The following is a 113841-nucleotide window of genomic DNA, read 5'->3' on the forward strand; positions in this document are numbered from 1 at the left end:
CGCACATAATCCACGATCTCTTGCTCGCTGAGATGGCGGAAGTGTACGTCGAACGGCTCGCATTCGGTTTGCAGATGACCGATGGCAGAGTTATAGAGCGCCAGGCCGGTATAAAAGGTCACGATAGTGCCTCGCGCCCGCAGAAGCTGCTGACAGGCGTTCTCCTCCGTATGGGGCTTGCCGGTGATTTCGCCGTCCAGCACGCAAACCTGGTCTGAGCCTATAATCAAATGTGCGGGGTAACGTGCGGCCAGCGACTGCGCTTTCTCTTTAGCAAGACGCATCACCAGATGACGCGGGGATTCGCCCGGCTGTGGCGTCTCATCAACCTCTGGCGCGGCGCATTCAAATGGGATCCCGAGCTTTTCCAGCAGCATTCGGCGGTAGGGAGACGTGGAAGCAAGGACGAGATTTGGCATATTTTTATCACCAGATATAGCGTATCGATGCCAGCCATTTTAAACTACAGGCCGCAATGTGTGCGAATAATTGGCAAAAGGCAGCTCTGGTTGCCTTTTTCTTTGACTCTATGACGTTACAAAGTTAATATGCGCGCCCTATGCAAAAGGTAAAATTACCCCTGACTCTTGATCCGGTTCGTACGGCTCAAAAACGCCTCGATTACGAAGGTATCTATACTTCTGATCAGGCTGAGCGTATTGCCGAATCCGTAGTCAGTGTGGACAGTGATGTAGAATGCTCCATGTCGTTCGCTATCGACAACCAGCGTCTCGCCGTTTTAACCGGTGATGCAAAGGTGACGGTAACGCTCGAGTGTCAGCGTTGCGGGAAACCGTTTGTACAGCATGTTCACACAACGTATTGTTTCAGTCCGGTTCGTTCTGACGAACAGGCTGAAGCACTCCCGGAAGCGTATGAGCCGATTGAGGTTAACGAATTCGGTGAAATCGATCTTCTGGCTCTGGTTGAAGATGAAATCATCCTCACCTTGCCAGTGGTTCCGGTGCATGATTCTGAACACTGTGAAGTGTCCGAGGCGGACATGGTCTTTGGGGAACTGCCTGATGAAGCGCAAAAACCAAACCCATTTGCCGTATTAGCCAGCTTAAAGCGTAAGTAATTGAGGAGTAAGGTCCATGGCCGTACAACAGAATAAACCAACCCGTTCCAAACGTGGCATGCGTCGTTCCCATGACGCGCTGACTGCAGTTACCAGCCTGTCTGTAGACAAGACTTCTGGTGAGAAACACCTGCGTCACCACATCACCGCTGACGGTTTCTACCGCGGCCGCAAGGTTATCACTAAGTAATCACGCGCAAGCGTGATTAGGCTTAGTGAGGATTTCCCCGTGCAAACGGGGAATTTACCGAACCAGGCTGCGACGATACCTTGACACGTCTAACCCTGGCGTTAGATGTCATGGGGGGAGATTTTGGCCCTTCCGTGACAGTGCCTGCAGCATTGCAGGCACTGAATTCTAATTCGCAACTCACACTTCTTTTAGTCGGCAATCCCGACACAATCACGCCATTACTCGCAAAAGCTGACTTTGAACAACGTTCGCGTCTGCAGATTATTCCTGCGCAGTCAGTTATTGCCAGTGATGCCCGACCCTCGCAGGCCATTCGCAATAGTCGTGGCAGCTCTATGCGGATAGCGCTGGAGCTGGTGAAAGAAGGGCGAGCTCAGGCTTGCGTCAGCGCGGGAAATACCGGCGCGCTGATGGGCCTGTCGAAATTGCTGCTCAGACCTATTGAAGGTATTGAGCGCCCGGCGCTGGTGACGGTATTACCGCATCAGCAGAAGGGCAAGACGGTAGTGCTCGATTTAGGCGCTAACGTCGACTGTGATAGTACTATGCTGGCTCAGTTTGCCGTGATGGGATCGGTGCTGGCAGAAGAAGTTGTCGGGATCAACACTCCCCGTGTTGCGTTACTGAACATTGGTGAAGAAGAGACCAAAGGCCTGGACAGCATTCGCGAAGCGGCTGAATTGCTCAAACAGGTTCCCTCCATCAACTATATTGGTTATCTCGAAGCCAATGAGTTGTTGACGGGTAAAACGGATGTTCTGGTGTGCGATGGCTTCACCGGAAACGTCACGTTGAAGACCATGGAAGGGGTCGTACGCATGTTTCTTTCTCTGCTGAAATCTCAGGGAGAAGGCAAAAAAAGCGCCTGGTGGCTGATTTTATTGAAGCGTTGGTTACAAAAGAGCCTGACGCGGCGATTCAGTCACCTCAACCCCGACCAGTATAATGGCGCCTGTCTGTTAGGATTGCGCGGCATCGTGATTAAGAGTCATGGCGCCGCCAATCAGCGAGCATTTGCTGTCGCGATTGAACAGGCAGTGCAGGCGGTGCAGCGACAAGTCCCTCAGCGGATTGCCGCTCGCCTGGAATCTGTATTAGCTAAAAGTGACTGAGCGTACATGTATACGAAGATTTTAGGTACCGGCAGCTACCTGCCAAAACAAGTGCGTACCAACGCCGATCTGGAAAAAATGGTAGATACGTCTGACGAGTGGATTGTCACGCGCACAGGTATCCGTGAACGTCGTATTGCCGCGCCAGACGAAACCGTGTCGACCATGGGTTACGAAGCCGCACAGCGTGCTATCGAAATGGCCGGCATTGATAAAGAACAGATTGGTTTGATCGTGGTCGCCACAACGTCTGCCACGCATGCTTTCCCAAGCGCGGCGTGCCAGGTGCAGAACATGCTCGGCATTAAAGGCTGTCCGGCGTTTGACGTCGCTGCCGCGTGCGCAGGCTTCACCTATGCGCTGAGCGTCGCCGATCAATACGTGAAATCCGGTGCCGTTAAATATGCGCTGGTGATTGGTGCTGACGTGCTGGCGCGTACCTGCGATCCAACCGATCGTGGAACGATCATTATTTTTGGTGATGGTGCGGGTGCGGTGCTGCTGGGGCAGTCCGAAGAGCCGGGTATCATCTCCACGCATCTGCATGCTGATGGCAGCTACGGCGAACTGTTGACTCTGCCTAACGCCGATCGCGTTAATCCGGACAACTCGATTTACCTGACCATGGCAGGGAACGAGGTGTTCAAGGTGGCGGTAACCGAGCTTGCGCACATCGTTGATGAAACGCTGGAAGCGAATAACCTTGAGCGTTCCGCCCTCGACTGGTTGGTGCCGCATCAGGCGAACCTGCGTATCATCAGCGCGACCGCGAAAAAGCTGGGCATGTCGATGGATAACGTTGTAGTGACGCTGGATCGTCATGGCAACACCTCTGCGGCGTCGGTACCGTGCGCATTTGATGAAGCGGTACGCGATGGACGAATCAAACGGGGCCAGTTGGTCTTGCTTGAAGCCTTCGGTGGCGGGTTCACCTGGGGTTCCGCGCTGGTTCGTTTCTAGTATAAGGAATAAAAAATGACGCAATTTGCTTTTGTGTTCCCGGGCCAGGGCTCTCAAACCGTTGGGATGTTGTCTGAAATGGCAGCAGCCTATCCGGTTATTGAAGAGACTTTCCGTGAAGCTTCTGATGCACTGGGTTATGATTTATGGGCGCTGACCCAGCAGGGTCCGGCCGAAGAACTGAACAAAACCTGGCAGACCCAGCCAGCGCTGCTGACCGCGTCCGTTGCGCTGTGGCGCGTCTGGCAGCAGCAGGGCGGTAAAGCTCCAGCGCTGCTCGCGGGTCATAGCCTGGGTGAATACTCTGCGCTGGTGTGTGCTGGCGTGATCGCGTTTGCTGACGCGGTACGTCTGGTTGAACTGCGCGGTAAATTCATGCAGGAAGCGGTGCCTGAAGGCACGGGCGGCATGTCTGCCATCATCGGTCTGGATGACGCTGCAATTGCAAAAGCGTGTGAAGAATCTGCTGAAGGCCAGGTTGTCTCTCCGGTAAACTTCAACTCGCCGGGCCAGGTAGTTATTGCCGGTCATAAAGAAGCGGTTGAACGCGCGGGTGCGGCCTGTAAAGCAGCGGGTGCTAAGCGTGCGCTGCCGCTGCCGGTCAGCGTGCCGTCTCACTGTGCGTTGATGAAGCCTGCTGCTGAGAAACTGGCGGTTGAGCTGGAAAAAATTACGTTTAACGCACCGACGATTTCCGTTGTGAATAACGTCGATGTGAAATGCGAAACCACGCCGGAAGCTATCCGTGACGCACTGGTTCGTCAGCTTTACAGCCCGGTGCAGTGGACCAAAACCGTTGAGTTTATGGCAGCGGAGGGCATTGAGCATCTGTATGAAGTCGGCCCAGGTAAAGTCCTCACCGGTCTGACAAAACGTATTGTTGACACCCTGACAGCCTCGGCGATTAACGAGCCGGAAGCGATGTCAGCGGCACTCTCGCAATAAAAGAGGAATACCATGAGTTTTGAAGGAAAAATCGCCCTGGTCACTGGCGCAAGCCGCGGTATCGGGCGTGCAATTGCTGAAACACTGGTTGCGCGCGGCGCGAAGGTGATTGGTACAGCAACCAGCGAGAATGGCGCTCAGGCCATCAGCGAGTATCTGGGTGCAAACGGTAAAGGTCTGGTACTGAATGTGACCGAACCTGCATCTATCGAATCTGTTCTGGAAAATATTCGCGCAGAGTTTGGTGAAGTGGATATTCTGGTAAACAATGCCGGGATCACTCGCGATAACCTGTTAATGCGAATGAAAGACGACGAGTGGAACGATATCATCGAAACCAACCTGTCATCTGTATTCCGTCTGTCAAAAGCGGTAATGCGCGCTATGATGAAAAAGCGTCATGGACGTATTATCACTGTCGGTTCTGTGGTTGGTACCATGGGAAATGCTGGTCAGGCTAACTACGCTGCGGCGAAAGCAGGTCTGATTGGTTTCAGTAAGTCGCTGGCGCGTGAAGTCGCGTCCCGCGGTATTACGGTAAACGTTGTTGCTCCGGGCTTTATTGAAACGGACATGACGCGTGCGCTGACTGATGAGCAGCGTGCGGGTACGCTGGCGGCAGTTCCGGCGGGTCGTCTTGGCGACCCTAAAGAAATCGCCAGTGCGGTTGCATTTTTAGCCTCTGACGAAGCGGGTTACATCACTGGTGAGACCCTCCACGTCAACGGCGGGATGTATATGGTTTAACCACGATGAAAAATATTTGCGTTATTAGGGCGAATGGCCTCAAAATAACGTAAAATCGTGGTAAGAACTGCCGGGATTTAGTTGCAAATTTTTCAACATTTTATACACTACGAAAACCATCGCGAAAGCGAGTTTTGATAGGAAATTTAAGAGTATGAGCACTATCGAAGAACGCGTTAAGAAAATTATCGGCGAACAGCTGGGCGTTAAGCAGGAAGAAGTTGTGAACTCCGCTTCCTTCGTTGAAGACCTGGGCGCAGATTCTCTTGACACCGTTGAGCTGGTAATGGCTCTGGAAGAAGAGTTTGATACTGAGATTCCGGACGAAGAAGCTGAGAAGATCACCACCGTTCAGGCTGCCATTGATTACATCAACGGTCACCAGGCGTAAGTGAACATCTCCAGGCGGTCATTCGACCGCCTGAGTTTTATCTTTTTTAGTCCCACGAATCTCTTTTTTTATCCCTCCCTGGAGGACAAACGTGTCTAAGCGTCGTGTAGTTGTGACCGGACTTGGCATGTTGTCTCCTGTCGGCAATACCGTAGAGTCCACCTGGAAAGCTCTCCTTGCCGGTCAGAGCGGCATCAGCCTAATCGACCATTTCGATACTAGCGCCTATGCAACGAAATTTGCTGGCTTAGTAAAGGATTTTAACTGTGAAGAGATCATCTCGCGCAAAGAGCAGCGCAAGATGGATGCCTTCATTCAATATGGAATTGTCGCTGGCGTTCAGGCCATGCAGGATTCTGGCCTTGAGATTACGGAAGAGAACGCAACCCGTATCGGCGCCGCTATCGGCTCCGGGATTGGCGGTCTTGGCCTGATCGAGGAAAACCATACATCTCTGATGAATGGCGGCCCGCGTAAAATCAGCCCGTTCTTCGTTCCGTCCACGATTGTTAACATGGTGGCGGGTCACCTGACCATCATGTTCGGCCTGCGTGGGCCAAGCATTTCTATCGCGACCGCCTGTACGTCTGGCGTACATAACATCGGCCAGGCCGCGCGCATTATTGCGTACGGCGATGCAGATGCTATGGTTGCGGGCGGTGCTGAAAAAGCCAGTACCCCACTGGGTGTCGGCGGCTTTGGTGCGGCGCGTGCGCTGTCTACCCGCAATGATAACCCGCAGGCAGCGAGCCGTCCGTGGGATAAAGACCGTGACGGCTTCGTGCTGGGCGACGGGGCGGGCATGATCGTACTGGAAGAGTACGAACACGCGAAAAAACGCGGCGCGAAAATTTATGCTGAAATCGTTGGTTTCGGCATGAGCAGCGATGCTTACCACATGACGTCTCCTCCTGAGAACGGCGCGGGTGCTGCGCTGGCGATGGAAAACGCGATTCGTGATGCGGGTATTACCCCAGCACAAATTGGCTACGTGAACGCGCACGGTACTTCTACACCTGCAGGCGATAAAGCTGAAGCTCAGGCGGTTAAGTCTATCTTCGGCGAATCTGCCAGCCGCGTAATGGTGAGCTCCACCAAGTCCATGACCGGTCACCTGTTGGGTGCGGCGGGTGCGGTAGAGTCAATCTACTCCATCCTTGCGCTGCGCGATCAGGCTGTTCCGCCAACCATCAACCTGGATAACCCGGATGAAGGTTGCGATCTGGACTTCGTTCCTCACGAAGCGCGTCAGGTTAGCGGTATGGAGTACACCCTGTGTAACTCCTTCGGCTTCGGCGGCACCAACGGTTCTCTGATCTTCAAAAAGATCTGATCCTGACGTCCCGATAGCATTTAAAAAGGTCCGCTTGCCGGGCCTTTTTTATTAAGCCTAATCTTCTTGTCGGCTGCATGGCATCCTGCCAGACTAAATGCCCACGCATAAGGAGCCACCATGTTTTTAATCAATGGCCTTGAGCAGGACGCGCTGCCTGCCAGCGACAGGGCGATACAGTTCGGTGATGGTTGCTTTACGACCGCGCGCATTCTGGATGGCGATGTCTGCCTGCTGGAGGCGCACATTCGACGTCTGCAGCATGGCTGTGAAAAGCTCATGATCCCCTTTACGCACTGGGACACGTTGCGTCAGGAAATGTGCCAACTGGCTACGGGGAAGGACAGCGGTGTGCTCAAAGTGATCATCAGCCGCGGCAGTGGTGGCCGGGGTTACAGCGCCGCATCGTGTATTAACCCTACGCGTATTCTCTCCGTTTCTGCTTATCCCGCGCATTACACTTGCTGGCGAGAAGACGGCGTCACGCTGACGCTGAGCCCGGTACGGCTGGGACGAAACCCGATGCTGGCCGGGCTTAAGCATCTCAACCGCCTCGAGCAGGTGCTCATTCGTACTCATCTTGAACAGACGGACGCCGATGAGGCGCTGGTTCTTGACAGCGAAGGGTTCATTACGGAATGCTGTGCGGCTAATTTACTCTGGCGGCAGGGGGAAAAGGTATTCACTCCGTCGCTGGAACACGCTGGCGTAAATGGGTTAATGCGTCAGTTTTGTCTGCAACAGCTGGCACGCTCTGGCTTTCGCGTTGTCGAAGTTAGCGCAGGAGAAACCGCGCTACAGACCGCAGATGAAGTTATCATCTGCAATGCGCTGATGCCTGTTGTACCCGTCCGTGCGTATGGCCAACAACGCTGGTCCTCGCGCGAGCTGTTTCAGTTTTTAGCCCCGATATGTGAGCAAACCAGATAGTCATGAAAAAAATGTTGCGCTTTGTCCTTATCCTCATCGTTGCGCTGGGCGTCGCTGGCGGAGCTGGCGTATGGAAAGTTCGCCAGCTGGCGAACAGCAAGATCCTGGTTAAAGACGAAACGATCTTTACCCTGAAAGCGGGAACCGGCCGTCAGGCGCTTGGGGAACAGCTCTATGGCGACAAGATTATTAATCGTCCAAGGGTATTCCAGTGGCTATTGCGCGTGGAGCCTGAGCTGTCACATTTCAAAGCCGGCACCTATCGCTTTACGCCGGGAATGACCGTCAGAGAGATGCTGCAGCTGTTGGAAAGCGGCAAAGAAGCCCAGTTCCCCCTGCGGTTTGTGGAAGGGATGCGCCTTAGCGATTACCTCAAACAGCTGCGTGACGCGCCGTATATCAAACATACCTTAAAAGACGATAGCTATCAGACGGTGGCAGAAGCGCTGAAGCTGGAACATCCGGAATGGGTGGAAGGCTGGTTCTGGCCAGACACCTGGATGTACACGGCAGGCACGACCGATGTGGCTATCCTGAAGCGGGCGCATAAAAAAATGGTCGCCGCCGTAGATGCCGCCTGGGAAGGGCGAATGGAAGGATTGCCTTACAGCGATCCGAACCAGTTCGTCACCATGGCCTCGATCATCGAGAAAGAGACGGCCGTCGCTGCTGAGCGCGATCGGGTGGCGTCGGTATTTATTAACCGTCTGCGCATCGGCATGCGTCTGCAAACCGACCCTACGGTTATCTACGGCATGGGCGAGAGCTACAGTGGCAAGATCTCACGAAAAGATCTGGAGACGCCAACGGCGTATAATACCTACGTGATTAGCGGTTTACCGCCAGGCCCGATTGCCACGCCGAGCGAGGCGTCGCTTAAAGCCGCCGCGCATCCGGCTAAAACACCGTATCTCTATTTTGTGGCTGATGGAAAAGGGGGGCATACCTTTAACACCAACCTTGCCAGCCACAATCGCTCTGTTCAGGACTATCTGAAGGCACTTAAGGAAAAAAATGCGCAGTAAATACATTGTCATTGAGGGACTCGAAGGGGCGGGTAAAACCACTGCCCGCAACGTGGTGGTGGATACGCTCAAAACGCTTGGCGTGGCGGACATGGTATTTACCCGCGAGCCGGGCGGTACGCAGCTGGCTGAAAAGCTGCGCAGCCTGGTACTGGATATTAAATCCGTCGGCGACGAAGTTATCACTGACAAAGCCGAAGTGCTGATGTTCTACGCGGCGCGCGTTCAGCTGGTTGAGACGGTGATCAAACCCGCGCTGGCCGAGGGCAAGTGGGTGATTGGCGACCGTCACGATCTGTCGACTCAGGCGTATCAGGGTGGAGGACGCGGCATCGACCAGACAATGCTCGCCACGCTGCGTAATGCCGTACTGGGGGATTTTCGCCCCGACCTGACGCTCTATCTGGATGTGACCCCGGAAGTGGGTCTCAAGCGTGCCCGCGCGCGCGGCGAGCTGGACCGCATTGAACAAGAGTCGTTTGATTTCTTTAACCGCACCCGTGCGCGCTATCTTGAACTGGCCGCACAGGACAGCTCAATTTGTACCATCGATGCGACGCAGTCCCTGGACGACGTCACGCGCGACATTCAGCACACCATTACGCAGTGGGTGCAGGAGCAGCAGGCATGAAATGGTATCCATGGTTGCGCCCACACTTTGAACAGCTGATCGGCAGCTATCAGGCGGGTCGGGGGCATCATGCGTTACTGATTCAGGCATTGCCAGGAATGGGTGATGATGCGTTGATTTATGCCATCACCCGTTTTCTGATGTGCCAGCAGCCGGAAGGGCACAAGAGCTGTGGTAAATGTCGTGGCTGCCAGCTGATGCAGGCGGGCACGCACCCTGACTACTACACCCTTGAGCCTGAGAAGGGCAAAAGCGCGCTCGGTATTGATGCCGTGCGTGAAGTCAGTGAAAAATTGTATGAACATGCGCGACTGGGCGGCGCAAAAGTGGTCTGGCTTAAAGACGCCACGCTGCTTACCGAGGCGGCGGCTAACGCCCTGCTAAAAACCCTTGAAGAGCCGCCGGTTAAAACGTGGTTTTTCCTCTCATGCCGTGACCCGGGACGATTACTGGCGACGTTGCGCAGCCGTTGTCGTCTTCATCACCTTGCGGTACCTCAGGAATCGTGGGCGCTGAGCTGGCTTGAACGAGAGGTGACAACGTCACCTGAGAGTGCGCTGTCCGCCTTACGCCTGAGCAGCGGCGCGCCCGCGGCGGCGCTGGCACTACTGCAGCCTGACGTCTGGACAGAGCGAGAAACGCTCTGCCGGGCCCTGGATGCCTCACTGAACAGTCAGGACTGGCTAAGTTTACTGCCTGCGCTTAACAGCGATCGGGCCGTTGAGCGTCTGCACTGGCTGGCCTCCCTACTGCTGGATGCGCTCAAAATCCAGCAAGGGGCTACGCTTCTGACCAACCCGGACGCGTTGCCGCTGGTGAATACGCTGGCGAACCGCCTCTCAGGGAAGATTCTTCACGCGATGCTCCATGACATCTGTCAGAGCCGTGAACAGCTTTTAACCGTGACGGGTCTTAATCGCGAGCTTTTACTGACCGACCAGTTACTGCGTATCGAACATTACCTGCAACCCGGCGTCACACCGCCTGTTTCCCATCTCTGAGAGAGACATTATGTTTTTAGTCGACTCACACTGCCATCTTGATGGCCTGGATTATCAATCCCTGCATAAAAACGTGGATGACGTGCTGGCAAAAGCCGCTGCCCGCGATGTGAAATTCTGTCTTGCGGTGGCGACGACGCTGCCGGGCTACCGCTCCATGCGTGAGCTTGTGGGCGTTCGCGATAACGTGGTGTTCTCCTGCGGCGTACATCCGTTGAATCAGGACGAGGCCTACGACGTTGAGGATCTGCGCCGACTGGCAGCCGAAGAGGGCGTGGTGGCGATGGGCGAGACCGGGCTGGACTATTTTTACACGCCGGAAACCAAACCGCGCCAGCAGGAGTCCTTCCGCAACCATATTCGCATTGGCCGGGAACTGAACAAGCCGGTTATCGTCCACACCCGCGATGCGCGCGCGGATACCCTGGCTATCCTCCAGGAAGAAAACGTGACGGATTGCGGTGGCGTACTACACTGTTTCACAGAAGACAGAGAAACGGCGCGTAAGCTGCTTGATTTGGGGTTTTATATCTCTTTTTCGGGGATCGTGACGTTCCGTAACGCTGAGCAGCTGCGTGATGCTGCACGTTATGTTCCGCTCGATCGCATTCTGGTGGAGACGGATTCTCCGTACCTGGCACCGGTACCGCATCGCGGTAAAGAGAACCAGCCCGCTATGACGAGAGATGTGGCTGAGTACATGGCCGTCCTGAAGGGCGTCAGCATCGACGAGCTGGCCCGCGTGACGACAGAAAACTTCTCCACGCTGTTCCATATCGACCCCGCCCGCCTGCAATCTGTTTGATACACCTGTTTTTTTTAGGCTCGTAATTAATAAGTAAAGCGAGTAAAGTTCACCGCCTCATTTGGGGCGGTGAGTGTGTATTTAGACACATCCGGACATGCTTTTTGTAAATAACTGAAAGTTTTTCGACCGCCTTAAGCTGAAACGTGATAGCCGTCAAACAAACTCAGAGGGAATTATTTTACTCTGTGTAATAAATAAAGGGCGCTTAGATGTCCTGTCCACGGCACGGTACTCCCCCCGGGCCAATGCGTGAAAGCGTAAAAAAAGCACAAATACTCAGGAGCACTCTCAATTATGTTTAAGAATGCATTTGCTAACCTGCAAAAGGTCGGTAAATCGCTGATGCTGCCAGTATCCGTACTGCCTATCGCAGGTATCCTGCTGGGTGTCGGTTCTGCTAACTTCAGCTGGCTGCCAGCCGTAGTGTCCCACGTGATGGCCGAAGCAGGCGGTTCTGTCTTTGCTAACATGCCACTGATCTTCGCGATCGGTGTGGCTCTGGGCTTCACCAATAACGACGGCGTTTCTGCGCTGGCTGCAGTGGTTGCCTACGGCATCATGGTGAAAACCATGGCTGTGGTTGCGCCGCTGGTTCTGCATTTACCGGCAGAAGAGATCGCCGCGAAACACCTGGCGGACACCGGTGTTCTGGGCGGTATCATCTCCGGTGCGATTGCAGCGTATATGTTTAACCGCTTCTATCGCATCAAGCTGCCTGAGTACCTGGGCTTCTTCGCGGGCAAGCGTTTCGTTCCGATCATCTCTGGTCTGGCAGCGATTTTCACTGGCGTGATCCTGTCCTTCATCTGGCCACCAATCGGCTCTGCTATCCAGACCTTCTCTCAGTGGGCTGCTTACCAGAACCCGGTTGTGGCGTTTGGTATCTACGGCTTCATCGAGCGTTGCCTGGTGCCATTTGGTCTGCACCACATCTGGAACGTTCCATTCCAGATGCAGATTGGTGAATTCACCAACGCAGCAGGTCAGGTGTTCCACGGCGATATCCCACGTTACATGGCGGGCGACCCAACTGCAGGTAAACTGTCTGGTGGCTTCCTGTTCAAAATGTACGGTCTGCCAGCAGCGGCGATTGCTATCTGGCACTCTGCTAAGCCAGAGAACCGTGCAAAAGTGGGCGGTATCATGATCTCCGCAGCGCTGACCTCGTTCCTGACCGGTATCACCGAGCCGATCGAGTTCTCCTTCATGTTCGTTGCGCCGATCCTGTACATTATCCACGCGATTCTGGCGGGCCTGGCGTTCCCAATCTGTATCCTGCTGGGTATGCGTGACGGTACGTCCTTCTCTCACGGTCTGATCGACTTCATCGTTCTGTCCGGTAACAGCAGCAAACTGTGGCTGTTCCCAATCGTGGGCGCGTGCTATGCCGTTGTTTACTACACTATCTTCCGCGTGCTGATTAAAGCACTGGACCTGAAAACTCCGGGTCGTGAAGATGCGACAGAAGACAGCAAAGCTGGCGCTACCAGCGAAATGGCTCCGGCACTGGTCGCAGCGTTCGGCGGTAAAGAGAACATCACTAACCTGGACGCGTGCATCACTCGTCTGCGTGTGAGCGTTGCCGACGTGGCGAAAGTAGACCAGCCGGGTCTGAAAAAACTGGGCGCAGCGGGCGTAGTTGTTGCAGGTTCTGGTGTACAGGCAATTTTCGGTACCAAATCCGATAACCTGAAAACCGAAATGGATGAGTACATCCGCAGCAACTAAGTTGTGACCTGGGGAGACTAAGGCAGCCGAATGGCTGCCTTTTTTATTTGTGTGATGTGTAGTGCCAATACTCAGAAATCGTAGCTCGCGCTTACCGAGACGTTCAGCGGTGCGCCATAAACCACATAAGAGCCGACATAATCGTAATACTCTTTGTCGAACAGGTTGTTGACGTTCGCCTGAACAGCAAAATCTTTGGTGACCTGATAACGGCTGAACAGGTTAACCAGCCCGTAGCTGCCTTGCTCCGCGCGGGAACGTCCTGCCGGGCCGCCTTCCACGTCCGTCCACACTTTGTTCTGCCAGTTTACGCCACCGCCCACGGTCAGTTCCGGCAGCTTTGGCAGTTGATAACGGGTGAACAGCTTCATGGTTGTGCGCGGCTGATCGGAGCTTACGGCGTTGCCATTCTTATCTTCAGCAATGTAGCGGGTCGCGCCGAAGGTCAGCTGCCAGTTATCGGTCAGGGCACCGTTGAGTTCGAACTCAATACCTTTGCTCACTACGCCGTCCAGCGATTGATAAATCGACTCACCGCTCGGCATGTAGGTATACGTATTGCTTGCTACGTTATCCTGCTCAATGCGGAAAATCGCCAGCGAGGTGGTAAGACGGGTATTGAACCAGTCTGCTTTCACACCGGCTTCGTAGCTTTTGCCCGTAGTGGGGTCGAGATAGCGTCCGCTGGCGTCCCGCTTGTCCTGGGGCTGGAAAATGGAGGTATAGCTGACGTAGGTCGACCAGTCTTCATTGATGTCGTAGACCAGGCCCGCGTAGGGCGTCACGTCATCTTTGGTGCTTTCCAGACGGGTGTCCGGGGAGCCCGCCGGGTTATAGCGAATGTTGTAGTTGGTATAACGCGCGCCGAGGATCAGATGCAGCGGATCGGCCAGCGAGAAGCGGGCGGAGGTATACGCTGAGGACTGGCGAATGTCGTCCTGGCTGTAGAGTTTCCACGGCGTCCACTGCGGGTCGGCAATGTTACCGTTCCAGTTCTTAAAGTTACCCACATCAACCATGCCGTAAACCGCGTCAGGCATTGAGTTGTCGTAATGGTTACGCTGGCGGCTGAAGCTGCCGCCGAACATCATTTCGTGCTGACGGCCTAAGAGATCGAAATCGCCGCGCAGGAAAGCGTCTACGGCATCCTGTTTACGTTCGCCACGGTTCCAGCCGCCGTAGCCTACCATGCCCGCACCAGTCTCTTTATCCGGATAGCCGGACATATACATCAGCTTAGAATCGAAGTTGGTTTCAGCATGCATGCCGTTAATATGCGCTTCCCAGCCATTATCGAAACGCTGCGTCAGGTTAGCGAAGATGCGGGTGCTGTCCTTGTCCGAGTAGGCCCAGTCAGGCGCTACGGTCTGGCTGCGACGGTAATCGGTCTTACTTCCGTCGCTGTACCATGTCGGCAGCCCGCCCCAGGTTGGGTCGGCGGTGTTACTTTCCTGATACTCATACCCCACAGAGAGGGTAGTGCTGTCGGTGACGTCCGCATCCATCACGCCATAGAGGAATTTCTTCCGGTAGTGATAGTTATCCATGAAGCTGTCATTGTCCTGATAACCCGTGATCAGACGGCCCCGTACCTTGCCTGACTCCACCAGCGGCGCCTGAAGATCCAGCACGTAGCGCTGTTTATCCCAGCTGCCGTAGCTGGCCGAGACGTTACCTTTGAATTCATTGCTGTCCGCATGCTTACGCACCATGTTGACGTACGCTGCCGGGTTGCCCGTACCGGACATCAGGCCGGTTGCGCCGCGGACCACTTCGATGCGGTCATAAATCGCCGTATCGGCGGCGGTATCGCCAAAGTTCCACACTTCGCTGATGGAGGTTGGCAGGTCGTCATAGGCATAGCTGCTGACGAAGAACCCGCGTGAGTAAAACACGGTACGGTCGCTGTCTTGCACCTGCGCCGTTACGCCCGTGGTGTTGATTAATACCTGACCGATGGACTGCAGGTTCTGATCGACCATGCGCTGCTGGCTAATCACGCTGACGGACTGTGGGATATCACGGGGAACCAGCAACAGCTTCGTACCGGTGGTGGTGGTTTTTACGCTGTAATCCCGTTCCTGACTTGCTGAAGGATCCTGCGTTTGCTCAAAACCGCCGTCAACAACGACGGTATCTTCGGCTGTTGATGCAGCGAATGCGGCGGCTGGCGTCAATGCCATAGTAATGCATACTGCCAGCAACGAAGGCGTTGCGACAGGCTGACGTTTCCCATCCCTGGTGTGATGAATGAAAGACATGATTAAACCCTTATGAACGATGAAGAGGGTATGCGTCAGTCCCGCGGACACGGGCTGGCGTCGTTTTCTATGTTAAAAATGCGCATGAAAATGCAAATGCGAAATATACGCATTGCTATTAATGCTGTAAACAGATGTGTCGACCGGCACTGAAATAATGTTTCAGCCCGTTAAAGCCTGCGAGCGGTCACTCTTCAGTCAGCTGATGAACATTCAGGAAAGAAATCGGGGGAGGAGGTTGAAAGGACAGGAGAAACTCGCTCATACTCTTGAATTGTGTCACACACCGATGCCGGGAGTGTGTTTACAGCGGACGCATTGCGCCAGATTAAATAAAAAAGGAAAAGGTCATGGCTGAAGAAACGATTTTCAGTAAAATTATCCGTCGCGAAATTCCGTCGGATATCATCTATCAGGATGAACTGGTGACGGCTTTCCGGGATATTTCCCCTCAGGCCCCGACGCACATCCTTATCATTCCCAATATTCTGATTCCGACTGTAAACGACGTAAAAACCGAGCATGAAGTGGCGTTAGGTCGTATGCTGACGGTGGCTGCCAAAATCGCTGAACAGGAAGGGATTGCAGAAGACGGTTACCGTCTGATCATGAACTGCAACCGTCATGGTGGGCAGGAAGTTTATCATATTCACATGCATCTGCTGGGTGGACGTCCTCTGGGGCCGATGCTAGCACATAAAGGTCTTTGACATGCTTAAAGGGCGTATTACAGCGCTGGTAATGGCGATGATGATTGTGGGGTGCAGCTCGCGTCCGGCGATCCCCGTGAACGATGAGCAGACGCTGGTCATGGAGTCCTCCGTGCTTGCCGCGGGGATCACGGCGCAACAGCCCGCGTTGACCATCAGTGAAATCAACTCATCTGCCTCCTCTACGCTCTTTAATGAAAGACATGAGCCAGTGACGGTCCACTACCGTTTTTTCTGGTATGACGTAAGAGGTCTTGAAATGCATCCGCTGGAGGCGCCGCGCAGCGTCACCATTCCGGCCAGGTCGTCGGTAACGCTCTATGGCAGCGCCAACTATCTGGGTGCGCATAAGGTGAGACTTTATCTTTATCTCTGAGGGGTGAACCTTGATTAAAAATTTGAGCCGCTATGCGCTCGTGACAGCTTTCGCTCTGTTTCTTGCAGGGTGTGTGACCCGAACTGAACAGCCTGCGCCTGTGGAAGAGGCTAAACCGGGTACTGAACAGCCGACACCGCCAACGCAGCAGCAGCCAACCGTGCCGTCTGTACCGTCTATTCCGGCGCAGCCAGGCCCGATTGAACATCCGGACCAGACGTCACAGCCCACGCCGCGCGTGCGCCATTACGACTGGAACGGGGCGATGCAGCCGATGGTCGGCAAAATGCTGCAGGCCCAGGGCGTGACGGCGGGCAGCGTGTTGCTGGTCGACAGCGTGAACAACCGCACCAACGGTTCGCTGAACGCGGGTGAAGCCACGGAAACCCTGCGCAATGCTCTGGCTAACAACGGCAAGTTTACGCTGGTCTCGGCTCAGCAGCTCGCCGTCGCCAAACAGCAGCTGGGCCTGTCGCCGCAGGATAGCCTCGGTACCCGCAGCAAGGCGATAGGCATTGCCCGTAACGTTGGCGCACAGTATGTGCTTTACTCTAACGCTACCGGTAACGTGAATACCCCAGCCCTGCAGATGCAGCTGATGCTGGTTCAGACAGGCGAAATTATCTGGTCAGGTAAAGGTGCGGTTACGCAACAATGACGGCACGCGTGAAGAGATTCTGACGCGCTATTTTCCTCAGTACCGCCTTATCGCGCCGCAGGCCCACTCCGGGCTTGGCGGCGCGAGTTGCATTATAGAGCAGGGCGAACGACGTCTGGTTTTGCGGCAAAATCACGACCCCGACGCGCCTGCCTCCCATTTTCGTCGTCAGTTTCGCGCTCTGAAACGTCTTCCGTCAGATCTCGTGCCTGCCCCTCGTTTTTTCAGACAGGGCTGGATGGCCGTCGACTATCTGGAAGGTGACGTTAAAAGCGCGCTGCCGGACACGCCTGTGCTTGCGGCGATGCTGTATCATCTGCACCGGCAGCCACGTCTGGGATGGCGAATTACGTTATTCCCGCTGCTTGAGCATTACTGGCAGCAAGCCCTGCCTGACAGGCGCACTCCAGTATGGCTGGCACATCTCAAACGGCTGCGTAAAACGGGCGAGCCGCAGCCGATTAGGCTCGCGCCGTTGCATATGGATGTTCATGCCGGGAATATTGTTCATACGCCAGCGGGCATCAGGCTCATCGACTGGGAATATGCCGGAGATGGCGATGTGGCGCTGGAGCTGGCGGCCGTCTGGACAGAGAGTGAAGCCGCGCGGCAGGCGCTTATCAGGGACTACGCCGAGTCGGCACACATTGACGTCGACGCGCTGAGGCGGCAGGTCAAACGCTGGCGACCGTGGTTCATCATGTTAATGGCGGGCTGGTTTGAAATGCGCTATCGGCAGTCCAGAGACAAACAATTTATTGCGCTGGCAGACGATGCCTGGCGTAAGTTACAAACTAAAGGATAAGAGAGGTGGATGTGGGTCCAGTCATGTTGGATGTAGAAGGGTTTGAGCTGGATGCGGAGGAGCGTGAAATTCTGGCGCATCCGCTGGTGGGTGGCCTGATCCTGTTTACCCGCAACTATCACGATCCGGCGCAGCTGCGTGAGCTGGTGCGTCAGATCCGCGCCGCGTCGCGCAATCATCTGGTGGTGGCCGTCGATCAGGAAGGCGGGCGCGTGCAGCGTTTCCGCGACGGTTTTACCCGCCTGCCCGCAGCCCAGTCTTTTGCCGCGCTGCTCGGCACGGAAGAGGGTGGAAAACTGGCGCAGGAGGCCGGCTGGCTGATGGCCAGCGAAATGATTGCCATGGATATCGACATCAGCTTTGCCCCGGTGCTGGATGTCGGGCATATCAGCGCTGCCATTGGCGAGCGCTCATACCATGAAGACCCGCGCATTGCGCTGGCAATGGCGACCCGGTTCATCGACGGCATGCACGATGCAGGCATGAAAACCACCGGGAAACACTTCCCGGGGCACGGGGCGGTGACGGCGGATTCCCACAAAGAGACGCCGCGCGATCCGCGTCCGGAAGCGGAGATTCGCGCCAAAGATATGTCGGTTTTCCAGTCGCTTATCACCGATAACAAGCTGGATGCCATTATGCCCGCGCACGTGATTTACAGCGACGTCGACCCGCGTCCGGCCAGCGGATCTCCGCACTGGCTGAAAACCGTTCTGCGCCAGGAGCTGGGCTTCAACGGCGTGATTTTCTCTGACGATTTGTCGATGGAAGGTGCCGCGATCATGGGCAGCTACGCTGAACGCGGTCAGGCATCACTGGATGCAGGTTGCGATATGATCCTGGTCTGCAATAATCGTAAAGGTGCCGTTAGCGTGCTGGATAACCTGTCGCCGATCAAAGCAGAGCGTGTTACACAATTGTATCATAAAGGTTCATTTAGCCGTCAGGAGCTGATGGATTCGGCGCGCTGGAAGACGGTCAACGCCCGGCTTGAAGACCTGAATGAGCGCTGGCAGGCACATAAAGCCAGCCTGTAAACCCTCCCGGAAGGCGTAGCGTGGTGAGAAGACGATGATCATCTATTTACACGGTTTTGACTCAAACAGTCCTGGTAATCATGAGAAGGTGCTGCAGCTGCAGTTTATCGATCCGGATGTACGGTTGATCAGCTACAGCACGCGCCATCCGAAGCATGATATGCAGCATCTGCTCAAAGAGGTGGACAAGATGTTGCAGCTCAACGTCGACGATCGCCCATTGATTTGCGGCGTGGGGCTGGGCGGCTACTGGGCGGAGCGGATTGGCTTCCTGTGCGACATTCGCCAGGTGGTGTTCAATCCTAATCTGTTCCCGAACGAGAACATGGAAGGCAAAATTGACCGTCCGGAAGAGTATGTCGATATTGCGACCAAGTGCGTGAGCAATTTTCGTGAGAAAAACCGCGACCGCTGCCTGGCGATCCTCTCGCGTAATGATGAAGCGCTCAACAGCCATCGGGCAGCTGAATTGCTGCACCATTACTATGAGATCGTCTGGGACGAAGAACAGACCCACAAGTTCAAAAACATCTCCCCGCATCTGCAGCGAATCAAAGCGTTTAAAACGCTGGGTTAATCAATTACCCGCATGCATCAAAGCCCGGCCGCGAAAGCGTACCGGGCTTTCTTTTTGTCCAGAATTGTCTACTTTTAAGCCATCAAAACTTGATGCATATCAATTTTGGTATGACCAATGCGCCTGACGTGGTATTCTCAATGCACCTGAATGGTTTCAGTGCTGTAACCTGTTGTTAATTAAGGGTTATTTTTATAACTTTTAATTAACAATTGGTTAATAATTTGAGGGGGTCACGTTGACTACGCCATTGAAAAAGATAGTGATTGTCGGCGGTGGTGCTGGCGGGCTGGAGCTGGCTACACAGCTGGGCAAGAAGCTGGGTCGCGGTAAAAAAGCCAAAATTACGCTGGTGGATCGTAACCACAGCCACCTGTGGAAACCGCTGCTGCACGAAGTGGCGACCGGTTCTCTGGATGAGGGCGTGGACGCGCTCAGCTATCTGGCGCACGCGCGCAACCATCATTTCCAGTTCCAGCTGGGCTCGGTGGTTGACATCAACCGTGAAAGCAAAACCATCACCCTGGCAGAGCTGCGCGATGAAAAAGGGGAGCTGCTGGTTCCCGAGCGTAAACTGGCGTACGACACGCTGGTCATGGCGCTGGGCAGTACCTCCAACGACTTCAACACGCCGGGCGTGAAAGAGCACTGTATCTTCCTCGATAACCCGCACCAGGCGCGTCGTTTCCATCAGGAAATGCTGAACCTGTTCCTGAAGTACACCAATAACATGGGTGCGAACGGCAAGGTCAATATCGCGATTGTCGGCGGCGGCGCGACGGGCGTTGAGCTGTCTGCGGAGCTGCACAATGCGGTGAAGCAGCTGCACAGCTACGGTTACAAAGGGTTAACTAACGAAGCGCTGAACGTCACGCTGGTTGAAGCCGGTGAACGCATCCTGCCTGCGCTGCCTCCGCGTATTTCCGGTGCGGCGCACAATGAACTTACCAAACTGGGCGTGCGGGTGCTGACGCAAACCATGGTGACCAGCGCCGATGAAGGCGGTCTGCACACCAAAGACGGCGAGTATATCAAAGCGGATCTGATGGTCTGGGCGGCTGGTATCAAAGCGCCTGACTTTATGAAAGAGATCGGCGGTCTGGAAACCAACCGCATTAACCAGTTGGTAACCGAGCCAACGCTGCAAACCACGCGTGACCCTGAAATCTTTGCTATCGGTGACTGTGCCTCCTGCGCGCGTCCTGAAGGTGGATTCGTGCCGCCGCGCGCGCAGGCCGCTCACCAGATGGCAAGCCTGGTGCTGCACAATATTCTGGCGCAATACAAAGGCAAGCCAATGAAAGCCTATGTCTACAAAGACCATGGTTCACTGGTGTCACTTTCAAACTTCTCTACCGTCGGCAGCCTGATGGGCAACCTGATGCGCGGCTCAATGATGGTAGAAGGGCGTATTGCCCGCTTCGTGTATATCTCCCTGTACCGCATGCACCAGATTGCGCTGCACGGCTACTTCAAAACCGGACTGATGATGCTGGTGGGCAGAATCAACCGCGTGATCCGTCCGCGTCTGAAGCTGCACTAATCTTTCACTCCCTCCGGACCCTCCGGAGGGATTTTTTAGCATATCATGCTGCGCATCACAGAATGAGTGCTTAAGAGTTCTCCTAAATACAATATATCTCCTCTCAACGCTCCTTTTTTGATCCTTTATCTGATTGGCGAAGTACGGCCTCCATTGCAAAATTGTTACCAATAGCAACAAAGGAGGAAGTCCCGTGAATAAATCAATGTTGGCGGGTATAGGGATTGGCGTCGCGGCTGCGTTAGGTGTGGCTGCCGTTGCCAGTCTCAACGTATTAGATCGCGGCCCGCAGTATGCACAGGTGGTTTCTGCTACACCGATTAAAGAAACCGTGAAAACCCCTCGTCAGGAGTGCCGCAACGTCTCCGTGACGCACCGTCGTCCGGTGCAGGATGAAAACCGCATTGCTGGTTCTGTTCTGGGTGCGGTAGCGGGTGGCGTGATTGGTCACCAGTTTGGCGGCGGCCGGGGTAAAGACGTAGCGACCGTGGTCGGCGCGCTGGGTGGCGGCTATGCCGGTAACCAGGTGCAGGGCGCGATGCAGGATAATGATACCTACACCACGACTCAGCAACGCTGCAAAACCGTCTATGACAGGTCGGAAAAAATGCTGGGCTATGACGTGACGTACAAAATTGGCGATCAGCGGGGCAAAATCCGCATGGATAAAGACCCGGGCACGCAAATTCCACTGGATGGAAACGGCCAGCTGGTTCTGAATAACAAAGTGTAAAAAAGAAGTTCTCTGAATTTAGCTCCTCATGCGCTCAGGCTGAGGAGCTTTTTTTTGCGTCAGATTTTCAGTAGCTCGGGCCACAGCCGCAGCGTGGTTTCGCTAATATTCTGCAGTTTTTCCAGCGTTGCCCCTTCACGGGCGCTGATCGACATCCCCTGCAAAATACAGCTCAGGTATTGCGCCAGAAGCTGAGGATTGCATTGCGCGGGGATTTCACCGCGCTGCTGGCGCTGAGCCAGAAATGCGCTGAGGGTCTCCTCCTGCATCGCATGCCGCGACTTCACCGTATTGGCAATCTCTTTGGAGGACGCCGCAAGGGTGGCAGAGGTGTTAATCATAAAGCAGCCCGCAGGCGTATCTTTACTGGTGAAGCAGGTCGCGACGGCGGTGAAATAGTCCCGAAGCGCCTGTTCAACGCTTTTCTCTTCGCAGAACAGCTGGGCTTCGTGTTTCGCCGCAAAGCGAGAAATGTATCTGTCCAATACCGCCCTGAACAGCCCCTCTTTATTGGTAAATTCGGCATACAGCGTCGGCGCTTTGGCTCCGGTGGCTTCTACCAGATCGGAAAGCGAGGTTGCTTCATACCCATGTTGCCAGAAGAGAGTCATGGCCTTATCAAGCGCTGCATCCCTGTCAAACACTTTTGGTCGGCCACGGCTTTTCTTCGCACAACTCGTGACATCGGTTGTCATTTGCCGTTGGTCCTCTGTTGGTTTGGTGAATGACCATTATAAAAATAAACGCAACCCACCACCAGTGCAGAATGCTTAAAAATAAATTAATCATATATGTATGAAAAATAACAATTTTAAAATTAAGTTAACGCTCGTTATAAAATTATGTTGACGTGTGACCTGTATCACACTTATTATTTACCTATCGATCGTTAACTAAATGATTAACGACCTCCAAATTCATCTGCTAAAGGTAAACATCATGAAAAACGTAAAAACCCTCATCGCTGCCGCTGTCCTGAGTTCACTCTCTTTCGCAAGCTTTGCTGCTGTACAGGTGCAATCCACCCCTGCTGACCAGCACAAAGTTGGGACAATCTCTGCCTCTGCCGGTACTAACCTGGGTTCCCTGGAAGATCAGCTGGCGCAAAAAGCGCAAGAGATGGGTGCAAAATCTTACCGCATCACCTCAGTGACCGGTCCTAACACCCTGCACGGCACTGCGGTCATCTACAAATAAGCCGCGCATAAACCCTCATTTATGCCACTGCAATAAAAAACGCCCTGCTGAGCAGGGCGTTTTTTATTTCTGATTTACATCGACTGCTGGACGACATCGTGATGCCGGGTGACATCGGTCGGCATACCTGACCGGACTTCCATCGCACGTTCCATCACCACGCTGTTGGTATTCGCATTCGTTTTGAAGCTTACCATCGAGGCATTTAGATTAATGGGCAGCGTCTGCGGATCGTCGCCAATGTTTTTCGATAACGGCTGATGAATCTCAACCAGCCGCACGCCGCCCGGCTCCTCAGAAACCTTAATCGGCGTATTGATAATATTCACTTTGGTACCCGGCGTAACGACGTTAAACAGCGTTTTGATATCGTCATCGCGCAGACGAATACAGCCGGAGCTGACGCGCATGCCGATGCCAAAGTCCGCATTCGTTCCGTGCAGCAGGTAGACGCCGCCATATGCTGCGAGGCGGATCGCGTGGTGCCCCATCGGGTTATCCGGACCAGCCGGCACCACGGCAGGAAGATCGATCCCCTGGGCCTTATAGCGGGCACGAATGTTAGCCGTCGGGGTCCAGGTTGGATTCGCGCGTTTATCCGAGACGGTGGTGACCATCGTCGGCGTCAGCGTGTCGCCGCCCAGCTGACCAATACCGATAGGGTAGACGGTGACTTCATTTTTACCCGGCGGGTAATAGTACAGACGCAGTTCGGCCAGGTTTATCACCATCCCCTCGCGCGGGGCGTCCGGCAGGATGGTCTGTAACGGGATGGTCAGTACGCTGCCCGCGCGCGGGACGTACGGGTCGACGCCGGGGTTAGCCTGCAGCAGGGCCAGAAAACCGACGTTATATTTTTTGGCAATCGCTTCCAGTGAACCACCATTATTTTCAACCACATGAAAGCGGTTTTCACCCACCACCTTGCTGCCGGGAGGGGGAAGGGGCCAGGTATTTGCCCGGGCGGGAAGCGCAACCGCGACGGTGGCTGCCAGCGCAAACAGGGTCATCCAGCGAGTAAAACGCGAAGAGGTCATCATCACCATAATCCATATAAATGATAAGGTTATTGTTTTATAAGACGTTAAACATAATTATGGCGAATGGGTATGTCGGGAAGATCGGGTGAAGTGCAAAGAGTTTGTAAATTGTCCCCCCTGTAGCGCCGGGCTAACAGGGGGAAGGGAGGTTATGCGATCGCGTTCTCTTCCAGCTGGCGCATAAAGTTACGCACCCAGTCCATACGGGTTTTGCGCTCCGTCAGCTCCTGGGTAAATTTCAGACGGGTTGGACCATCCAGACGGAAATGCTGCGGCTGTTTTTGCAGCAGGCCGATCAGCCACATCGGGTTGACGTGATTCTTCTCGGCGAATTCAATCACGCCGCCTTTTTCATTGCCTTCGAGCTTGCGGATCCCCAGCTTTTGCGCCTGCTGGCGCAGCCTCGCGATATCCAGCAGATTTCGCGCCGCATCGGGCAGCAGGCCAAAGCGGTCGATCAGCTCCACCTTAATCTCTTCCAGCTCGTTCTCCTTCTTCGCGCTGGCGATGCGCTTGTAGAACGACAGTCGGGTATTCACGTCCGGAATGAAATCGTCCGGCAGCAGGGAAGGCATACGCAGCTCAACCTCGGTCTGCTGGCTGGTGAGATCTTCCAGCGACGGCTCGCGTCCGGCCTTCAGGGCATCAACCGCGTTTTCCAGCAGCTCCATATAGAGCGAGAAGCCAATGGTCTCCATGGAGCCGCTCTGGTCTTCACCCAGCAGCTCGCCGGCACCGCGGATCTCGAGATCGTGCGTGGCCAGCGCAAAGCCTGCGCCGAGGTCTTCCAGCGAGGCGATGGCTTCCAGACGCTTTTGCGCGTCGGTGGTCATCGCTTTCGGATGCGGCGTCAGCAGCCAGGCGTAGGCCTGATGGTGCGAACGCCCGACGCGGCCGCGCAGCTGGTGAAGCTGCGCCAGACCAAAGTGATCCGCACGCTCAATGATGATGGTGTTCGCCGTCGGAATGTCGATCCCGGTTTCAATGATGGTGGTACACACCAGCACGTTAAAGCGCTGGTGGTGGAAGTCGTTCATCACCCGTTCCAGCTCGCGCTCGCGCATCTGCCCGTGACCGATAGCGATGCGCGCTTCCGGCACCAGCTCCGCCAGCCTGTCCGCCGCTTTCTGGATGTTTTCCACGTCGTTGTAGAGATAGTAGACCTGACCTCCGCGCAGCACTTCACGCAGAATAGCTTCCCGCACCACCAGATTATCGTACTCGCGGACGAAGGTTTTCACCGCCAGACGGCGCGCCGGCGGCGTGGCGATAATCGACAGATCGCGCATGCCGCTCATCGCCATGTTGAGGGTTCGCGGGATCGGCGTCGCGGTCAGGGTCAGGATATCGACGTCGGCGCGCATCGCTTTGATGCGCTCTTTATGACGCACCCCGAAGCGATGCTCTTCGTCGACGATCAGTAGCCCCAGATCTTTCCACTTCACGTCGCTTTGCAGCAGCTTGTGGGTGCCGATCAGAATATCGATCTTGCCCTCGCTTGCCTGTTCGAGGATCTGCGTCTGCTCTTTGGTGCTGCGAAAACGCGACAGCATCTCGATGCGTACCGGCCAGTTGGCAAATCGGTCGCGGAAGTTGTCGAAGTGCTGCTGAGCGAGCAGGGTGGTCGGCACCAGCACCGCCACCTGCTTGTTGTTTTCCACCGCAAGGAAGGCGGCGCGCATCGCCACTTCGGTTTTGCCGAAGCCGACGTCGCCGCAGACTAAGCGGTCCATTGCCAGCGGCTGGCACATGTCGCTCAGCACGGCGTTGATGGCCTGAGCCTGATCCGGCGTGGTTTCAAACGGGAAGCTGTCGCAGAACAGCTGGTACTGTTCTTTATCGTGCTTAAAGGCGAAGCCCTGTTTGGCCGCGCGCTGGGCGTAGATATCCAGCAGCTCGGCCGCCACGTCGCGCACTTTTTCCGCCGCCTTCTGGCGCGCGCGCGCCCAGGCATCGCCGCCCAGCTTATGCAGCGGCGCATTCTCTTCGGCACCGCCCGCGTAGCGGCTGATCAGATGCAGGGAGGAGACCGGGACATACAGTTTTGCGTCGTTGGCGTAGGTCAGCATCAGGTATTCACCTTTAATGCCGCCCGCTTCCAGCGTGGTCATCCCCTGATAGCGTCCAACGCCGTGTTCCAGGTGAACAATCGGCTGGCCCGGGTGCAGCTCGGCCAGATTACGGATCAGCGTGTCCGGGTTGATGGTCCGACGGCTGTCCTGACGGCGGCGCGCGACGCGCTCACCCAGCAGGTCGCTTTCGCAAATCAGCGCCAGGTTGTTGAGCGTGTCGATGAACCCGTGCTCGGCGGCGCCAATCATCAGATAACGACCGTTTCCGGTCGCTTCGCTCAGACGCAGGATGCGCTTCGGCGCCACCTTAATGCGTCCCAGCAGCTCACCTAAAGCTTCGCGGCGGCCTTCACTCTCAACGGAGAACACCACCGGGCCGGTGAAGGACTCCAGGAACTTGCGCAGATTTTCCAGCGGGGATTTCTGCTGCGCCTGAACGGCCAGGTCCGGCAGCGTCCGGAAGGCGAGGTTGGTGTTGGCGGCCTTATCGGCAAGCGAATCGGTTTTCAGCTGCATGCGCGGCCAGCGCTTCAGCTCGGCTTTGAGCTCGTCGGTGCGCAGCCACAGCGCTTCCGGCGGCAGCAGCGGACGCATCGGGTCAACGCCGCGATTTTCGAAACGGGCGCGGGTTTCGCTTTCAAAGCGGCTGGCGCTGGCGTCGATATCCCCGGTGTTAACAATCAGCGTATTCGCCGGGAAGTAGCTGAACAGGGCAGGCAGCGGCTCGTTGAAGAACAGCGGCTGCCAGTATTCGATCCCGGCAGGCAGCGTGCCTTTGCTGACCTGCTGATAAATATGTTCCGCGTCGCGCTTCACCTCGAACCTATCGCGCCACTGGCTGCGGAACAGTTCAATAGCGGTTTTGTCCGTCGGGAACTCATGCGCGGGCAGTAAATTGATCGACTCCACCTCTTCCAGCGTGCGCTGCGTGTCGGCGTCGAATACGCGCAGGCTGTCGATCTCATCATCAAAGAAATCCAGACGATACGGCTGGTCGCTGCCCATCGGGTAAAGGTCGAGCAGCGCGCCGCGGGTCGCGTATTCCCCGTGCTCCATCACCTGGTCGACGTGGCGATAGCCGGCACCGTCAAGCTGCGCGCGCAGAGCATCACGGGAGAGGCGCTGGCCTTTTTTCATCACCAGCGCGTGACCGTGCAGGTAGCTGTGCGGACAGACGCGCTGCATCAGGGTGTTCACCGGCACAATCAGCACGCCGCGCTGCATGGTCGGCAGCTGATAGAGCGTCGACAGGCGCGAGGAGATGATCTCCTGATGCGGAGAGAAGCTGTCATAGGGCAGCGTCTCCCAGTCGGCCAGGCTGAACACCAGGCTATCGGTGAACTGGCGAATTTCGTCGTGCAGGCGCAGGGCGTTTTGCATATCCGGGGCAACCAGAATTACCGGGCCTGGGTGACGCTCGGCGATTTCCGCCACCAGCGTGGCGCACGCCGCGCCCGTGAGTTCACCCAGCTGGCGTTGGTCGCCCGCTTTGACAGGCAAGGAATAACGATAGTGTTCAGGCATGGCTATGTCAGAGTCTCTTATGGATATACCAACAGTATTGGGGCATATCACTGATACGCAATGTCTTTATTATCCTCGATCGTTTTACATAAGCAAATCGTAACCGCACAGCAGGGCTAAACGCCCCCAAAACGGGGGCGGAGAGGGCATTAACGCGTTGAAGGTAACAGGGTCTGCGTAGACGGAGGAGAGAAGAACACGTCACCAAACAGCGCGGTGGAGATTTTACGCACCCCGAGCCCGGCAAGGGTACAGATCAGCAGGCTGACAAACGGGTAGATCAGAATTAAGGACAGCTCGGCCCAGACTGGCCAGTACGCGGCATTCATCTCGCCGATCAGGAACAGGCTAAAGGCCTCAATTAAGATGCGGTGGGTGGTATAAATTGCAATGGTATTGGAGCCAATCACGTTCAGCAGATTGTTCGGGTGAACGGCATAGCGCTGCTCAAGGCTGTAGAACAGCTTCATGATCAGCACAATCGACAGCAATGAGAGCAGCAGCGGAACGTTAGCAAACCACAGCGCCACGGAGACAGCGGCTAAAGCCCCGGTTGCCAGCCAGATGCGGCGCAGATTGACGCTTTTCATCCACGCCATCAACTCTGCGCCATACCACGCCCCGAGGCTGTAGTAGATCATGTTACGCACCACGCTGTTCAGCCCCCACCACGGCAGCGGCAGGAAGTTGATCGCGATGCTTGCCAGCGCCAGCAGTCCCAGAACCGGCAGCTTCCAGCGGCTCAGCAGTTTACACACCGTGAAGTAGACCACCAGGGCATACAGATACCACAGACTGGTGCTGGCGGTGATCATCCCAAGTACAAACCCTGAGAGCGAGTCGGCGTAGGCAGCGTTCGACGCGGTGGCAAGCTCACGCCCGGGGGCCAGCCAGGCGTTCAGGTGGGTCAGCGCCTGCCATTGCAGGACGCCCCACAGCGCCAGGACCCAGACAATGCTCCAGATCCGTTTATCGAGACTGGTTCGCCAGTCCACCTCGTCAATATAACGACGGATCAGATAGCCGGAGATAAAGAAGAAGACCGGCATACGAAACGGTGCGAGATAGAGGTTAAAATAGACCCAGCATTTGGCGAGAAGGCCGGAGAGCGGGTGTTGCAGCCCGATCAGATGCGGATAAAACGTGATAACCGAATGATAGATAACCACCAGGCAGATACACAGCCCTTTTATCTGGTTAATCCATAATGCTTTTTGCTTCATTGTTCGCCACTACCTTATTGCCATAAACGAACGAGCAATTGTTGTAAAACGAAGCCGGGATGTAATGGGTAACAGTCTGTATCCGGCGGTTTTTCGGAAAAGGTGGAGGTTGCGAGGTGAGTATTCAGACAATAGCATCCTGATTTATCTGAATTTTTCGGAAAAATGATTACCAAAGCTTACGGTTTCAGTCATTTACGCTTAACGGATTCGCTTATATACTCGTGGGTCTGCTATCAGCAAACAGACGGATTTCATGTATCAACCTGTCGCACTCTTCATAGGCTTACGTTACATGCGTGGGCGCGCCGCGGACCGCTTCGGTCGCTTTGTCTCCTGGCTTTCGACTATTGGCATTACGCTTGGCGTGATGGCACTGGTGACGGTGCTTTCCGTCATGAATGGCTTCGAACGCGAGCTGCAAAACAATATCCTGGGGCTGATGCCGCAGGCCGTTCTCTCATCATCCACCGGTTCGGTTAACCCGCAACAGCTTCCGGAAAGTGCGGCGAAGTTACAGGGCGTCACGCGCGTCGCGCCGTTGACCACCGGCGACGTGGTGCTGCAAAGCGCCCGCAGCGTGGCGGTCGGCGTGATGCTGGGTATTGACCCGGCGCAAAACGATCCGCTGACGCCATATCTGGTTAACGTGAAGCAGACCGATCTGGAAGCCGGAAAATACAACGTGATTCTGGGTGAACAGCTTGCCGGACAGCTTGGCGTCAACAGCGGTGACCAGCTGCGCGTGATGGTGCCTTCTGCCAGCCAGTTTACGCCGATGGGGCGCCTGCCAAGCCAGCGCCTGTTTAACGTGATTGGTACCTTTGCCGCCAATAGCGAAGTCGATGGCTATCAGATGCTGGTGAACATTCAGGACGCGTCGCGCCTGATGCGCTACCCGGCAGGAAATATCACCGGCTGGCGCCTGTGGCTCGACGCGCCGCTGAAGGTCGATACCCTCAGCCAGCAAAAACTGCCGGACGGCACTAAATGGCAGGACTGGCGCGAGCGTAAAGGCGAACTGTTCCAGGCCGTGCGGATGGAAAAAAATATGATGGGGCTGCTGCTGAGCCTGATCGTGGCAGTGGCCGCCTTTAACATCATCACCTCGCTGGGCCTGATGGTGATGGAGAAGCAGGGCGAAGTCGCCATTCTGCAAACCCAGGGGCTCACGCCGCGCCAGATCATGGCGGTGTTTATGGTGCAGGGGGCCAGCGCAGGCATCATCGGCGCGCTGCTCGGCGCCATGCTGGGGGTCTTGCTTGCCAGCCAGCTTAATAACTTAATGCCGATCATCGGCGCGCTGCTCGACGGCGCGGCGCTGCCGGTGGCTATCGAGCCGCTGCAGGTGGTCGGTATTGCGCTGGCCGCGATGGCCATTGCGCTGCTTTCTACGCTTTATCCTTCCTGGCGCGCTGCCGCCACTCAACCCGCTGAGGCTTTACGTTATGAATAAGATCCTGTTGCAATGCGACAACCTGTCCAAACGCTATCAGGAAGGCACTGTGCAAACCGACGTGCTGCACAATGTGAGTTTTAGCGTGGGTGAAGGCGAGATGATGGCGATTGTCGGCAGCTCCGGCTCGGGCAAAAGTACGCTGCTGCATCTGCTGGGCGGACTGGATACGCCAACCGAGGGCGACGTGATCTTCTCCGGCCAGCCGATGAGCAAAATGTCCTCCGCGGCGAAGGCCGAGCTGCGCAACCGCGAGCTGGGCTTTATTTACCAGTTCCACCACCTACTGCCGGATTTCACGGCGCTGGAAAACGTCGCGATGCCGCTGCTGATTGGTAAAAAGAAACCGGCAGAAATTAACGCCCGCGCCAGCGACATGTTGAAAGCGGTAGGGCTGGGCCATCGCGGTAACCATCGTCCCTCTGAGCTTTCCGGCGGCGAGCGCCAGCGCGTGGCGATTGCCCGTGCGCTGGTCAACAACCCGCGTCTGGTGCTGGCGGATGAGCCTACCGGTAACCTGGATGCTCGCAATGCGGACAGTATTTTCCAGCTTCTGGGCGAGCTGAACGCCTCGCAGGGGACCGCGTTTCTGGTCGTAACCCACGATCTGCAGCTGGCAAAACGCATGGGGCGTCAGCTTGAGATGCGCGACGGCCATCTGAACGCCGAACTGACCCTGATGGGAGCTGAGTAATGGCGTCACCGTTATCGTTACTCATCGGTTTACGTTTTAGCCGCGGCCGCCGTCGCGGCGGCATGGTGTCGCTGATCTCCGTCATCTCGACCATCGGTATTGCGCTGGGCGTGGCGGTGCTGATTGTCGGCTTGAGCGCAATGAACGGCTTTGAGCGCGAGCTGAATAACCGCATTCTGGCGGTAGTGCCGCACGGGGAGATTGAGCCGGTTAACCAGCCGTGGACGAACTGGAGCGATGCGCTCGCCAAAGTCGAAAAGGTGCCGGGCATTGCCGCGGCCGCGCCCTACATCAACTTTACCGGGCTGGTGGAGAGCGGGGTAAACCTGCGCGCCATTCAGGTAAAAGGGGTCAACCCCACCCAGGAAGCGCGTCTCAGCGCGCTGCCAAACTATGTGCAGAACGGCGCGTGGTCCAACTTTAAGGCCGGCGAGCAGCAGATCATCATGGGTAAAGGCGTGGCCGATGCCCTGAAGGTGAAGCAGGGCGACTGGGTGTCAATCATGATCCCTAACGCCAGCGCCGACCACAAACTGCAGCAGCCTAAGCGCGTGCGCCTGCACGTCACCGGTATTCTTCAGCTGAGCGGTCAGCTCGATCACAGCTTTGCGATGGTGCCGATGGAGGATGCGCGCCAGTATCTCGATATGGGCGACAGCGTGACGGGCATTGCCATTAAGGTGAACGACGTCTTTAACGCCAACAAGCTGGTCCGCGACGCGGGCTTGGTGACCAATAACTATGTCCACATTAAAAGCTGGATCGGCACTTACGGGTATATGTACCGTGATATCCAGATGATCCGCGCCATTATGTATCTGGCGATGGTGCTGGTGATTGGTGTAGCGTGCTTTAATATCGTCTCGACGCTGGTGATGGCGGTCAAGGATAAGAGCGGTGATATCGCCGTGCTTCGTACCCTCGGGGCGAAAGACGGCCTTATTCGCGCCATCTTCGTCTGGTACGGTTTGCTGGCGGGGCTGTTCGGCAGCCTGTGCGGCGTGGTGATTGGCGTGGTGGTTTCCCTGCAGCTGACGCCGATTATCAACGGAATTGAAAAGCTTATCGGCCACCAGTTCCTGTCGGGTGATATCTATTTTATTGACTTCCTGCCGTCTGAACTGCACTGGCTGGATGTTTTTTATGTGCTGGTTACAGCACTTTTACTGAGTCTGCTGGCAAGCTGGTATCCGGCGCGTCGCGCAAGCCGAATTGATCCGGCGAGGGTATTAAGTGGCCAGTAATTACGTCATGATCTAGCGGCTTTCGGGCCGCCAGGTTAAAAGAGGAATGCGTTATGTATTACGGATTTGATATTGGCGGCACCAAGATTGCGCTCGGCGTGTTTGATAAAGACCTCAGGCTGCAGTGGGAAACCCGCGTTCCCACGCCGCGCGAAAGTTACGACGAATTTTTAACCGCGATTGCCGCGCTGGTGGCGCAGGCCGATGAACGCTTTGGCGTCAAAGGCAGCGTCGGCATCGGCATTCCGGGGATGCCCGAAACCGACGACGGCACGCTGTATGCCGCCAACGTGCCTGCCGCCAGCGGTAAACCGCTCCGCGCCGATCTCTCTGCTCTCCTTGAACGCGACGTGCGTTTAGACAATGATGCTAACTGCTTTGCGCTCTCCGAAGCCTGGGACGATGAGTTCCGTCAGTATCCGCTGGTAATGGGGCTGATCCTCGGTACCGGCGTCGGCGGGGGGATTGTGATCAGCGGGAAGCCCATCACCGGGCGCAGCTACATCACCGGCGAGTTTGGCCATATCCGTCTGTCGGTGGACGCGCTGGAAGTGGTGGGGCGTGATTTCCCGCTGACCCGCTGCGGCTGCGGCCAGCACGGCTGCATCGAGAACTATCTCTCCGGCCGCGGGTTTGCATGGCTTTACGAACACTTCTATCATCAGAAACTTGAGGCCCCTCAAATCATTACCCTGTGGGAGCAAGGGGATGCGCAGGCGCGTGAGCACGTCGAGCGCTATCTGGATCTGCTGGCGGTGTGTCTGGGAAATATTCTCACCATCGTCGACCCGGATCTGCTTGTGATCGGGGGAGGGCTTTCAAACTTTACCGCGATTACGGAACGGTTGTCCGGGCGTTTGCCCCGACACTTATTGCCGGTTGCCCGCGTGCCGCGTATTGAACGCGCGCGACACGGGGACGCAGGAGGCATGCGCGGAGCCGCATTCCTTCATCTCACCGATTAGTTTACGAGGTTTCTATGCTGTCGCGTCGCCAGGGTCGACTCAGCCGTTTTCGCAAAAACAAACGCCGCTTGCGTGAGCGCTTGCGCCAGCGGATCTTTTTCAGAGACAGAATGATGCCAGAAGCAATGGATAAACCCAGAGTGGTGGTGCTGACCGGGGCGGGGATCTCCGCTGAGTCAGGCATTCGAACCTTTCGCGCGGCGGACGGGCTGTGGGAAGAGCACCGCGTGGAGGATGTCGCCACGCCGGAAGGCTTTGCCCGCGACCCGGATCTCGTCCAGGCGTTTTACAATGCCCGCCGTCGTCAGCTACAGCAGCCTGACGTTGCGCCGAATGCGGCGCATCTGGCGCTGGCGAAGCTGGAAGAGGCGCTGGGCGATCGTTTTCTGCTGGTAACGCAGAATATCGACAACCTGCACGAGCGGGCCGGTAACAAGAATATCATCCACATGCACGGCGAGCTGCTCAAGGTTCGCTGCGCCTGGAGCGGTCAGGTGCTGGACTGGCAAGAAGACGTGCTGCCAGAGGATAAGTGCCACTGCTGCCAGTTCCCGTCGCGCCTGCGACCGCACGTGGTCTGGTTCGGCGAAATGCCGCTGGGAATGGATGAGATCTACAGCGCGCTGGCGATGGCCGACGTGTTTATCGCCATCGGCACATCCGGCCATGTTTACCCGGCGGCGGGCTTTGTCCACGAAGCGCGACTGCACGGTGCGCATACGGTTGAACTCAACCTTGAGCCAAGCCAGGTGGGCAGCGAGTTTGAAGAGAAACACTACGGTCTGGCAAGCACGGTTGTCCCGGAGTTTGTTGACAAGCTGCTGAAAGGGCTGTAACGCTAATCGCGTGAAAAGGCACCCGCTGGGCGGGTGCCTTTTTTTTAGGAATGGAAGAACGCCAGCGTCTTCTCGAGCGATTTAGCCTGCTCATCCAGGGAGAGCGCCGCCGCAGAGATCTGCTGAACCAGCGAGGCGTTCTGCTGAGTCGTACTGTCCATCTGGTTAACGGCGGTGCTGACCTGGCTAATCCCCCGATTCTGCTCGTCCAGCGCCTGTACGATATCGTTGATGACCAGATGCACATGCGACACCGCTTCAATCACCTGTTTCATCATCACGCCGGTTTCATTGACCAGCTCAACGCCTTTGCTCACGCGCCCTGAAGACTCGGCAATCAGCTGAGAGATCTCTTTCGCCGCGTTAGCGCTTCGTTGGGCAAGATTACGTACTTCACCTGCGACCACCGCGAAGCCGCGTCCCTGTTCACCTGCCCGTGCCGCTTCAACGGCAGCATTCAGCGCCAGGATATTGGTCTGGAAGGCGATGCCATCGACGATGCTGTTAATCTCGCCGATCTTACGCGCGCTTTCATCAATTTCCCCAATCACCACGACCACGTCGTTCACCAGCGTTTCGCCATGCCCGGCGAGGCTCGCGGCGCGATCGGTCAGCGTGGTCGCCTTATGAGCGTTGTCGGCGTTATTCTTCACCGTGACCGAAATCTCTTCCATGCTGGCTGCTGTTTCAACAATCGCAGCCGCCTGTTCCTCGGTGCGCGAGGCGAGGTCAAGGTTGCCCGCCGAAATTTCGCTGGTGCCGCCGTGCACGGAGTGGCTGGCTTCGCTGATATTGTCGACGATGCGCTTGAGCTGCATCTGCATGGTGTGCAGGGCGTAAAAAATGCTGTGGGTATCTCCGGAACGCACCGGGATAGTGTTGTTCAGATCTCCCCGGGCAACGGCCAGGGCGATCCCGGCGGCCTCTGAAGGTTCCCCCCCAACCGGACGGTCAACCTTGCGGGTAAAGATCTGGGCCATCACCAGGCTGACCGCCACGATGCTTAACACCATCATGATGATGGCTTTCAGTAAAAATGCCCGCGCTTCGGCCATCACTTCGCTGACCGGGGTGATAATGGCGAGTTTCCACGGCGTCTGGCTATTACCGACGGCAATGTCATGCCAGGTGATGAACACGTCCTCCTTCAGCAGCGGATCGTTTACCCGGGTGACGTCATTACCGGCAATCTGACCGGCGTAAGGCTTGCCTGCCGCGCGTTTGTCCGGGCTGGACACCACGTTATTACCTGCGGAGAGGAGCAGGGCATAGCCTGTGCCGTTCCACGGTTTAATCGCGCCGATCGTCGATTGCAGCGTGGCGAGGGAGAAGTCAGAGGTAACCGAGCCCAGAAACTGACCGTCACGCATGATGGGGGCGGCAATCGAGGTGAGCATCACGTCCACCCCGTTGTAGGGATAGATATAGGGTTCGATGATCACATCTTTATGCCTTTGTTTCGGCAGCAGATAATAATCGCCGCTGCCGGGCGTTTCGATGTCCGTCAGCAGGTGTAATGCCGGTTTGCCGGTGGCGTCGCGGTCGACGTAGCGGGCGTAGCGCCCGGCAGGATCCTCACCGCTTTGACCGGCCCAGACGGCATCTTTATCGTCGAACGCGTTAGGCTCAAAGGCCATCGACATGGAGAGAAACGATGGATGAGCCGAAAGGTAGTGGATGAGCAGCTGGTTCAGGCTCTGACGATCGGTCACGCCCGCCTCGCGCAGCGCCAGGGCGCTGTTGCCCATATCCCGGGCGGCAGTCAGGGCAGAATCCAGCTGTTTGCTGACCTGTAAAGCTTGTACCTCGGCAATCTGGCGGATATGTTTTTTGGCCAGCACCTCCTGCTGCGCCATCCACTGCCACATCATAAACCCGATCGTTGCCGTAAAGCCCACCGTTACGGTGAGGAAAATGGACAACAGCATCAACGTCTTGACGCTTATTTTTTGTCTTCGGACCATGGCGTCTTTCATTCTCATTTCCCCTAAAGTCGTGCATGTCGGGCAGGCACAAAGTACTTATCGGATATTTCATCCTCTTTCTGTAGAGCTCCGGGTATATTTAATTTAAATACCTGAATATAAAATCCTGTTAATTAGTGTGGATGCTTTTATTTTGTGCATTCAATCAAAATAGCGCTCGATAAAACTCGTTATCGTGGTGTAGAAAGAGGATGCTAATAAATATAAAGTTGTAGAGGAGGATGGGATATGTACGGATTTATTGCGCGACAACCCATTTTTAACCCTGAGATGAAGACGGTGGCCTACGAGCTGCTCTTCAGAGATGGGATGACAAACCGTTTTCCGGATGTGTCGGCGGAATATGCCACCTCCAGGATGATATCAGATCAGTTTTTATGCGTGCCGTCCCAGCGCATCGCCGGAGCACATACGTCGTTTATTAATTTCCCATCGCGAATGGTCATAGACCGCAGCGGAGAAGCGCTGGATAAAGAGAGCGTGGTCATTGAGATCCTGGAAGATGCTGTACCGGGAGCGGAGCTGTTGCAGGCCGTCAGGGAGATGAGTGCGGATGGTTATCAGTTTGCACTTGATGATTTTACCCTTGCGCCAGAATGGGATGCTTTTTTACCCTATATTTCAATACTGAAATTTGACGTCAGAAATTATACCTTAGCGCAAATTAAACAGTATCTGAAAGAACGTAAACATTTAACCGGGCATATTAAATATCTCGCTGAAAAAATTGAGACTAAAGAGGAATTCAGCCAATACCGGGAAGAGGGATTCTCGCTGTTTCAGGGCTATTTTTTCTGCCGTCCGGAGATCATTAAATATAAGCGGCTATCGCAAAATCAGCTGGCTATTTTTCGGCTGCAAATGGAGGTCGGACGCAATAAACCCGATTTTCGGATCGTCGAGTCGTTGATTAAAACCGATCTCACGCTGTCCTGGAAAATCATGCGCTATATGAAGCATACGGCGTTTAAGCATGTCGGCGCCTGTAATTTCAGCAAGTTAACCCTGAGCGAAGTCCTCAGATACCTTGGAGAAAATCAGCTGAGACGGTTTGTTGCCGTCGTGGTCCTGGCGAGCGCGGGCAATGACACCGTCAGCGAGCTTTACCCGCTGAGCATGATGCGCGGCAAGTTCTGCGAGCTGATAGCCGAGACGATGAACGAACCGACGCTGGCTGAAAATGCCTTCATGTGCGGCCTGTTTTCGCTGCTCGATACCCTCCTTGAACAGCCGATGGCCGAGTTGATGAAGCAAATTGCGGTGCCGCAGAGCGTGAGCAACGCGCTGTGCCACCAGGAGGGACGGTTAGCCGACATGATTAACCTGTGCCGTTATTATGAACAGCAGCAGTGGGATGAGGCGACCCGGGTTCGTCAGGCGCTTGGTCTGTCGGATGAGGACGTGGTTGAGGCGATGAGAAAGGCGACAATTTGGGCAGGGGAGAATGCGGTCAGTTAATCCTCCTCACGCCGTACGGGCGGCGTGAGGAAGAACGCGATACCGTTTATCGGCCCGCTTTTAATTTCTGGTAATACTCTTCGTAGAGACGGCTGGCGTCACCGACGTCATTCTGCCATTCACCTTTGCTGATGGTTTCGGCATCCGGGTAGAGCGATTTATCGTTAGCTACCTCAGGCTTCAGCAGCTTGCGTGCGGCGAGGTTTGGCGTCGGGTAGCCAATCGTCTCGGCAACCTGTTTCGCCACGTCCGGGCGCAGCAGGAAGTTAATCAGCTTATGCGCCCCTTCAACGTTTTTCGCGTTGGCGGGGATCGCAAGGCTGTCCATCCAGAAGATCCCGCCTTCTTTCGGCCAGACCACTTCAAGCGGCGTACCGGCCTGGCGGGCGACATACGCAGAGCCGTTCCACACCATCCCCAGATTCACTTCGCCTTCCATATACGGGTTTGCCGGATTATCAGAGTTGAACGCCGCCACGTTAGGCATCAGCTTTTTCAGCTCGGCATATGCCGCTTCGATCTCTTTGGGATCCGTCGTGTTGCCTGAGTAACCCAGCTTGCGCAGCGCGACCTGGAACACCTCACGCGCGTCGTCGGTTAACAGCAGGCTACCCTTGTATTCTGGTTTCCACAGATCCGCCCAGCTTGTCACCGTTTTCGGATCGACGGCCTCGCTGTTCACGCCAATCGCGGTTGCTCCCCAGATGTACGGAATGGAGTAGTCGTTATTAGGGTCGAACGGCTTGTTGAGCATCTCAGGATCGAGGTTTGAAAAATTGGTTAGCTTCGTTTTGTCGATCTTCTGAATCATGCCCTCTTTGCGCATTTTGTCGACAAAGTAGGTGGAAGGCACGACCAGATCGTACGCGCCGTCTTTGTAGGTTTTCAGCTTGGCGTACATGGTTTCATTCGACTCGTAGGTCGAGTAGATCACCTTGATGCCCGTCTCCTTCGTGAACTGTTCCAGCAGGCCCGGCGGCACGTATTCGGTCCAGTTGTAGAAGTAGAGCGTTTTACCGTCATCAGCGTGCGCGGCACCCATGCCAAGCACCAGTGCCGCAGCGGCGAGCATTTTTTTCATTTCATTGTCCCCTGAGATTTTGTTTTATCACGAGCAATAACCTGGCTGGCGATCACCAGAACCAGCGAAAACACCAGCAGAATGGTCGCCAGCGCGTTCACCTCCGGTGAGACGCCGACTTTCACCATTGAATAGATCTTCAACGGCAGAATTTCATAGCTCGGACCGGTGACGAAGGAGGACACGACCACGTCATCCATCGACAGGGTGAAGCTAAGTAGCCATCCGGCCGCCACGGCAGGCATCGCCAGCGGCAGGATGATTTTGCGCAGGATGATCATCTCGCTGGCGCCCAGATCTTTCGCCGCCTCCAGCATGCGCACGTCGAACCCTTTCAGGCGCGCGAAAACGGTCACCACCACAAACGGCAGGCAGAAGGTGATGTGCGAGAACAGCAGCGACCAGAAGCCAAGCTTTACGCCCAGCAGCATAAACAGCACCAGCAGCGAAATGGCCATTACGATGTCCGGCGACATCATCACCACAAACAGCATGCCGCTGACGAACGGTTTGCCGCGAAAGCGATAGCGGTAGAGCGCCACGGCGGTGAGCGAGCCAATCAGCGTCGCGAAGGTGGCGGAGAAGATCGCCATCGTCAGCGAGTGCTGCGCGGCCTGCAGCAGGCTGTCATTGTTCATCAGCAGGCTGTACCAATCGGTGGTAAAGCCCTGCCAGTTAATCCCGAAGCGCGAGCTGTTAAACGAGTTCACGATCAAAATGATAATCGGGATATAAAGGTAAGCGTAAATGGCGGTCATAAAACCGCCGCGAAGCAGTCGACCGATCATTCGAGTTCCACCTTTTTATTCAGCAAGCGTGAGGCGCGCCAGTAGACCAGCAGCATCAGCCCCATGACCACCGTCAGCGTAATGCTGGTCGCGGATCCGAACGGCCAGTCGCGAATGTTCAGGAACTGGCTTTTGATAACGTTACCGATCAGCAGGTTTTTCGCACCGCCCATCAGATCCGACACGTAGAACAAGCCCATCGCCGGGAGCATTACCAGCAGACAGCCCGCGATAATGCCGGGCATGGTCAGCGGGATAATAATGCGGATGAAGGTCTGGAGCCTGTTGGCACCCAAATCTTTTGCCGCTTCCAGCAGCGGTTTATCCAACTTTTCGATGCTGGAGTAGAGCGGCATCACCATAAACGGCAGCAGGATATAGACCAGACCGATAATTACCGCGCTCGGGGTAAACATGATGCGGAGCGGCGTATCAATCACTCCCAACCACAGCAGAAACTCGTTGAGATAGCCCTTTGTGCTGAGGAAGATCTTCAGGCCATAAATACGGATGAGCGAGTTGGTCCAGAATGGAACAATCAATAAAAACAGCAGCAGGGGCCGCACCTTTTGCGGCAGGCCCGCGAGGAACCATGCGAAAGGATAGCCCAGCACCAGACAGGCAAGGGTAGCGATCAGCGCCATATTGAGCGAGTGCAGCAGCACGTCAAAATAGAGCGGATCGAGCAGGCGCGCGTAGTTGTCCAGCGTAAAGACCAGCGAAACGAAATCAGCGTCGTCGCGGGTCAGGAAGCTGGTGGCAACGATCATCAGGTTGGGTAAAAAGACAAACAGCACAAGCCAACCGACGATCGTGGCAATCACCACATTCTGGAATTTACTTGTGTTCTTCATCAGCCAGCACAACCTCCCAGCTTTCTACCCAGTTGATAACCATTTTCTGGTCGAGAGAGTGGTCGAAGTCAGGGTCGTCTTCGTTAAAAAACTCGCTGACCATCACCATTTTGCCGTTCTCCAGCTCGACAACGGACTCCAGCGTCATTCCTTTGTAGTTGCGCTCGCGGATATAGCCGATTAACCCTTCGGCCTCGGCATTGCCGTGAATTTCATCGACGCGCAGATCTTCCGGGCGCAGCAGAACGTTGAGCTTTTGTCCCTTTTCGACGGGGAAAGTCACCGTGATATTGCACTCGCGTCCTTCGACGCTGGCGCGCACGCGCTGGTCGTCCAGACGCTCAATCACCGTGGCGTCGAAGATATTGATCTCGCCAATGAAGCTGGCGACAAACAGATTCTTCGGCTCTTCGTAGATTTCACGCGGCGTGCCGTCCTGCTCGATTTTGCCGTCGCGCATCACCACGATACGGTCGGACATGGTCAGGGCCTCTTCCTGATCGTGGGTGACGAAGACAAAGGTAATGCCGAGCTTGCGCTGCAGGGCTTTTAGCTCATTCTGCATCTGCTTGCGCAGCTTGTAATCCAGCGCGGAGAGGGATTCATCAAGCAGGAGCAGACGCGGCTTGTTGACGACGGCGCGGGCGATGGCCACGCGCTGCTGCTGGCCGCCGGAAAGCTGATGGGGTTTACGCTGGGCAAACGTCTCAAGCTGCACCATGCGCAGGGCGTCGGTGACGCGCGGTTCGATCTCATTCGCCGGCGTTTTTTGCATCCGCAGGCCAAACGCCACGTTTTCAAACACGGTCATGTGCGGGAACAGGGCGTAGCTCTGAAAGACGGTATTGACGTGGCGATCTTCGGCAGGAACTTGGGTGATGTCCTGGTTTTCAAGATGGATATGGCCGTTATCGACGCTTTCCAGCCCGGCGATAAGGCGCAGTACGGTTGTTTTGCCGCAGCCAGAGGGGCCAAGCAGCGTCAGAAACTCACCGTCATTGATGGTCAGAGTGAAGTCGGAGATAACGTCTTTACCATCAAAACTTTTACGAATTCGTTCCAGTTGCACCAGCGGTGAACGTGAACGGGATTGTGTATTCAATTTTTGCGCTGTCCCATATAGACGCCTCAGGCAGCAGACTGAAGCGGGGTTTGTGTGTAACCACCTTGGTGACTCGTAATGAGGGCGGACATTCTACGGCAATCCCCTGCAATCGCCAATCCTTGTCACTGATTCATAAGCTACATTTACTAACGCATAACGATATAAACGGAAAATATTCTCGTTTGCGGGATAAAAGTGACCTGACGCAATATTTGCGTTTTGATGCTTATTGATAATGTTGTCACAAAAAGTGAGGGTGACTGCATGGATAAATTACTTGAGCGTTTTTTACAGTACGTTTCGCTGGATACCCAATCTAAGCCGGGTGTTCGCCAGGTGCCAAGCACCGAAGGCCAGTGGAAGTTGTTAAACCTGCTTAAAGAGCAGCTTGACGCCATGGGGCTGGTCAACGTCACGTTAAGCGAAAAAGGCACTGTGATGGCAACGCTGCCGGCGAATGTCCAGGGTGACATTCCGGCGATTGGCTTTATCTCTCATGTCGACACCTCTCCGGATTTTAGCGGCAAACATGTGAACCCGCAGATTGTGGAAAATTACCGCGGCGGCGACATTGCGCTGGGCATTGGTGACGAAGTGCTCTCGCCCGTAATGTTCCCCGTGCTGCACCAGCTGCTGGGCCAGACGCTGATCACCACCGACGGGAAGACGCTGCTGGGGGCAGATGATAAGGCGGGGATCGCGGAGATCATGACCGCGCTGGCGGTGCTGAAGGGCAAAAATATCCCGCACGGGGATATCCGCGTGGCCTTTACGCCGGATGAAGAGGTCGGCAAGGGCGCTAAGCATTTCGACGTGGAAGCCTTTAACGCGCAGTGGGCCTATACCGTCGACGGCGGTGGCGTCGGTGAACTGGAGTATGAAAACTTCAATGCCGCGTCCGTCACGATTAAAATTGTCGGCAACAACGTTCATCCCGGCTCGGCGAAAGGCGTCATGGTAAACGCGCTGTCGCTGGCGTCCAGAATTCATGCAGAAGTCCCGGCGGAAGAGAGCCCTGAACAGACCGAAGGGTATGAAGGTTTCTATCACCTGACCAGCATCAAAGGCACCGTAGATAGCGCGCAGATGCACTACATCATCCGCGATTTCGACCGCAAAGCCTTTGAGGCGCGCAAGCGCAAGATGATGGAGATCGCGAAGAAGGTCGGTAAAGGGTTACACCCTGATTGCTATATTGAGCTGATCATTGAAGACAGCTATTACAACATGCGCGAGAAGGTGATGGCGCATCCGCATATTCTCGATATCGCCCAGCAGGCGATGCGCGACTGCGATATTGAACCGCAGCTCAAGCCGATTCGCGGCGGCACTGACGGTTCTCAGCTGTCGTTTATGGGGCTGCCGTGCCCGAACCTGTTTACCGGTGGCTATAACTACCATGGCAAGCATGAGTTTGTGACGCTGGAAGGGATGGAAAAAGCGGTGAAGGTGATAGTGCGGATAGCGGAGTTAACCGCTAAACGCTAAGAAAAAGCCCGGTGGCGAAGCGCCACCGGGCATTAAGACGACTCAGTCCTCAAAGAACCAGTACCCGCTGTTGACCAGCGCGGCCAGCATCGCGAGGAAGGAAGGATCTTCCAGCGCATCGCCAAAGGTGTCGGCAGTCAGCACCAGATGGCTGGCAATGGCTTCCAGTGCCGGACGGTGCGGAGAGTCCAGCCTCTCGCCGTTGACGAACACCTCCTCACCAATGCGCAGCACGCGCAATCCGCCCAGACGCGTCAGCTTGTCGCCCTGCTGAAGCGCATCATAAATCTCATCAGCCTGATAAGGCGGCTCCGGTGGCGCAACGTCCAGCTCATGACGAGACTGACTGATAAACTCCCCAAACCACTGTTTGAAATGTTCCGGCTCGTTGATCAAATCCAGCATCATGCCGCGCAGCTTATCGAGTTCTTCTGGCACAATATCCGCAGGATGCTCGCGCGCAGGCACATCAGGGTCGCTGTAACGATAGCTGCCCAGCTCGCGCTGCAGAACGTAGTCGGCAAATCCGCTGATCATCTCGCGGCCGCTTGGCGCGCGGAACCCCACGGAGTAGTTGAGTGAGTTTTCCAGGGAGTAGCCTTCGTGAGGGAATCCCGGCGGAATGTAGAGAATATCACCCGGCTCCAGCTCTTCGTCGATAATCCCTTCAAACGGGTCAACCTGAAGCAGATCCGGATGCGGGCAGTGCTGTTTCATTGGCACTTTTTCGCCCACGCGCCAGCGGCGGCGGCCCGTACCCTGAATGATAAACACGTCGTACTGGTCAAGATGTGGACCTACGCCGCCGCCCGGCACGGAGAAGGAGACCATCAGATCGTCCATGCGCCAGTCGGGCAGGGCGCGGAACGGGCGCATTAATGCGGCAGTGGGCTCATGCCAGTGGTTGACCGCCTGCACCAGCAGCGACCAGTTGTTTTCACCGAGGTGATCGTAGCTTTCGAAAGGACCGTGGCTAACCTGCCATTTCCCGTCCTGGTGGCTGACCAGACGGCTGTCGACTTCGTTTTCCATGGCCAGACCTGCCAGCTCGTCAGGCGAGATAGGGTCGACAAAATTGCTGAATCCGCGTTTCAGAACCACCGGGCGTTTTTGCCAGTAACGTTCAATAAACTCGGGCCAGTTAAGCGTTAAGTGATAATCCATATTTTTTTATTCCGCAGGCTCTTACTGACTCGGATTATAACGGAACCTCAGCCCCCAGGCTGCGAGATCCTCGCATTTTTCACATAACGGGTTAACTATCGTTCAATGTGGGCTGCTGGCGACCCAAAATAACCTCCATTCTGGCGCCGCCCAGCAGGCTTTCACTGGTTTCTATTTTCCCGTCGTACTGGTCGACAATCTCGCGGGCGACGGCCAATCCTACGCCCTGGCCAGGACGTAGCGTATCGGCTCGCTGACCGCGATCGAACACCACGTCACGCTTATTGCTTGGGATCCCCGGGCCATCATCCTCAACGATAATATGCAGTTCGGTTTCCGTCTGACGCGCAGACACTTCCACGAACTCCAGACAGTATTTGCAGGCGTTATCCAGCAAATTACCCATCACTTCCATGAAGTCATTTTTTTCACCCACAAAGCTTATCTCTGGCGAGATATCGAGGCTGATGTTCACCCCTTTACGCTGATACACCTTGTTGAGGGCGGACGTGAGGTTATCCAGAAGCGGGGCTACCGGGTGCAGCTCGCGGCTCAGAAGCGCGCTGCCGGAACGCATGCTGGCGCGGTGCAGGTAATAGCCAATTTGCTGGGAAATACGGCTGATCTGCTCCAGCATCACCGGCTCGGCATCATCGACGCTCAGCTTCGAGCTGCGCATTGAACGCAGGGTACTTTGCATGACGGCCAGCGGAGTTTTCAGGCTGTGGGTCAGGTCGGTAAGGGTGGTACGGTATTTATCGTAGCGTTCGCGTTCACTTTTCAGCAGGCGGTTGAGGTTACGCACCAGGCTGGTGAGCTCACGGGTGGTTTCCGGGTTCAGCTTCTCGCGATGATGTTCTTCCAGCTCACGAACCTCTTTCGCCAGTGATTCAATGGGGCGCAAGCTCCACCACGCCGCCACCCACAGCAGTGGGATCACCAGCAGGAGATTCGCAGCCAGAACGTAGATGAACCAGCTCCAGACCATATAAGAGCGCTTCAGCTCGACCGGAATGGTGTCGATCACCACGATGGTCAGCTGCGGCATGTTCAGCGTCGCTGGATAGAGGTTGATCGCGACGGAGTGCGTCATCTCCGTCTCGGCGTTGTCGGCGCGGATCTCGTTCAGCTTTTGCTGCAGGGAGCGATCTTCATGGATCAGCGAGCTGGTGGTGTTGAGATCGGCTTCAATTTCGTGAAATCCGTTGGTTTTGAGCCATTCCGGACGAATGCTTTTGACCAGCCAGGGAATATCACGCTGCGCCCACAGTAATTTCCCCTTTTCGTTATAAATCAGGGCTAGCGTCGGGCTCTGCTGGTTGAGGTTTTCCGGCATTTCGACGGTAATTTGATTGTTTTCCCACTTCGCCAGGGTATAAAACAGATTGCTTTCGCCACGTAACAGCCGAAAGGTGGTTTTATCAAAGCTGACGCTGTAGCCTACCAGGGCGACCATGCCGTAGGAGAGCGACAGCACCAGCACGACGGCAGCCGTGGCCAGTAAGAAACGAACCCGCAGCGAGAGGGGCAGAATGTGGCGTAAAATCCGTCTCATTTAGCGTAATTCGAACAGGTAGCCCTGGCCACGAACGGTGGTAATCACATCCTGCGGATACTGCGCCTGAATTTTCTTACGCAAACGTCCCATCAGCACGTCAATGGTATGGCTCTCGCGCAGTTCAGCATCAGGGTAAAGCTGGAGCATTAAGGAATCTTTGCTCACCACTTTGCCATTGTTGCGGATCAGCGTTTCCATGATGGTGTATTCGAAGGCGGTAAGCTTAATCACTTCATCATTGATCGCTAATTCCCGGCGGGAGAGATCGACCTGGAATGGCGGAATGGAAATAACCTGTGAAGCCAGCCCGCTGTTGCGGCGTAACAGCGCCTGCATGCGCGCCGCCACCTCTTCAATATGAAACGGCTTGGTGACGTAATCGTCGGCACCCGCGCTGAGCACTTCAACCTTATCCTGCCAGCCTTCACGGGCGGTCAGAACCAGAACCGGTAGAGAGACATCGTGGCTGCGCCAGCGACGAATTAACGACAGACCATCTTCGTCAGGCAACCCTAAATCGACAATGGCGATATCCGGCAGATGTTCATTGAGATAATAATCGGCTTCTTTTGCATCTTCAGCATCGTCCACCTGATGTCCCATCTCCTGAAGCTGAACCTTCAGGTGATGGCGTAGCAATGCGTTATCCTCAACAACCAGTACGCGCATCATCTCTTCTCCCTAAATAATTGGTATGAATAGTTTAACGCTGATTATGTTGTTGTGGGGATAAACATTGAGTAAACCGGGAAAAAGCATCCCCCTTTTCGGGCGAAAAGGGGGAGAAGGGCGTTACTTCAGCTCGTCGACCATGGTGATGGCGCGGCCAATGTAGTTCGCCGGGGTCATCGCCTTCAGGCGCGTTTTCTCTTCTTCCGGCAGCGCCAGACCGTCGATAAACTGCTTCATGCCTTCGGCGTCAACGCGTTTCCCGCGGGTCAGCTCTTTCAGCTTCTCGTACGGTTTTTCGATACCGTAACGACGCATCACGGTCTGGATTGGCTCCGCCAGCACTTCCCAGTTGTGGTCCAGCTCGTCCAGCAGACGGTCACGGTTCACTTCCAGTTTGCTCACGCCTTTCAGGGTGGACTGGTACGCGATCAGCGCATAGCCAATGCCCACGCCCAGGTTACGCAGTACGGTGGAGTCGGTCAGGTCGCGCTGCCAGCGGGATACCGGCAGTTTGCTTGCCATATGCTGCAGCACGGCGTTCGCCAGGCCCAGGTTGCCTTCGGAGTTTTCGAAGTCGATTGGGTTTACCTTGTGCGGCATGGTGGAAGAGCCGATTTCACCGGCGATGGTTTTCTGCTTGAAGTGGTTCAGGGCGATGTAGCCCCACACGTCACGATCGAAGTCGATCAGGATGGTGTTGAAGCGCGCGATGCAGTCAAACAGTTCGGCGATATAGTCGTGCGGCTCAATCTGCGTGGTGTACGGGTTCCACTGAATGCCCAGAGAGGTCACGAACTCTTCGCTGAACTGGTGCCAGTCCACTTCCGGGTAAGCGGCGATGTGGGCGTTATAGTTACCGACCGCGCCGTTGATTTTGCCGAGGATCTCAACCTGCTCCAGCTGACGGTACTGGCGCTCCATACGGTACGCGACGTTCGCCATCTCTTTACCCATCGTCGATGGGGTGGCTGGCTGGCCGTGGGTACGGGAGAGCAGCGGAATGTCGCGGTATTCCACGGACAGCGCTTTTACCGCGTCGATGATTTTACGCCAGTAAGGCAGCACCACCTCTTTGCGCGCGGTGGAGAGCATCAGCGCATGAGACAGGTTGTTGATGTCTTCAGAGGTACAGGCGAAGTGAATGAATTCAGACACGGCGTGCAGGGCAGGAACGCTTTCCACTTTCTCTTTCAGGAAGTACTCAACCGCTTTCACGTCGTGGTTGGTGGTGCGTTCGATGGTTTTAATGCGCGCGGCGTCTTGTTCGCTAAACTCGGCAACGATTTTATCAAGGTAATCGTTTGCCTTTTCGTCAAAAGCAGGAACTTCCTTGATTGCTGCCTGGGCGGCCAGCTTTTGCAGCCAGCGTACTTCAACCTGAACACGGAACTTCAGCAAACCATATTCGCTGAAGATCCCGCGCAGCGCGCTGACTTTATCGCCGTAGCGTCCATCGACAGGGGATACGGCGGTCAGTGAGGATAATTCCATAATTCGCAACTCCGGGAGGTTAACAATGAGCAAGAATTTGTTTTGCCTGAGTGGTCAGGCGATTACGAGAAAACATTAACTGCAGGCGGCCACCGCCCACCTGGTGCCACAGCACGGCGGCGCGGATCCCTGCCAGCAGGGACGCGCGCACTTTTGCCTGTACCTGCGGACTTTGCAGCACGGCAGGGGAGCCGGTGACCTGAATACGCGGGCCCAGCGGGCTGATGACGTCAACATAAATGCCGGCCATGGCGCTCAGCAGCGTTTCCGACTGCAGGTCAAAATGATCGAGCTGACGCTGTAATCCGGCAATACGATCGCCCAGGGTATTGAGCGCGCCTTTTGCGGCGCTCAGCTTACGCTCCAGCACCATCAGGCTCAACGTGTAGCGGGTTAGCTCCGCGTTTAATCCCTGACGGCTACTGGCGTTAAGCACGCCGAGCAGGGTTTCAAGACCGAGACGAAGATTGGTTTCACTGCCGCCGAACACGCCCAGCGTCGAGCCGGGGTTGAGATCGATAACGCTGTTCAGTGAAACGTGCAGGGCATCTGCGTCGCAATGACCCTGATGCGCCAGCTGTTGCACCAGACGGGCTGACTGGCAAATTCCCGCCAGCGCCAGGGTGATGTCATAGTAGTTCTTCGCCACACGGTCTCCTTTATGTGTGAATCGTATTAAACAGCAGGCAGCGGCAGGCGCTGTTCAATGATCCCGCCGCCCAGACAGATTTCGCCGCTGTAGAAGACAGCAGACTGACCCGGGGTGACGGCGGCGACCGGCTCGTCGAAACGCACGTCAATGCGATCGTCATCGAGCGCGGTAATGGTGCAAGGAATATCGGTCTGACGGTAGCGTGTTTTCACCGTGCAGCGCAGCGTGCCTTTCAGCGGCTCACGATCGACCCAGTGCAGCTGCTGTGCGATAAGGCCAATGGACATCAGACGCGGATGATCGTGACCCTGGGCAACAACCAGAATATTGTTTTCGACGTCTTTGTCGACAACATACCATGGATCTTCGCTACCTTCTTTGGTCCCGCCAATACCCAGGCCTTTACGCTGGCCGAGCGTGTGGTACATCAGCCCCTGATGCTGGCCAACCTCTTCCCCGTCGACGGTGACAATTTTACCCGGCTGTGCAGGCAGGTAACGTCCCAGGAAATCGCGGAATTTGCGCTCGCCGATGAAGCAGATGCCGGTAGAGTCTTTTTTCTTCGCGGTGATCAGGTCCAGCTCTTCGGCGATTTTACGCACCTGCGGCTTTTCCAGCTCGCCGACCGGGAACAGGCTCTGGGCGATTTGCTCGTGGCTCAGCGTATAGAGGAAATAGCTTTGATCTTTGTTGCCATCCAGACCGCGCAGCAGCTGGCTTTTGCCATTCACATCTGCACGACGCACGTAGTGACCGGTCGCAATATAGTCTGCGCCCAGATCTTCCGCGGCGAATTCCAGGAAGGCCTTAAATTTGATCTCTTTGTTGCACAGAATATCCGGGTTCGGCGTGCGGCCCGCTTTGTACTCTTCCAGGAACAGTTCAAAAACGTTGTCCCAGTATTCTGCGGCAAAGTTAACGGTGTGCAGTTCAATGCCGAGCTTGTCGCACACGGCCTGCGCGTCAGCGAGATCCGCTGCGGCAGTGCAGTATTCCTCGCCATCATCTTCCTCCCAGTTCTTCATGAACAGGCCCTCCACCTTATAGCCCTGTTGCTGCAACAGGTAGGCGGAAACGGAGGAATCGACACCGCCGGACATGCCGACGATCACTTTTTTCTGGCTGTTATCTGACATGGAATACTCACGACATTGAACTTCAAGGCGGCGTATTCTATCACGCCCCCCCACCATTGACACCCTCTGTAAACGGCCAGTTAAATGCGCCGATGACATCCAGCGGCAGGCGTGCGCCTGACTGCCAGCAGCGAATGCTTTCCGCAACCAGCGGCGAGCGCAGGTTTGGCGCGTTCAGGATCTCGTCTGCGGTCACCCACAGACAGCGGTCGATATCGTCATCCTGCGGCTCAGTGGCGCACGTTTCGCTAAGCTCAACGGCAAATAAAAAGCGCAGGAACGGGGTGTGATCGGGTGCGATCCACTGATGCATGCGGATGAAGTGCTGAGGCTCAGCGTGAATGCCGGTCTCTTCCCATAGCTCGCGTTTTGCTGCCTGCAGCAGGGTTTCATTGGCTTCAAGGTGTCCGGCAGGCTGGTTCCACAGCGCTTTGCCGTTAATGCTCTCTTCGACAACCAGAAATTTACCCCTGGCGTGGACCACGCAGGCAACCGTGACATGAGGTTTAAACATAGTGACTCCTTAAGGGGTAACGTCGCGCCATTCGCCGTTTGCCAGCGTTTCCAGGGTGTAGCTGCCCATGGCGTAGCGAATAAGACGCAGGGTAGGGAAGCCGACGTGTGCGGTCATGCGCCGAACCTGGCGGTTGCGGCCTTCATAAAGGGTAATTTTGAGCCAGCTTGTCGGAATGGATTTGCGTTCGCGAATCGGCGGGTTGCGCGGCCACAGCCACTCCGGTTCATTCACGCGTTCAATACCCGCCGGCAGGGTTGGGCCGTCGTTCAACGTCACGCCGCTGCGTAGCGCTGCCAGCGTCGCGTCATCCGGCTCGCCTTCCACCTGGACGAAGTAAATTTTACCGGTGCGTTTGCCCGGCTGCGTGAGCTTCGCCTGCAACGCGCCGTCGTTGGTTAACACCAGAAGGCCTTCGCTGTCGCGGTCCAGGCGCCCGGCCGCGTAGACCCCCTGAACAGGGATGTAGTCCTTAAGCGTGCTGCGCCCGGCTTCATCGGTAAACTGCGGCAAAACATCGTAGGGTTTATTGAACAAAATAACCCGCTTCGGCTGGGTTTCCTGCGGTCTTCTGGCGGCTTGTCGCGAGCTGAATCGCTCAACCCGGTGTTTTGTAAAAGAAGTTTTCTTCATGGTATTTTCAGGCGTTATCAATTGCCGCATTATAGCCTAATAACGAAGACCTTTCATGGCGCAGGACAATCAGGTACTATCGAAGGGCTCATTACAATTTATTAACATAAGATCAGTAACAACCAGAAGCGCTCGAAGGAGAGGTTAATGGAAAGCAAAGTAGTTGTTCCGGCGGAAGGTAAAAAGATCACCCTGCAAAACGGCAAGATTAACGTTCCTCACAATCCGATTATCCCGTTCATCGAAGGTGACGGTATCGGTGTAGACGTTACCCCGGCGATGCTGAAAGTGGTTGATGCCGCTGTTGAGAAAGCCTACAAAGGCGAGCGTAAAATTTCCTGGATGGAAATTTACACCGGTGAGAAATCTACTCAAGTTTATGGCCAGGACGTCTGGCTGCCAGCAGAAACGCTGGACCTGATCCGCGACTACCGCGTTGCTATTAAAGGCCCACTGACGACGCCAGTTGGCGGCGGTATCCGTTCCCTGAACGTGGCACTGCGCCAGGAGCTGGACCTGTACGTGTGTCTGCGTCCAGTTCGTTACTATCAGGGCACCCCAAGCCCGGTTAAGCACCCTGAACTGACCGATATGGTTATCTTCCGCGAAAACTCAGAAGACATCTACGCGGGTATCGAATGGAAAGCGGACTCTGCTGACGCAGAAAAAGTGATTAAATTCCTGCGCGAAGAGATGGGCGTGAAGAAAATTCGCTTCCCTGAGCATTGTGGTATCGGCATCAAGCCATGCTCTGAAGACGGTACTAAACGTCTTGTGCGTGCGGCCATCGAATACGCGATCACCAACGACCGTGACTCTGTGACTCTGGTTCACAAAGGCAACATCATGAAGTTCACCGAAGGCGCGTTCAAAGACTGGGGCTACCAGTTGGCGAAAGAAGAGTTCGGTGGTGAGCTGATCGACGGCGGCCCATGGCAGAAGATTAAGAACCCGAACACCGGCAAAGAGATCATCATTAAAGATGTGATCGCCGATGCGTTCCTGCAGCAGATCCTGCTGCGTCCTGCAGAATACGACGTGATTGCCTGTATGAACCTGAACGGTGACTACATCTCTGACGCCCTGGCAGCACAGGTTGGCGGTATCGGTATCGCCCCTGGCGCGAACATCGGTGACGAGTGCGCCCTGTTCGAAGCGACCCACGGTACTGCACCTAAATATGCAGGCCAGGACAAAGTGAACCCGGGCTCTATCATCCTGTCCGCAGAGATGATGCTGCGCCATATGGAATGGTTCGAAGCCGCAGACCTGATCGTTAAAGGTATGGAAGGCGCGATCAACGCGAAAACCGTAACTTACGATTTCGAACGTCTGATGGAAGGCGCTAAACTGCTGAAATGTTCAGAGTTTGGCGACGCGATTATCGCGAACATGTAATCCAGATTCTGGGTTAAATATGAACGGGAGCCTATGGGCTCCCGTTGTTATGAATAGTTTTCGGGAGGTTATCAAAAAATTATCAAAATAATTTAACAAAATACCTATTGTAATCCCTTTTCATCTCTATCCTTTTTGATGAAATTATCAAAATCATTTACAGTAAAATCAATTGGTAGATACGCCTTTTTCCAATCCGCACAATTAATATCCATACTCGATATTATTTCTATGAAATCATTATCGTCCTCATTTCTTTCTGACTTCATAGATAAATAGGTCAGACGATTAATAGAGTATGCAATAAAATCAGCCATTTGAAGCAACGGCTCATTTTTAGAAGATTCATAGTAACCGTTGTATCCACCTTTTTGCTCTGAAAAAAAATCAAAACCAAATGGTTCACCCGGTTTACCTTCTCCTTCATCCATGATGATTGTAAGCTTTTCACTACATGCTTTTACTTTTCGTTTTATTTTTAAAAGAAGCAATTTAAGTGATAGAACGCTATTTACTTTATTTGTTTCTACTCCATTAGTTAATATATGCCCCAAGATGCCAATGTCTTTTTTTGTCCTTTCATCAACTGTTTGAATTAAAACCTCCCATTTATAATGATTGTAAAGGAAGGCGAAAAACGAAAAAATTGCTAATCTTTTTTGTTTGGGGAGTTTTTTCCATTCATTTTTTTTATTCATCACATCTTTGAAGTGAAACTCTGAAACATTCATCTTGAAATGTTCATTGATTTCGGCAAAGCACGTGGGGAGTTGATTTCGAACGTCTTCGGCATCTTCTTCACTAAAAATCACGGCCACGTGTGTTCTTCTGTTTGCAGTAACATAGGTTGAAGATGGAGAGCTTGGATCGCTGTATGTATCATCAATAGCTATAAACATAAAAACCTCTAAAGTGATTATTTTAAAAAAATGTATTTCCAGTCTTTCCCTCTGTCATCATTATACATCTCTGTTTGAACAGCATGTTTATGTTCTAAAAGATTTTGGGTGTCAACCCCCTGTTTTTTATACAACCTTTCCGAAAGGGAACGTTGTTCATGGAAAGTTGCTGGTGTTCCATCTCCCCAATTAATTTCTGCTTTATCTCGTGCCTTACTGAAATTCATTGTTATGGTGTTCGATTTTACTTGTGCGCCTCGTTCTGCCATTGAGGTCGCCCGAAAGAAGTGGACTAGATATTGACTCACTGCATAGTCACGGCACCGGGCAACTACATCCCTCAAGCTCCAGTCAATTGCGTTGAGTCTAATAGATAGGGGGATCGCTAGTTTGCTCCCCGTTTTCTCCTGAATGACATGAAGATGATCATCCCAAATATCGCTGAACTTCATATTTGAAATATCACCGAGGCGCTGACCAGTAACGAGCGCCAGTAGCATTGCATTACCCATGTATTGATGACGGGCATCAGCTATCTCGAAAATCTTTTGCCATTCGTCAAGGTTAAGACGTTGTCGGGTAATCCGCCGGCGTGGTTGTTTTGTAGCAAGAGCCGGGTTATAACCCGGCGGTACCTCGCCATAATGCTGTGCTTCTTTGAACACATCAATTAACACTGAGCGTATGACCTGAGACATTCTCGGCTGGCCCTCTGCAACATAGTACTCCAGTATCTGGGCATCATCCCGAACATCGACGGATGAAATCAATTTCATTCCTACTCTTTCACGGAGTAGGGCTACTGGTTTAGCCTTTTGCTTATGAGTGTTCGGCCTGATATCACCATTCTCCAGTCTTTCATCCTGAATTTTCCAATAACGGTCTAACCACGTATTTGTTATTATGTAGTGGTCAACAAAAACTGGCCACAGCGTTAGAGTTTTTCCAGAACAATCGTTCTGATTCATTCGGCGTCAAACCACCATTATATTGATGGTGTCTGAGCTGGCTGTAATATTCCGTGATGTAGTTCGTTATCGCTGCGCTGGCTTCGCTAAAATTAGCGTATCCATTATCCGGCACCCATTCCGTTTTCAGGCTTCTAAAAAAACGTTCCATCGGGCTGTTATCCCAGAAATTCCCCCGGCGACTCAGGCTTTGCTTTATCTGATATCTCCACAGTAACTGTCTGAAATTTCTGCTGGCATAGTGGCTACCTTGATCCGAGTGATACAGCAAATTAGAGGGTTTTCCTCGCGCTTCCCAGGCCATGGACATCGCTTTCGTTGTCAGTGCAGAGTCCGGGAAAAATGACATCGCCCAGCCATCTGGTTTACGAGAAAGCAGATCAAGCACAACGGCTAAATAAGCCCAACGTTTACCTGTCCAGATATACTTCACATCACCACACCAGACCTGATTAGGTTCTGTTACTGCAAACTAGCGCTCAAGATAATTGGGGATCTCTACGTGTTCCTTAGACGCCTTCTTATATCGATGGCCGGGCTGCTGACAGCTGATGAGATTAAGTTCTTTCATCAGCTTTGTTGCCCGCCAGCGACTCAGTTTTACGCCTTTGGTTGTGACCATCGCGGCAATATTACGTGCACCTGCAGAACCATTACTTTCGCGATAGCTTTCACGAACAAGACTGAGTAATAACACGTGTGTGGCATCAGGCTTCTTTGGTTGCCGCCAGTATTTATAGCTGCTGCGATGAACCCCAAACACATTGCACATAACGGCAACGGGAAACCGCGCCCTGAGTTTCTCAACTAATGAGAATTGTTCAGGGAGTCTGACATCAAGAGCGCGGTAGCCTTTTTTAATATATCCCTTTCCATTTCAACACGTTGAAGTCTTTTCTTCAGCTCGCGTATTTCAATCTGCTCAGGTGTCATGGGTGAAGCTATGGGTGATTTTCCCGCTCGTTCTTCTTTCAACTGGCGGACCCACTTATCCATCGTGGATTTGCCGACATTCATTGCCGTGGCAGCGGCGGCAACAGTGTAGTGCTGATCGAGTACAAGCTGGGCAGCTTCAAGGCGAAACTCAGGGCTAAACTGCGTCTGTTACGTCCGGTCATAATGTCACCTGTTTTTGACTATGAGGCGATGATATCACCTCTATTCAGGTGGCCAAATTTAGTGTGCCACTACAGCAGAACGTCTACCCCTTCTGCCTTCTGTCAACAAGCTTAGCTTTCTGAGATACGCCAGGCGCAAGGAAATCAATATTAACATCAAACGATTAATGCAACAAAAATACGATTAAAGATATTTTATTGCGTGCCGATAGTGCTTTTTTAAAAGGAGAAATCTATGTCTGTCACAATTCAGGGGAATGCCTCAACTGCCATTTTAAACAACTCCGCCCCGGAAGGAACATCAAAAATAGCCAAAATCATGAGACAAATTCAAGTGCTGACTGAAAAGCTTGGGAAAATCTCATCGGAAGAGGGGATGACGCCAGAGCAGAAAAAAGAAATGGCTGCACTAGTACAGAAGCAAATTGAAAGCCTCAGAGTTCAACTTGAACAGTTGTTACGGCAGCAGGCAGAGAAAGAGAAACAGAATAAAGATGCGAAAGTTCAGCCTGATAACAAAGTAGAAAGAAAGGACGATACAAATACTGCCGGCACCATTGATATTTACGTCTGAGTGGTTGCCGTCTCGACACACGCATTAATCAGTGGCGTATTATCCCACCATCCGGGCGCGTAAGACCTCAGGACTGGATCAAGATGCAGCTGCTCGTTGCGTTTGCTCAGGAGCAGCACCTTGGTACCGGGCGAGACGTTGTTCCTGCCTATAGGTTCCGGGTCGTATGGAATGTCGCGATCGGCTTCATCGGCCAGATAGGCCAGATATTCTTCACGCGTTTGAGCTTGTGCAAAACGTCCGCACATAGAAACCTCCAGCCAAGTCTCAAACTCAAAATATAGGGCAGGGAGAGAAGGAGGAGCGTAGCGAACCCATTAAGAGATTAGTTAATAAAGCCAAAAAGTGGTTATCAAAACCCAAAAATCATCGTAACTAATCAATAGGTTAGCTTGTGGTCAAAAAAGTGTGATGAACGCGCCAAATATGAGTTTTTCATTGAAAAATCAATGTATCATGATTGATTTAATGAAATACTGCTGCGCCACATGGAATGGTTCGAAGCCGCAGACCTGATCGTTAAAGGTATGGAAGGCGCGATCAACGCGAAAACCGTAACTTACGATTTCGAACGTTTGATGGAAGGCGCTAAGCTGCTGAAATGTTCAGAGTTTGGCGACGCGATTATCGCGAACATGTAATCCAGTTTCTGGGTTAAACAAGAGCGGGGGCCTGAGGGTTCCCGTTTTTTTTGCCTCTGCCTGCGGGAGACAACACGATGTTAGCCACTGTCCTTATCGCTGTCGTTGCTTTCATTCATCTCTACATTCTTGTGCTGGAAATGTTTCTGTGGAATACCAAAACAGGGCACAAGGCCTTTAATCTGCGTCCCGACTTTGCGCGCGACACCCGCGTGCTGGCCGCGAATCAGGGACTGTATAACGGTTTTCTGGCGGCTGGTCTGCTCTGGAGCCTCTGGCTCGGTGAAAAGGGTATTCAGGTTGCCATCTTCTTCCTGACCTGCGTGCTGATCGCCGGGCTCTTTGGCGCAGCCACCGCCAGCCGAAAAATTTTGTATGTACAGGCCGCGCCCGCTCTCGCAGCGCTGCTTGCGTTACTCCTCTGAAGCAATGCTTTGGTTGAGATAAGGCGTCCGATATACTGATGGCTTTACCCGTAAAGATTAGCGACGAGACAGTTATGAACAACGATATCCCACTGAAATATTATGACATTGCCGATGAGTACGCGACGGAAGCCGCAGAGCAGGTCGCTGAGTCAGAGCGTGACGCGCTGGCACATTATTTCCAGCTGCTGCTCACCCGTTTATCGAATAATGAGGAAATTAGCGAGGAAGCCCAGCAGGAGATGGCCACTGAGGCCGGGATCCGTGCGGGTCGCATTGATGATGTTGCGAATTTCCTCAATCAGTGGGGAAATGAATAGTCTGCTTCAAAAGCCGTTATGCTGATGCTTTGCGATACAGCTCAGCATCACGCTATCGGACCACATACATTTTTTCCGCAGAATATGCGAAGCGGGGGCGTCGATAAACAACGCGAAAATAACGGTCAGACAAAAGAGTACTACTGGGAATAGTAAGGATAATTTCACGTTTTTAACCAAAATATGAGTGTGCTTCAGGGTAATCTACCGTCTGATTGTGACGACTATATGTTTTTGCGTAAAAAAATGGAAACGTCGGAGCGAAAAAAACGGATACGCCGGGCTTCGGGTTACGGTGCGACCCCGGTGAGTCGCTTCGCCAGCTCGCTCCGGGTGAGTGCTTTTGAAAAATACCATCCCTGAATCAGCGCATCGGGATATCTATCTGCAATAAAGCGATATTGAATTTCATTTTCCACGCCCTCGAAAACAAGCGTTTTATTTAATTTTGCAAGGGCATCGCAGAAGATTGCAAAGATGTTTTGCTTATAATGCTCGCTGATGCCGTCCACCAGCGACTTATCAATTTTAATTTCATCATATTCAAGCAGAGACAGGCGGGCGAGATTCGAATTTTGTACGCCAAAATCATCTATTGATATTTTAACACCGAGCGATTTCAACTCCTGACAGAATCCCTCGAGGATATCTGCCGCGGAAACGGCTTTCTCAGAAAGTTCGACCTTCATCAGCGAAAGGGGAAGGTGATTGGCAAAACACGCACGACGCAAAATGGTAATGAACTGTCCATCTTCAATTTCCTTGTGCCCAACGTTTATTGAGACTATCAGCTGGTGTTTTATCGCCAGAGGGGCAATTTCGGAAAGGGATTTTTCGATAATATTACTGTAATATTTTTTATACAGACCGATCTTCTTAATTAATGGGATAAACAGCTCTGGAGAGACGTCCCCGTGCTTTTGATCGCGCCATCTCGACAGAACTTCTACACCTACTATTTTTTGATCGTGAATGCGGATAATGGGCTGATAGTTAACGCTGATGGTATTCGTGATAACGGCTTTTATCAGCGTACGTTCCAGAGAAAAACGGTCTTCATAGATACGGAAGATAAATAACGTTATCGCGATCCAGATAAAACAGAGAATAACCGCGAGAAGCGCAAAGATAAACGGAGGTAACGAGGCCAGCCCGGCGTCGTGATGCTTCACGATGACGCACAGGTCCCAGAAGGCGCTGCACTGTGTCAGAGTCAGGGTAAACAACGTCGAATGCAGCCAGCTCTGCTGATTTAGTTCCGTGGCGGCCGAAAAAAAGACTCTGCCGAAGTCTTTGGTGGTTGCACTGAGCGAATAGCTTGCGGTAACCGGGGTGAATTTATCGTAAGCATAGCGTGAGGTGAAGATAATAATATTGTTATAAATTGCCGCATTGCCCGTGAAAAAGTCTTTTCTCGAAAACTGAGCCAGGAGAAAGCCCCTCGGCGTTTTATGCAGTTCTGCAGGAAGTGCAACGGGCGTCGCGAGTTTCCCCCAAAAAGCGGTACAGACAATTTTTCCCTTCTCAATAAAACCAATATCGGCGAAATAAAGATTATTAAGCTTAATTTGTCTGTAGCGATCGAGGCTGGATTTATCGCATCCCTGCGTCGTGATGCTTTTGAGACCCAGTGCCACGCTTTGGGACACGTCTTCTGAATAATGTAAAAGGGTACGGGATATTTCAAGCTGTTTGCTCTTCTGCTGACCGATGATTACAGCATTGACCACATAAAGAGACAGGAAGACCAGAAGCGTTGAAACGATAGCAACGGCAATGAGCTTTTTCATTTTCCAGATATCCAGTCCGCTCCCTGATTGCACAAATCTTAACACAGCCAGGGCATGGAACAAGCCTGATAGTAACGTCATGTGAGTAAATGCCGGCAGGTGAACTCATACGAAAGCATCAGTTTTTTAAGATAATTCTTAGCTAAGCTATTTTCATTGTTATAAGCAATACCGGGTTAGCACAGGCTCTTCTTTCAGAACATCGATGTTTGTTTTTTTTATTAAGGAAAACATCATGCGCAACGTGATGATCCCTATTCTTAGTGCTCTGTTTCTTTTTCTGAGCGGCATTCTGATTATTAACTGGCAGCTATGGCAGATGGAGAAGCTGAGTTACACTTCCCTTCCCGGGAACGGCGTGTTGATTATACCGCAGACCAAAGGGTTGATGGCAAAAGTGGTGACCCAGCTTAAGCCGCTTTTGCCTAAGCTACCGGACGGGTTTCATATTGGGGTGAACATCAGCGCCAGACATATTAATGCGCCTTCATTTATCGGTGACTGTCGCGTCTTCGGGAAGGGGTTTCAGGGTAAAGAGGTCAAACTGGTTCTCGAGGTGACCGAGCGTGAACCGCTGATCGATAATCCTCACCTCGTGGAAAACCTCAACATGCTGCATAACGCCGGTTTTGTTATTGCCCTGGATGATTTTGGTACGGGTTATTCCGGGCTGTCATGTCTTAATGCGCTTGCCATAGATTGTTTTAAAATTGATAAAAGCTTTGTGAACCGTGTTTCAGATGAAAAGGACTCAACGATCCTGCTGGACTGCGTCATTGACCTGGCGAAAAAACTCTCATTGCGCATTGTGGCTGAAGGCGTAGAAAAGAAAGCGCAGCTGGAGTATCTCAACCGTAATGAGATTACTTTGTTGCAGGGGTATTATTTTGGTAAGCCCGTCTCCTGTATCGATTTTATTAAAGTCATTTTATCTAAGCCCCGGGAGACGGTCAGTCTGTAAAACGAAATTAAGACGAGCTTCTGTTGTACGCTTAAGTGCAATTCATTTTCCTCTTATCCTGAGCTTTGTTACAGTGACACGAGTTGTCAGCCAGGGATGTCAGGCGTGATAAGGTGGAAAAGCTCGTGCATGTGAAAAATACTTTTTACACAACAACCATTACCGTCATCATTGTCTCATTGATCATCTCGCTGTCGCTTGCCGTCCAAATTGCCACGTCCAGACAGCAGTCAATCCAGCAAATTAATACCAGCGTCGCCAACCTGAGCCATACCCTTGATGTCTACACCGAGGGGATCATGCGCCAAAGTGAAATGTTAATTACTACCGTTTCCGACATAATCGAAATTTATGGCATGACGCCGCAACAGGCGAACCATATTCAGCGAATGATAAATAATCAGGATAATCTTCTTACCCAGATTAATAACGTGGTTGTTTACAATGCGCAGGGCGATATCTTCACCGCGCTGCAGGAAAGTTTTACGGGGCCACGCAAAGGCTCTGACAGAGAGTTTTTTATCTACCACAAGGAAAATAAAAATCAGCAGATTTTTATTGGCGAGCCCGTAGTCAGCAGAACCAATGGTAAATGGGTCATCACCATTAGTCGGCGCCTTGAAACCCACACCGGGGCATTTAATGGTGTTGTGGTGGTGACGCTGGGTATCGAGAATTTTCTCGCGCTCTACGGGCAGATTAATATTGGTCATGCGGGGGTCATTGGCTTAACAACCGAGTCAGGCGTGCTGCTGGTCCGTTATCCTTTTAAAAATACCTATATCGGCACGATTGTTTCTGATTCACCGCTCTTCAGGAAATACCTCAAGGTGCAAAATACCGGGATAGCCAGTTCCATTTCGCGGTTTGATAAAATCGAACGCATTTATGCCTATGAGAAAAACCGACGCTACGGGCTGGTCACCACCGTGGCCGTCAGCATTGATGAAGCCCTCGCACCGTGGCGCAAGCAGGCCATTCAACTGGCGCTACTCATTTTCGTTTTCACTGCGATACTCATCGTCGCGTCATACTTCCTGTATTCCGACTTATCCAGGAAAACCAGAGATAATAAGGCGCTGAAGATTATCGCCTCTGAGGATGCGCTAACCGGGCTTTACAACCGTCGCATTTTTGATGAAAAAATCCTCTCGGAAATCGCGCTTTGTGCCGCGCATGATGCGGCAATTTCGATATTGATTGTGGATGTGGACTACTTCAAAAAATACAACGATAACTACGGGCATCCGGAAGGGGACCGGTGTCTGGCTCTGCTGGCAAACAGTCTCAGGGAGAGCCTTACCCGTGATAATCAGATTGTGGCGCGCTACGGCGGAGAGGAATTTGCGCTGATATTACCTGATACGGATATCCAGGAGGCGCTTCGACTGGCGCAGACGATTATTCGCAACGTGTTTTCCCTGCAAATCTCGCATGCTTTTAGCCCCTTCGGGCGGGTGACGGTAAGCGTTGGGATTTCCACCGCGCGTGCGGTCGACATCGCGGGCAGCCAGCAGAATATTATTATTGCCGCCGACCAGGCGCTCTATCAGGCAAAGCGTGCAGGACGTAACCGGTACGCGTTTGTTGGGGTATGAACTAAAAAAAAGCCCACTCAGGAGTGGGCAAGAAATACTGGAAGCAATGTGAGCAATGTCGTACTGAATACCTGAGTGTTTCGCTCAACTATTCAGTGTTGAGAAAGATAATCTTTCTCAACAAAAGATGCAACCCCACAGTTTATGTGGCCCGTTCTTTTTGTTGATGAATAATTGCGCACTCTCTCTTTGTGATGCCTATCACAAATTTCCTTTCTGAAATCCTGTGCTATTCTTTTTTGTGTCGTTGATTTAATGACAAAAACCATACAGAGAGGAAAGTTATGGGAATTTTATCCTGGATTATCTTTGGGCTTATTGCGGGTATTCTGGCGAAGTGGATTATGCCGGGCAAAGATGGCGGTGGGTTTATCGTCACCGTAATACTGGGTATTATCGGCGCGGTAGTCGGCGGCTGGATCAGTACGCTGTTCGGTTTCGGCAAAGTCGATGGCTTTAACTTCGGCAGCTTTGCCGTCGCGGTGATCGGTGCGCTGGTTGTTCTGTTTATCTACAGAAAAATCAAAAGTTAAGGCTTACAAGCGTTAAAAAAGGCTGCCAGATGGCGGCCTTTTTACGTAGTGGCGTTTACCACCAGCCAAGCTGTGTGCCGGCAAACGCCGCGATGGCAACGATCAGCATAACGAGGGTCGTTTTTCTCATTTATGCCCCAGGCGCCGCGTAACCACCGACAAAAAACCATGCTAAAAAAATCACCGCCGTTATAAAAATAACGACCGGGAAGAGGATCCCTATTCTCATATCATCACCTGTTTCGGTTTTTGTAACGCCGTAGAGTGTACGGGGTTAATCCATAGTGAGAAAGCGTGTTTTGCTTTTTCCTTTCTTATCCTGATACATCGCCACATCTGCTGCGCGTAATGCGCTGTCCGGATCGGTTACCTCAGGGTCCACTTCGATAACGCCGAGACTTGCTCCGGGATAAATGAGGTTGACGCTACCCAGCCAGTATTCACCGGCAATGCAGGCGTTGAGGCGCGTTTTGAGCAGAGTGACCTGCGCGTTATCTCCGTCGCTGTGATATGCGCTTAGTGAAGCCACCAGAAACTCATCGCCGCCCAGCCGGCCAATAATATCGTCTTGCTGTTTTTCTTCCGTCAGACGCTTGCCCACTTCTATCAGGAACTGGTCACCAGCCTCGTGTCCGTAGCGATCGTTAATCAGCTTGAAATCATCCAGATCGATGAACGCGATGACGGTGTTACGTTTAAGGTGGCGCGCCAGGGAAAACAGCGTGGTCAGATCTTCAAAAATGGCGCGACGGTTGGGTAAACCGGTAAGGGCATCCGTGTAAGAGTGCGCGATGAGGGCCGCATTGGCTTCGCGAAGCTGAGTCATCAGCGACTCTTTCTGAATGGACTGGGCAATCAGCCCGGCGAATAACTTCAGAACCTGTTCACCGCGCTCGCTAAGCGGCTTTCTGGCCGTGCTGGTGGCGCAGAGCGTTCCGTAGAGTGAACCATCCGCAAGATGGACAGGAATACTCATGTAGGTCGTAATGCCGAGTGCTTTCGCCGCCTCGCACTCCGGCCAGCGTTCGGGAACGTCGTTGCTGAATACGGTGCCGCTATCCAGCGCGCGCTTACACAGTGTTTCATCCCATGGGACGCTCAGCCCCTCAGGGATTGTCATCTGCTTGCTGTTGCGGGCGTAGAGGATATGCTGCAGTCGGGCTTCGATATCCACCTTGGTGAGATAAGTCGACTCCATATCAGTCACTATTTCCAGCATCTCCAGCAGCTGGCGAACGAGACCTTCAAGGGATTGTTCAGTGGCGAGGGTTTCTGAAACACGGGCAAGGATAAAATCCGACATGACGTAGAATGACTCCCATGCAGAAGACGTCTGCATCTGCATGTTATGCTGAATTTTTAGGCTTCAGGCATAGTAAAACATGAATATAAAAAATTTAATATATGCAGGGAGGGGGCTGCAGCAGAGAAAAAAAGCCCCGTTGTTGAGACCGGGGCAAAGACATCTTGATTACGGAATGATGTTCTCTGGTCATATCGAGAACATGCCACACTATAGTGTTGAAAAGTGCAGTTAAAATGGAGAAATCATGGAGAACGCGGCGATGAACCGTTACCCTTAGACTGTAATGATGTCACAAGGATCAATGAGATGAGATTTCTGCTTCTGGCGCTGGCGCTTCCCCTGGTGGCCTGTACCGCAAAAACAACCCCACCCGATGCGCCGAAACCGCCGCACGCTATCGGTATGGCGAACCCGGCCTCCGTGTACTGCCTGGAGAAAGGCGGGGAACAGATCCCGGTTCAAAGCCCGCAGGGCGTACGCACGGAGTGCAAACTACCGGGGGGTGAAGTGATAGATGAATGGACGCTCTACCGTCGCGATCATCCGCAACCCGCCAGGTGACAGACCTATATTGCCTGCGATACACTTCTCTTTAGGATTAATCTTAGCCAGTTTCTGGCGTTAGTTTCTGCGAGAGAAGTATGTTCCAGCTTAAACCGGGCAGCATGGCGATGATCGTGGGTGCCCGCACGGCGTCAGGCCGTCGCAATATTGGTAAATCTGTTGAGCTGTTTGGCCTGTGCGAGCCTGGCCTGCGTTTCGTGAACCCGGTCAACGGCGTGATGACGCAACTTCCCGTAACTGCGGATCGCGCGCTTTGGCTGGTGACAGGCGACGTTTACGCCTTTGACAATCAGCACGGCTTTGCGTTTGTCCGCGCCGAACATCTGATGCCGCTCACTCCCGATGAAGCCCCACAAATTCTCGATGAGCTGGCGATCGGCTGATCAGAGATGGCGCAGCCAGTCGGCTAATACCAGGGCGTGATTTTGCTCTGTGTTTTTGGCAGCAAAGAGCAGGGTGACGGTCTGCCTGTTCGCCAGCGTCGCCAGACGTCTTCCCTCATCAGCATGCTGCGCCAGTTCTTCCCGATAGGCCTTAGTGAAGGCGGTGAAATCAATGGTTTCGCTATGAAAGGCCTTGCGTAATTCATTCGAGGGCGTGAGCGCTTTGCACCATTCATCATACGCGAGGTCCGTTTTTTTGACCCCGCGCGGCCACAGCTTGTCCACCAGCACCCGATAGCCGTCGTCCGGAGCTGCCTGTTCGTATACGCGTTTGCATTGGATCATGATTCCACCCTCCCAATTTAAGGTATTGTGATAATTGCAGAAGATCGGTAGTCTGAGGTTCCTTATGTTATCTGATAATACTCTGGCATAAGGAACCTTTCATGGAACACCTCCCGGTTAAAACGACGCTGCGCATTGCGCTGGTTGGCGATTACAATCCCAGTGTTATTGCGCATCAGGCGATCCCGCTGGCCATTGACGACGCCGCCGCAGTCCTTGACCTCACCGCCGATTACGACTGGCTTGCCACCACGGAGCTGACGAGCCCTGAAGATCTGGTGGGCTACGATGCCATCTGGCTGGTGCCTGCCAGCCCCTATAAAAACACCGAGGCGGCCTTTATCGCCGCGCGCTACGCCCGTGAAAACGGCGTACCGTTCCTTGGCACCTGCGGCGGATTCCAGCACGCGCTGATTGAGTATGCCCGAAACGTGCTGGGCTGGGCTGATGCGGCACATGCCGAGACGGATACCGAAGGCACCATGGTGATTGCGCCGCTGACCTGCTCGCTGGTGGAAAAAACCGATGCGATTGAGCTGCGCAAAAATACGCTGATCGCAAAAGCGTACGGCAAGCCGGAAATTGAAGAGGGATATCACTGTAACTATGGCGTGTCGCCGGCGTTTGCACAGGCGCTGGAAAGCGGTGATATGCACGTTACGGGCTGGGACGAACAGGGGGAAATTCGCGCCGCGGAGCTGGTTACGCACCCGTTCTTCGTGATCACCTTATTCCAGCATGAACGTAGTGCGCTGGAGGGACGCCCGGTCGTGCTGGTGCAGGCGATGCTGCGCGCGGCGCGCGGGTAAGAAAAGGCAGACCCAATGGTCTGCCACAGTCTTTAACGGGGCGCGATCTCCCGGTCTCGCCCGGCGAGCACGCCGCAAATAGCCATTATCACGGCGGCCAGGGCGCAGCCCAGAAGCGGGATCCGCCAGTCTCCCGCGCTGTCGTGAATTTTCCCCATCAGCGGAGGGCCGCAGGCGGCGAGCAGATAGCCAATCGACTGCGCCATGCCGGACAGGGCCGCAGCCTGATGCGCAGAGCTGGCGCGCAGACCGATGAACGTCAGGCCGAGGATCATCGTTGCTCCGGAGCCGAAGCCAAACACCAGCGTCCACATCACCGCCATATCAGGCATAAACCACAGCCCCGCCGCGCTAACCGCGCACATCAGTGCAACCGCACCGGCGATCCCCCGCTGATCTTTCAGACGGTGGAGGATCAGCGGAACGGCAAGCCCCGGCACGGCCGTGGCCAGCTGCAACAGCCCGTGCACCGAGCCGGCCTGAGCTTCGCTGTAGCCGTGGCTGAGCAATATCGCCGGCAGCCAGCCAATGATGACGTAGTAAATCAGCGAGTTAATCCCCAAAAAGAGCGTCACCTGCCAGGCGAGTGCCGAGCGCCAGATGGCGCGATTATGCAGCGCGCCAGCGCCCGTTACCGTCGCAACGTGTTTCTGACGCCACTGCGGCAGCCAGAGCAGCAGCGCGACCAGCGGAAACGCCATCAGCATCAGCAGCGCGCCGTGCCAGCCCGCATTACCCTGCGCCAGGGGAACAATCAGCGCCGAGCCAAGCGCCGCCGAGACGCCCATCGTCAGGGAGTAGGCTCCGGTGAGTTTCGCCACCTGGCCCGGAAAGTCACGTTTAATTAATCCGGGTAACAGCACGTTCCCTAGCGCAATCCCGCAGCCTATGACCGCCGTTCCGATGAAAAGCAGCACGGCGGAAGGCAGAGAGCGAAGTGCAATTCCGACGCAAATCAGCAGCAGGGCGACAAACAGGCTGCGCTCCATGCCGATACGTCGGGCAACGCCTGCGGCGAGCGGCGAGATAAGGGCGAAAGCCAGCAGGGGCAGGGTGGTCAGCAGACCGGTTTGCGCCGTGCTTAAGCCATAATCAAGACGAATAGTGTCGAGCAGCGGGGCTGCCCCGGTAAAGGTGACGCGAAGCGTAGTGGCAATCATCAGGATGCCTGCAATCAACAGCGCGCCGTGTTTTCCTGAGGTGCGAATAGCAGTAGTCATTATGTTCTCATACGTTCAAGCGAGCGCCCACAATACCGATTTTCCCGGCGGTTTAAATCAGGCTAAAATGACAGTTTATCGCTAATATCGGACAAACTGATGATTGGTCTGGGACTGGACGGCTATGATCCCGATAGCCAGCACGATGCGGCCGTCGCATTTCGCATCCGCGTGGTGGCGGAGGAACAGTATATTCCCCGACATCATCACCGTAAGGGGCAGTTGATTCTGGCCCTCGGCGGCGCGATCACCTGCGAAGTGGAAAATGCCATGCTGATGGTTCCACCCCAGTACGCCGTCTGGATCCCCGGCCAGATGCCGCACAGCAACAGGGCCACCCCTGGCGCACAGCTCTGCTTTTTGTTCATTGAACCGGGGGCGGCAAGCTTGCCCGACCGCTGCTGCACCCTGAAAATCTCCCCTCTGGTGCGGGAGCTGATTTTATCCCTGGCGGAAAAATCGCCTGAACAACTCACTCTTGCGGCCACCTCGCGCCTGGTGGACGTTCTGTTTGACGAGCTGCCGCTCCAGCGTCAGGAGCATCTGCAGCTGCCCGTCTCGCCTCATCCTAAAATTCGGCTGATGAGCGAGAAAATGGCGGAAGAGCCCGCCGCCTGGCAGACGCTGACGCAGTGGGCGAGCCACTTTGCCATGAGCGAACGCAACCTGGCGCGGCTGGTGGTGAAAGAGACCGGCTTAAGCTTTCGCCGCTGGCGTCACCAGCTGCAGCTGATCGTGGCGTTACAGCATTTGATCGGTGGGAAATCGGTGCAGCAGGTGGCACAGACACTCGGCTATGACTCGACCACCGCGTTTATCACCATGTTCAGAAAGGGACTGGGCCAGACGCCGGCGCGCTATATGGCCAGCCTGACTACGACTTCCCGATAAACAGAGAGACAAGGCCTGCTGCAATCAGCGGCCCCACCGGAACGCCGCGAAAGAGCGCCACGCCCAGCACGGTGCCCACCAGCAGACCCGCCACCAGCGAGGGCTGGCTGCTCATCAGCGTAACGCCGCGCCCGCCCAGCCACGAAACAAAAATCCCCACCGCGATCGCCACCAGCGATTTCCAGTTCACAAACGAGTGCAGCAGCGTTGAAGCGGGAAGCGTGCCGCTGGCGATGGGCGCCATTACCCCGATGGTTAAAATGATGATCCCGATGGTGAGGCCTTGTTTTTCTATCCACGGGAAAAAGGTATTTAACGGGGTCACGCGAACAATAATCAGCACCAGAATCGAGATGGCGACGGTGGTGTTATGGCTGACAAAGCCGAGCGCGGCCAGTGCCAGAAGAATGAGCAGAGTAGGGTCAAACATAGGGAATCCTTGCCAGAAAAATTGTTCTGTTTACTGTACGCGCAAACGCGGCAGAGAACAGTTTTAAAAAGATTTTGTCGTTGTCATAACCTTGTCATTTACGCGGATTAAAACGAAGGCAGATATCGCAAAAGGGGTCGCCATCATGAACGATCATATGTTTGTTGAAACGCTGATTATCTCCTCATCGTTTTTCGCTATTGCCGCTATTCTCGTTGCCTCCGTACTTTTTCTGGAACGAAAAGGCTGACAGGAGCGCCAGCCATCGCAGTTACGCTTTGTGGAAGGTGACGAGCTCAGGACGGGCGATGCGCAGGTAATCCTGGGTATCCATAATCACGGATTTCTCCAGTAAACCGGCGTTAAAGGCGATTTCGTCAAAGCGCTCGAACAGCAGCGGGTCGGCGACCAGCGCCAAATCAGGGTGGAAGCTAAAGGGCGGGATAGCGCCGAAAACGCAGGCGGTCAGGGTATCGACCTCGGCCGGGCTGGCGAGGGAGGCCTTCAGCCCGCCAAAATGGCTGGCAAGCTGGCTCAGGTCGGCCTGCAGATCGGCGGCGAGGATCGCCAGAACGTGTTTTTTTACGCCGTTTCCCTTCACCTTGCAGACCAGGGCTTTTGCGCCTTGCCGCAGATCGGTCCCGCGAATTTCACTTACCGCTTCGCATTTCCCAACCGCCTCATGCTCCATGACGCGAAACCGCGCGCCCTGCTCGGTGAGTAAGGTAATCAGCTGCTGGTGGGTTCCTGCCCCAATAACGTCGTCAGTCATAACCATTTCCCGGTGATAATCCTGTATGCAGGGTTCTACATTAGCACGGGATGAACGGGGTCGAAAGAAAACAGCCAGCGCGTTCGCTGGCTGTTGGATTATGCGTTGCTGGTAGCAGATTGCTTATGGAACAGCTCCCTGAACACCGGATAAATATCATCCTGGTCACGGATATGCTGCATGGCAAAATTATCGAACATTGCCTGCAGATGTTCATACTCCCGCCACAGGGTCTGGTGCGCGCGACGGGTAATTTCGATATAGCTGTAGTAACGCACCACCGGCAGAATTTTCTTCGCCAGAATCTCGTGACACAGCGGTGAGTCATCGGCCCAGTTGTCGCCATCGGACGCCTGCGCGGCATAAATGTTCCACTGCGCCGGGTCGTAACGCTCTTTGACCACTTCATCCATCAGCTTCAGGGCGCTTGATACGATGGTCCCGCCGGTCTCCTGCGAGTAGAAGAACTCATGTTCATCTACTTCTTTCGCCTGAGTGTGGTGGCGGATATAGACCACCTCCACGTTCTTATAGGTTCTGCTCAGGAACAGGTAGAGCAGAATATAAAAACGCTTCGCCATATCCTTGGTGGCCTGATCCATCGAGCCGGAAACGTCCATCAGACAGAACATCACCGCCTGGCTGGAGGGCTCAGGGCGTTTTTCGTAATTCTTGTAGCGCAGATCGAAGGTGTCGATAAACGGTACCCGTTCAATCTTCGCCCTCAGCTCGGCAATTTCTTTACGCAGACGCTCCTCTTCCAGCAGTTGCGCCGGTTCCGTGTTTTCCACGACCTTCAGGCTGCTCTCCAGCTCGCGCAGTTCGCGCCGTTTGCCCGCCGTCATGGCCGTTCGTCGCGCCAGCGAATTCTGCAACGAACGCACGACGCTGATGTTAGCGGGCACGCCGTTGGCGGTATAGCCCGCGCGATGGGTTTTATATTCGTTAAGCTGACGATGCTGATTCTTTTTCAGATTCGGCAACGCCAGGTCTTCAAACAACAGGTCGAGATATTCATCTTTCGAAATCTGGAAGACAAATTCGTCCTGACCCTCACCGTCCTGGCTGGCCTGTCCCTGACCGCTTCCTGAACCACCGCCGCCGCCCTGAGGACGCTCAATTCTGTCGTTCTGAACGAAGTGGTCATTACCTGGGTGTACGCGATGGCGCAGGCCGCCACGTCCCTGATGAAACATCGGTTCGCTGATGTCATCGGTGGGGATGGAGACAGACTCGCCGCTGTCGACGTCGGTCACCGAGCGTTTGTTGATGGCCTCGGAGATAGACTGTTTAATTTGCGCTTTATAACGACGCAAGAAGCGCTGGCGGTTCACCGTGCTCTTGTTTTTGCCGTTAAGACGCCGGTCAATAAACCAGGTCATATACCCCCCGTACTGCATTTGCCAACTTGCATTTTGTAGGCCCGGTCAGCGCTAACCGCCACCGGGCACTTGTTTTTAAGACGATTTACGCACGCGCAGATACCATTCGCAAAGCAGGCGGACCTGCTTGCGGGTGTATCCTTTTTCCATCATACGGTCGACAAAGTCGTCGTGTTTTTTCTGCTCATCGGTTGAGGTTTTGGCGTTAAACGAGATCACCGGCAGCAGCTCTTCGGTATTGGAGAACATTTTCTTCTCAATGACCGTGCGCAGTTTTTCGTAGCTGGTCCAGTTCGGATTGCGCCCGTTGTTATGCGCTCTGGCGCGCAGGACAAAGTTCACAATCTCGTTACGGAAGTCTTTCGGGTTGCTGATCCCGGCAGGCTTCTCGATTTTTTCCAGCTCCGCGTTCAGGGACTCACGGTCAAACAGCTGGCCGGTATCCGGGTCGCGGTACTCCTGATCCTGGATCCAGAAGTCAGCATAGGTGACATAACGGTCGAAAATGTTCTGCCCGTATTCTGAATAGGATTCCAGGTAGGCCGTCTGGATCTCTTTGCCAATGAACTCGGCGTATTTCGGGATCAGGTAACCTTTGAGGAACTCAAGATAGCGTTCAGCCTGCTCCTGCGGGAACTGCTCGCGTTCGATTTGCTGCTCCAGCACGTAGAACAGATGAACCGGGTTGGCCGCCACTTCCGCATGGTCGAAGTTAAAGACGCGGGAGAGGATCTTAAACGCGAAACGCGTGGACAGACCGTTCATCCCCTCATCAACCCCGGCATAGTCGCGGTATTCCTGATATGACTTCGCTTTCGGGTCGGTATCTTTCAGGCTTTCACCGTCATAGACGCGCATTTTCGAATAGATGCTGGAGTTTTCCGGCTCTTTCAGACGCGAAAGGATGGAGAAGCGCGACAGCGTTTCCAGCGTGCCGGGCGCGCAGGGTGCATGCACCAGCTCGCTGTGGTTAAGCAGTTTCTCGTAAATTTTGATCTCTTCGGAGATCCGCAGGCAATAAGGCACCTTGACGATGTACACGCGGTCAAGGAAGGCCTCATTGTTTTTGTTATTACGGAAGGTCACCCATTCAGATTCGTTCGAGTGGGCGAGGATAATCCCGTTAAACGGCAGGGCGGAAATACCTTCCGTCCCGTTGTAGTTCCCTTCCTGGGTAGCCGTCAGCAGTGGATGCAGCACTTTAATCGGTGCTTTAAACATCTCGACGAATTCCATAATCCCCTGGTTAGCACGGCACAGCGCGCCGGAGTAACCGTAGGCATCCGGATCGTTTTGCGCGAAGTTTTCCAGCTTACGAATATCGACTTTACCCACCAGAGCCGAGATATCCTGGTTGTTCTCATCACCGGGTTCAGTTTTGGCGATGGCGATCTGCTCAAGGATAGACGGCCAGACCTTCACCACACGGAATTTGGTGATGTCGCCACCAAACTCGTGCAGGCGTTTAGCCGCCCACGGCGACATGATGGTGCCGAGGTAGCGACGCGGGATGCCATACTCTTTATCCAGAATCTGCGCGTCTTCCTGCGGATTGAACAGGCACAGCGGATGGTCGTTCACCGGGCTGCGTTCACCGTTGGCGCTTAGCACATAGATAGGGACACGCTGCATCAGCGACTTCAGGCGTTCAGCCAGCGAGGATTTACCGCCACCCACCGGGCCGAGTAAATAGAGGATCTGTTTCTTCTCTTCCAGACCCTGAGCGGCATGCTTCAGATAGGAGACAATCTGTTCAATGGCATCTTCCATACCATAGAACTCTTCAAACGCCGGGTATCGGGCGACCACCCGATTCGAAAAGAGACGGGAAAGCCGAGGCTCCAGGGCAGTGTCAACCATGTTTGGCTCACCAATAGCCATCAATAGCCGTTCTGCCGCATTGGCATAGGCACTGCGATCTTGCCGACAGATGGTAAGAAACTCCTGCAGTGTGAACTCTTCGTCCTTGGCAGCTTCATAGCGCTGGCGATAGTGATCGAATATATTCATGGCATGCCGTCCTTTCGTTTTTTAGCACAGGATAAGAGCCGTTCGTATGAGTAGTGGAGGCTCCCGGAAGAGAATCTCTCGCACCTCACTGCCAGAGCAGCAACCTGTGTGCCAGGTCAGACGCTAAGAACCGCAGGGTGTTCAGGAAAACTCTTCTTAAATTAAAGCGTAGATGGCATTTGCAAAACTTGCATGCCCAGAAAATCTACTTTCAATGACATATCAATAACTCATCCAAAAATTTCCACTGTCGCTATAAGACAAATGCACGTTTTTCATTCAGTGGTCATATTAATGAAAGCGTGTTGTCATCTGAAAAGTTAAAAATAATGGGTTAATCAGACTGATTAGCAGGCAAAAAATTTTGGGATGTACGGGAATGGCGGTTACACTTCACCCGCTGATTATTTGACTACAGGAAAGAATGGATTGTGACCAAACTCAAACTTCTGGCATTAGGCATCCTTGCCGCGACCGCAGTAAGCACCGCACAGGCGGAAAGTCAGTGGACGGTTGGCGCGGGTGTTGGCGTCATTAACAGCCCGTACAAACAGTATGACCGTGATGTTTATCCTGTTCCCGTTATCACTTATGAAGGCGATAACGTCTGGTTCCGCGGGCTCGGCGGCGGCTACTATCTCTGGAACGACAAGGCCGATAAGCTCTCCATCATGGCCTACTACGATCCAACGCACTTCAAGCCGGGTGACAGCGACAGCCACGCGCTTCGCCAGCTCGACAAGCGTAAAAGCACCATGATGGCCGGGCTCTCGTATGTACATAACACCGAGTATGGCTTCCTGCGTACGGCCCTGGCGGGTGACACGCTGGATAACAGCAACGGCTTTATCTGGGACCTGGCATGGTTGTACCGCTACACCAACGGTGGGCTCACCCTGACGCCGGGTATCGGTGTGCAGTACAACAGCGAGAACTACAACGACTACTACTACGGCGTCTCTAAAAACGAGTCCCGCCGCAGTGGTCTGAAAAGCTACAGTGCAGATGACGGCTGGGATCCTTACCTGGAGCTGACCGCGACCTACAACTTCCTCGGCGACTGGAGCGTGTACGGTACCGGCCGCTATGAGCGTCTGAGCGATGAAGTGAAGGACAGCCCGATGGTCGATAAGTCCTGGGCAGGCATCTTCTCTGTGGGGGTGAGCTACAAGTTCTGATTGCGCACTAATATCGTGCAATTGATGCATTAAAACGGGGCGCTTGCGCCCCGTTTGCTTTAGCGTGGTGCAGCGAATTTATCGCTTAACAATGCGGATCGTCTGCCCTAAACGAGATGGCTTTTCTTCACTCGCTTTCTGCGGGGTGATCACGCAGGCGGTTTCCACGCAGACGAACGTTTTATAACCGTCGTCAGGCACGTCGGCCATGCTGACAGACAGTGCCGGACCCGGGTTCCAGCCCACCACGTTGCTGTGATGATGATGGACCACTTCAATGCCGCGGTTCAGGGCGCCGTCGTGGATCACGCTGCACGCTTCCGGGTGCAGGTAAACGCGGTCGGTACGGTCAGGGAATGCCTGAACGCCGTCGCTCAGTTTGCCTTCTTTCGCGTTATCCACTTTGTCGATATAGGTATCGCCCAGGCCGCTCACCTTCACTGCGCTGATATCACCCACGTTGAAATAGGTGTGCAGGGCGGAGGTGGTTTCGAACTCGCCGTGAGCTTCCAGTTCGATTTCACAGGTTTTACCCAGCTTGAAGCGGGCATACAGGGTGAAATCGTGTGGCCAGAGGGCGCGGGTTTCATCATTAGCCTGCAGCTCAAAGGTCAGCACGGCGCCGTTGTCATCTTCGTGATGCGCTTTTAGCGTCCACTGCTGGTTACGGGCAAAACCGTGAGAAGGCAAACCCGGCTGGGCGGACGGGCCGAACCACGGCCAGCAGATCGGCACGCCACCGCGAATCGCTGCCCCTTTTTTGAAGGAGGTCGCATCGCTCAGCCATAAGCCTTCAGCTTCGCCTTCCGGTTTCCAGGAAAGCAGGTGCGCGCCGTTCAGCGCCACGGAGGCCTTAACGCGCGGGTGGTCAACGACGATGATATCAGCGCCGTCAATCTGACGGCGGGAGAGCACAGGGGTAAGCTGTTCGACTACCGGAAGTGCAAAAATTTTATTAATCATTAAGCAATCCTCTGTCTTATAAATAAAAAAAGGCGACCGAAGTCGCCTTTTTGGATCAAGCACTCATCTCAACTTATTTGGAGATGTGAGCGATCAGGTCCAGTACTTTGTTAGAGTAGCCAGTTTCGTTGTCGTACCAGGAAACCAGTTTCACGAAGTTGTCGTTCAGTGCGATACCTGCTTTAGCATCGAATACTGAAGTGCAGATTTCGCCGTTGAAATCGGTAGATACAACGTCGTCTTCGGTGTAGCCCAGAACGCCTTTCATTGCGCCTTCGGAAGCAGCTTTGATTGCTTTCTTAATTTCTTCATAAGAAGCAGCTTTTTCCAGACGAACGGTCAGGTCAACAACGGATACGTTAGGAGTTGGAACGCGGAACGCCATACCAGTCAGCTTGCCATTCAGTTCTGGCAGTACTTTACCTACAGCTTTAGCAGCACCGGTAGAGGATGGGATGATGTTCTGAGCCGCGCCACGGCCGCCGCGCCAGTCTTTGTGAGACGGGCCATCAACGGTTTTCTGAGTAGCGGTGGTCGCGTGAACGGTAGTCATCAGACCTTCGATGATGCCGAAGTTGTCGTTGATAACTTTAGCCAGCGGTGCCAGGCAGTTGGTGGTGCAGGATGCGTTAGACACGATATCCTGGCCAGCGTAAGTTTCGAAGTTTGCACCACGAACGAACATTGGGGTGTTGTCTTTGGAAGGACCAGTCAGAACAACTTTCTTCGCACCAGCGGTGATGTGTTTACGCGCAGTTTCGTCGGTCAGGAAGATACCGGTTGCTTCAGCAACAACGTCAACACCGATTTCGTTCCATTTCAGGTTAGCTGGGTCTTTTTCAGCAGTAACGCGGATGGTTTTGCCATTAACAACCAGGTGGCCGTCTTTCACTTCAACGGTGCCGTCGAAACGACCGTGAGTTGAGTCGTACTTCAGCATGTACGCCATGTATTCAGCGTCCAGGAGATCGTTGATACCAACGATTTCGATGTCAGAACGTTTCTGAGCAGCACGGAAAACAATACGGCCGATACGGCCAAAACCGTTGATACCTACTTTGATAGTCATATATTCCACCAGCTATTTGTTAGTGAATAAAAGGTTGCCTGTAAAATTACAAAAACCTTACGCAGCGTCAAGCGGAATCGTGTCAATCATTGCGACAAATCAATCCTGTGACTAACGTTTGTGCGACTGACTCGCCTCACTTTCCCTTTGAGCTTGCACCCATATGGGGGCTGAGCCGGGATTTTAAAGTCCTCGCAGGATAAAAATGTGAACGTGATCACATTTGCCTGACCGCTTATTCGCGACACATAAGTTTAGAACAAAAGTGCACGCAAGGGTGTTAATGTTTTGTTAGAATCGGGGTTAAAAGATGTCTGTTTCTACAGCGAGATGTAAGCATATGTCGAACCAACGTAACCCTGACGATTTGAAAAAAAACCTCACAGAAATGCAGTTTTACGTGACGCAGAATCACGGAACGGAACCGCCGTTCACCGGGCGTTTACTGCACAACAAGCGAGACGGCGTGTACCACTGTCTGGTCTGTGATGCTCCGCTGTTCAATTCACAAACGAAATTTGATTCTGGCTGCGGCTGGCCGAGTTTCTACGAGCCGGTGAGTGATGAAGCCATCCGCTACCTGACCGACTCGTCGCACGGCATGGTGCGTACGGAAATTCGCTGCGGCAACTGCGATGCGCACCTTGGGCACGTCTTCCCGGATGGCCCACAGCCTACGGGCGAGCGTTTCTGCGTAAATTCAGCCTCAATGAGCTTCACCGATGATGAAAACGGTGACCAGATTAAGGGTTGAAAAAACGATTCAGCAAATTATTCCTTTGAAAGGGCGCGAGTGTGAATATTGATGACATGATTAGCGGCATGACGCCGGAGATTTATCAGCGTCTGGTGACCGCCGTAGAACTGGGAAAATGGCCCGACGGCGTTGCGCTGACGCCGGAGCAAAAAGAGAACAGTTTGCAGTTGGTAATGCTGTGGCAGGCGCGCCATAACACCGACGCGCAGCATATGACCATCGACACCCAGGGCCAGATGGTGATGAAGAGCAAGCGCGAGCTGAAAGAAGATTTTGGCATCACGCCGAAGCCGATTGCGACGATGAAAATGCAATAACGGTGCAGCTTGATACCCTCTCCCACAGGGAGAGGGCGTAAAAGACTACGCCTGCGTTTCCAGCCAGTCTTCGAGCGTATACAGCGTTGCGCCTTCCGCAGCCATATCCATAAACGCCTGAGCGCTGTCCTGCGGTTGAATGTTCACTCCGCGGCAGCCGTCGGTGATGACGCTGACGGTATACCCCAACTGGAGCGCGTCCAGCACGGTAAACTTCACGCAGTAATCCGTCGCCAGGCCCAGCACGATCAGCTCCGTGATTTCATGGTGACGTAACCACGCGTCCAGCGCCGTTTTCTGGCGATGCCCGTTATCAAAAAACGCGCTATAGCTGTCGATAGCCGGGTTTTCACCTTTATGGAACACCGCGTCGATGGCTTTCTGGTTCAGGAGCGGATGCAGCTCCGCGCCTTCCGTCTGCTGTACGCAGTGATCCGGCCAGAAGGTTTGCGCCAGCCCGTCGAGTTTCCCCTGAGTGAAAGGCTCGACGTCGTGCTGGCTGGCAAAGCTGCCGTGGTTCGCCGGGTGCCAGTCCTGGCTTGCGACAACCGCTTCACCGCGGGCTTTACACCAGTCAATCAGCGTGTTTGCCACGTCAACGGTGCTGTCACCTTCGGCGACGGCCAGCGCACCGCCCGCGCAGAAATCATTTTGCAAATCGACCAGTAGCAGGGCGCGTTGCTTCATGAGTACTCCTTATTCGTCCGGGGTCAGCTCGCCGCGCAGGTTTTGCATCATCGCGCTGCGAATGGACTGAATGTCCAGATCCTGACTCAGTAAATAGTGAAGTTTAGTCAGCGTTGCCTCAACGGTCATATCGAAGCCGCTAATAACCCCGGCGTGCGCCAGCGCGTTGCCGGTGGCATAGCCGCCCATATTCACTTTACCGGACATACACTGGGTCAGGTTCACGACCACAATTCCACGCTCGCTAGCTTCCTGGAGCTCTTTCAGGAATTCGCCGTTCTGCGGCGCGTTGCCTACGCCATAGGAGCGCAGAATCAGCGCTTTCACCGGCTGGCGCAGGAAGTTACGCACCACGTCAGCGGAGATACCCGGGTAAATAGTGACCACGCCAATCGGTTGCGGAGTGATCGGATGCACGATCAGCTCGCCGGCGGTGTTCGGCGCAGGCGGCGTACCCAGACGACGGATATGAATCCCGGCCTCCAGCAGCGGCTGCAGGTTAGGGGAGGCGAAGGCGTCAAAGCCGTCGGCATGGGCTTTGGTGGTGCGGTTGCCGCGATACAGACGGTTGTTGAAAAACAGCGACACTTCGTTAATCGGGTAATTCGCCGCCACGTACAGGGAGTTCAGCAGGTTGATCTGCCCGTCCGAGCGCAGCTCCGCCAGCGGAATTTGCGACCCGGTGACGATAACCGGCTTGCTCAGGTTCTCCAGCATGAAGGAGAGCGCCGAGGCGGTAAACGCCATGGTGTCGGTGCCGTGCAGGATCACGAAGCCGTCGTACTGGTCGTAATGAGCTTTAATGTCATCCGCGATGTGCTGCCAGTCTTCCGGCGTCATGTCGGAGGAGTCCATCAGCGGCTCGTATTCGTGGATGGTGAAGTCAGGCATTTCCGGACGGTGGAATTCCGGCATCAGCGCAAGCTGACGCTGCAGGTGGCCGGAGACAGGGATATAGCCGTTTTCAGAGCGCTGCATACCGATGGTACCGCCAGTGTAGGCTACATAAATCGATTTCTTCTGCATGGTAGTGAGTTCTTGTTCTTCAAAAGAAAAAAATCCCCTCTTCGCGGGAAGAGGGGACGGTTTTTAACGGACGTTAGCGCAGGTCAGGCAAAACGCGTAACGACTCTGTGGATCGTTAAAGGCCGCGAGCTTATCGCTCTCTGCCTTCATCGCTTTCGCTGCCGTGGCGACCGGCGCAGGCAGGTAAGCCTGCATCGCCTCCGGCAGCATGGCGCGTACCGAGCCGGACATGCTGTCCATGACCATATCGAAGAACGACGGCTCGTCCTGGTAATACTCGATATGCCACTGCTTCAGCTTCGCCAGCTCGGCGGCTTTCTTCACCGCGTCATCGAAATCGCCCAGGCTGTCGACCAGACCGTTGCTCTTCGCATCCTGGCCGGTCCAGACGTGGCCCTGCGCGATCTGGTCGATCTGCTCTGGCGTCTTTTTACGCGAGTCCGCCACCAGAGTGATAAAGCGCTTATAGCCGTTCTCAATGCTGAGCTGCATCATCTCAGAGACTTCCGGCGGCAGGGATTTGGTCACCGACACATCCGCCAGCGGAGAGGTGGCTACGCCATCGGTATGCACGCCCAGAGAATCCAGGCTGTTCTCTACGGTGTTGATCACCCCGAAGATACCGATCGAGCCGGTCAGCGTGCTTGGGTTAGCCACGATGTAGTTGGCTGGCGTTGAGATCCAGTAACCACCGGAGGCGGCCATTCCGCCCATGGATACAACCACCGGCTTGCCGGCGGCGCGTGCCGCGGCCAGTTCAGCGCGGATCACCTCGGAGGCGCTGACGCTGCCGCCAGGGCTGTTCACGCGCAGGACGATCGCTTTCACTTTTGGATCCAGGCGAGCATCGCGAATTTGTGACGCGGTAGTATCGCCGCCCACGTTGCCTGGGGTCTCCTGACCGTCCATGATGGCGCCGTTGGCAAACACCACCGCGACGCTATCACCGCTGTCATCCGGCTTTTTCGCCGAGTAATCGTACATGCTGATGGCGCTGTAGTTTTTGTCCTCTTTGCTCCAGCCAAACTGTTTGCTCAGGGATTTTTCAATCTCGGCGCTGGTGCCCAGGGCATCAACCAGTTTGTTATCCAGCGCATATTTCGCGGTATCACCGTCAACCTTACGCAGGCCATCCAGCACGCCCTTCGCGCCAGGGAACGCCTGTTCAGGCGTAATCTGGCGGTTGGCGGCAACGGTGCCGAGATAGTTCTGCCACAGCTCGCCAATCCAGCGGCTGTCCGCTTCACGGGCGGCAGGAGACATGTCGTCGCGGATAAACGGCTCGACGGCGGATTTATACGTGCCGACGCGGAAGACGTGGGTGGTGACCTTCAGCTTGTCGAGCAGCGACTTGTAGTACAGGCCGTTGGTGGCAAAGCCGTGCAGATCGACCGTACCTTGCGGAGAGAGCCAGATTTTATTGGCGAAGCTCGCCAGGTAGTATTGCCCCTGGCTGTAGCTATCGCCCACGGCAATCACCGGCTTGCCGCTGTCGCGGAATTCGCGCAGCGCTTTACCGATGTACTGCATTGAAGGCTGATCGCCTCCGGCAAAATCTTTCAGATCCAGCACGATCCCGGTGATGTTGCGGTCGTCTTTGGCCTGGCGGATGGTATCGACGATATCGAACAGGGAGTTTTCCTGCAGGCGGTCTGACGTCGCGCCAAACAGCTGGCGGCTGATTGCCCCCAGTCGGTTGCTGGCGGACGGTTTATCAACGATAACGCCGGTGATATCGAGTAACAGGGCCCCGCGAGTCGAATGCTGCGCCTGATTCGCGTTGCTGATATGCATCCAGATGCCCGCGCAAACCAGAACCAACAGGATGAAGAAGATGTTCATCACCAGGTTGCGGACGAAGTTGAGCAGTCGCCACGTCCATTTAAAGAAACCGGCAATGATTCGCCAAAGGGTTCGCATGTATTCTCCCTAACCAGAAAATGACTGTTTCCGTCGCCACTGGACGGTAATGTTGGGTTATCGTAATGACCCAACCGCCACTTGTCAGCAGGAATCGCCTGCCAGGCTGTAACAAAATCTGCCGTCGTGTTAATTTTGTGAGTAAATTTCAAGAAAGGAGTTAACCAATGGACGCACTCGAACTGCTTGTTAACCGCCGTAGCGCTTCCCGTCTGGCCGAACCTGCCCCGGCAGGCGAGCAGCTGGAGAACATTCTGCGTGCCGGCATGCGTGCCCCCGATCACGGCACGCTGCAGCCGTGGCACTTCTTTGTGATTGAAGGCGAAGGCCGCGATCGTTTCAGCCAGCTGCTGGAGCAGGGCGCGGTTGCCGCCGGTCAGGATGAGAAAGGTATCGACAAGGCGCGCAATGCCCCGTTCCGCGCCCCGATGATTATCGCCGTCGTGGCAAAATGTCAGGCCGACCATAAGGTGCCGGTCTGGGAACAGGAAATGTCTGCGGGCTGTGCGGTGATGGCGATGCAAATGGCCGCCGTCGCGCAGGGCTTTAACGGTATCTGGCGTACCGGGCCGTTGACGGAGAGCGCAGCCGTTCGGGCAGGATTTTCCTGTGGCGAACATGACAAAATTGTCGGTTTCCTTTATCTCGGCACCCCGCAGCTTAAAGCCTCCAGCACCATCAGCATTCCGGACACCACGCCTTTCGTCAGCCGTTTCTGATCACGCACGCTAAACTGTCTGGATTCTGAGCATCTGCCGCAGAATTCAGACAGTCATACTTACCTCTTTATGGAATGAGCGCTACCATAGCGCGATTGAGATGACAGGAGACGTCCATGAGCGAGCAAACCATTCGTTTAACGCAGTACAGCCACGGAGCCGGTTGCGGTTGTAAAATTTCCCCGAAAGTGCTGGAGACCATCCTGCACAGTGAACAGGCGAAGTTTGTCGACCCGAACCTGCTTGTCGGCAACGAAACGCGTGACGATGCTGCAGTTTATGACTTAGGTAACGGCACCAGCATTATCAGTACCACCGACTTCTTTATGCCGATCGTCGACAACCCGTTCGACTTTGGGCGCATTGCGGCCACCAACGCCATCAGCGATATCTTCGCGATGGGCGGTAAGCCGATCATGGCGATTGCCATTCTGGGCTGGCCGATCAACACCATCCCGCCGGAAGTTGCCCGCGAGGTGATTGATGGCGGTCGTTTTGCCTGCCAGCAGGCGGGGATTGCCCTGGCCGGCGGTCACTCTATCGATGCGCCGGAGCCTATCTTCGGCCTGGCCGTCACCGGCGTGGTGCCGACCGAGCGCGTGAAGCGCAACAGCACCGCGCAGGCGGGCTGCAAGCTGTTCCTTACCAAGCCGCTGGGCATTGGCGTGCTGACCACCGCCGAGAAAAAATCCCTGCTGAAACCGGAGCACAAAGGCCTGGCAACCGAAGTCATGTGCCAGATGAACCTCGCCGGTGCGGCGTTTGCCAATATCGACGGCGTGAAGGCGATGACCGACGTGACCGGTTTTGGTCTGCTGGGGCACCTCTCTGAAGTGTGTCAGGGCGCGGGCGTTCAGGCGCAGGTCTGGTATCAGGACGTGCCAAAGCTGCCGGGCGTGGAGGAGTATATTGCTCAGGGCGCGGTCCCGGGCGGTACCCAGCGCAATTTCGCCAGCTACGGTCACCTGATGGGCGAAATGCCTGAAGAGTGGCGCAACCTGCTGTGCGATCCGCAAACTTCCGGCGGCCTGCTGCTGGCGGTGACGCCGGAATCCGAAGCCGAGGTTCAGGCCACGGCCGCCGAGTTCGGCATTACCCTGACGGCGATCGGCGAGCTGGTGACCGCGCGCGGCGGTCGTCCGATGATTGAGATCCGTTAATTCGATGCGGTTGTTTATTGCCGAAAAGCCGAGCCTGGCCCGTGCCATCGCCGACGTGCTGCCTAAGCCGCATCGCAAGGGCGACGGCTTTATCGAATGCGGTAACGGGCAGGTGGTCACCTGGTGTATCGGTCACCTGCTTGAGCAGGCGCAGCCGGACGTCTATGACAGCCGCTACGCCCGCTGGAATTTGAACGATCTGCCCATCGTGCCGGAAAAATGGCGGCTGCAGCCCCGTCCCTCCGTCACTAAACAGCTCAACGTGATCAAGCGTTACCTGCATGAGGCCGCTGAAATTGTGCATGCGGGTGACCCGGACAGGGAAGGGCAGCTGCTGGTGGATGAAGTGCTGGACTATCTGGAGCTGGCGCCTGAAAAGCGCCAGCAGGTGCAGCGCTGCCTGATAAACGACCTCAACCCGCAGGCCGTCGAGCGGGCGATCTCGCGCCTGCGCGCCAACAGCGAGTTTATTCCGCTGTGCGTCTCGGCATTAGCCCGCGCCCGCGCCGACTGGCTGTACGGCATCAATATGACCCGCGCCTACACCATCCTCGGGCGCAACGCGGGCTATCAGGGCGTACTTTCCGTGGGGCGCGTGCAGACGCCGGTGCTGGGGCTGGTCGTGCGTCGCGACGAAGAGATTGAGAACTTCGTCGCCAAAGATTTCTTTGAGGTGAAAGCGCATATCGTCACGCCTAAAGACGAGCGCTTTACCGCCGTCTGGCAGCCGAGCGACGCCTGCGAATCGTACCAGGATGAAGAGGGGCGCTTGCTGCACCGCCCGCTGGCGGATCACGTGGTTAACCGCATTACCGGCCAGTCGGCTATCGTCACCAGCTATAACGATAAACGGGAATCAGAACCTGCGCCGCTGCCGTTTTCGCTTTCTGCTCTTCAGATTGAGGCGGCCAAAAAGTTTGGCTTGAGCGCGCAGAACGTGCTGGATATCTGCCAGAAGCTCTACGAAACCCATAAGCTCATCACCTATCCGCGTTCGGACAGCCGCTATCTGCCGGAAGAGCACTTTGCCGGACGCCATTCGGTGATGAACGCCATCGGCGTACACGCGCCGGATCTGCTCCCGCAGCCGGCGGTGAACCCGGACACCCATAACCGCTGCTGGGACGACAAAAAGGTCGATGCCCACCACGCGATTATTCCGACTGCGCGCGCCAGCAGCGTCAACCTGACCGACAACGAAGCGAAGGTCTATAACCTGATCGCCCGTCAGTACCTGATGCAGTTCTGCCCGGACGCGGTATTCCGTAAGTGCGTGATTGAGCTTGAGATTGCCAAAGGCAAGTTTATCGCCAAAGCGCGTTTCCTTGCGGAAGCGGGCTGGCGCACGCTGCTCGGTAACAAAGAGCGCGACGAGGAGAACGACGGCACGCCGCTGCCGGTGGTCGCCAAAGATGACGAACTGCTGTGCGAGAAGGGCGAAGTGGTTGAACGTCAGACCCAGCCGCCGCGCCATTTCACTGATGCGACGCTGCTGTCGGCGATGACCGGTATCGCCCGGTTTGTGCAGGATAAAGATCTGAAGAAGATCCTGCGCGCCACCGACGGTCTGGGGACGGAAGCGACGCGAGCGGGGATCATCGAGCTGCTCTTTAAGCGCGGTTTCCTGGAGAAAAAAGGGCGCTATATCCACTCAACGGAACCGGGCCGGGCGCTAATCCACTCTCTGCCGGAGCTGGCCGCCAGGCCGGACATGACCGCGCACTGGGAATCGGTGCTGACGCAGATCAGCGAGAAGCAGTGTCGCTATCAGGACTTTATGCAGCCGCTGGTCGGGACGCTTTACCAGCTGATCGATCAGGCGCGCAGCACGCCGGTGAAAACGTTCAGAGGGATGGTTGCCCCCGGTAGCGGCGCGAAGAAACCGTTCAAGAAGAAAAAGAGCGCGGCCTGATATGCCCGGTTTTCTCCCTCTCCCTGTGGGAGAGGGCCAGGGTGAGGGTACCCGGCCGCACGATATAAACCTTAAATCACACCCTGCCCAATCATCGCATCCGCCACCTTCACGAACCCGGCAATATTCGCTCCGCGCACGTAGTTGGTTTGCGATGCCTCGCCGCCGTACTCCACGCAGGCATGGTGAATATCCAGCATGATGTGGTGCAGGCGCGCATCCACTTTCTCCGCCTTCCAGCCGAGACGCGCGGCGTTTTGCGCCATTTCGAGGCCGGAGGTCGCCACGCCGCCCGCGTTAGCGGCCTTGCCCGGCGCAAACAGCACGCCCGCTTCCAGGAACAGGTCCGTCGCATCGATGGTGGTCGGCATATTTGCCCCTTCGGCCACCGCTTTTACGCCGTTGCTAATCAGGGTACGCGCGGCGTCCGCATCCAGCTCGTTCTGCGTGGCGCACGGCAGGGCGATATCCACCGGAACGCTCCACGGCTGTTTCCCTTCCTGGTAGGTCAGGCCAAACTCCCGGGCATAATCCGCCACGCGGCCATCGCGGCTGGCTTTGATTTCACACAGGCGCGCCAGCTTCTCTGCCGTGAAGCCCGCTTCATCCACCACCGTGCCGCTGGAATCAGAGGCGGTCACCACGCGAGCGCCAAGCTGCATCGCTTTCTCAATAGCGTACTGCGCCACGTTACCGGAGCCGGACACCGCGACGCGCATACCTTCAAAGCCTAAACCGTGACGCTTGAGCATCGCCTCGGTGAAGTAAACCAGGCCGTATCCTGTCGCTTCCGGGCGGATCAGGCTCCCGCCAAACGACAGTCCCTTGCCGGTAAAGACGCAGGCGCTGTTGTTGGAGAGCTTTTTCATCATCCCGGCCATAAAGCCCACTTCACGTCCGCCCACGCCGATATCACCGGCAGGAACGTCGGTATCCGGGCCGAGGTGACGGTAGAGTTCGGTCATCAGCGCCTGGCAGAAGCGCATGACTTCGCCTTCGCTTTTGCCTTTCGGGTCGAAATCGCTGCCGCCTTTGCCGCCGCCCATCGGCAGCGTGGTGAGGGCGTTTTTAAAGGTCTGCTCGAAGCCGAGGAATTTCAGAATCGACAGGTTCACGGACGGATGAAAACGCATGCCGCCCTTAAACGGGCCAATCGCCGAGTTAAACTGAACGCGCCAGGCGCGGTTAACCTGTACCTGGTTGCGATCGTCAACCCACGTCACGCGGAACTGGATCACGCGCTCTGGCTCGACAAGGCGTTCAAGCAGCGACATCTGGCGATAACGCGGGTTTTGTTCAAGGAAGGGCCACAGGGTGGTCATAACTTCACGCACGGCCTGCGCGAACTCGCTTTGGTGAGGGTCGCGCTGCTGAACATGGGCAAGGAAACTTTCCAGAGAGCGTGTCTGATCCATAGATATAAGAACCTCTTATCGTATTTTATGTGTATTACTTATGCGATTTGTGTTGTTTTTTTGACTATACCACCCGTACCGCTTTGTGAGGCAAGCAGAAATTTATGACGAAAGGGAAATTAATGGGAGGACGGGCGTCATAACGAAAAGCGATGAAGAGATAAATTAAAGGTTCCGCTCTGGTTTACCGTTATAGTCAATATCAGGACACAACAGGAAGGCAAGTCGATGAACCGTTACGTGATGACCGCGTTATGTTTGATGTTTACCGCTGGCGCTCAGGCTGACCGCATTCGTCCGGATGTGGAAGTGAATGTGCCCCCGGAAGTGTTTAGCTCCAGCGGCCAGAATCAAACGGTGCAGCCCTGTAATCAGTGCTGTATCTATCAGAATCAGAACTACTCGGAAGGGGCCGTTGTGAAAGCGGACGGCATTCTGCTGCAGTGCCAGCGCGACGAGCGCGCCATCAGTACGAACCCGCTGGTCTGGCGTCGCGTAAAACAATAAACGCTTCCAGCAGCGGAATATCCGCGGGGGCTAAGGCGTAGCCAAACGCCTCTTCCGGCGTACACCACGCGAGCGCGCTGTGGTAGTGCGCCGTGAGCTCGCCGCGAAAAGCAGGAACGTGCCACGCATGCAGGTTAATCAACCGCTGCGAGACTTCGCGCTGGTGGCTTGCCACGTATTGTGCAGGCTGCGCTTCAATACCCAGCTCTTCACGCAGCTCGCGGATAAGCGCTTCTGGCTGGGTTTCTCCGGCCTCGACTTTACCGCCTGCAAACTCCCACATTCCCGGCTGATCGGCGTGGGCAGGGCGCTGCGCCAGTAAAATGTTGCCGTCTTTTTCGATGATGGCGGCAACGACATCGAGTGTTTTCAGCATGGTCGTCAATAATTGATAGCGAAAAAATAAATGCGCCCGGAAGGGCGCACAGGAAAAGATTTTTTAAAAGGCTTACGCGTCATTACAGCTTGAATTTAGCCCACACCGGCGCGTGGTCAGACGGTTTTTCCATGCTGCGGATATCGTAGTCGATCCCGGTTTCGATGCAGCGCTCGGCCAGCGGCGAACTGGCGAGCAGCAGGTCGATACGCAGGCCGCGGTTGTCGTCAAAGCCTTTTGAGCGGTAGTCAAACCACGAGAAGCGGTCCTGCGTTTCCGGGTTGGCGGTACGGAAGGTATCCACCAGCCCCCAGTCCAGCAGGCGCTTCATCCACTCACGCTCTTCCGGCAGGAAGGAGCATTTTCCGGTACGCAGCCAGCGTTTGCGGCTGTCTTCACCGATGCCAATATCCAGATCGGTCGGGCTGATATTCACATCACCCATGATCAGCACCGGATTGTCTTTGTTCAGTTCGGTGGTCAGATAGTCCTGCAGATCCTGATAAAACTTGGCTTTAGCCGGGAATTTGGTCGGATGGTCGCGGCTCTCGCCCTGGGGAAAGTAACCATTAATCACGGTGATGTTCCCCAGCGGGGAAGGCAGTTCCGCCATGATGATGCGGCGCTGCGCTTCTTCGTCATCGCCGGGAAACCCACGGCGGACTGAAACTGGCGTCTCTTTGGTCAACAGAGCAACGCCATAGTGACCTTTCTGCCCATGATAAAAGACGTTGTAGCCGAGCTTCGCCACCTCTTCGAGGGGGAACATGTCGTCGTGAACCTTGGTCTCCTGCAGGCCGATCACATCTGGCTGATGTTGCTCAACAATGGCTTCAAGCTGATGGGGGCGGGCGCGCAGGCCGTTGATATTAAAAGAGACAAATTTCATAGTCGCTGCCAGTGCAAGGTGAATAGTGCATGGATGGTAGCAGAATTTGGGTCAACTGTTACCGGGTTCGGCCAATAACTGCGACAGATAATGCCGGTGGTGCAATATTTGCACCATTCTGACGCGCATCGCCCTCAAACAGGGCGTAAATGACCGATAAATTTCGCGAGCGATCACAATTCCAGAATTATATTTGGCCTGTGCATACTCTTTCTGCTTTTCATGCGGCAAAGCGCCGCTTGTCGTAAAAATATTCACTTTTTATGCACTAACAGTGAATAACTCCATATTGTAACTTATTGATATTCTGTTACCTCAACCCGTTTATGCAATTTTATCGCTGGCTGGCACGAAGGCTGCAATCTACATTCACAGTGCAAACACTCAATTATTTAACATTCAAATAACTTTTTATTTACCGGATGAGGTCGCTATGTCTCTGTCAATTACGCGTGAAAATTTCGATGAATGGATGATGCCGGTTTACGCTCCGGCGGCTTTTATTCCGGTTCGTGGGGAAGGCTCGCGCCTGTGGGATCAGCAGGGTAAAGAGTATATCGACTTTGCAGGTGGGATTGCGGTCAACGCGCTGGGTCACGCGCACCCGGCGCTGCGTCAGGCGCTGAATGAACAGGCGGCGAAGTTCTGGCATACCGGCAACGGCTTTACTAACGAGCCCGCGCTGCGCCTGGCCAAAAAACTGATCGACGCGACGTTTGCCGAAAAAGTCTTTTTCTGTAACTCAGGGGCGGAAGCCAACGAAGCGGCGCTGAAGCTGGCGCGCAAATATGCGCACGATAAATTTGGAACCCACAAGAGCGGCATCGTGGCGTTTAAAAATGCCTTCCACGGGCGCACGCTCTTTACCGTCAGCGCGGGCGGCCAGCCTTCCTACTCGCAGGATTTCGCCCCGCTGCCGCCGGATATCCGTCACGGCATCTATAACGATCTGCAGTCCGCCAGCGAGCTGATTAACGACACCACCTGCGCGGTGATCGTCGAGCCGATGCAGGGTGAGGGCGGCGTTCTTCCGGCGCAAAAAGCGTTTCTGCAGGGGCTGCGCGAGCTGTGCGATCGCCACAACGCGGTCCTGATTTTCGACGAAGTGCAGACCGGCGTGGGCCGCACCGGCGAGCTGTATGCCTACATGCACTACGGCGTGACGCCGGACGTGCTTTCGACTGCCAAAGCGCTGGGGGGCGGCTTCCCGATTGGCGCGACGTTGACCACCGATAAATTCGCCAGCGTAATGACCGTGGGTACCCACGGCACCACCTACGGCGGCAACCCGCTGGCAACCGCCGTCGCCGGGCAGGTTCTGGACATCATTAACACGCCTGAGGTGCTGAAAGGCGTTAAGCAGCGTCACGACTGGTTTGTTGAACGTCTGAACGCCATCAACGGCAAAACGGGGCTGTTTAAAGAAATTCGCGGTCTGGGGCTGTTAATCGGCTGCGAGCTCACCGCCGAGTTTGCCGGAAAAGCTAAACTTATTTCACAGGAAGCGGCAAAAGTGGGCGTGATGGTGCTGATTGCCGGTGCCAACGTGGTGCGTTTTGCGCCGGCGCTGATCGTCAGTGAGGAAGAGGTGCAAACCGGTCTCGACCGTTTTGCGCTGGCGTGTGAAAAAGTGAAATCCGGGGTGTCATCATGATGGTCATCCGTCCCGTTGAGCGCGGCGATCTCGCCGGGCTCATGCAGCTTGCCGGTAAGACGGGAGGCGGGCTGACCTCGCTTCCTGCCGATGAAAAAACGCTGTCGGCGCGTATCGAGCGCGCCCTGCAAACCTGGCAGGGGACGTTGCCAAAAAGCGAACAGGGTTATGTGTTCGTGCTGGAAGACACCGACACGGGGACCGTGGCCGGGATCTGCGCCATCGAAGTGGCCGTCGGGCTTAACGACCCGTGGTACAACTATCGCGTCGGCACCATGGTTCACGCCTCGAAAGAGCTGAACGTCTATAACGCGCTACCTACGCTGTTTCTCTGCAATGACCACACGGGCGCCAGCGAGCTCTGCACGCTGTTCCTCGATCCGGCCTGGCGCAAAGAGGGCAACGGCTATCTGCTCTCTAAGTCGCGCTTTATGTTTATGGCCGCCTTCCGCGATCGCTTTAACGAAAAAGTGGTCGCCGAGATGCGCGGCGTAATCGACGACACCGGCTACTCGCCGTTCTGGGAGAGCCTGGGCGAGCGCTTCTTCTCGATGGAGTTCAGCCGGGCGGACTATCTCTGCGGCACCGGCCAGAAAGCCTTTATTGCCGAGCTGATGCCGAAGCATCCTATCTACACCCATTTCCTCAGCCCGGAAGCGCAGGCGGTGATTGGCGAAGTCCATCCGCAAACCGCGCCCGCCCGCGCGGTGCTGGAGAAAGAGGGCTTCCGCTACCGGAACTATGTCGACATCTTTGACGGCGGCCCAACGCTTGAGTGCGATATCGACCGCGTGCGCGCGATCCGTAAAAGCCGTCTGGTTGAGGTCTCTGAAGGTCAGCCCGCGCCGGGTGACTGGCCCGCCTGTCTGGTGTCGAACGAAAATTACGTCAACTTCCGCGCCATGCTGGTGCGTACCAACCCGAAATGTGAACGTCTGGTGCTGACGGCTGCAGAACTGGATGCCCTGAAATGTAACGCCGGCGATACGGTTCGCCTGGTGCGTCTCTGCCCTGAGGAGAAAACAGCATGACATTATGGATTAACGGTGACTGGGTCACGGGCGAAGGCGAAGAGCGCGTAAAGACCAATCCGGTTGGAAAAGAGGTGCTCTGGAAGGGGCATGACGCCAGCTCAGGGCAGGTCGAACAGGCCTGCCAGGCCGCGCGCCGCGCGTTTCCGGCGTGGGCAAAACAGCCTTTCGCCGTGCGCCAGGAAATTGTTGAAAAGTTCGCCGGCCTGCTGGAGGCAAACAGGGCCGAACTGACGCGCATCATCGCGTCTGAAACCAGTAAACCGCGATGGGAAGCGGCAACCGAAGTGACGGCCATGATCAACAAAATCGCTATTTCGGTGAAGGCGTATCACACCCGCACCGGCGAACAGCACACCGACATGCCGGACGGCGCGGCCACGCTGCGCCACCGGCCGCACGGCGTCCTGGCGGTGTTTGGCCCCTATAACTTCCCGGGACACCTGCCAAATGGTCACATTGTGCCCGCGCTGCTGGCGGGCAATACCGTTATTTTCAAACCGAGCGAGCTCACGCCATTAACCGGCGAGGCGGTGGTTAAGCTGTGGGAACAGGCCGGCCTGCCGCCGGGCGTGCTGAACCTGGTGCAGGGCGGGCGGGAAACCGGTCAGGCGCTGAGCGCGCTGAGCGATATCGACGGCCTGCTGTTTACCGGCAGCGCCGGTACGGGCTATCAGCTGCACCGCCAGCTGGCAGGGCAGCCGGAGAAAATTCTGGCGCTGGAGATGGGCGGCAACAATCCGCTGATTGTGGAAGACCCTGACGATATCGACGCCGCGGTGCACCTGACGATCCAGTCCGCCTTTATTACCGCCGGACAGCGCTGCACCTGTGCCCGCCGCCTGCTGGTGAAGCGGGGCGCACGGGGGGATGTCTTCCTGAAACGTCTGGTAGAGGTGAGCGCGCGTCTGGTGCCAGCCGCGTGGGATGCCGACCCGCAGCCGTTTATCGGCGGACTGATTTCCGAACAGGCCGCGCTGAACGTGCTGAAGGCCTGGCAGGACCACGTCGCGCGCGGCGGGAAAACCCTGCTTGAGCCGAAGCAGGTTCAGCCGGGCACCTCGCTGCTGACGCCGGGCATCGTAGAGATGAGCGGCGCAAGCAACGTGCCGGATGAAGAGGTCTTTGGCCCGCTGCTGTGCGTCTGGCGTTACGACGATTTCGATGCGGCCATTGCGATGGCGAACAACACCCGCTACGGCCTGTCAAGCGGGCTGATTTCGCCGCATCGCGAGAAGTTTGATCGGCTGCTGCTGGAAGCGCGCGCCGGGATTGTTAACTGGAATAAACCGCTGACCGGGGCCGCGAGCACCGCGCCGTTCGGCGGCGTGGGCGCGTCGGGCAACCATCGCGCCAGCGCATGGTATGCCGCTGATTACTGCGCGTGGCCGATGGCGAGCCTGGAGACCCCGGCGCTGACGCTGCCGGAGACGCTTAATCCGGGGCTGGATTTTACCGGAGGGGATCGTCATGAAAGCGCGTGAGGTTAACTTTGACGGGCTGGTGGGGCTGACGCACCACTATGCCGGTCTCTCTTTTGGTAATGAAGCCTCGACGAAGCACCGTTTTCAGGTGTCGAACCCGAAGCTGGCGGCGAAGCAGGGGCTGCTGAAGATGAAGGCGCTGGCGGATGCCGGTTTCCCGCAGGCGGTGATCCCGCCGCAGGAACGCCCGAACGTGGCTGTCCTTCGTCAGCTCGGCTTTAGCGGTACCGATGAGCAGGTGGTAGAAAAAGCGGGTACGCAGACGCCGCACCTGCTCTCCGCGGCAAGCTCTGCCTCCTCTATGTGGGTGGCAAACGCGGCGACCGTCGCGCCGTCAGCCGACACGCTGGATGGCAAAGTTCATCTGACGGTGGCGAACCTGAACAATAAATTCCACCGCGCCACCGAAGCGGAAACCACCGAGCGCGTTCTGCGCGCCATTTTCAACCATGACGCCCATTTTGAGGTGCATCAGGCTCTGCCGCAGGTGGCGATGTTTGGCGACGAAGGCGCGGCCAACCATAACCGCCTGGGGGGCGATTATGGCGACCCGGGCCTGCAGCTGTTTATCTACGGGCGAGAAGAGGGGGGCCACGCCGCGCCAACCCGTTATCCTGCGCGTCAGACGCTGGCGGCCAGCCAGGCGGTTGCCCGCCTGAACCAGGTCAATCCTTCGCAGGTGGTTTTTGCCCAGCAAAACCCGCACGTGATTGACCAGGGCGTGTTCCATAACGACGTGATTGCCGTTTCTAACCGTCAGGTGCTGTTCTGTCACGAGCAGGCGTTTGCCCATCAGGAGAAGCTGCTCGCCACGCTGCATGAGCGCGTGCGCGGCTTCACGCCTATCCAGGTGCCAACAGAGGCGGTGAGCGTGCAGGACGCGGTAGAAACCTATCTGTTCAATAGCCAGCTGCTGAGCCGTGACGATGGCAGCATGATGCTGGTCCTGCCGCAGGAGTCCCGGGATCATAAAGGCGTGTGGCGCTACCTGACGGAGCTGGTCAAGGCCGATAACCCGATTGACGAACTGCGCGTGTTTGACCTGCGCGAAAGCATGGCCAACGGCGGTGGTCCCGCCTGTTTACGTCTGCGCGTGGTCTTGACTCAGGACGAAATGCAGGCGGTGAACCCCGCGGTAATGATGAACGATACGCTCTTTACGCGGCTGAATGACTGGGTCGATCGCTACTATCGGGATCGTCTGACGCAGGCGGATCTGGTTGACCCGCAGCTTCTGCGTGAAGGGCGCGAGGCGCTGGACGCGTTATCGACAATCCTGCAGCTGGGATCGGTTTACCCGTTCCAGCGCTAAAGGAGTGGATATGGAAAATTTACTGGCGCTGACCCTGGCCGATGAGACGCCGGAACAGAAAGAGGGGGATGGCCCCTCATTTCGCTGGCGGTGGCTAGGGCGCGGGGTGCTTGAGCTGACGCCGACCGTAAAAAGCGATCTGTCGCTGCTGCTTTCAACGGGTCTCCACGGGAATGAAACCGCACCCGTTGAGATTGTCGATCTGCTGCTGCGTGCGCTGTACCGCAATGAGATCGCCCTGAAGTGCCGCATGCTGGTGGTGCTCGGCAATCCTCCCGCGCTGGCGCAAAACAAACGGTATCTGGTGAGCGACATTAACCGCATGTTCGGCGGCCGCTGGTCGCAGTTTCCCCAGAGCGATGAAACGGCGCGGGCCGAGTGGCTGGAGAACCTCGTGACCGCGTTTTTTGCCGCCGCGGGGCCGGCGCGCTGGCATCTGGATCTGCATACGGCAATCCGCGCTTCTTACCACGTCCGCTTCGGCGTTCTGCCGCAGCGCAGTCAGCCGTGGGATGAAGCGTTCCTGAGCTGGCTGGGTGACGCCGGGCTGGAGGCGCTGGTCTTTCATCAGTCGCCGGGCGGAACCTTTACCCATTTCACCTGTGAACGTTTCGCTGCGCTGTCCTGCACGCTGGAGCTGGGAAAAGCGCTGCCGTTTGGCCAGAACGATCTCACTCGCTTTGCGCCAACGCATCTCGCCCTTCGGGCGCTGCTGGGAGGAACGGCTCCTGAACATGCGCATCAGCCCGTCGAGCGGTATCGGGTCGTACAGCAGATCACGCGCCGCAGCGATGCCTTCCTGCTCCATATGGCCGCGCATACTCTGAACTTCACGCCGTTTCGCAAAGGGGCGCTGCTGGCCGAGGATGGCGAGGAGCGTTACGAGGTACAGAAAACCACCGAGTATGTTTTATTCCCTAACCCCACCGTCGCGTTTGGCCTGCGTGCCGGATTGATGCTGGAAAAAATATCCTGAACCTTTCCCCTCTCATCATCCGGGAGGGGGAGGTAAAAAAATTTTCTTAACGATTAAAGCGCTTGCACTTGTTTTGCAGAATATTCCTGGTGAATTGCTTTATTATTGATCTTCACTTCGCTATACTCCTGCTTAATCTCTTTAAAATCATCGCATTGAATATTTCTTGTTGCAACTCTCCACGCTTTATCCTTATTTCCTCCACATTTGGCGAAAATTTGTTTTTTACACTTTCATTGTTTTACCGTTGCTCTGACTAATTGACGATAAACCCCGTAAAGTTAATCTCGTCAACACGGCATAGCGCCGAAGAATAACTGAAAGAAAGGAAATAAATTATGCGTAAGTTTACTGCACTGTTTGTTGCTTCTACCCTGGCTCTGGGCGCTACCAGCATGGCGTTCGCCGCAGATACTGCGACCACTGCACCTGCCGCGCCTGCTGAAGGCAAAATGATGATGCATCATAAAGGTCCGGGTATGCACAACGAGATGATGATGTTTAAGGATCTCAACCTGACGGATGCGCAGAAGCAGCAGATCCGCGACATCAGAAAAGGTGAACGCGACCAGATGAAACGTCCTCCGCTTGAAGAGCGCCGTGCGATGCATGACATCATCGCCAGCGACAGCTTCGATAAGGCGAAAGCCGAAGCGCAGATCGACAAAATGGCCGAGCAGCACAAAGCCCGCATGCTGGCTCACATGGAAACCCAGAACAAGATCTACAACATTCTGACCCCGGAACAGAAAAAACAATTTAATGCGAATTTTGAGAAGCGTCTGACAGAACGTCCGGCGATGGAAGGTAAAATGCCAGCACCAACCGAATAATCGGTTCACTCTCTTAAGACCGCCGGGATCCTGTCCACAAAAGCGCAACCGCTGTGGACAGGACCGGCGGTTTTTCTTTCCTGCCCTCTTGCCTGCCGCCGCCAGCGCGGTATCCTCCTGTAGTCGCGTCAGAGAATGTTTGCAGAGTCATGGCGTTAGAATTTTTATTAACGTTCCGCTAAGGCCTGCCCGCTCTGCTGCCGATACTGTTTCTGTGAATACCCAACGATAACAAACAAGACAGCAACGATAGCGATATCCTTGCCCTGGCACGGGTTGTGCCATTCAGGAGTGGTGATGGAGTTCTTTGATATCCGTAAGATGCCGGTCAGCCTCTGGCGCAATGGTGCTGGCGAAACGCGTGAGATTTGCTGCTTCCCTCCCGCGACGCGCGATTTTCACTGGCGTGCCAGTATCGCGACGATTGCCAGCAACGGCGAATTCTCCTCGTTTCCCGGTGTTGACCGGGTGATTACCTTACTGGAAGGGGGAGAGGTGACGCTGGATGCGGGACAGGCATTCTTCCATACCTTGAAGCACCACCAGCCCTATAGTTTTGCCGGCGATCTGCCGGTGAAAGCGCTGCTGTCCGATGGGCGGATGGCGATGGACTTTAACATCATGACCCGGCGCGACTGCTGCAAGGCGAAGGTACGCGTTGCTGACCGAACCTTTACCACCTTTGGCTCACGCGGGGGCGTGGTGTTCGTGCTAAGCGGGGCGTGGCAGCTGGGTGATAAATTGCTGACGGCCGATCAGGGCGCCAGCTGGGAGGAGGGTACCCATACGCTGCGCCTGCTGGAGGCTCAGGGCACCTTATTGTTCAGCGAAATCACGTGGCTGCCGGGTCATTGAGCACAATGATCTCAAACTTTCCGGCCAGGACCGGTTTACAGAGAATTTTGTAGCCATCGTGGTCAAATCCGGCGGGCGTGCGCAGCAGGGTTGCCGCGTCGTTGATGTCGTCTACAGCGCCCAGCCAGAGCCAGTTGTTGACGATGTGATACTGGGTCATTGCCTCACCCACTTCTTTTAGCGCAACGGCGCTTTCCCAGGGCCAGCAGTTCACGCTGATGGCCGCCAGACCGGTGAGAAGCCGGGCGTGATGCGCCTCAACGCTCTCTTTCCCGCAGCACGCTCCGGCGCAGCGCTTCAGCGCGGACCGAAAACAGGCGCGTCCGCGGGTGGTTGCCTCAAGACCTAAAAGGCTGTAGCAAAGCTGTAAATCGTCCGCCAGCGTCTGCAGTGCCTGGAGCGCGGCGCGTTTATTGGCGAACAGCCCATAGAGATTCGGGGCATGAGAAAAATCGACGTCGCGCGCGTAGACGACCTGCGGTTTGCCATCGTTTATCTGCAGGGAGCAGAGCTGACGGTTGCGGCGCAGGCGCTTGTTGAACAGCGGCTGTTGTTCTTTTATCAACCGCGCCTCCAGCAGCAGCGCGCCCATTTCTCCCGCCGTCTGGAACCAGGTAATGCGTCGCGACTGGCGCAGCATGGCGGCCTCGTCCGGCGTACGGAGATGGGATAACACCCGACTGCGAATGTTAACGCTCTTGCCGATATAGAGCGGCAGGGTGTCGCTTTCACCGTGAAAAATGTACACGCCCGGCTGTTTAGGCAGCGCCTCAAGCCAGGGGCGAAGGTGTTCGGGATATTCGTAGATAGCCGCCGCTTCAAACTCAAGACGCGGGGCGGATTGACGCCTGCTCACATACTGCTCCATATACTGTTCAGGCATACAGTGTAGCAGGAGTGTGGTGGTTAAAAAAGAGCCGGGTGGCGGCTAAGCCTTACCCGGCCTAGAAAACGGGTTACCGTTTTGCGTTTATTTCCAGAAGTCGTCAAACACCGTAATAGGCGTGTGGCGCTTGTGCTCGGTTTTCAGATACCAGCCCTCGATGATTTTCGCGGTCCGTTCATCCAGCTTTTTGCCTTCCAGATAATCATCGATGTTGTCATAGGTGACGCCAAGGGCCGCTTCATCCGGCAGGGAAGGGCGATCGTCTTCAAGGTCCGCTGTCGGCGCTTTCTTATACAGATGCTCAGGACACCCCAGCGCAGCCAGCAGCTGCTTACCCTGACGCTTGTTGAGACGGAAGATCGGGTTAATGTCGGTGCCGCCGTCGCCGTATTTGGTGAAGAAACCGGTGATCGCTTCTGCCGCATGGTCGGTGCCGACGACAACGCCTTTGGTCATCCCGGCGATGCTGTACTGCGCTTTCATGCGCTCGCGGGCTTTCTCGTTGCCGCGGACAAAATCGCTCAGCTCAATGCCCGCTTCGCGAAGCGCCTGCTCGCTTGCCAGCACCGAACCCTTAATATTCACGGTCAGCACGCGGTCAGGCTGAATGAAGGCAATGGCATCCTGGCAATCCTGCTCGTCCGCCTGTACGCCATAAGGAAGACGCACGGCGATAAACTGCAGTTTCTCATCGCCCGTCTCTTCGCGAAGCTCTGAAATCGCCATCTGGCAGAGTTTACCGGTCAGGGTAGAGTCCTGCCCGCCGCTGATGCCCAGCACCAGGGATTTCAGGAAAGCGTTCTTTTTTAAGTACGATTTTAAAAAATCCACGCTGCGGCGGATCTCTTCATGTGCATCTACCGTAGGCTTCGCGCCCAGTGCCTGAATAATCTCTTGTTGCAGAGCCATCACGCCCTCCATATGCAGTACATAAACAGAATGTGTTAGCTGTTAAAACTAACCCTTTGGGCGAGAAACGACAAGGATCACAGTTTCGAGTGCGCTAATTTGCGCCGATTTAGCAGGTTATCGTTGTTTTATTAGAATTTTCCGAAATTCGTCTGGCGTAACTCACAAAGTTGAACAATAGTACTTTTTATCCCATGCTTAGATAACACGCTGATAAACAAGAGGACGGAATATGAACAAGAACGTAGCAGGAATTCTTAGCGCAGCGGCGGTACTGACTATGCTGGCAGGGTGTACGGCTTACGATCGCACTAAGGATCAGTTTACGCAGCCCGTAGTAAAAGACGTTAAAAAAGGGATGACCCGTTCGCAGGTGGCTGCGATTGCCGGTAAACCTTCTTCTGAAGTGACCATGATTCATGCGAAAGGGACCTGCCAGACCTATATCCTGGGTCAACGTGATGGTAAGGCAGAAACCTACTTCGTCGCCCTGGATGATACCGGTCATGTGATCAACTCCGGCTATCAGACCTGTGCTGAATACGACACCGATCCACAGGCACCTAAGGCGCAGTAACCCTGCTTGCCTGAGGATGTTAACAAACCGGCCCATGGGCCGGTTTTTTTATGCATCAGAAAATCTTATTTCTTTGCGCGAATTATTTGCCCGAAATGTGAAGGGAGTCAACAAGCCAGGTCAATGAGAGACAATTTGAGCCTATCCAGAATTATCCCCTGTCTGTACCATTGCGTATACTCACTCCAACGATAAACAACAGTACGCAAGCTACCTGTCTGCCGGGACAGCGAGTCGAGTGATAGCGCGATGGCAGGTAGTTATACAAGAGGGAAATCACGATGGAAAAGAAACATATCTACCTGTTCTGCTCAGCGGGCATGTCAACGTCGCTTCTGGTGTCAAAGATGCGTGCGCAGGCTGAAAAGTATGAAGTCCCTGTGGTGATTGAAGCGTTTCCAGAGACGCTGGCGGGCGAAAAAGGCCAGACAGCCGATGTTGTTTTACTGGGGCCGCAAATTGCCTATATGTTGCCCGAAATTCAACGACTGTTACCGAATAAACCGGTCGAAGTGATCGACTCGGGGCTGTACGGCAAGATTGATGGTTTAGGTGTTCTTAAAGCTGCTGTGGCAGCCATTAAAAAAGCGGCTAATTAATTTTTATTTTTCCCGTCAAAGAGTTATTTCACACACAATACGCCGTAACATGCGTTACGGCATTTAAGGGTATTTTCCAATGAGTAAAGTCATCGCTTCACTTGAAAAGGTACTCCTTCCTTTTGCTGTTAAAATAGGAAAGCAGCCTCACGTTAATGCCATCAAAAACGGCTTTATTAAATTAATGCCGTTGACGCTGGCCGGGGCCATGTTCGTTTTAATTAACAACGTTTTTCTGAGCTTTGGTGAAGGTTCCTTCTTTTATTCATTAGGAATTCGGTTAGACGCATCCACTATTGAAACCCTTAATGGTTTTAAAGCCATCGGCGGCAACGTCTATAACGGTACGTTAGGGATTATGTCGCTGATGGCGCCTTTCTTTATTGGGATGGCGCTGGCAGAAGAGCGTAAAGTGGATCCGCTGGCTGCCGGGTTATTATCGGTTGCCGCCTTTATGACCGTCACGCCGTACAGCGTGGGCGAAGCCTACGCCGTTGGCGCCAACTGGCTGGGCGGGGCCAACATTATCTCCGGTATTGTTATCGGCCTGGTGGTGGCAGAAATGTTCACCTTTATTATTCGTCGCAACTGGGTTATCCGCCTGCCGGATAGCGTACCGGCTTCCGTTTCTCGTTCATTTTCCGCGTTGATTCCAGGCTTCATTATTCTTTCCATCATGGGGATTATCGCCTGGGCGCTCTCCCATTGGGGCACAAACTTCCACCAGATCATCATGGACTCTATCTCTACGCCGCTGGCGTCGATGGGGGGCGTGGTCGGTTGGGCGTATGTGATTTTCACCTCTCTGCTGTGGTTCTTTGGCGTGCATGGTTCACTGGCACTGGCCGCGCTGGACAGCGGGATTATGACCCCCTGGGCACTGGAAAACGTTGCGCTTTACCAGCAGTACGGCTCCGTTGACGCGGCGCTGGCAGCGGGTAAAACCTTCCATGTGTGGGCGAAGCCGATGCTTGACTCCTATATCTTCCTGGGCGGTACCGGGGCGACCTTGGGTCTGATCATCGCGGTCTTTATTGTCTCTCGTCGTGCTGACTATCGTCAGGTCGCGAAGCTAGCGCTGCCATCCGGCATCTTCCAGATTAACGAACCGATTCTGTTCGGTCTGCCAATCATCATGAACCCGGTAATGTTCATTCCGTTCATCCTGATTCAGCCGCTGCTGGCCGCGATCACCCTGACGGCGTATTACATGGGCATCATTCCACCGGTCACCAACATTGCGCCGTGGACCATGCCGGCGGGCCTGGGCGCCTTCTTCAACACCAACGGCAGCGTTGCGGCCTTCCTGCTGGCGATATTCAACCTTGGGATTGCTACCCTGGTGTACATGCCGTTCGTAGCGATTGCCAACAAAGCCGCCACCATTATTGATGAAGAAGAGAGCGAAGAGGATATTGCCCTCTCACTGAAATTCTAAGATTGACCGGCGCGGGGAAGCCCGCGCCAGCCACAAGGAGCTTAAACATGTTAGATTTGGATAGTATTGTCGCAGACGAAGCCGTCGAGAACGATCTCGAAGAAGTGGTGATGGGGCTTATCATCAACTCCGGACAGGCCCGCAGCCTGGCTTATGCCGCACTGAAGCAGGCCAAGCAGGGGGATTTCGCCGCGGCGAAAACCATGATGGACCAGTCCCGCACGGCGCTGAACGAAGCGCACCTGGTGCAGACAAAGCTGATTGAAGGCGACCAGGGCGAAGGGAAGATGAAGGTCAGCCTGGTGCTGGTCCACGCGCAGGATCACCTGATGACCTCGATGCTGGCGCGTGAGCTGGTGGCGGAGCTCATCGAGCTTCACGAGAAAATGCACTGAGTCGGATTTCGCAGCAGGAGGTCAGCACGATGGAAATTAAAACCGCACTTGAGCAGCAGCTGTTTAACGGCAAAAATTTTCACGTGGTTATCTACAACAAGACGGAGAGCGCCAGTGGTCTGCACCAGCATGACTACTACGAGTTCACGATTGTTCTGACCGGCCGCTACTACCAGGAGATCAACGGTAAGCGCGTCCTGCTTGAGCGAGGAGATTTTGTCTTCCTGCCAATGGGGTCCTATCATCAGAGCTTTTATGAATTTGGTGCCACCCGCATTCTGAACGTGGGCGTCAGCAGACGTTTCTTTGAGAAGCACTATCTGCCGCTGGTGCCGTTCTGCTTTGTGGCCTCCCAGGTCTATCGGGTCAAAAACGAGTTCATGACCTGGATTGAAACGGTTATCGCCTCGCTTAACTTCCGCGACAATGAATTTGATGAGTTTATTGAAACGGTGACCTTCTACGTGATGAACCGGCTGCGCCATCATCGTGAGGAGCAGCAGGTGACGGATGATATTCCACAGTGGCTGCGCAGCACCGTTGAGCTGATGCACGATAAAGGCCAGTTCAGCGAAAATGCGCTGGAAAACATGGTGTCACTGTCGGGAAAATCCCAGGAATATCTGACTCGCGCGACGCAGCGCTATTATCGTAAAACACCCGTGCAAATTATTAATGAAATCCGCATTAACTTTGCCAAAAAACAGCTGGAAATTACCAACTACTCTGTCACCGATATTGCGTACGAGTCAGGATACAGCAGTCCCAGCCTGTTTATTAAGACCTTTAAAAAATTGACTTCATTTACACCGAACAGTTACCGGAAGAATTTGACGGTAATTAATTAACTTTCGGCGGATTACCCGCCACAAATATTGCTTTAATGGCTTGCCCAAATAGCGGGAAGAGTACGCTATACCTTGCAGGCGATTAACCTGATACGCTAAGGGAGATATTATGCAGAAGAAATTAAAAGTCGTAACCATTGGTGGCGGCAGCAGCTATACCCCGGAATTACTGGAAGGTTTCCTGAAACGTTATCATGAATTACCGGTCAGCGAATTATGGCTGGTGGACGTGGAGGAAGGTCAGGAAAAGCTGAATATTATTTTCGACCTGTGCAAGCGCATGGTGGAGAAAGCGGGCGTGCCTCTGACCGTGCATAAAACTCTCGATCGCCGTCTGGCGCTGAAAGATGCGGACTTCGTGACCACCCAGCTGCGTGTTGGCCAGCTGAAAGCGCGCGAGCTGGACGAGCGTATTCCGCTGAGCCATGGCTATCTCGGGCAGGAAACTAACGGCGCGGGGGGCCTGTTCAAAGGCCTGCGTACCATCCCGGTTATTTTCGACATCGTCAAAGACGTGCAGGAGATCTGCCCGAACGCGTGGGTGATTAACTTCACCAACCCGGCCGGGATGGTGACCGAGGCGGTCTATCGCCATACCGGCTTCAAACGCTTTATCGGCGTCTGTAATATTCCGATTGGTATGAAGATGTTTATCCGCGACGTGCTGGCGCTGAACGACAGCGACGATCTCTCCATCGACCTGTTCGGCCTGAACCACATGGTGTTCATTAAAGACGTTATCGTGAACGGTAAATCGCGCTTTGCCGAACTGCTGGACGGCGTGGCTTCCGGTCGCCTGACGGCGGCATCGGTGAAAAACATCTTTGACCTGCCGTTCAGCGAAGGGCTGATCCGCTCGCTGAACCTGCTGCCGTGCTCGTACCTGCTTTACTACTTCAAGCAGAAAGAGATGCTGGCCATCGAAATGGGCGAGTATTATAAGGGCGGCGCGCGCGCGCAGATCGTTCAGAAGGTTGAGAAGCAGCTGTTCGATTTGTATAAAGATCCGAACCTGAACGTCAAACCGAAAGAGCTGGAGCAGCGCGGCGGGGCCTACTACTCCGATGCGGCGTGTGAAGTGATTAATGCTATCTACAACGACAAGCAGGCGGAACACTATGTCAACGTGCCGCACCACGGCCATATCGACAATATCCCGGCGGACTGGGCCGTTGAGATGACCTGCATCCTGGGACGCGATGGCGCTAAACCGCATCCACGCATCACCCACTTCGATGATAAGGTCATGGGCCTGATCCACACCATCAAAGGCTTTGAAGTGGCGGCAAGCAACGCGGCGCTGAGCGGCGAGCTCAATGACGTGCTGCTGGCCCTGAACCTCAGCCCGCTGGTGCATTCCGACCGGGACGCGGAGAAGCTGGCCAGCGAGATGATCCTGGCGCATGAAAAATGGTTGCCGAACTTTGCCGCCACCATCGAGAAGCTGAAGTTCAAACAGCAATAAGAGGAAGCACAATGGAAAACCTGCTGATCGTTAATGCTGATGATTTTGGCCTCTCGAAAGGTCAGAACTACGGCATTATTGAAGCCTGTCGCCGGGGTGTTGTGACCTCGACCACGGCACTGGTGAATGGTGAGGCGGTTGAACACGCGGCGCAGCTGAGCAGCGAGGTGCCGGAGCTGGGCGTCGGCATGCATTTTGTGCTGACGCTCGGGATGCCGCTTTCGCCAATGCCGGGCCTGACGCGCGACGGCCAGCTGGGCAAATGGATTTGGGAACTGGCGGAGCAGGGCGCTCTGCCGCTCGAAGAGATTGCCCGCGAGCTGGAGCGTCAGTTCAACCGCTTTGTTGACGCGTTTGGTAAGGCGCCGACGCACATCGACAGCCATCACCACGTGCATATGATCCCGGCTATTTTCCCCATTGTCGCTGAGTTTGCACAGCGTAAAGGGGTGGCGATGCGCGTGGATCGGGAGGCGCGCGGCGTGCCTGACTGCGCCGCGACCACCACTGAGGGGTTCAGCAGCGCATTTTACGGCGACGAGATCGACGAAGCGCTGTTCCTGAAGGTGCTGGATGATTCCGCCGCGCGGGGGGAACGGTCGCTGGAAGTCATGGCGCATCCTGCTTTTGTCGATAATACCGTGCGTAAGAGCGCCTACTGCTGGCCGCGCCTGGCGGAGCTGGACGTGCTGACGTCGGCATCGCTGAAGTATGCGATTGCCGAGCGTGGGTATCGGTTGGGGACGTTCGGGAATCTTTAAAGACAAAGCAAGTAGAAATGTAGGCCGGGTAAGCGCAAGCGCCACCCGGCTTTTTTTACGCCGGAATCTGATCGATCTTACTGCTGCGCGACCAGACGCGGTGCGCGGCGAGCAAATCAAACAGCTTCGTCATAAAGGCATCGTCAACGTTATCGCCCTCGACAATGCCGTCCTCACCCTGATCGGCCACCTTCAGCTGCGCCTTAAACCGTCGCGCGTCGCCGGACAGCGCGATCGGTTTCAGGTGCTTGTAGGCCTCAAGCAGATAATAGACGGCGTCACCGTTGGTCAGCAGGCTGTCTATATCCCCGCACGGCACAATCACCGCATCGACGGTCAGCGATGGCGCCCCGGCAAAGGTTGCCGCCACCGGCAGCACGGAGCCGTCATCGGCGGTCACTTCCCCCATGCGGGAATAAAGCAGTTTCGCATGCACGCCCTGGGTCTTCAGCGCCTGCATAATCCCCAGCACGTCGCTGGCGCGGGTTTTGTCGTTCAGCAGAATGGCGACCACGCGGCCTTTAATCGAGCCACCCGGCACGGCATACAGGCTCAGCGACGGATCTTTCTTGACGCCGTTAACCTCTTTCGGCGGGGCAAGGTTGCGCTGTTCGTCGGTCAGCGTAATGCCCAGGTTATCCGCAACGCTCTGGGCGAGCTGAATATCAATGCGCGCCAGCTGATCGACCACCCGCTCGCGGATGTAGGTGCGCACCACTTTGCTCAGCTCAAAGCTGAAGCCGCCGATAATGTGCTGTTGCTCAATCGGCGTCTGGCTGTTCCAGAACAGGCGAGGGTGGGCGTAATACTCGCCGAACGACGGGCTGCGCTCGCGAATTTTGTTGCCGTCGATACGCTCCTGGTACGATTCGAATCCACCGCGTTTCGGCGCCGGAGGCGTTTCGCGCGGCCAGTTATCGTTGATGGAGTTCGGCTCATAGTTCGCCGGGTTGGTATCAATATCCTGACGGTGCATCCCGTCGCGCTGGAAATTGTGGTACGGGCAGGTTGGGCGGTTAATCGGGATTTCGTGGAAGTTCGGCCCGCCAAGACGGCTGATCTGCGTATCGGTATACGAGAACAAGCGACCCTGCAGGAGCGGATCGTTGGTGAAGTCCAGCCCCGGCACGATATGCCCTGGGTGGAACGCGGCCTGCTCGTTTTCGGCAAAGAAGTTATCCGGGTTACGGTTGAGCACCATTTTGCCCACCAGTTGAACCGGCACCAGCTCTTCCGGGATCAGCTTCGTCGGGTCAAGCAGGTCGAAATCGAACCTAAATTCGTCCTCTTCCGGAATGAGCTGCAGACCCAGTTCGTATTCCGGGAAGTCGCCCGCTTCAATGGACTCCCACAGCTCGCGGCGATGGAAGTCCGGATCGCGTCCGGTCAGCTTCTGCGCCTCGTCCCACACCAGCGAGGCTTTGCCCGCTACCGGCTTCCAGTGAAAGCGCACAAACGTGGCTTTCCCCTCGGCGTTGATCATCCGGAAGGTGTGGATGCCAAACCCTTCCATGGTGCGGTAGCTGCGTGGAATGCCGCGGTCTGACATCGCCCACATCACGTTGTGTAAGGTTTCAGGCTGCAGGGAGACATAGTCCCAGAAGGTGTCGTGCGCACTTTGTCCCTGCGGTATGGCCCAGTGGGGCTCCGGTTTTACCGCATGGACAAAGTCAGGAAATTTATGCGCATCCTGAATGAAGAACACCGGGGTGTTATTGCCCACCAGATCGAAAATACCCTCTTCGGTATAAAACTTGGTGGCAAAGCCGCGGATATCTCGAACCGTGTCCGCCGACCCTGCGCCGCCCTGCACGGTGGAGAAGCGCACAAATACCGGAGTGATTTTGTCCGGGTCGGAGAGGAAGTCCGCTTTGGTGATGTCTTTCAGGCTCTTGTAGGGCTGGAAGTAGCCGTGCGCAGCCGAGCCGCGCGCGTGGACGATGCGTTCCGGTATCCGCTCGTGGTCAAAATGGGTGATTTTTTCCCGCAGGATAAAGTCTTCCAGCAGGGTTGGCCCGCGCGCGCCTGCGCGAAGGGAGTTCTGATCGTCAGCAATGCGTACGCCCTGATTGGTGGTGAGCGCAAAACCTTCGCCGCCTTTACGGTGTGGCTCAAGCGATTTCAGCTTCTCGTTTCCCGTGTCCGGCGATTTCATGCTTCCCGGTGCGGTAGGCTGTTCGCCCGGTGCGGAAGGGCCAGGGGAGGGGCGGTGAGAGCCGTCAGCAGGGGCGAGAGAGTCCATACCCGGTTGAGATTCTTCAGTGCCATGAATCGGTGATTGATGTGTTTTATCTTTGTTCGACATTGCACGCTTCTCCTTTATCCATTGCTAAAAACCCTATTAAGGATAGAACAATGTCGCGGGATGGCTCGCGAACTAAGAGTTTTCACATGCCGTCATTGAAGAAAGGAGCCTTCTCGTCCACTCGGGGCGCGACGGAAGGCAGCAGGATCGGCTATCATAGAATTTTCCTGCTTCAAGAATTTGCTTTAGTGAACCAGTCGCTTATGAAACCTCTTCGTCAACAAAACCGCCAGGTTATTAGCTATGTGCCCCGCGTTGAGCCCGCGCCGCCTGACCATGCCCTGAAAGTGGAGGGCTTTCGCGATGTCTGGCAGCTGCGGGGGAAATATGTGGCCTTCGTGCTGATCGGCGAACACTTCCGTCGTTCACCCACGTTTACGGTGCCGGAATCGGCGCAGCGGTGGGCGATGCAGATCCGCCAGGATGAAGAGGTTGAAGAATAACAGCCATAAAAAAACCGCCATCAGGCGGTTTTTTTATTTCAAAGTGGTTAACGGTGCGCCAGCTCGGCGTCGTCTTCACTTTCCAGAATCGCTTTGTCGGTCTGCTTCAGCCACTGGCTGGTCAGCGTACCGGCGGTCATGGAGCCGCTCACGTTCAGCGCGGTACGGCCCATGTCGATCAGCGGCTCAACGGAGATCAGCAGGGCGACCAGCGTCACCGGCAGACCCAGCGCAGGCAGAACAATCAGCGCAGCAAAGGTTGCGCCGCCGCCAACGCCCGCAACGCCTGCGGAGCTTATGGTAACAATTCCGACCAGCGTGGCGATCCAGACCGGATCCAGCGGGTTGATCCCAACCGTTGGGGCAACCATCACCGCCAGCATCGCCGGGTAGAGTCCCGCACAGCCGTTCTGACCAATGGTGGCACCAAAGGAGGCAGAGAAGCTGGCGATGGATTCAGGCACGCCCAGACGACGGGTCTGCGCTTCAACGTTCAGCGGAATAGACGCGGCGCTGGAACGGCTGGTGAAGGCAAAGGTCAGTACCGGCCAGACTTTACGGAAGTATTTCAGCGGGCTGACGCCGTTCACGCCCAGCAGGATGCCGTGCACCACGAACATGATGCCCAGGCCCAGATAAGAGGCGACAACGAAGCTGCCCAGCTTAATGATGTCCTGCAGGTTAGAGCCGGCAACCACTTTGGTCATCAGCGCCAGCACGCCGTAAGGGGTGAGCTGCATGACCAGACGAACCAGCTTCATCACCCAGCTTTGCAGGGTGTCAATCGCGGTCAGCACGCGTTCACCTTTAGGCGCGTCGTCTTTCAGCAGCTTCAGCGCCGCTACGCCCAGGAACGCGGCGAAGATAACTACGCTGATGATCGAGGTTGGGCTCGCACCGGTCAGGTCAGCAAACGGGTTCTTCGGAATGAAGGAGAGCACCATCTGCGGCACGGTCAGGTCAGCCACTTTACCAACGTAGTTGGTTTGAATCGCGGTAAGACGCGCCGTTTCAGCGGTACCCTGAACCAGGCCTTCTGCGGTCAGGCCAAACAGGTTGGTGACCAGCACACCCACCAGCGCGGCAATCAGCGTGGTGAACAGCAGCGTACCGATGGTCAGGAAACTGATTTTTCCCAGCTGCGTGGCGTTATGCAGGCGGGCCACGGCGCTCAGAATAGAGGCGAACACCAGCGGCATAACGATCATCTGCAGCAGCTGAACATAGCCGTTACCGACGATGTTGAACCACTGAATAGAGTCTTTCAGAACTGGATTATCGGAGCCATAAATTGCCTGTAATGCCAGACCAAATACGACACCCATGGCCAGACCAACCAGCACTTTTTTCGCCAGGCTCCACTGTTTGTGGCGCGCCTGCGCGAGAAGCAATAGCAATACAACGAACACAACGACGTTCGCGATGAGTGGAAAATTCATCCCCGTTCTCCTGATTTATTATTGGATCGGTTTTTACCGATCCTGTTGGCGGAAGGTTAGCAGAAGTGTGATGTAGCGCTTATATCCAAATGGAATGGGTTATGACAAATGGGATAATTTTGTCGGTTTACTGTTCAATCTGGTGATGAATAAAGCGATTAAACTGAAATTGCAGCGAATTAATCATCTGGGATGACCAGCGAACTGCACTGTTTTCGGGCAATGTTTGCGGCATCCAGACGGCGTAAGCAAACAGCGCCATGCACAATACGCGCTCAAGCTGGTTGCCTTTCTGCGGTGCGAGGATGGGAAAACGGAAACGCCAGCGGCAGGGCCAAAGCAGCGGCACGCCCGCAGGCGTCAGCATATCGGCGAGAATATGGCTTAAATAGCCCAGCACCATCCCCTGGATGGCATCGGCGGGGACTATCCAGCTTTCGGGCACTTTTAAATAGAAAAGCGTCAGCAGGCCAAACACGGCCAGCAGGCTGTGCGTAAACCCCCGGTGGCCGAACGCGCGGGCGATGGGTTTAGACACCCACTTCAGGCGTTGTCCGAGAAAGGATTTAGGGTGGTCAATGTCGGGCAGCAGACAGGTCAATACGGCGGAAGGGACAATATGCCACCAGTCGCCCTGTGCCAGCACGGGGGTGAGTTCAGCGTTTTTGGCAAATACCGCGCACGCAATAGAAAAAAGCAGGTGGCCTTCCGCCGTCATGATAAAACCCACAAAACTGTCAATTCATACAGTATAGGGTTTTTATACAGTAGGCGGAAGAGGTGACGGTGTAACTGTTTGTCACAAACCAGAGGAGGGCGTTAACCGCCCTGCAGATGATACGCCGTGAGTTCTGTCAGTGAATTAAGCTTCACGTCGGCAAGAGCAAACCGGGGATCGTGACGGCCTTCTTCAGCGGGCACCACAATGGAGCGCATCCGCGCAGCCTTCGACGCCACCATACCGTTAACGGAATCTTCCAGCGCAACGCAGTTGAGGGGATCCAGGCCAAGCTTTGCGGCACAGTCCAGATAGACCTGCGGGTGCGGCTTGCTGTAAGGCAATTTTTCGGCGGACGCCAGCGCGTCGAAACTGTCGCGCAGTTCAAACATCGTGAGCACTTTTTCAAGCATATGCAGCGGTGAAGCCGAGGCCAGGCCAACCTTCAGCCCCTGGGCTTTACACAGCGCGACTGCCTCGCGTACGCCGGGCAGCAGCGGCCTGTTCTCTTCCACCAGAGAAATGGCGCGGCTGATAATGCGTGCGGTCACCTCCTCGCGATTGGGGCCTACCCACGGCTGTTGGGCAAACCACAGGTCAACCACCATATCGATGCGCAGACCCAGGGTATCGGGAAGTTCATTACGGCGGCTGATATCCACGCCCAGGCTGGCCATTACATCCAGTTCGGCGCGATCCCACAGCGGTTCGGAATCGATCAGCAATCCATCCATGTCAAAAATTGCGGCAAGAATTTTGCGCGGTGTCGACATCACAACGTCTCCTTATCCAGGGTGTTCGACAGACGATACGTGCTAAGCACAATCTGCAATTTAGCATATTGCTTTTAAAGAGCGGGCGAAATTGATGACCAGCAGGTAGACTTAGGCACAAATAACGCGTCTTTATGAAGAGGAACTGATGACGTATCAACAAGCTGGACGCATTGCGGTCTTAAAACGTATTGCTGGCTGGGTGATTTTTATTCCTGCCGTCATTTCTACGCTGATTTCTGTACTCAAATTTATGTACGACCACAGCGAAAAACAGCCGGGTATCAATGCGGTAATGCTTGATTTCGCTCATGTCATGATTGAGATGATGCGTTTTAATACGCCATTTTTGAATGTCTTCTGGTTTAACTCACCGACCCCGAATTTTCATCAACAGCTGAATATCGGTTTTTGGGTGATATATGCCTTGATCTTTGTCGCGCTGGCACTGCAGGCCTCTGGCGCGAGAATGAGTCGCCAGACGCGCTTTTTACGCGAAGGCGTTGAGGATCAGTTGATTCTGGAGCAGGCCAAGGGCCCGGAAGGCATGAGCCGGGAGCAGATTGAATCCCGCATTGTTGTGCCGCGTCACACCATTTTCCTGCAAATTTTCCCGCTCTATATCCTTCCCGTGATTATCATTGTGGCGGGATACTTCTTCTTCTCACTGCTCGGTTTTCTGTAAGCGATAGGGGTGGCGGCAAGGCCACCCTTTCTCTTCTCAGGCGGCAAGCATACGCTCGAGTGCCCGCTGCGCGTTAACAATGTGTTCTCCGCCAAAAAGAATGGCACGGTTCATCAGCGTATAAAGCTGATACACCGGCTGGCGGTCGAGAAAGCCGGGCGGCAGGGGGGAAACAGACTGGTATCCGTCGTATATTTGCGGCGGCTGCTCCGGATGAAGCGGCAGCATGGCAAGATCGCACTCTCTGTCACCCCAGTAGCAGGCCGGGTCAAAGATGTACGGGCCGTTGGGACCCAGCGCGCAGTTATTGGACCACAAATCGCCGTGAAGCAGCGACGCCTGAGGCTGGTGGGATGCCAGACGCTGCTGGACGTGCTCGACGATGGCGTCGATATTGCCAAACTCCAGCCCTTTCTCGGCGGCCAGCTCAAGCTGCCAGCCAATGCGCTGCTCGGCAAAAAACGTCGACCAGCGACGCTGCCAGGCATTGGGCTGTGGCGTGGTGGAGAGATCGTTGTCAAAGTCGAGACCAAACTGCGGCTGGTCGCTCCATTGATGCAGGCGCGCTAGCTGTTGGCCGAGAATGAACGCATTATGGGCATCCAGTGGGCGGGCGGGGAGATATTCCATCACCAGGAAGCTGTAGTCACGATCGCTCCCCACGGCCAGAACCTGCGGGGCAGTGACCGTTTTACTGCGCGACAACAGCTCCAGCTGGTCGGCTTCGGCGGTAAATATTGGAAGCAGCTCTCGCTCATCGCACTTAACGAAAAGATCGCGCCCTGCGTAGCGTAAATGCCACGCGGCGTGGATCTCACCGCCTGGCAGTTCGTTACGCAGTTCAATTTCACCTTCACCCAGCTGCTCACGTAAAAGATGACTGATAGCCTGCCACATGCTGTCTCTCCCATGTTGTCTGCCAGATCATAAAGTTAGCGCATAACTGCGGTTAAAAAATACGAACTAACGCACACCTGAGCGGTTTAAATTCATACAGCGCACTTATTGTTCTTTTTTCCGCCAGCTCTCCCAGGTATCCACGTCAATTTCGGCAGGCTTGTCGGTCACGCTCTCCACCAGACTGGCGGCCAGCGCATGAACCTCTTCCTGGCTCAGGGCGCCAATCAGTCCAAATGCCAGGGTGCCTAAATCATGAATATTGCCCTCGTCATCCGTCAGCGTGAGGAGAAAATTAGCTCGGGTGAAGGCATTGTTGAGCTCATTTAGCTCTGTCAGCGATGCTTCATGAAGGTTGATGGTCACGACGTAGCGTGTGATGTCACCACTGCTCATAATTCACCTCATTGTTATCATGGAAGTTTTCTTAGCATAGTCGATAGTTTGCGTTTGGCGACTCAGAGAGGACATTCCCCTCCGTAAAGACGAAGGGGAAAAGGCGTTAATTTCGGGACAGGTAATCGACGATTTTTTGCGTATCGGCAAGCGAACAGAGACGCGTGCCCTGGTTGATGGTGGCGGCACTACCCGCCGCCACGCCGTAGCGGGTCATTTCGAGCAGAGACGCGCCCTGCGCCAGTTTTAGCGTCATCGCACCCACCATGCTATCGCCCGCGCCAACCGTGCTTTGGCTCTTCATCGGCGGTGGGACAACCTGAACGGACGACGATTCATCGACTGCCAGCGCCCCCTGAGGGCCAAGGGAGACGACTACGCGCCGCGCTTTGCCGCTGCGCACCAGCTCCAGATTGCCCGGCACCAGGGCCGCCTGCAGGGCCTCGCCGCTGCTGTCGACAATGCAGCGGATGCCGCGCTGCTGTGCCGCCTGAATCAGCGCCGTCAATTTTTCCGTGCTGACGCCGGGCGGCAGGCTGCCGCTTACCACCAGCAGCGCGCCGCTTTCTATCGTCAACACTTTCTCTTCAAGCTGACGAAACTCGTCATCGCTGAGCTTCGCGCCCGGCATGACAAAACGGTACTGCTCGCCGCTCGATTCCACGTGAACATGCAGGTTTTGCCGCGTCCAGTCTTTGGCCTCAACGGTTTCAACGGCCACCTGTTCATCGGCCAGCAGAGAGACCAGGTGTTCACCGGTAGCACCGCCTGCAGGGAAAATGGCAGTGGCTTTGCCGCCGAGATGTGTAATGGCGCGCGCCACGTTGATCCCACCGCCGCCGGGCTCAAAGACCGGGGCGCTACAGCGCAATTTACCTTCCGGGTAAATCTGCGACGTCAGGGTGGCGGAATCCAGGGAAGGGGAGAGCGTCAGAGTATAAATAGAAACCATCATTACCTCCTTTTAGCATGGGTTCTTATTAGCCTGGCACCATTTGTCAGGAAGGCAATGTAAATAACAGTATGATTTTAAATATGAATACTGACGAAAAGTGAAGCGGGGGATATATAAAATAAAACGCTTTTTGAGATCGTTCTTATTCAAAAAATGAAATAAGAAAACATTGCTATGTTATTTGCGGCTTTTTATAATTTGTTACCTTTCTCTGGACGCCTTGTCATTGATCCTCAAGAAAGATTCCGGGACCGTGTGGTCTCTTTTTTTGTTGTACGGACTCCTTAATAAAATGAAGCTTTTAAAGACAGTGCCCGCTGCACTGATGCTGGCGGGTGGCGTGTTTGCGGCTATGAACGCGACCGCTGATGATACCGTTTTTACTGTCATGGACGATCCTTCCACCGCGAAAAAACCGTTTGAAGGTAACCTGAACGCCGGGTACCTGGCACAATCCGGTAACACGAAAAGCTCTTCTCTGACGGCGGACAGTACGCTCACCTGGTACGGCAACACCACCGCCTGGTCTCTTTGGGGTAATGCCAGCAACACTTCCGCTAACGACGAACGTTCTTCCGAGAAGTATGCGGTAGGCGGACGTAGCCGTTACAACATGACCGACTATGACTACCTGTTTGGTCAGGCTAGCTGGTTAACCGACCGTTACAACGGTTATCGCCAGCGCGACGTGTTCACCGCCGGTTATGGTCGCCAGTTCCTGAACGGTCCGGTACACAGCCTCCGTTTTGAATTCGGTCCGGGTGTGCGTTATGACGAGTACACCAATGGCGATACCAAAACCCAACCGCTCGGTTACGCTTCCGGTACCTATGCCTGGCAGATGACTGACAACACCAAATTTACCCAGGGTGTTTCTGTATTTGGTGCCGACGATACGACGCTGAACTCTGAGACGGCGCTGAACGTGGCTATCAACGAACACTTTGGCCTGAAAGTCGCCTACAACGTGACCTGGAACTCTTCACCACCAGAATCTGCGCCGGATCATACCGACCGCAGAACCACGGTTTCACTGGGTTATAGAATGTAATAAAAGCGGGCCGATGATAATGTCGGCCCGTTTATTGTCTGCGGTCTTTTGACGTCCCTTCTGATGACTTGTCTTCGCCCCTAGCCCCAAATCATTGCCGCCCAACGGAGTAGCAGCATTGCGCCGCAGATGGCAATCAGCGCCAGCACCATTTTCCAGTGTTTTGCGGCAAATCGTTTAGTTGGCATAACCTAATCCTTGTTGGTTGATATTCCCAGTCTACCAAACAGGGCCGAAAAATGCCCCTTCTCAGGTTCGATTGGGTTATGCCAGCGTAGGGTTCGGCTCAGAACCAGTGGAATCGCTCGGCGAGAATCAACAATAAACCTGTGGCGGAAAGGATGTTCAATATCACAACCGTTCTACTGGATACGTTCATGGTATGCACCTTTGGGTTTAAAGACCTGTTCAAGAGTAGCCCAGCATCTTCGAAATGCGAGCGCAGGGGAGAAGCAACCTGCAAATTCGTGCGAAAGTGCCAGCCCATCAATCTGGCCGCAGAGGGTGCAATCTCCTTGCCGTTAGTGTTAACATTACGTCGCTTGCCGTAAATCCACATTAATCTGAATTCGGCAGGTGAATGATGACGAACCAATTTGACGATTGTTGGTCAGATGGTGTCGTAATCTATTGTCAAATCACGATTATTTTCTTTGTATATGCTCTTATGTGTGGGGCATCACTGCAAATAAGGATATAAAATGCCTGTAATTACTCTTCCTGATGGCAGCCAACGCCATTTCGACCGTGCTGTTAGCCCAATGGATGTTGCCCTGGACATTGGTCCTGGCCTCGCGAAAGCGACTATCGCTGGCCGCGTTAACGGTGAGCTGGTGGACGCCTCCGATCTGATCGAAAACGATGCGACGCTTGCAATCATCACCGCGAAAGACGAAGAAGGTCTGGAGATCATTCGTCACTCCTGCGCGCACCTGTTAGGCCATGCCATCAAACAGCTGTGGCCAAACACCAAAATGGCGATCGGTCCGGTTATCGATAACGGTTTCTACTACGACGTTGACCTTGACCACACCCTGACTCAGGAAGATATCGACGCGCTCGAAAAACGCATGCACGAGCTCGCCGAAACAAACTATGACGTCATCAAGAAGAAAGTCAGCTGGCACGAAGCGCGTGAAACCTTCGTGAAGCGCGGCGAGAGCTACAAGGTCTCTATTCTTGACGAAAACATTTCGCATGATGACAAGCCTGGCTTGTACCATCACGAAGAATACGTCGACATGTGCCGTGGACCGCACGTGCCGAACATGCGTTTCTGTCATCACTTTAAGCTGATGAAGATCGCAGGCGCCTACTGGCGTGGCGACAGCAACAACAAGATGTTGCAGCGTATCTATGGTACCGCGTGGGCTGATAAAAAAGCCCTGAACGCATACCTGCTGCGTCTGGAAGAGGCGGCGAAGCGTGACCACCGTAAAATCGGTAAGCAGCTTGACCTGTACCACATGCAGGAAGAAGCGCCGGGCATGGTATTCTGGCATAACGACG

At 54.8% G+C, this 113841-nt stretch carries 114 protein-coding genes and 5 pseudogenes (2 of these 119 running past the window's edge); 68 read left to right on the top strand and 51 right to left on the bottom strand.

The window, feature by feature from the left end; all coding sequences use genetic code 11:
* A protein-coding gene (locus NUX24_RS02480; protein WP_126794643.1) for a nucleoside triphosphate pyrophosphatase crosses the window boundary here: on the bottom strand, positions 1–419 show its 5' portion. Its footprint begins 166 nt before the window's first position; the window shows 419 of its 585 coding nt (coding positions 1–419); it begins with the start codon at positions 417–419; its stop codon lies beyond the left edge, outside the window.
* Between the two features lie 140 nt (positions 420–559).
* Between NUX24_RS02480 and yceD the strand changes: the two genes are divergently transcribed.
* The 14 genes from yceD (at position 560) to ptsG (ending at position 12885) form a co-directional block, all read left to right on the top strand.
* Complete coding sequence (yceD, locus tag NUX24_RS02485) at positions 560–1081, top strand: 23S rRNA accumulation protein YceD (protein WP_014883375.1); 522 nt, start codon at positions 560–562, stop codon at positions 1079–1081.
* A gap of 16 nt (positions 1082–1097) precedes the next feature.
* Positions 1098–1271 (top strand): 50S ribosomal protein L32, encoded by a 174-nt coding sequence (gene rpmF, locus NUX24_RS02490; protein WP_003857964.1) that lies wholly within the window; start codon positions 1098–1100, stop codon positions 1269–1271.
* Between the two features lie 80 nt (positions 1272–1351).
* A complete protein-coding gene (plsX, locus tag NUX24_RS02495) occupies positions 1352–2386 on the top strand; it encodes a phosphate acyltransferase PlsX (RefSeq protein ID WP_072015510.1) in 1035 nt (344 codons plus the stop codon).
* Positions 2387–2392: 6 nt separating this feature from the next.
* The gene (locus NUX24_RS02500) at positions 2393–3346 is read left to right on the top strand and encodes a beta-ketoacyl-ACP synthase III (protein WP_008500797.1); all 954 of its coding nucleotides are present in this window, start codon (positions 2393–2395) and stop codon (positions 3344–3346) included.
* Between the two features lie 15 nt (positions 3347–3361).
* Positions 3362–4291 carry an ACP S-malonyltransferase gene (fabD, locus tag NUX24_RS02505; RefSeq protein ID WP_257829742.1) on the top strand — a complete coding sequence of 310 codons (930 nt, stop codon included), beginning with the start codon at positions 3362–3364 and terminating at the stop codon, positions 4289–4291.
* A gap of 12 nt (positions 4292–4303) precedes the next feature.
* On the top strand, positions 4304–5038 hold the full coding sequence (fabG, locus tag NUX24_RS02510) for a 3-oxoacyl-ACP reductase FabG (RefSeq protein ID WP_008500795.1): 735 nt from the start codon (positions 4304–4306) through the stop codon (positions 5036–5038).
* A gap of 154 nt (positions 5039–5192) precedes the next feature.
* On the top strand, positions 5193–5429 hold the full coding sequence (gene acpP, locus NUX24_RS02515; RefSeq protein WP_003857954.1) for an acyl carrier protein: 237 nt from the start codon (positions 5193–5195) through the stop codon (positions 5427–5429).
* Positions 5430–5520: 91 nt separating this feature from the next.
* The gene (gene fabF / locus NUX24_RS02520; RefSeq protein ID WP_023335279.1) at positions 5521–6762 is read left to right on the top strand and encodes a beta-ketoacyl-ACP synthase II; all 1242 of its coding nucleotides are present in this window, start codon (positions 5521–5523) and stop codon (positions 6760–6762) included.
* Between the two features lie 120 nt (positions 6763–6882).
* Positions 6883–7692, top strand: coding sequence for an aminodeoxychorismate lyase (pabC, locus tag NUX24_RS02525; protein ID WP_257829745.1), 810 nt, complete (start codon positions 6883–6885; stop codon positions 7690–7692).
* A 2-nt stretch (positions 7693–7694) separates the two neighbouring features.
* Complete coding sequence (yceG, locus tag NUX24_RS02530) at positions 7695–8717, top strand: cell division protein YceG (protein WP_214575504.1); 1023 nt, start codon at positions 7695–7697, stop codon at positions 8715–8717.
* Positions 8707–9348 (top strand): dTMP kinase, encoded by a 642-nt coding sequence (gene tmk / locus NUX24_RS02535; protein WP_032638616.1) that lies wholly within the window; start codon positions 8707–8709, stop codon positions 9346–9348. Before yceG ends, tmk begins: the two co-directional genes overlap by 11 nt.
* Positions 9345–10349, top strand: a complete 1005-nt coding sequence (holB, locus tag NUX24_RS02540) for a DNA polymerase III subunit delta' (RefSeq protein ID WP_257829748.1) — start codon at positions 9345–9347, stop codon at positions 10347–10349. The genes tmk and holB overlap by 4 nt, the downstream gene beginning before the upstream one ends.
* 10 nt (positions 10350–10359) lie before the next feature.
* Complete coding sequence (locus NUX24_RS02545; RefSeq protein WP_257829750.1) at positions 10360–11154, top strand: metal-dependent hydrolase; 795 nt, start codon at positions 10360–10362, stop codon at positions 11152–11154.
* Between the two features lie 297 nt (positions 11155–11451).
* Positions 11452–12885, top strand: coding sequence for a PTS glucose transporter subunit IIBC (ptsG, locus tag NUX24_RS02550; RefSeq protein WP_047650876.1), 1434 nt, complete (start codon positions 11452–11454; stop codon positions 12883–12885).
* A gap of 71 nt (positions 12886–12956) precedes the next feature.
* On the opposite strand, the gene fhuE is transcribed toward ptsG, so the two are convergent.
* The gene (fhuE, locus tag NUX24_RS02555) at positions 12957–15146 is read right to left on the bottom strand and encodes a ferric-rhodotorulic acid/ferric-coprogen receptor FhuE (RefSeq protein ID WP_257829752.1); all 2190 of its coding nucleotides are present in this window, start codon (positions 15144–15146) and stop codon (positions 12957–12959) included.
* Positions 15147–15496: 350 nt separating this feature from the next.
* Here fhuE and hinT point away from each other — a divergent pair, with 350 nt between their 5' ends.
* The 8 genes from hinT (at position 15497) to NUX24_RS02595 (ending at position 21585) form a co-directional block, all read left to right on the top strand.
* Positions 15497–15856, top strand: coding sequence for a purine nucleoside phosphoramidase (gene hinT / locus NUX24_RS02560; RefSeq protein ID WP_257829754.1), 360 nt, complete (start codon positions 15497–15499; stop codon positions 15854–15856).
* Between the two features lies 1 nt (position 15857).
* The gene (locus tag NUX24_RS02565) at positions 15858–16232 is read left to right on the top strand and encodes a YcfL family protein (protein ID WP_126328240.1); all 375 of its coding nucleotides are present in this window, start codon (positions 15858–15860) and stop codon (positions 16230–16232) included.
* 10 nt (positions 16233–16242) lie between these two features.
* Positions 16243–16890, top strand: coding sequence for a penicillin-binding protein activator LpoB (lpoB, locus tag NUX24_RS02570; protein ID WP_023311160.1), 648 nt, complete (start codon positions 16243–16245; stop codon positions 16888–16890).
* Positions 16871–17695 carry a thiamine kinase gene (gene thiK / locus NUX24_RS02575; protein WP_257829756.1) on the top strand — a complete coding sequence of 275 codons (825 nt, stop codon included), beginning with the start codon at positions 16871–16873 and terminating at the stop codon, positions 17693–17695. The genes lpoB and thiK overlap by 20 nt, the downstream gene beginning before the upstream one ends.
* 11 nt (positions 17696–17706) lie before the next feature.
* The gene (gene nagZ / locus NUX24_RS02580; protein ID WP_047650889.1) at positions 17707–18732 is read left to right on the top strand and encodes a beta-N-acetylhexosaminidase; all 1026 of its coding nucleotides are present in this window, start codon (positions 17707–17709) and stop codon (positions 18730–18732) included.
* Between the two features lie 34 nt (positions 18733–18766).
* A complete protein-coding gene (gene ycfP, locus NUX24_RS02585) occupies positions 18767–19309 on the top strand; it encodes an alpha/beta hydrolase YcfP (protein ID WP_047650880.1) in 543 nt (180 codons plus the stop codon).
* A gap of 238 nt (positions 19310–19547) precedes the next feature.
* Positions 19548–20852 (top strand): NAD(P)/FAD-dependent oxidoreductase, encoded by a 1305-nt coding sequence (locus NUX24_RS02590; RefSeq protein ID WP_047650881.1) that lies wholly within the window; start codon positions 19548–19550, stop codon positions 20850–20852.
* Positions 20853–21045: 193 nt separating this feature from the next.
* Complete coding sequence (locus NUX24_RS02595) at positions 21046–21585, top strand: glycine zipper 2TM domain-containing protein (protein ID WP_257829758.1); 540 nt, start codon at positions 21046–21048, stop codon at positions 21583–21585.
* A gap of 59 nt (positions 21586–21644) precedes the next feature.
* On the opposite strand, the gene comR is transcribed toward NUX24_RS02595, so the two are convergent.
* Positions 21645–22280: a TetR family copper-responsive transcriptional repressor ComR gene (gene comR / locus NUX24_RS02600; protein ID WP_028015740.1), complete on the bottom strand. Its 636-nt coding sequence runs from the start codon at positions 22278–22280 to the stop codon at positions 21645–21647.
* A 244-nt stretch (positions 22281–22524) separates the two neighbouring features.
* On the opposite strand from comR, the gene bhsA reads away from it, so the two are divergent.
* A complete protein-coding gene (gene bhsA, locus NUX24_RS02605) occupies positions 22525–22782 on the top strand; it encodes a multiple stress resistance protein BhsA (RefSeq protein WP_023616599.1) in 258 nt (85 codons plus the stop codon).
* A gap of 74 nt (positions 22783–22856) precedes the next feature.
* Here the strand turns inward: bhsA and NUX24_RS02610 are convergent, their stop codons facing one another.
* The 3 genes from NUX24_RS02610 to NUX24_RS02620 all read right to left on the bottom strand — a co-directional run bounded on the left by NUX24_RS02610 (position 22857) and on the right by NUX24_RS02620 (position 28641).
* A complete protein-coding gene (locus tag NUX24_RS02610; protein ID WP_047650882.1) occupies positions 22857–23822 on the bottom strand; it encodes a L,D-transpeptidase family protein in 966 nt (321 codons plus the stop codon).
* Between the two features lie 149 nt (positions 23823–23971).
* Complete coding sequence (gene mfd / locus NUX24_RS02615) at positions 23972–27418, bottom strand: transcription-repair coupling factor (RefSeq protein ID WP_257829762.1); 3447 nt, start codon at positions 27416–27418, stop codon at positions 23972–23974.
* A 149-nt stretch (positions 27419–27567) separates the two neighbouring features.
* Positions 27568–28641, bottom strand: coding sequence for an acyltransferase family protein (locus NUX24_RS02620; RefSeq protein ID WP_257829764.1), 1074 nt, complete (start codon positions 28639–28641; stop codon positions 27568–27570).
* Positions 28642–28897: 256 nt separating this feature from the next.
* Here NUX24_RS02620 and lolC point away from each other — a divergent pair, with 256 nt between their 5' ends.
* From lolC to cobB, 5 genes are read left to right on the top strand one after another with little or no spacing between them, the layout of a single operon-like run.
* Positions 28898–30097, top strand: a complete 1200-nt coding sequence (gene lolC / locus NUX24_RS02625) for a lipoprotein-releasing ABC transporter permease subunit LolC (RefSeq protein WP_257829766.1) — start codon at positions 28898–28900, stop codon at positions 30095–30097.
* Entirely contained in the window at positions 30090–30791 is a 702-nt protein-coding gene (gene lolD, locus NUX24_RS02630) for a lipoprotein-releasing ABC transporter ATP-binding protein LolD (RefSeq protein WP_010429765.1), read from the top strand. Before lolC ends, lolD begins: the two co-directional genes overlap by 8 nt.
* Positions 30791–32035 (top strand): lipoprotein-releasing ABC transporter permease subunit LolE, encoded by a 1245-nt coding sequence (gene lolE, locus NUX24_RS02635; protein ID WP_257829769.1) that lies wholly within the window; start codon positions 30791–30793, stop codon positions 32033–32035. Before lolD ends, lolE begins: the two co-directional genes overlap by 1 nt.
* Positions 32036–32088: 53 nt before the next feature.
* Positions 32089–33000, top strand: coding sequence for an N-acetylglucosamine kinase (gene nagK / locus NUX24_RS02640; protein ID WP_126328245.1), 912 nt, complete (start codon positions 32089–32091; stop codon positions 32998–33000).
* 14 nt (positions 33001–33014) lie between these two features.
* A complete protein-coding gene (gene cobB, locus NUX24_RS02645) occupies positions 33015–33836 on the top strand; it encodes a Sir2 family NAD+-dependent deacetylase (RefSeq protein ID WP_126328246.1) in 822 nt (273 codons plus the stop codon).
* 44 nt (positions 33837–33880) lie between these two features.
* Here cobB and NUX24_RS02650 read toward each other — a convergent pair whose 3' ends face one another.
* Complete coding sequence (locus NUX24_RS02650) at positions 33881–35812, bottom strand: methyl-accepting chemotaxis protein (RefSeq protein WP_257829772.1); 1932 nt, start codon at positions 35810–35812, stop codon at positions 33881–33883.
* A gap of 237 nt (positions 35813–36049) precedes the next feature.
* Between NUX24_RS02650 and NUX24_RS02655 the strand changes: the two genes are divergently transcribed.
* Entirely contained in the window at positions 36050–37279 is a 1230-nt protein-coding gene (locus tag NUX24_RS02655; protein ID WP_257829774.1) for an EAL and HDOD domain-containing protein, read from the top strand.
* Between the two features lie 46 nt (positions 37280–37325).
* Here the strand turns inward: NUX24_RS02655 and potD are convergent, their stop codons facing one another.
* From potD to potA, 4 genes are read right to left on the bottom strand one after another with little or no spacing between them, the layout of a single operon-like run.
* Positions 37326–38360: a spermidine/putrescine ABC transporter substrate-binding protein PotD gene (gene potD / locus NUX24_RS02660; RefSeq protein ID WP_047651851.1), complete on the bottom strand. Its 1035-nt coding sequence runs from the start codon at positions 38358–38360 to the stop codon at positions 37326–37328.
* Positions 38357–39148, bottom strand: a complete 792-nt coding sequence (gene potC / locus NUX24_RS02665; protein WP_257829780.1) for a spermidine/putrescine ABC transporter permease PotC — start codon at positions 39146–39148, stop codon at positions 38357–38359. The genes potD and potC overlap by 4 nt, the downstream gene beginning before the upstream one ends.
* Positions 39145–40002 carry a spermidine/putrescine ABC transporter permease PotB gene (gene potB, locus NUX24_RS02670; RefSeq protein WP_257829783.1) on the bottom strand — a complete coding sequence of 286 codons (858 nt, stop codon included), beginning with the start codon at positions 40000–40002 and terminating at the stop codon, positions 39145–39147. The genes potC and potB overlap by 4 nt, the downstream gene beginning before the upstream one ends.
* Positions 39986–41134, bottom strand: coding sequence for a spermidine/putrescine ABC transporter ATP-binding protein PotA (gene potA / locus NUX24_RS02675; RefSeq protein ID WP_257829984.1), 1149 nt, complete (start codon positions 41132–41134; stop codon positions 39986–39988). The genes potB and potA overlap by 17 nt, the downstream gene beginning before the upstream one ends.
* Before the next feature lie 237 nt (positions 41135–41371).
* Here potA and pepT point away from each other — a divergent pair, with 237 nt between their 5' ends.
* Entirely contained in the window at positions 41372–42595 is a 1224-nt protein-coding gene (gene pepT / locus NUX24_RS02680) for a peptidase T (protein ID WP_032665021.1), read from the top strand.
* A gap of 42 nt (positions 42596–42637) precedes the next feature.
* Here the strand turns inward: pepT and NUX24_RS02685 are convergent, their stop codons facing one another.
* The 8 genes from NUX24_RS02685 to rluE form a co-directional block, all read right to left on the bottom strand.
* Entirely contained in the window at positions 42638–43759 is a 1122-nt protein-coding gene (locus tag NUX24_RS02685; protein ID WP_257829788.1) for a cupin domain-containing protein, read from the bottom strand.
* 91 nt (positions 43760–43850) lie between these two features.
* Entirely contained in the window at positions 43851–45314 is a 1464-nt protein-coding gene (gene phoQ / locus NUX24_RS02690; RefSeq protein WP_047651857.1) for a two-component system sensor histidine kinase PhoQ, read from the bottom strand.
* Positions 45315–45986 (bottom strand): two-component system response regulator PhoP, encoded by a 672-nt coding sequence (phoP, locus tag NUX24_RS02695; protein WP_028019015.1) that lies wholly within the window; start codon positions 45984–45986, stop codon positions 45315–45317.
* A 123-nt stretch (positions 45987–46109) separates the two neighbouring features.
* Positions 46110–47480 carry an adenylosuccinate lyase gene (gene purB, locus NUX24_RS02700; RefSeq protein ID WP_008500757.1) on the bottom strand — a complete coding sequence of 457 codons (1371 nt, stop codon included), beginning with the start codon at positions 47478–47480 and terminating at the stop codon, positions 46110–46112.
* A 19-nt stretch (positions 47481–47499) separates the two neighbouring features.
* Positions 47500–48129, bottom strand: coding sequence for a high frequency lysogenization protein HflD (gene hflD / locus NUX24_RS02705; protein ID WP_013097081.1), 630 nt, complete (start codon positions 48127–48129; stop codon positions 47500–47502).
* 26 nt (positions 48130–48155) lie between these two features.
* Positions 48156–49268 carry a tRNA 2-thiouridine(34) synthase MnmA gene (gene mnmA / locus NUX24_RS02710; protein ID WP_257829794.1) on the bottom strand — a complete coding sequence of 371 codons (1113 nt, stop codon included), beginning with the start codon at positions 49266–49268 and terminating at the stop codon, positions 48156–48158.
* Positions 49269–49308: 40 nt separating this feature from the next.
* Positions 49309–49782 carry an NUDIX hydrolase gene (locus tag NUX24_RS02715; RefSeq protein ID WP_054829927.1) on the bottom strand — a complete coding sequence of 158 codons (474 nt, stop codon included), beginning with the start codon at positions 49780–49782 and terminating at the stop codon, positions 49309–49311.
* 9 nt (positions 49783–49791) lie between these two features.
* Positions 49792–50445: a 23S rRNA pseudouridine(2457) synthase RluE gene (gene rluE / locus NUX24_RS02720; protein WP_023311239.1), complete on the bottom strand. Its 654-nt coding sequence runs from the start codon at positions 50443–50445 to the stop codon at positions 49792–49794.
* 117 nt (positions 50446–50562) lie between these two features.
* On the opposite strand from rluE, the gene icd reads away from it, so the two are divergent.
* A complete protein-coding gene (gene icd / locus NUX24_RS02725; RefSeq protein ID WP_032657958.1) occupies positions 50563–51813 on the top strand; it encodes an NADP-dependent isocitrate dehydrogenase in 1251 nt (416 codons plus the stop codon).
* Between the two features lie 104 nt (positions 51814–51917).
* Here icd and NUX24_RS02730 read toward each other — a convergent pair whose 3' ends face one another.
* The 3 genes and pseudogenes from NUX24_RS02730 to NUX24_RS02740 form a co-directional block, all read right to left on the bottom strand.
* Positions 51918–52712, bottom strand: coding sequence for a DUF3800 domain-containing protein (locus tag NUX24_RS02730; RefSeq protein ID WP_257829800.1), 795 nt, complete (start codon positions 52710–52712; stop codon positions 51918–51920).
* A gap of 17 nt (positions 52713–52729) precedes the next feature.
* A pseudogene (locus NUX24_RS02735) lies at positions 52730–53617 on the bottom strand (tyrosine-type recombinase/integrase); the annotation flags it as partial.
* Between the two features lie 7 nt (positions 53618–53624).
* Positions 53625–54833, bottom strand: a pseudogene (locus tag NUX24_RS02740) (IS3 family transposase).
* Positions 54834–55033: 200 nt separating this feature from the next.
* Between NUX24_RS02740 and NUX24_RS02745 the strand changes: the two are divergent.
* Positions 55034–55372 carry a FlxA-like family protein gene (locus tag NUX24_RS02745; RefSeq protein WP_257829802.1) on the top strand — a complete coding sequence of 113 codons (339 nt, stop codon included), beginning with the start codon at positions 55034–55036 and terminating at the stop codon, positions 55370–55372.
* Here NUX24_RS02745 and NUX24_RS02750 read toward each other — a convergent pair.
* Positions 55372–55620 (bottom strand): annotated as a pseudogene (locus tag NUX24_RS02750) (SOS response-associated peptidase); the annotation flags it as partial. The gene NUX24_RS02745 and the pseudogene NUX24_RS02750 sit on opposite strands and share 1 nt — an antisense overlap.
* 222 nt (positions 55621–55842) lie before the next feature.
* On the opposite strand from NUX24_RS02750, the pseudogene NUX24_RS02755 reads away from it, so the two are divergent.
* From NUX24_RS02755 to NUX24_RS02765, 3 genes and pseudogenes are all read left to right on the top strand, one after another.
* Positions 55843–56013, top strand: a pseudogene (locus NUX24_RS02755) (NADP-dependent isocitrate dehydrogenase); the annotation flags it as partial.
* A 77-nt stretch (positions 56014–56090) separates the two neighbouring features.
* On the top strand, positions 56091–56438 hold the full coding sequence (locus tag NUX24_RS02760; RefSeq protein ID WP_047651907.1) for a DUF1304 domain-containing protein: 348 nt from the start codon (positions 56091–56093) through the stop codon (positions 56436–56438).
* 74 nt (positions 56439–56512) lie between these two features.
* A complete protein-coding gene (locus NUX24_RS02765; RefSeq protein WP_257829805.1) occupies positions 56513–56758 on the top strand; it encodes a YmjA family protein in 246 nt (81 codons plus the stop codon).
* A 290-nt stretch (positions 56759–57048) separates the two neighbouring features.
* On the opposite strand, the gene NUX24_RS02770 is transcribed toward NUX24_RS02765, so the two are convergent.
* Positions 57049–58548 (bottom strand): cyclic diguanylate phosphodiesterase, encoded by a 1500-nt coding sequence (locus tag NUX24_RS02770; protein WP_257829807.1) that lies wholly within the window; start codon positions 58546–58548, stop codon positions 57049–57051.
* A gap of 361 nt (positions 58549–58909) precedes the next feature.
* Between NUX24_RS02770 and NUX24_RS02775 the strand changes: the two are divergent.
* From NUX24_RS02775 to NUX24_RS02785, 3 genes and pseudogenes are all read left to right on the top strand, one after another.
* Positions 58910–59509: pseudogene (locus NUX24_RS02775) on the top strand (EAL domain-containing protein); the annotation flags it as partial.
* Positions 59510–59622: 113 nt separating this feature from the next.
* The gene (locus tag NUX24_RS02780; protein ID WP_374693098.1) at positions 59623–61107 is read left to right on the top strand and encodes a diguanylate cyclase; all 1485 of its coding nucleotides are present in this window, start codon (positions 59623–59625) and stop codon (positions 61105–61107) included.
* A 284-nt stretch (positions 61108–61391) separates the two neighbouring features.
* Entirely contained in the window at positions 61392–61640 is a 249-nt protein-coding gene (locus NUX24_RS02785; RefSeq protein ID WP_006174788.1) for a GlsB/YeaQ/YmgE family stress response membrane protein, read from the top strand.
* Between the two features lie 130 nt (positions 61641–61770).
* Here NUX24_RS02785 and NUX24_RS02790 read toward each other — a convergent pair whose 3' ends face one another.
* Both NUX24_RS02790 and NUX24_RS02795 read right to left on the bottom strand, forming a co-directional pair.
* Entirely contained in the window at positions 61771–61869 is a 99-nt protein-coding gene (locus NUX24_RS02790) for a YoaK family small membrane protein (RefSeq protein ID WP_029739841.1), read from the bottom strand.
* Positions 61870–61914: 45 nt separating this feature from the next.
* Positions 61915–62943: a sensor domain-containing diguanylate cyclase gene (locus NUX24_RS02795; protein ID WP_257829989.1), complete on the bottom strand. Its 1029-nt coding sequence runs from the start codon at positions 62941–62943 to the stop codon at positions 61915–61917.
* 309 nt (positions 62944–63252) lie between these two features.
* Between NUX24_RS02795 and NUX24_RS02800 the strand changes: the two genes are divergently transcribed.
* Positions 63253–63507: a DUF333 domain-containing protein gene (locus tag NUX24_RS02800; protein ID WP_257829809.1), complete on the top strand. Its 255-nt coding sequence runs from the start codon at positions 63253–63255 to the stop codon at positions 63505–63507.
* An 80-nt stretch (positions 63508–63587) separates the two neighbouring features.
* Positions 63588–63893, top strand: a complete 306-nt coding sequence (locus NUX24_RS02805; protein ID WP_047651911.1) for a periplasmic protein — start codon at positions 63588–63590, stop codon at positions 63891–63893.
* Here the strand turns inward: NUX24_RS02805 and NUX24_RS02810 are convergent, their stop codons facing one another.
* Positions 63894–64238 carry a DUF488 domain-containing protein gene (locus NUX24_RS02810; protein ID WP_047651912.1) on the bottom strand — a complete coding sequence of 115 codons (345 nt, stop codon included), beginning with the start codon at positions 64236–64238 and terminating at the stop codon, positions 63894–63896. It lies immediately after the preceding gene.
* Between the two features lie 101 nt (positions 64239–64339).
* On the opposite strand from NUX24_RS02810, the gene NUX24_RS02815 reads away from it, so the two are divergent.
* Positions 64340–65047 carry a CTP synthase gene (locus NUX24_RS02815; protein ID WP_047651913.1) on the top strand — a complete coding sequence of 236 codons (708 nt, stop codon included), beginning with the start codon at positions 64340–64342 and terminating at the stop codon, positions 65045–65047.
* A 32-nt stretch (positions 65048–65079) separates the two neighbouring features.
* On the opposite strand, the gene NUX24_RS02820 is transcribed toward NUX24_RS02815, so the two are convergent.
* Entirely contained in the window at positions 65080–66267 is a 1188-nt protein-coding gene (locus NUX24_RS02820; protein WP_047651915.1) for a CynX/NimT family MFS transporter, read from the bottom strand.
* 99 nt (positions 66268–66366) lie between these two features.
* On the opposite strand from NUX24_RS02820, the gene NUX24_RS02825 reads away from it, so the two are divergent.
* Complete coding sequence (locus NUX24_RS02825) at positions 66367–67158, top strand: helix-turn-helix transcriptional regulator (RefSeq protein ID WP_047651916.1); 792 nt, start codon at positions 66367–66369, stop codon at positions 67156–67158.
* Here the strand turns inward: NUX24_RS02825 and NUX24_RS02830 are convergent.
* On the bottom strand, positions 67142–67588 hold the full coding sequence (locus tag NUX24_RS02830; protein WP_024908579.1) for a DUF441 domain-containing protein: 447 nt from the start codon (positions 67586–67588) through the stop codon (positions 67142–67144). The two genes, NUX24_RS02825 and NUX24_RS02830, sit on opposite strands and share 17 nt — an antisense overlap.
* A gap of 145 nt (positions 67589–67733) precedes the next feature.
* Between NUX24_RS02830 and yoaI the strand changes: the two genes are divergently transcribed.
* Positions 67734–67838, top strand: a complete 105-nt coding sequence (gene yoaI / locus NUX24_RS02835; protein ID WP_111965575.1) for a small membrane protein YoaI — start codon at positions 67734–67736, stop codon at positions 67836–67838.
* Between the two features lie 21 nt (positions 67839–67859).
* Here yoaI and NUX24_RS02840 read toward each other — a convergent pair whose 3' ends face one another.
* From NUX24_RS02840 to yeaG, 3 genes are all read right to left on the bottom strand, one after another.
* A complete protein-coding gene (locus NUX24_RS02840; protein ID WP_047651996.1) occupies positions 67860–68360 on the bottom strand; it encodes a YbaK/prolyl-tRNA synthetase associated domain-containing protein in 501 nt (166 codons plus the stop codon).
* A gap of 98 nt (positions 68361–68458) precedes the next feature.
* Positions 68459–69742, bottom strand: a complete 1284-nt coding sequence (locus NUX24_RS02845; protein WP_032651499.1) for a YeaH/YhbH family protein — start codon at positions 69740–69742, stop codon at positions 68459–68461.
* Positions 69743–69817: 75 nt separating this feature from the next.
* Positions 69818–71752: a protein kinase YeaG gene (gene yeaG, locus NUX24_RS02850; protein WP_008500713.1), complete on the bottom strand. Its 1935-nt coding sequence runs from the start codon at positions 71750–71752 to the stop codon at positions 69818–69820.
* 431 nt (positions 71753–72183) lie between these two features.
* On the opposite strand from yeaG, the gene NUX24_RS02855 reads away from it, so the two are divergent.
* A complete protein-coding gene (locus tag NUX24_RS02855) occupies positions 72184–72930 on the top strand; it encodes a MipA/OmpV family protein (RefSeq protein ID WP_047651918.1) in 747 nt (248 codons plus the stop codon).
* 78 nt (positions 72931–73008) lie between these two features.
* Here NUX24_RS02855 and NUX24_RS02860 read toward each other — a convergent pair whose 3' ends face one another.
* Positions 73009–73893, bottom strand: a complete 885-nt coding sequence (locus NUX24_RS02860; protein ID WP_257829813.1) for a D-hexose-6-phosphate mutarotase — start codon at positions 73891–73893, stop codon at positions 73009–73011.
* A 73-nt stretch (positions 73894–73966) separates the two neighbouring features.
* Positions 73967–74962, bottom strand: coding sequence for a glyceraldehyde-3-phosphate dehydrogenase (gene gapA / locus NUX24_RS02865; protein ID WP_023311257.1), 996 nt, complete (start codon positions 74960–74962; stop codon positions 73967–73969).
* 340 nt (positions 74963–75302) lie between these two features.
* Between gapA and msrB the strand changes: the two genes are divergently transcribed.
* Together msrB and NUX24_RS02875 are read left to right on the top strand one after the other, a co-directional pair.
* Positions 75303–75716 (top strand): peptide-methionine (R)-S-oxide reductase MsrB, encoded by a 414-nt coding sequence (msrB, locus tag NUX24_RS02870; protein ID WP_008500710.1) that lies wholly within the window; start codon positions 75303–75305, stop codon positions 75714–75716.
* Positions 75717–75772: 56 nt separating this feature from the next.
* On the top strand, positions 75773–76036 hold the full coding sequence (locus NUX24_RS02875) for a YeaC family protein (protein ID WP_244997183.1): 264 nt from the start codon (positions 75773–75775) through the stop codon (positions 76034–76036).
* 45 nt (positions 76037–76081) lie between these two features.
* Here the strand turns inward: NUX24_RS02875 and pncA are convergent, their stop codons facing one another.
* The 3 genes from pncA to sppA all read right to left on the bottom strand — a co-directional run bounded on the left by pncA (position 76082) and on the right by sppA (position 79669).
* Positions 76082–76723, bottom strand: a complete 642-nt coding sequence (gene pncA / locus NUX24_RS02880; protein ID WP_257829814.1) for a bifunctional nicotinamidase/pyrazinamidase — start codon at positions 76721–76723, stop codon at positions 76082–76084.
* A 9-nt stretch (positions 76724–76732) separates the two neighbouring features.
* The gene (ansA, locus tag NUX24_RS02885) at positions 76733–77749 is read right to left on the bottom strand and encodes an asparaginase (RefSeq protein WP_008500705.1); all 1017 of its coding nucleotides are present in this window, start codon (positions 77747–77749) and stop codon (positions 76733–76735) included.
* Positions 77750–77812: 63 nt separating this feature from the next.
* Entirely contained in the window at positions 77813–79669 is a 1857-nt protein-coding gene (gene sppA, locus NUX24_RS02890; RefSeq protein WP_047651925.1) for a signal peptide peptidase SppA, read from the bottom strand.
* Between the two features lie 167 nt (positions 79670–79836).
* Here sppA and NUX24_RS02895 point away from each other — a divergent pair, with 167 nt between their 5' ends.
* The 3 genes from NUX24_RS02895 to NUX24_RS02905 all read left to right on the top strand — a co-directional run bounded on the left by NUX24_RS02895 (position 79837) and on the right by NUX24_RS02905 (position 83460).
* Positions 79837–80388, top strand: a complete 552-nt coding sequence (locus tag NUX24_RS02895) for an NAD(P)H nitroreductase (RefSeq protein WP_047651927.1) — start codon at positions 79837–79839, stop codon at positions 80386–80388.
* A 116-nt stretch (positions 80389–80504) separates the two neighbouring features.
* Positions 80505–81548: a selenide, water dikinase SelD gene (selD, locus tag NUX24_RS02900; RefSeq protein WP_008500702.1), complete on the top strand. Its 1044-nt coding sequence runs from the start codon at positions 80505–80507 to the stop codon at positions 81546–81548.
* A gap of 4 nt (positions 81549–81552) precedes the next feature.
* Entirely contained in the window at positions 81553–83460 is a 1908-nt protein-coding gene (locus tag NUX24_RS02905; RefSeq protein WP_257829815.1) for a DNA topoisomerase III, read from the top strand.
* Positions 83461–83531: 71 nt separating this feature from the next.
* On the opposite strand, the gene gdhA is transcribed toward NUX24_RS02905, so the two are convergent.
* Complete coding sequence (gene gdhA / locus NUX24_RS02910) at positions 83532–84875, bottom strand: NADP-specific glutamate dehydrogenase (protein ID WP_126328300.1); 1344 nt, start codon at positions 84873–84875, stop codon at positions 83532–83534.
* Positions 84876–85103: 228 nt separating this feature from the next.
* Here gdhA and NUX24_RS02915 point away from each other — a divergent pair, with 228 nt between their 5' ends.
* Entirely contained in the window at positions 85104–85382 is a 279-nt protein-coding gene (locus tag NUX24_RS02915) for a DUF1496 domain-containing protein (protein WP_047651934.1), read from the top strand.
* Here NUX24_RS02915 and NUX24_RS02920 read toward each other — a convergent pair.
* Together NUX24_RS02920 and xthA are read right to left on the bottom strand one after the other, a co-directional pair.
* Positions 85342–85758, bottom strand: a complete 417-nt coding sequence (locus NUX24_RS02920) for a pyrimidine (deoxy)nucleoside triphosphate diphosphatase (RefSeq protein WP_047651935.1) — start codon at positions 85756–85758, stop codon at positions 85342–85344. The two genes, NUX24_RS02915 and NUX24_RS02920, sit on opposite strands and share 41 nt — an antisense overlap.
* Before the next feature lie 82 nt (positions 85759–85840).
* Positions 85841–86647, bottom strand: coding sequence for an exodeoxyribonuclease III (gene xthA / locus NUX24_RS02925; protein ID WP_257829816.1), 807 nt, complete (start codon positions 86645–86647; stop codon positions 85841–85843).
* Positions 86648–87080: 433 nt separating this feature from the next.
* Between xthA and NUX24_RS02930 the strand changes: the two genes are divergently transcribed.
* The 7 genes from NUX24_RS02930 (at position 87081) to ves (ending at position 94792) form a co-directional block, all read left to right on the top strand.
* Positions 87081–88301 carry an aspartate aminotransferase family protein gene (locus NUX24_RS02930; protein WP_257829817.1) on the top strand — a complete coding sequence of 407 codons (1221 nt, stop codon included), beginning with the start codon at positions 87081–87083 and terminating at the stop codon, positions 88299–88301.
* Positions 88298–89332, top strand: a complete 1035-nt coding sequence (gene astA, locus NUX24_RS02935) for an arginine N-succinyltransferase (RefSeq protein ID WP_257829818.1) — start codon at positions 88298–88300, stop codon at positions 89330–89332. The genes NUX24_RS02930 and astA overlap by 4 nt, the downstream gene beginning before the upstream one ends.
* Positions 89329–90816, top strand: a complete 1488-nt coding sequence (astD, locus tag NUX24_RS02940; RefSeq protein WP_257829819.1) for a succinylglutamate-semialdehyde dehydrogenase — start codon at positions 89329–89331, stop codon at positions 90814–90816. The genes astA and astD overlap by 4 nt, the downstream gene beginning before the upstream one ends.
* Positions 90803–92128, top strand: a complete 1326-nt coding sequence (astB, locus tag NUX24_RS02945; RefSeq protein WP_047651940.1) for an N-succinylarginine dihydrolase — start codon at positions 90803–90805, stop codon at positions 92126–92128. Before astD ends, astB begins: the two co-directional genes overlap by 14 nt.
* A 10-nt stretch (positions 92129–92138) precedes the next feature.
* Positions 92139–93104 (top strand): succinylglutamate desuccinylase, encoded by a 966-nt coding sequence (gene astE, locus NUX24_RS02950; RefSeq protein WP_257829820.1) that lies wholly within the window; start codon positions 92139–92141, stop codon positions 93102–93104.
* A gap of 338 nt (positions 93105–93442) precedes the next feature.
* Positions 93443–93937: an ATP-independent periplasmic protein-refolding chaperone Spy gene (spy, locus tag NUX24_RS02955; RefSeq protein ID WP_047651943.1), complete on the top strand. Its 495-nt coding sequence runs from the start codon at positions 93443–93445 to the stop codon at positions 93935–93937.
* Positions 93938–94234: 297 nt separating this feature from the next.
* Complete coding sequence (gene ves, locus NUX24_RS02960; RefSeq protein ID WP_126328306.1) at positions 94235–94792, top strand: environmental stress-induced protein Ves; 558 nt, start codon at positions 94235–94237, stop codon at positions 94790–94792.
* Here ves and cho read toward each other — a convergent pair.
* Both cho and nadE read right to left on the bottom strand, forming a co-directional pair.
* Entirely contained in the window at positions 94770–95648 is an 879-nt protein-coding gene (gene cho, locus NUX24_RS02965; RefSeq protein ID WP_121931787.1) for an excinuclease Cho, read from the bottom strand. The genes ves and cho overlap by 23 nt on opposite strands.
* A 114-nt stretch (positions 95649–95762) precedes the next feature.
* Entirely contained in the window at positions 95763–96587 is an 825-nt protein-coding gene (gene nadE / locus NUX24_RS02970) for an ammonia-dependent NAD(+) synthetase (RefSeq protein WP_047651945.1), read from the bottom strand.
* A 232-nt stretch (positions 96588–96819) separates the two neighbouring features.
* On the opposite strand from nadE, the gene osmE reads away from it, so the two are divergent.
* The 7 genes from osmE (at position 96820) to chbG (ending at position 102670) form a co-directional block, all read left to right on the top strand.
* A complete protein-coding gene (osmE, locus tag NUX24_RS02975) occupies positions 96820–97164 on the top strand; it encodes an osmotically-inducible lipoprotein OsmE (protein WP_010430142.1) in 345 nt (114 codons plus the stop codon).
* Between the two features lie 281 nt (positions 97165–97445).
* Complete coding sequence (chbB, locus tag NUX24_RS02980) at positions 97446–97763, top strand: PTS N,N'-diacetylchitobiose transporter subunit IIB (protein ID WP_008500676.1); 318 nt, start codon at positions 97446–97448, stop codon at positions 97761–97763.
* Between the two features lie 79 nt (positions 97764–97842).
* Positions 97843–99201 carry a PTS N,N'-diacetylchitobiose transporter subunit IIC gene (chbC, locus tag NUX24_RS02985; RefSeq protein WP_257829821.1) on the top strand — a complete coding sequence of 453 codons (1359 nt, stop codon included), beginning with the start codon at positions 97843–97845 and terminating at the stop codon, positions 99199–99201.
* 47 nt (positions 99202–99248) lie between these two features.
* Positions 99249–99596, top strand: coding sequence for a PTS N,N'-diacetylchitobiose transporter subunit IIA (gene chbA, locus NUX24_RS02990; RefSeq protein ID WP_023311284.1), 348 nt, complete (start codon positions 99249–99251; stop codon positions 99594–99596).
* 5 nt (positions 99597–99601) lie between these two features.
* Positions 99602–100444 (top strand): transcriptional regulator ChbR, encoded by an 843-nt coding sequence (gene chbR, locus NUX24_RS02995; RefSeq protein ID WP_071789366.1) that lies wholly within the window; start codon positions 99602–99604, stop codon positions 100442–100444.
* Positions 100445–100553: 109 nt separating this feature from the next.
* Entirely contained in the window at positions 100554–101909 is a 1356-nt protein-coding gene (locus NUX24_RS03000) for a 6-phospho-beta-glucosidase (RefSeq protein ID WP_257829822.1), read from the top strand.
* 11 nt (positions 101910–101920) lie between these two features.
* Entirely contained in the window at positions 101921–102670 is a 750-nt protein-coding gene (gene chbG / locus NUX24_RS03005; RefSeq protein ID WP_047651949.1) for a chitin disaccharide deacetylase, read from the top strand.
* Positions 102671–102725: 55 nt separating this feature from the next.
* On the opposite strand, the gene katE is transcribed toward chbG, so the two are convergent.
* The gene (gene katE, locus NUX24_RS03010; protein ID WP_047651950.1) at positions 102726–104975 is read right to left on the bottom strand and encodes a catalase HPII; all 2250 of its coding nucleotides are present in this window, start codon (positions 104973–104975) and stop codon (positions 102726–102728) included.
* 86 nt (positions 104976–105061) lie between these two features.
* Here katE and cedA point away from each other — a divergent pair, with 86 nt between their 5' ends.
* The gene (gene cedA, locus NUX24_RS03015; protein ID WP_257829993.1) at positions 105062–105418 is read left to right on the top strand and encodes a cell division activator CedA; all 357 of its coding nucleotides are present in this window, start codon (positions 105062–105064) and stop codon (positions 105416–105418) included.
* Between the two features lie 47 nt (positions 105419–105465).
* Here cedA and NUX24_RS03020 read toward each other — a convergent pair whose 3' ends face one another.
* The 3 genes from NUX24_RS03020 to hxpB form a co-directional block, all read right to left on the bottom strand.
* Positions 105466–106857 carry an L-cystine transporter gene (locus NUX24_RS03020; RefSeq protein ID WP_029740442.1) on the bottom strand — a complete coding sequence of 464 codons (1392 nt, stop codon included), beginning with the start codon at positions 106855–106857 and terminating at the stop codon, positions 105466–105468.
* Between the two features lie 127 nt (positions 106858–106984).
* Positions 106985–107575 (bottom strand): metal-dependent hydrolase, encoded by a 591-nt coding sequence (locus NUX24_RS03025; protein WP_014883483.1) that lies wholly within the window; start codon positions 107573–107575, stop codon positions 106985–106987.
* A 101-nt stretch (positions 107576–107676) separates the two neighbouring features.
* Positions 107677–108348 (bottom strand): hexitol phosphatase HxpB, encoded by a 672-nt coding sequence (hxpB, locus tag NUX24_RS03030; protein ID WP_047651953.1) that lies wholly within the window; start codon positions 108346–108348, stop codon positions 107677–107679.
* Positions 108349–108496: 148 nt separating this feature from the next.
* On the opposite strand from hxpB, the gene NUX24_RS03035 reads away from it, so the two are divergent.
* Positions 108497–109033 (top strand): YniB family protein, encoded by a 537-nt coding sequence (locus tag NUX24_RS03035; RefSeq protein WP_047651954.1) that lies wholly within the window; start codon positions 108497–108499, stop codon positions 109031–109033.
* 36 nt (positions 109034–109069) lie between these two features.
* Here NUX24_RS03035 and NUX24_RS03040 read toward each other — a convergent pair whose 3' ends face one another.
* From NUX24_RS03040 to pfkB, 3 genes are all read right to left on the bottom strand, one after another.
* Positions 109070–109930, bottom strand: coding sequence for a fructosamine kinase family protein (locus tag NUX24_RS03040; protein WP_047651955.1), 861 nt, complete (start codon positions 109928–109930; stop codon positions 109070–109072).
* A 105-nt stretch (positions 109931–110035) separates the two neighbouring features.
* Entirely contained in the window at positions 110036–110326 is a 291-nt protein-coding gene (gene ghoS / locus NUX24_RS03045; protein WP_047648044.1) for a type V toxin-antitoxin system endoribonuclease antitoxin GhoS, read from the bottom strand.
* A gap of 106 nt (positions 110327–110432) precedes the next feature.
* On the bottom strand, positions 110433–111278 hold the full coding sequence (gene pfkB / locus NUX24_RS03050) for a 6-phosphofructokinase II (RefSeq protein ID WP_257829995.1): 846 nt from the start codon (positions 111276–111278) through the stop codon (positions 110433–110435).
* 295 nt (positions 111279–111573) lie between these two features.
* Between pfkB and NUX24_RS03055 the strand changes: the two genes are divergently transcribed.
* On the top strand, positions 111574–112332 hold the full coding sequence (locus NUX24_RS03055) for a YdiY family protein (protein WP_029740435.1): 759 nt from the start codon (positions 111574–111576) through the stop codon (positions 112330–112332).
* Positions 112333–112412: 80 nt separating this feature from the next.
* Here the strand turns inward: NUX24_RS03055 and yniD are convergent, their stop codons facing one another.
* Entirely contained in the window at positions 112413–112520 is a 108-nt protein-coding gene (gene yniD, locus NUX24_RS03060) for a small membrane protein YniD (protein WP_257829830.1), read from the bottom strand.
* 98 nt (positions 112521–112618) lie between these two features.
* Positions 112619–112891 carry a stress response membrane protein YncL gene (yncL, locus tag NUX24_RS21820; protein ID WP_081957703.1) on the bottom strand — a complete coding sequence of 91 codons (273 nt, stop codon included), beginning with the start codon at positions 112889–112891 and terminating at the stop codon, positions 112619–112621.
* Between the two features lie 142 nt (positions 112892–113033).
* Between yncL and thrS the strand changes: the two genes are divergently transcribed.
* On the top strand, positions 113034–113841 hold the beginning of the coding sequence (gene thrS, locus NUX24_RS03070; protein WP_008500657.1) for a threonine--tRNA ligase. The gene runs 1121 nt beyond the window's last position; the window shows 808 of its 1929 coding nt (coding positions 1–808); it begins with the start codon at positions 113034–113036; its stop codon lies beyond the right edge, outside the window.

It is taken from the genome of Enterobacter sp. HG048 (assembly GCF_024702055.1).
GTDB lineage: Bacteria > Pseudomonadota > Gammaproteobacteria > Enterobacterales > Enterobacteriaceae > Enterobacter > Enterobacter dykesii.

Excerpts from the sequence above, each read along its gene's own strand:
- yceD (WP_014883375.1), top strand. The coding sequence starts at position 560 with ATGCAAAAGGTAAAATTACCCCTGACTCTTGATCCGGTTCGTACGGCT.
- rpmF (WP_003857964.1), top strand. The coding sequence starts at position 1,098 with ATGGCCGTACAACAGAATAAACCAACCCGTTCCAAACGTGGCATGCGT.
- NUX24_RS02500 (WP_008500797.1), top strand. The coding sequence starts at position 2,393 with ATGTATACGAAGATTTTAGGTACCGGCAGCTACCTGCCAAAACAAGTG.
- fabD (WP_257829742.1), top strand. The coding sequence starts at position 3,362 with ATGACGCAATTTGCTTTTGTGTTCCCGGGCCAGGGCTCTCAAACCGTT.
- fabG (WP_008500795.1), top strand. The coding sequence starts at position 4,304 with ATGAGTTTTGAAGGAAAAATCGCCCTGGTCACTGGCGCAAGCCGCGGT.
- acpP (WP_003857954.1), top strand. The coding sequence starts at position 5,193 with ATGAGCACTATCGAAGAACGCGTTAAGAAAATTATCGGCGAACAGCTG.
- pabC (WP_257829745.1), top strand. The coding sequence starts at position 6,883 with ATGTTTTTAATCAATGGCCTTGAGCAGGACGCGCTGCCTGCCAGCGAC.
- yceG (WP_214575504.1), top strand. The coding sequence starts at position 7,695 with ATGAAAAAAATGTTGCGCTTTGTCCTTATCCTCATCGTTGCGCTGGGC.
- tmk (WP_032638616.1), top strand. The coding sequence starts at position 8,707 with ATGCGCAGTAAATACATTGTCATTGAGGGACTCGAAGGGGCGGGTAAA.
- holB (WP_257829748.1), top strand. The coding sequence starts at position 9,345 with ATGAAATGGTATCCATGGTTGCGCCCACACTTTGAACAGCTGATCGGC.
- NUX24_RS02545 (WP_257829750.1), top strand. The coding sequence starts at position 10,360 with ATGTTTTTAGTCGACTCACACTGCCATCTTGATGGCCTGGATTATCAA.
- ptsG (WP_047650876.1), top strand. The coding sequence starts at position 11,452 with ATGTTTAAGAATGCATTTGCTAACCTGCAAAAGGTCGGTAAATCGCTG.
- fhuE (WP_257829752.1), bottom strand. The coding sequence starts at position 15,146 with ATGTCTTTCATTCATCACACCAGGGATGGGAAACGTCAGCCTGTCGCA.
- hinT (WP_257829754.1), top strand. The coding sequence starts at position 15,497 with ATGGCTGAAGAAACGATTTTCAGTAAAATTATCCGTCGCGAAATTCCG.
- NUX24_RS02565 (WP_126328240.1), top strand. The coding sequence starts at position 15,858 with ATGCTTAAAGGGCGTATTACAGCGCTGGTAATGGCGATGATGATTGTG.
- ycfP (WP_047650880.1), top strand. The coding sequence starts at position 18,767 with ATGATCATCTATTTACACGGTTTTGACTCAAACAGTCCTGGTAATCAT.
- comR (WP_028015740.1), bottom strand. The coding sequence starts at position 22,280 with ATGACAACCGATGTCACGAGTTGTGCGAAGAAAAGCCGTGGCCGACCA.
- bhsA (WP_023616599.1), top strand. The coding sequence starts at position 22,525 with ATGAAAAACGTAAAAACCCTCATCGCTGCCGCTGTCCTGAGTTCACTC.
- NUX24_RS02610 (WP_047650882.1), bottom strand. The coding sequence starts at position 23,822 with ATGATGACCTCTTCGCGTTTTACTCGCTGGATGACCCTGTTTGCGCTG.
- mfd (WP_257829762.1), bottom strand. The coding sequence starts at position 27,418 with ATGCCTGAACACTATCGTTATTCCTTGCCTGTCAAAGCGGGCGACCAA.
- NUX24_RS02620 (WP_257829764.1), bottom strand. The coding sequence starts at position 28,641 with ATGAAGCAAAAAGCATTATGGATTAACCAGATAAAAGGGCTGTGTATC.
- lolC (WP_257829766.1), top strand. The coding sequence starts at position 28,898 with ATGTATCAACCTGTCGCACTCTTCATAGGCTTACGTTACATGCGTGGG.
- lolD (WP_010429765.1), top strand. The coding sequence starts at position 30,090 with ATGAATAAGATCCTGTTGCAATGCGACAACCTGTCCAAACGCTATCAG.
- lolE (WP_257829769.1), top strand. The coding sequence starts at position 30,791 with ATGGCGTCACCGTTATCGTTACTCATCGGTTTACGTTTTAGCCGCGGC.
- nagK (WP_126328245.1), top strand. The coding sequence starts at position 32,089 with ATGTATTACGGATTTGATATTGGCGGCACCAAGATTGCGCTCGGCGTG.
- cobB (WP_126328246.1), top strand. The coding sequence starts at position 33,015 with ATGCTGTCGCGTCGCCAGGGTCGACTCAGCCGTTTTCGCAAAAACAAA.
- NUX24_RS02650 (WP_257829772.1), bottom strand. The coding sequence starts at position 35,812 with ATGAAAGACGCCATGGTCCGAAGACAAAAAATAAGCGTCAAGACGTTG.
- NUX24_RS02655 (WP_257829774.1), top strand. The coding sequence starts at position 36,050 with ATGTACGGATTTATTGCGCGACAACCCATTTTTAACCCTGAGATGAAG.
- potD (WP_047651851.1), bottom strand. The coding sequence starts at position 38,360 with ATGAAAAAAATGCTCGCCGCTGCGGCACTGGTGCTTGGCATGGGTGCC.
- potC (WP_257829780.1), bottom strand. The coding sequence starts at position 39,148 with ATGATCGGTCGACTGCTTCGCGGCGGTTTTATGACCGCCATTTACGCT.
- potB (WP_257829783.1), bottom strand. The coding sequence starts at position 40,002 with ATGAAGAACACAAGTAAATTCCAGAATGTGGTGATTGCCACGATCGTC.
- pepT (WP_032665021.1), top strand. The coding sequence starts at position 41,372 with ATGGATAAATTACTTGAGCGTTTTTTACAGTACGTTTCGCTGGATACC.
- NUX24_RS02685 (WP_257829788.1), bottom strand. The coding sequence starts at position 43,759 with ATGGATTATCACTTAACGCTTAACTGGCCCGAGTTTATTGAACGTTAC.
- phoQ (WP_047651857.1), bottom strand. The coding sequence starts at position 45,314 with ATGAGACGGATTTTACGCCACATTCTGCCCCTCTCGCTGCGGGTTCGT.
- phoP (WP_028019015.1), bottom strand. The coding sequence starts at position 45,986 with ATGCGCGTACTGGTTGTTGAGGATAACGCATTGCTACGCCATCACCTG.
- purB (WP_008500757.1), bottom strand. The coding sequence starts at position 47,480 with ATGGAATTATCCTCACTGACCGCCGTATCCCCTGTCGATGGACGCTAC.
- mnmA (WP_257829794.1), bottom strand. The coding sequence starts at position 49,268 with ATGTCAGATAACAGCCAGAAAAAAGTGATCGTCGGCATGTCCGGCGGT.
- NUX24_RS02715 (WP_054829927.1), bottom strand. The coding sequence starts at position 49,782 with ATGTTTAAACCTCATGTCACGGTTGCCTGCGTGGTCCACGCCAGGGGT.
- rluE (WP_023311239.1), bottom strand. The coding sequence starts at position 50,445 with ATGCGGCAATTGATAACGCCTGAAAATACCATGAAGAAAACTTCTTTT.
- icd (WP_032657958.1), top strand. The coding sequence starts at position 50,563 with ATGGAAAGCAAAGTAGTTGTTCCGGCGGAAGGTAAAAAGATCACCCTG.
- NUX24_RS02730 (WP_257829800.1), bottom strand. The coding sequence starts at position 52,712 with ATGTTTATAGCTATTGATGATACATACAGCGATCCAAGCTCTCCATCT.
- NUX24_RS02745 (WP_257829802.1), top strand. The coding sequence starts at position 55,034 with ATGTCTGTCACAATTCAGGGGAATGCCTCAACTGCCATTTTAAACAAC.
- NUX24_RS02760 (WP_047651907.1), top strand. The coding sequence starts at position 56,091 with ATGTTAGCCACTGTCCTTATCGCTGTCGTTGCTTTCATTCATCTCTAC.
- NUX24_RS02765 (WP_257829805.1), top strand. The coding sequence starts at position 56,513 with ATGAACAACGATATCCCACTGAAATATTATGACATTGCCGATGAGTAC.
- NUX24_RS02770 (WP_257829807.1), bottom strand. The coding sequence starts at position 58,548 with ATGAAAAAGCTCATTGCCGTTGCTATCGTTTCAACGCTTCTGGTCTTC.
- NUX24_RS02785 (WP_006174788.1), top strand. The coding sequence starts at position 61,392 with ATGGGAATTTTATCCTGGATTATCTTTGGGCTTATTGCGGGTATTCTG.
- NUX24_RS02790 (WP_029739841.1), bottom strand. The coding sequence starts at position 61,869 with ATGAGAATAGGGATCCTCTTCCCGGTCGTTATTTTTATAACGGCGGTG.
- NUX24_RS02795 (WP_257829989.1), bottom strand. The coding sequence starts at position 62,943 with ATGTCGGATTTTATCCTTGCCCGTGTTTCAGAAACCCTCGCCACTGAA.
- NUX24_RS02800 (WP_257829809.1), top strand. The coding sequence starts at position 63,253 with ATGAGATTTCTGCTTCTGGCGCTGGCGCTTCCCCTGGTGGCCTGTACC.
- NUX24_RS02805 (WP_047651911.1), top strand. The coding sequence starts at position 63,588 with ATGTTCCAGCTTAAACCGGGCAGCATGGCGATGATCGTGGGTGCCCGC.
- NUX24_RS02810 (WP_047651912.1), bottom strand. The coding sequence starts at position 64,238 with ATGATCCAATGCAAACGCGTATACGAACAGGCAGCTCCGGACGACGGC.
- NUX24_RS02815 (WP_047651913.1), top strand. The coding sequence starts at position 64,340 with ATGGAACACCTCCCGGTTAAAACGACGCTGCGCATTGCGCTGGTTGGC.
- NUX24_RS02820 (WP_047651915.1), bottom strand. The coding sequence starts at position 66,267 with ATGACTACTGCTATTCGCACCTCAGGAAAACACGGCGCGCTGTTGATT.
- NUX24_RS02825 (WP_047651916.1), top strand. The coding sequence starts at position 66,367 with ATGATTGGTCTGGGACTGGACGGCTATGATCCCGATAGCCAGCACGAT.
- NUX24_RS02830 (WP_024908579.1), bottom strand. The coding sequence starts at position 67,588 with ATGTTTGACCCTACTCTGCTCATTCTTCTGGCACTGGCCGCGCTCGGC.
- yoaI (WP_111965575.1), top strand. The coding sequence starts at position 67,734 with ATGAACGATCATATGTTTGTTGAAACGCTGATTATCTCCTCATCGTTT.
- NUX24_RS02840 (WP_047651996.1), bottom strand. The coding sequence starts at position 68,360 with ATGACTGACGACGTTATTGGGGCAGGAACCCACCAGCAGCTGATTACC.
- NUX24_RS02845 (WP_032651499.1), bottom strand. The coding sequence starts at position 69,742 with ATGACCTGGTTTATTGACCGGCGTCTTAACGGCAAAAACAAGAGCACG.
- yeaG (WP_008500713.1), bottom strand. The coding sequence starts at position 71,752 with ATGAATATATTCGATCACTATCGCCAGCGCTATGAAGCTGCCAAGGAC.
- NUX24_RS02860 (WP_257829813.1), bottom strand. The coding sequence starts at position 73,893 with ATGATTAATAAAATTTTTGCACTTCCGGTAGTCGAACAGCTTACCCCT.
- gapA (WP_023311257.1), bottom strand. The coding sequence starts at position 74,962 with ATGACTATCAAAGTAGGTATCAACGGTTTTGGCCGTATCGGCCGTATT.
- msrB (WP_008500710.1), top strand. The coding sequence starts at position 75,303 with ATGTCGAACCAACGTAACCCTGACGATTTGAAAAAAAACCTCACAGAA.
- NUX24_RS02875 (WP_244997183.1), top strand. The coding sequence starts at position 75,773 with ATGATTAGCGGCATGACGCCGGAGATTTATCAGCGTCTGGTGACCGCC.
- pncA (WP_257829814.1), bottom strand. The coding sequence starts at position 76,723 with ATGAAGCAACGCGCCCTGCTACTGGTCGATTTGCAAAATGATTTCTGC.
- ansA (WP_008500705.1), bottom strand. The coding sequence starts at position 77,749 with ATGCAGAAGAAATCGATTTATGTAGCCTACACTGGCGGTACCATCGGT.
- sppA (WP_047651925.1), bottom strand. The coding sequence starts at position 79,669 with ATGCGAACCCTTTGGCGAATCATTGCCGGTTTCTTTAAATGGACGTGG.
- NUX24_RS02895 (WP_047651927.1), top strand. The coding sequence starts at position 79,837 with ATGGACGCACTCGAACTGCTTGTTAACCGCCGTAGCGCTTCCCGTCTG.
- selD (WP_008500702.1), top strand. The coding sequence starts at position 80,505 with ATGAGCGAGCAAACCATTCGTTTAACGCAGTACAGCCACGGAGCCGGT.
- NUX24_RS02905 (WP_257829815.1), top strand. The coding sequence starts at position 81,553 with ATGCGGTTGTTTATTGCCGAAAAGCCGAGCCTGGCCCGTGCCATCGCC.
- gdhA (WP_126328300.1), bottom strand. The coding sequence starts at position 84,875 with ATGGATCAGACACGCTCTCTGGAAAGTTTCCTTGCCCATGTTCAGCAG.
- NUX24_RS02915 (WP_047651934.1), top strand. The coding sequence starts at position 85,104 with ATGAACCGTTACGTGATGACCGCGTTATGTTTGATGTTTACCGCTGGC.
- NUX24_RS02920 (WP_047651935.1), bottom strand. The coding sequence starts at position 85,758 with ATGCTGAAAACACTCGATGTCGTTGCCGCCATCATCGAAAAAGACGGC.
- xthA (WP_257829816.1), bottom strand. The coding sequence starts at position 86,647 with ATGAAATTTGTCTCTTTTAATATCAACGGCCTGCGCGCCCGCCCCCAT.
- NUX24_RS02930 (WP_257829817.1), top strand. The coding sequence starts at position 87,081 with ATGTCTCTGTCAATTACGCGTGAAAATTTCGATGAATGGATGATGCCG.
- astA (WP_257829818.1), top strand. The coding sequence starts at position 88,298 with ATGATGGTCATCCGTCCCGTTGAGCGCGGCGATCTCGCCGGGCTCATG.
- astD (WP_257829819.1), top strand. The coding sequence starts at position 89,329 with ATGACATTATGGATTAACGGTGACTGGGTCACGGGCGAAGGCGAAGAG.
- astB (WP_047651940.1), top strand. The coding sequence starts at position 90,803 with ATGAAAGCGCGTGAGGTTAACTTTGACGGGCTGGTGGGGCTGACGCAC.
- astE (WP_257829820.1), top strand. The coding sequence starts at position 92,139 with ATGGAAAATTTACTGGCGCTGACCCTGGCCGATGAGACGCCGGAACAG.
- spy (WP_047651943.1), top strand. The coding sequence starts at position 93,443 with ATGCGTAAGTTTACTGCACTGTTTGTTGCTTCTACCCTGGCTCTGGGC.
- ves (WP_126328306.1), top strand. The coding sequence starts at position 94,235 with ATGGAGTTCTTTGATATCCGTAAGATGCCGGTCAGCCTCTGGCGCAAT.
- nadE (WP_047651945.1), bottom strand. The coding sequence starts at position 96,587 with ATGGCTCTGCAACAAGAGATTATTCAGGCACTGGGCGCGAAGCCTACG.
- osmE (WP_010430142.1), top strand. The coding sequence starts at position 96,820 with ATGAACAAGAACGTAGCAGGAATTCTTAGCGCAGCGGCGGTACTGACT.
- chbB (WP_008500676.1), top strand. The coding sequence starts at position 97,446 with ATGGAAAAGAAACATATCTACCTGTTCTGCTCAGCGGGCATGTCAACG.
- chbC (WP_257829821.1), top strand. The coding sequence starts at position 97,843 with ATGAGTAAAGTCATCGCTTCACTTGAAAAGGTACTCCTTCCTTTTGCT.
- chbA (WP_023311284.1), top strand. The coding sequence starts at position 99,249 with ATGTTAGATTTGGATAGTATTGTCGCAGACGAAGCCGTCGAGAACGAT.
- NUX24_RS03000 (WP_257829822.1), top strand. The coding sequence starts at position 100,554 with ATGCAGAAGAAATTAAAAGTCGTAACCATTGGTGGCGGCAGCAGCTAT.
- chbG (WP_047651949.1), top strand. The coding sequence starts at position 101,921 with ATGGAAAACCTGCTGATCGTTAATGCTGATGATTTTGGCCTCTCGAAA.
- katE (WP_047651950.1), bottom strand. The coding sequence starts at position 104,975 with ATGTCGAACAAAGATAAAACACATCAATCACCGATTCATGGCACTGAA.
- cedA (WP_257829993.1), top strand. The coding sequence starts at position 105,062 with ATGCCGTCATTGAAGAAAGGAGCCTTCTCGTCCACTCGGGGCGCGACG.
- NUX24_RS03020 (WP_029740442.1), bottom strand. The coding sequence starts at position 106,857 with ATGAATTTTCCACTCATCGCGAACGTCGTTGTGTTCGTTGTATTGCTA.
- NUX24_RS03025 (WP_014883483.1), bottom strand. The coding sequence starts at position 107,575 with ATGACGGCGGAAGGCCACCTGCTTTTTTCTATTGCGTGCGCGGTATTT.
- hxpB (WP_047651953.1), bottom strand. The coding sequence starts at position 108,348 with ATGTCGACACCGCGCAAAATTCTTGCCGCAATTTTTGACATGGATGGA.
- NUX24_RS03035 (WP_047651954.1), top strand. The coding sequence starts at position 108,497 with ATGACGTATCAACAAGCTGGACGCATTGCGGTCTTAAAACGTATTGCT.
- NUX24_RS03040 (WP_047651955.1), bottom strand. The coding sequence starts at position 109,930 with ATGTGGCAGGCTATCAGTCATCTTTTACGTGAGCAGCTGGGTGAAGGT.
- ghoS (WP_047648044.1), bottom strand. The coding sequence starts at position 110,326 with ATGAGCAGTGGTGACATCACACGCTACGTCGTGACCATCAACCTTCAT.
- pfkB (WP_257829995.1), bottom strand. The coding sequence starts at position 111,278 with ATGGTTTCTATTTATACTCTGACGCTCTCCCCTTCCCTGGATTCCGCC.
- NUX24_RS03055 (WP_029740435.1), top strand. The coding sequence starts at position 111,574 with ATGAAGCTTTTAAAGACAGTGCCCGCTGCACTGATGCTGGCGGGTGGC.
- yniD (WP_257829830.1), bottom strand. The coding sequence starts at position 112,520 with ATGCCAACTAAACGATTTGCCGCAAAACACTGGAAAATGGTGCTGGCG.
- yncL (WP_081957703.1), bottom strand. The coding sequence starts at position 112,891 with ATGTGGATTTACGGCAAGCGACGTAATGTTAACACTAACGGCAAGGAG.